The organism is Vibrio sp. MED222, from assembly GCF_000153005.1.
In the GTDB taxonomy this organism is placed as follows: domain Bacteria; phylum Pseudomonadota; class Gammaproteobacteria; order Enterobacterales; family Vibrionaceae; genus Vibrio; species Vibrio tasmaniensis_A.
In genome coordinates, this window is the sequence record NZ_CH902606.1 from 218,713 (window position 1) to 334,055 (window position 115,343).

The window sequence follows — 115,343 nt, forward strand, 5'->3', positions numbered from 1 at the left end:
CCGTCTTCAAGAATGTCGACTACTTGTTCGAACATCTCTGGTGTTGCAACAACACCTGGGTCAATCGCGGTAGTGATACCACCAGAGTGGATGTAATCTTTGGTTCGCTCCATCCCCGTTGCAAAAATGCCGCTATTTACCCAGAAGCTCATTACATCATTGAGAAGGATTTTAGCTCCAGCTTCATAAGCATGGCCTCGTTCCCAGTCTAGCTGATCGTAGTTATAGCCTTCGCCAGTCCAGTCTTCTTCAGACCAACCTAGCATTTCCATCGCTGCATCGTTGAAGAACAATTCGTGGAAGCTACGATGCCAAATGATAATTGGTCGGTCTTCAGAAATGTTATTCAGCAACTCGCGGCTCATTTCATTGCCGTGGAAGTAGTGATGGTAGCCCCAGCTTACCAATGGTTCGCCTTCTGCCAGTTCACTTTCTAACTCTGTTAAACGGGCTAAGTAGTTATCATGGCCTATTACGCCTTCAACGTTGCCCCACGGTAAATCCCAATCAGCAGGAGTAATAAAGTCTGCGCCGATCAATAACGCCATCAGCCAAAGGTGAACGTGAGGTTCAACGAAGCCCGGTGTAAGAACGCGATCTTCAAATGATTTATCAATCGTAAAACCATCTTTAGATTGGTACTTAGTGGTAAGTGTTTTTTGATCGCCAAGGTCGAGGATTTTACCGTCTTGGACTGCGATAGCGTCTACGTTGCTATGATCGTGATCTGAAAGAGTAATGATGTCGTTCGATACATAGAGCGTGATAGGGCTAGTAGAGGTTTCGGCGAAAGCAGGTGTGGCGACTAGGCCAGCAATAACCGTTGAGAGAAGTAGCTTTTTCATAATGGATCCTATTGCTCTCAACTAACGACCTTGTTTTATGAGAGGATTCAGTCGACCATCGCGCTTTGGAAAATCAATCTTCCTGTGAGCGCTTAGAAAGTCAGTTCTTTGTATTCACGGATAAGTGATAAGAAAAGAGAGGCGGTAAACCCATAATTAGCAATGCGTAACTCTGTTCAAATAAGTGTGTATAGCTAACTTCTGGGCTTACTGCCAATACATAGAGAAGCGAATTTTATCGTTCAAATACAGAGTGAAAACTCTCTTCGCCTCACATTTGTTGCTAATTTAGCAGTGTTATTACGTTTCTAATAACGCATAATGATGGGTAAAACCAAACATTAATAATCTAAGGCGGTGGGGATGTTTTCTTATGAACACTTAAACTCATTCTGTGCGACGTATGACGAACAGAGCTATAGCAAGGCTGCGAGATTCCTTGGTAAAGATAGAACAACCATTCGAGAACAAGTGAAAGCGTTAGAAGACAGCTATCGAACCATTTTATTTACGATTGAAGGAAAAAAGGCGGTACCAACCAGCTTTGCACGTTCTATTTATAAGCAGTCAAAATTGTTGGTGCAAAACAGTGAGCGATTGCATCTAAGAATGATGAATGCTTACCAACAAGAACTGACCCGTTTAGATTTCTATCACGATACTCTGATGCCCAACGATTTAGTGGTGGAGATAGAACAGCATGTTTTGAAGGCTCACCCGGACATGGTGCTCAATTGGCTGCATCGAAATCGAGATGAGATCTTGGTTGATGTGACACAAGCGCACAACAAAGTTGCGATCATGCAGCACCGAATGGAAAACATGTCGGAATACCCAATCAGCGCCATCAAACTTGGTGACGGTGATATTGCTGCCTACGCACGGATTGATAGTCCTTTGTTCAAAATCGGTGAGATTCGACTTGAAGATCTTCAATTAGAAACGCAATACATCAGTGAAAACCAAAGCAAAACCATGCCAGAGTGGTTGGGCATATCACCGTATTTTCGCACCGTTAGTAATAACGATATGTTACTGGAGTTAGTGAAAGTGAATGGCTGGGCGTTACTTCCAAAAAGCTTAGCGACCGAAGCGGTGAACACGAAGCAGCTACGCCGAATAGAGTTCAATGAGTTGCTTTCACACAGCGCGAAGTTCGGGCTCTCATTCTTCTATCCAACGAGTTTTGAAAATACCAATGTGTATAAAGGTTTGGTTGAAGTACTGAAGGGTTACGCAACTAAGAATTTGTAGACCCAACTTTAGTATCGCTTTGAAAGGTACTTAATATAAGTTGAGAGTGAGAGCGCGGTAGATGCACTCTGGTTGAAGCGGAGTGTTGATTATGAATAGGACAAAGGCCAAGTGGCCTTTGTCTCAGGTTTACGCGTGCTTAGTTTGATTAGTTTGCAGATTTAATGATCGTTTCAGTCACATCTCCAATCAAACCCGGCTGGATTAACTGGAAGCTGATCGCTTTTCCAGATTCTTGGATATCTCGCATGTTGTATTGAAGCTGAGTGAAGTCATCTCCCCACTGATAGCGAAGCAACGTTTCTCCTGTTTGTAGGTGATAGTTAACAGCGTATTCCGTCGCGTAGCCAGACATCACACCATCAATGGGTGCAATTGGCGCATCATGTGGGATCTTGTAAGTAAGCGAGTCCAGTTTGACCATACCGTTGATCACGCTGCTCGGCTCCGTAAGGTGTTCCATGTAGTAACTTGAATGTACAAACCTGTCTTCTGGGTTGGCATTACCGCCAGTCCCTAAGTTGGTTTGTGAGTATTGTGCTTCTTTTGGCCCCCAACCGCGTTTAGAGCGTTCTACATTGGCCAGATGTTGGTCGTAATCGGGTTGGTTGGTCATTACGGTGTATTCCGCGCCATGCCATACTCGAGGTCCTTCTGCTCTAAATTCTATAATTGCTGAGTCACCCGATGTGTCTTGAAGGCTAATGTGCAGAGCAATTCTAACGGGAATACCGGGTACGAATTCAATGGCAGGTTGCGATTTTTCAACGAATTTAACGGCCTCTTCAACAGTACTAAACTGCGATAAAACATGTTTAAGGTAGGTCAGCGTACCTAAGTCGTCAGCTTGCGTTGAGTCATCTGTATCCATGTTTCGGTCGTACAGCACATTACCACTAAGCCCTTCACTATTCATACCATCAGTAATTTGCCCATAAGTTGTTAATCCAGTGACATCATATTTAGAGGTTACTTGGTTAGAGTTATTTAAGTGGGTAAGGTAAGCGCTGTTTTTTGGAATGTTGACGAGGTGGACGTTGGTTGGTTCTGACCAGTCCACTGTACGTGAAACGAATGTGCCTTGATCTTGTGTATCCCAAAGCAAGCGGGTACATGCTTCGGCGGCAGTAACAACGCCCATAGAGAAGGTAGCAATAATAGCGGTAGATAAAATTTTCTTATTCATGATGAATGCCTTTGTAATTTGAGAACGCAATCATCATGACATTGAATCTAGAAACGAAAAATTCACATATGCGGGTTAAAATCCATCAATATGGCTAGATAACACGTTAATATTGTTACCTAACCCATTAATATAACTATGGGGCGAAGTGTGCTTGAGTGATTTTCTTGATTGTAGGTAGTGGTTCTTTGTTACCCATTGATACTGGGTAATACAAGGTTAGTCCAAAATTAAAATGATTTGCGACCTGTTTTACTTGGAGAGCTACCAACTCGCCGCGCTGGACTAGGGGCTTTGCTAGATCGGTACTCATGATTGCCCAACCGTCATGTTTTACCAATTCTAATAAGAGGTCGTTATTGCTGACTAGGTGGTACTGGGGGGAAATAAAATAGAGCTCTGGTAGCGTGTTGAAATGGTTTTCGCTCACATATTGCTTGTCTAACTTTAAGTCTTCAATTGACAGCGCGTTGAGGTGAGGGAGTTTGCTTCTTTTTCCTGCATACATACCTAGCTTGCCATAGCCCAAAGAGAAGAACTCGATATTTTTACTAAAACGTTGGATGTTTTTATGCTCCATAAGCGCGATGCTGTTCGATTCAGATTCAATGTTATCAAACGCGTCCTCTCGATTACGATGCAGCCAATGCACACGAAGTTCAGGGCATTTTTGTTGTAAAGCGTGCTCGATTTTGACAGCCAAATTGAGTGGTAGCGAAATGTCGTGATAGATATTGAGCGTCAGCATCTCATCCATATAGATGTTTTCTAATGAGGTGCTGAGCTTCTCAGTGTTATTCAACACAACCTTGGAGCGTTGATAGATATGATCAGCCGCTTGAGTCGGTGTTGCTTTCTTTCCGATGATTTCAAATAGCGTAACGCCATATAAGTCTTCGACGGCCTTTACTTGGTCTCGTATTGTGGTGCGGTCTTTGCCTAACTTTTTGGCAGCTGCGCTGTATGAAGATGCTTCGTACGTGGTGCAAAATGCCAATAGATGCTCATAAGAAAACATGCTCAAACCTCAATAGAAAGTAAACCCAGACCTTATGATGGAAATTATCCCGCATTAATGTTGAATTCGCTAAATTTTATCTTCGGTAATGAGATGAAAATGTGATCAATACTAGGTGTTTATTTTTCGAGTTCGATTAACGCGCTTCAAGCAAATGCGGTGTGTCTATTTTTATCTGCCTTACCAAACCTATATACGGCAATTCAGTGATGATTTCATGTGACGATACAGAGATGATTTTTCTTGGCGTTGAGAACATACGGAGGATTATATCTCTTGAGAAAGCGTGGAATTTAACTTGATCAATTTTCCTTGATGCTTCTTCTAAACGAATTGAGTCTGCAATCACATCAAACTGGATATGGTTGTTTTCAAAGCGTTGCCACTCAGTGTCGAACTTCACCGTCACCTGAGCAACGGAACCTGATGGGGCGAAAAAATTGAAGTGCATGGCGTGATAAGACTTGTCCTTAGTCATGAAGACTTCAGATTCTGTCTCGACGACGCGTATATCCCATAACTGAGCCAAGTAACCAAATTGACCTGGGTATCTTCTGTGCTTATACGACCAATACTGATCGACAAACACCGATTCTGGGCTGTATTGAGAAATGTAGATGTCTTTGATGACGTAAGAAATCAGCGCCACAATAATGAAACCGCTTGTGATTATTTTAGTGGTGATAGATGACATACAAGCACCTCCTTATTGTGATCTCGCCAAAACAATCTCGGCAGTGACGGGGCAGAGCTTTCACGATGAAAGGGTAAAGTATCGAAGAGTGCACTCTGTTGAGCTTCAATCAGTAGCGATTGGCAGATTTGAATGTCTTGATCACTTGGCGTCTCAGCGTTTTGATGGATCAACATCGGGATAGGTGGCGCTATGGTCGGCTCTGCGATTAGGCGACTGAATGCGCCGTTATGGTATAAGCCGACTAAGTTCCAGCCGATAAAAAGAACACATGCGAACCTGATAAGGTTATGAATAAAAAAGGTTTTGTTATGTTGAACCCAGTTTGCTGTTTTTGACCATAACGAAGCGTGGCGAGCAATCAATGATTGGTATTCTGTTTCAGTGAGCGCTTGAGTTTCTCCGATGTAGGCGTAGCCCTTCATCACTTGAGTTTGGATGAACTTTGGTTGTTCGCTCGAATCTCCCAGTTGGGCACGCAAGTTTTTTACCGCGGTGGCGACACTCGATTTTGCACGCGTACTTTCCCAAATGGCCTCAAGAATAAATGATGATGTGAGGTCAGAACCTGAATGTTCAATGAAAAGTGACAGCAACTTCCACTCATTGGAACGCAGTTGCGTCTCTTGCAAAGACGTCAGGTTTAACAGCTTTCCGCTTTGACTGTTAAAAAGCAGATTTTGATTTAATAGGTAGAAACTCATCGTAGCTCACTCAAGGTTAAGTCTAAATCTTACTTAAGGTGGATCGTATCGTCAGTAACTTTTGAGCCCACTTGCGACGCCGAGCAAGCTCAAGTGGACTCTCTTGTTTCGCTAATATGCGATCAGCGTGCGCTATTTTATTGGTCAGCCAAAGGCTTTGATACTGAAAAATATTTCTCACTATCGTATCAGCGGTCGCTGAGTTAGTTTTTGATTTCAACTGTTCAATGGCTTGATTTATGTTGTCGAGTTTGGCTTTTAATCGAGCTATTTGGTCTTGAGGTGAGAGTGTTGGGCGTCCTTTCTTAACGGGTTTATCTATTGCCGAGCCACTTTCACCATCGCTACTTTGGTTAGATTTTAATTTTGAACAATCGATGGTGCGCTCATTAAGCTGATGTTCTTGGCACAGTATCTGATCTTCTAATACTAGGCTCTGATTGACGAGTTTTTGCAGTTCGCTCATCGGTTTTCTACCGGCTTTTGTTTGGGTTGTTGCTTTGCTGTTTTTTTCGAGCGCCTTGGCGGCCAGTGTTTCGATGCTTAATGCTGCTTGGTTGTGTGCATGACACACCTTTCTGTATTCGAGGTACGTATCTTGAAGCGCTTGCTCTTGTCGCATTAATTGCACAGGCAAGGGGAGTGCTGGTCTGCCCGCGCTGCTTTGTGCTTGCCTTAGCAGCAATGAATCTATTTTGTTGTCAATAATATGCAGCATCAGTAAGCGAATGATCTTTCGTTGATGCTTGATGCGCTCAAGCACAAACGAAGTGTCGTCACTCCAGAAATGATTGAGACTTTCTGAACCATTCAATAAAGCTCCGTTAAGCTCTCTGATGCTTGATTTGAAGCTTTCAGTGACGGTATAGAACCAATCATCTTGTTGAAAGCCAGTCGCCTTAACTAATGTACTTTCGAGCCAAGAGGCCACTGTTTGCGAAACTAACGTTTGCGAGATTACCGTTTGAGATATTCCCTTTTGTGATATTCCTTTTTGCGTGACAGCTTGCTCATGGAGCCAAAGCTGATCCGCGAAATCACACACAAGTATTGACCTTGGCTGCGCAGGAAGCGATCTAATCCGAAGCTGGTACAGGCTAATAAGTTGCTGCACATTACCTAATACCTTCTCTTGGGTGCTTTGCCATTGCTTGATCGGATCAGAATGACGTTGCGCAGACAGCATTAGGTTATCAATGCTGCTCCAAATCTTATACTCCTCGGAGGCGCTGATGATGTCGGCGTTAATGAGAGCCAACTGCTCTGCGTTGTGGTCTGGGTAGTGTTGACGAAACTGAGCTTGGTAACGAAGGTTAAGGCTCACGTAATCTTGATAGTCTTTTACAACGTGTTTAGCAAGCTTCACAACTGGCGACAGCGTAGGACGACCTCGTTGATGAGTCTTCATCATACTGACTCAAATGCGGAGAATGGTTTTGCCAGAGGTAGCACTTTGACGGCATTCCAGTGAGGCTTACCTTTTACTTCCTCAAGCTCCATATAAACTCGCTGACCTTCCTCTACGTTAATTTCACCATCAAATTCAATGACACTGATGTGAATGAGTACATCAATATCACCGTGATCAGGTTTAGCAAAACCAAACCCGTTTTCTAGGTGAAACCAAGTGATGTAGCCACGAGTGCAAATCAAATCGGACATTTACGAGATTAACTCAGTGAATAGGTAATGAGGTGATTCTATCAGTGGGTTTTATGACTAATTTTGATTTAAATCTATTTAATAAGTAATTAATTAAATCCAAATTCTATGTGGAACCCGACACAAAACCCTCGGTATTTGCCAGTAAATCATGACTTAGAACAAGTTTGATTCCGACGGCGCTACAGCTCAACGCCCTAAATCGCAAAACTTGACTCAAAAGGGCGCAAGTCCGTTCATCCATTTGATGTGTTGGTGGGTCATTCCATGAAAAAACAAACTTCAATGCTTACAAGTTCGGTTGCCGTTAATCGCAGAACGCCGAGATCTTCTATGAAGATCTCGGCGTTAGCTGTGCTGGTGGCCGGAGCATTAACGAGCTACGGAGCATTGGCTGAAAGTGTCAGCTTAAGCGAGCTGTATCAGCAGTCTCTCGACAATAACCCTGCGTTAAAAAGTGCAGCACTAGCCATTGATAGTGCGACCTATGGTGCAGACAAAGTAGGTGCCGCGTATTTACCTCAGGTTGATGCAAACCTTGCGTATGGTGTGCTTCGTAACAGCTACACCACACTCAACGAGATAGACACCAACGCGGCGCAAGCGTCTATTTCTGTTGGGCAAAATCTTTATAACGCGGAACTGAACGCGGCAAATGAGCTAAGTAATCAGCAGGTTGAGCTCAGCCAAGTCTCACACCAAGTCGCGTTAGAGAGCCTCGCTTTACAAGTCGTGGTGGGTTATTTCAATGCCCTTAAAGCGCAAGAGTCGTTAAAGCAAACCAAAGCGACACAAGAAGCGATCGAAGAGCAACTTAAGCAAACCGAACGTCAATTTTCATTGGGGATGATTCCGGAAAATGACGTGATTGATGCGCGCGCTCAGTTCGATTTAGTTTCTGCATCGGTGATTGTGGCTGAAAACGAAGTTGAGAAATCATTGGACGCGCTTTACGAGCTGTCTGGCAATGAGTTTTCGTCGGTTTATCCACTGAATACGGACCGTTACGACGCAAATATCCCAACGCCGGAAAATGCGCTGACATGGCAGGAAAAAGCCCAGCAATTTAACCCTGAGATGCAAATTCAGAAACAGCTGGTTGAGCTAAGCAAGCAGCAGATTGAACTTGCGCAAGCTGGACATCAACCGTCGTTAGGCTTGGTTGCTGAGTACCGGTATACGTTTGCGAGCGAGATTCGTAGAACCGAGATGGGTCAGTCAAAACAACAGTTTAATAGCATTGATGACAACTCAACTGTGTTTGCAGGTGTAGCAATGACCTTGCCTGTTTACCGAGGCGGGGCAACCAGCAACGAAGTACAACAAGCCAAGGTTCAATACCAACAAGCCCTTCAGCTTCAAGAGCAATCTTGGAGAAGCGTAACGCGTCAAATCCGCGGTGCAGAAAAAGACCTCAATGCCCTTATTAGTGCTCAGCAAGCCTATGCCAACTCTGTTCATTCTGCCGAACGTTCACTTGTTGCGACTCAACAAGGTTTTGAAATTGGCAGCAGAACGATTGTCGATGTGCTGAACGGAACTCGTCAGCTCTATGCGGCGAAGCAAGACCTGACTGAAGCGCAAATTGATTTCATTTTGGTGTCACTGCAGCTCAAGTTCTTGGGTGGCGAGCTTTTACCTGAAGACATCAGTGCGATTAACGCTGGTTTGAAACGCTAGTCGAAAAAGCTGGTTAAAGCGCTCGCTCGAAATCATGGCGTCAACGCCGAATAGAAAATAGATCAAATGTGATGGCACCTGAGGTTGAAGCTCAGATTGAATCAAGGATGCGGTCACTCAATGTATCGACGTATTTGTAGAGAACACACGATGAAAAAAACAATAACGTTATTAACCGCAAGTATCTTACTTGCAGGCTGTGGTGGTAATTCACAACCTACGGAGCAAACCGCTGCTCCAGTGCCTAGTACACCTGTAACGGTGGTACTTGCCGAGGAAATGGCGCATTCGCCAATCCAATACCATGTAGGAAGAATGGAGGCGGTTGAGTCTGCTCAACTGACACCAAGAACCAGTGGTTTCTTGTTAAATAAACTCTTTGATGACGGTGCCTTTGTCGAAGCGGGCGCTGTGCTTTTTGAAATTGACCCAACGTCATACCAAGCGGCATTTGATGCGGCAAAAGCAACCTTATCTGAAGCGCAATCGGCAATGAGCTTGACTCAGCTAAACCATGAAAGAACCACTCAGATGTTGAAGTCGGGCGGTATTTCACAGTCGCAGCTTGATTTGAGTATTGCGGAGCTAGAGATGGCGAGATCTCGAGTGGTATCTGCGCGAGCAAACGTAAGAGTTCAGCAAGACAACTTAGACCAAACCCAAGTTAAAGCACCGTATTCAGGTCAGTTAGGGAAAAGTAACTTCTCTATCGGTGACATGGTAGGCCCTAACTTTGGCCCATTGATTGACCTGATCAAGATGGATCCGATCGATGCCACTTTCTCGATTAAAGAAAGCGAACTGAGTCAATATCAGCTTCAAGGTAAGCAAGCAACATCAGTATTGCTTGAGCGTGATGGTCAATTGACGGACTACCAAGGCAACATCGCTTTTGTTGATAACAAAGTGAATGCAGCCAGCGGTACGGTGACGATTTCTGCCTCTTTTGATAACAGCGAAGCGGGTCTGCTGCCAAATCAATTTGTTCGTGTTGGTCTAACGAGTGCAGAACCGTTAAGCGGCGTGCAAATTCCTCATAAAGCGATCCATCAAGATCAGCTCGCTCAATATGTACTTACCATCGAAGAAGGCAACGCGGTACGTCGTGATGTCGTTGTAGGTGATCGAATTGGACAAGATGTTTTCGTCGCAAATGGCTTGGACGCCGGTGAACCAGTGATTGTTGGCGGACTGCAACGTATTCGTCCTGGTGCTCCTGTTTCAGTTGCGGAGTAATAGATTATGATCAGTAAATTTTTTATCGACCGACCGAAATTTGCGTTTGTTATCTCGATCTTCCTGACCTTGATTGGTTTGATTGCGATTAAAACCATGCCGATTTCAGAGTACCCAAGCGTGACGCCTCCGCAAGTTCGTGTCGTCGCGTTCATGCCGGGTGCCAGTGCTGAAACCGTAAAAGAGGTGATTGGTAATCCAATTGAAGAGGAAGTGAACGGTGTAGATGGCATGGTTTACATGCAGTCGCGTTCAACCAACGATGGCCGTTACTTCTTAAACATTACCTTTGATAACAGCGTTGATGCGGATATGGCGATGGTTAACGTATCTAACCGCGTCGCCGTTGCTGAAAACATGCTGCCGTTTGAAGTTCGTGCTCGTGGTGTGCGTATTCGTAAAGCCGCGCCGGATGACTTGCTCGCGATTGCTTTCTACTCTGAAGATCAATCGATGTCAGAGCTAGAGCTTAACAGCTGGGTCGAAGCAAACTTCATGGAGCGTATCGCTCGTATCTCTGGCTTAGCAAGCAGCGATTTGATTGGTGCGACCTATGGTATGCGCGTGTGGCTCGATATGGACCGCATGGCGTCACTGGGTGTGACAACATTTGATGTGAAGAACGCGATTCGTGAACAAAATGCAGTAGTGCCAGCAGGGCGAATTGGCCAAGGTCCAAGTCGTGAAAATGCCGCATTGCAGTTTAACTTGATCACTCAAGGTCGACTGTCGAGTGCAGAAGAGTTTGAACAAATTATTGTAAAAACCTTAGCAGACGGCAATCAAATCTACCTGAAAGATGTATCAAACGTAGAGATTGGTAGCCAATTCTATGATGCCTACGCAACCTACAATGGCGGAGATGCTGCTCTAGTCGCAATGCAGGCTAACCCAGATGCCAACGCTTTGGAAACAGGCGCTGCGGTTAAATCGGTACTGAAAGACATTGAAAGCATCATGCCAGCCGGTATGACTTACGCGATCCCATACGACACCACCTTATCGGTTGAAGCGTCTATTCGCAGCATCGTCGAAACCTTAATTGTTGCTGTCGGGCTTGTGATTGCGGTGACTTACCTGTTCTTGGGTAATGTCAGAACAACACTTGCACCTGTGATTGCGATTCCTGTGTCTTTGATTGGTACTTTTGCTTTCATGCAATTGGGTGGCTTTAGTATCAATACCGTTACCTTATTTGGCTTGATTCTGGCGATTGGTATCGTGGTGGACAATGCCATTTTGGTGGTTGAGAACGTAGAACGCATTCTCAATGAAAACCAAACCATTGATGCCAAAGAAGCCACCAATCGAGCTATGAAAGAAGTCACCGGCCCGATTGTCGCATCGACATTAGTCATGCTTGCGGTGTTTATTCCTGTGGCATTGCTTCCAGGCATCACGGGGCTGATGTTTGCTCAGTTCTCTATCACCATCTGTATTGCTTTGGTGCTATCCGCTATCAATGCACTCACGCTGTCACCTGCATTATGTGCAATGGTTATGAAGCGTAACCCTAAGCCTGCTAAGTGGTTTGTGGCATTCAATGCAATGTTCGACAAAGTAACAAACGCGTATGGCAAAGCAGTCTCTTTATTGGTGCGCAAATCAGCAGTGCTTTTGGTTTCGTTCGCAGTGGCTATTGCTGCCATGGTGGCGATGAATGACAAGCTACCGACGGCATTTGTTCCAGCTGAAGACAAAGGCGTGTTGGCGCTCGCGATGTTCTTGCCTGATAACGCATCGAAAGAGCGTACTCATGACTTGATTCGTCAAGCTGAAGCGGTATTAAACCAAGACCCAGCAATTGAAGATTTCGCAGGTGCAATTGGCTTCAATGCTCTGACCGGTGGTGTTGCCGCTAACTCAGCGACCATGTTTGTTAATTTGAAAGACTGGGATGAGCGTCTTGCAATGGATGGCGACCATACACAAGCTGCGGTTGCCCAGCGCATCAACATGCAATTGTATGGCATTGATAAGTCGATGAGCATCGCTATGGGTCTACCACCTATTCCAGGTATTGGTATCGGTGATGCACTTGAGTTTATGGTGCAAGACACGTCTGGCCGCACTGCTCAAGAACTCGCGCAAGTGACTTACGCGATGATGGCAGCGGCTAATCAAGCGCCAGAAATCACTAATGCGATGACGACTTATCGTGCCAATGTTCCACATTACAACGTCGAAATTGATCGCGAGAAAGCGCGTCAGTTAGGCGTACCACTCAGTGCAATTAACGATGCGATGGCGACACATCTGGCGTCTTCATATGTTAATGACTTTGCCCTAAACGGAAGAAGCTACCGAGTTTTTGTTCAAGCTAAAGGGGAACAACGAAATGATCTATCTGATGTGCTACGCATACATGTCCCGTCGGCGCTTGGCGAACAAGTTCCGCTGTCTGCTGTCGCAACGATCGAACCGACATTAGAACCTGACCTAGTTACAAGCTACAACATGTTACCTGCGGCACGTTTACAGCTAAATCCAGCTCCAGGTTACTCATCTGGTGAGGCGATTGACGCAATGGAGCGTATCGCCGAGGAAGTTCTCACTCAGGGTTACACCTATGAGTGGACGAACATGGCTTATCAAGAGAAGTTGGCGGGGAACACGGCTCAAATCGCTCTGGTTTTAGCTCTGGTATTCATCTACTTATTCCTTGTAGCTCAGTACGAATCATGGGCTCTGCCTGCTGCGATCATTATTGTGGCTCCAACCGCTGCTGTGGGTACTTTCGCGGCGTTATTAGCGGGTGGGCAGGCCTTGTCTATCTACGGTCAAATTGGCTTGATTCTATTGATTTCCCTAGCAGCTAAGAACGCGATTTTGATGGTCGAATTCTCAAAGCTGAAGCGTGAGACTCAAGGTTTAAGTATCGAAGAGGCAGCTATCCAAGGCGGCAAGATGCGTTTTAGAGCCGTAAACATGACGTCATGGTCATTCATCCTTGGCATCTTGCCTTTGGTGTTTGCCAATGGTGCAGGGGCTATCTCTCAGAACACGACTGGATTGGCATTGCTGGGTGGCATGTTGATGGTGTTGGTGGTCGGTTCGATGATGACTCCGGGCTTCTATGCCATTTTCCAAACACTCCGTGAAAAGCTTAAAACGAAACAACAGTAACTCATAGCCTCAATAAAGTGACGGCAAAGGTGTGTTGCTGCTTTATTGATGGTTTTTACCCCTCGTTATGAATTTTAAAGATTGTTTTTACCGTCTAATAATTGAGGGAGGCAGGGAGTATTTCTCTGACCCGTTTTTAAATCTGAGCCATGTGAGTACGGAAGCGGCTATGGCTCCAATGAGAATAAGGTTTACACATGAAAAAACTATTATTGACCGCTTCAATGTTAGCTGCAATGTCTGGTACTGCTTTGGCGAATGAAGAAGAAAGCCAAGTGATTGATCCATCGGATCTAACTCGCGTTTATACACAAGCTGCTTTTTTTGTTACTTCTGACGCTGATATCCGTTTGTCTTCAATGCTAACTGGGTCATGGTCTGAAACGACTCAGTTCGGTGGCTTTATCGAAGGCAACTTTGGCGACTCAGATGCTAAGCCGGGCAAAGATTCAATGGGCGTTGACTACCTTGGTAGCCGAGCTCAATATTTCCAAGTGTCAGCAATTGATAGTTCATTGATGCCACGTGTTGGCTTCATGGCGGACTTCATCCACACTAAGAACTCGGCACTGGGTTTGGATGACAATACCTTGATGTCTGTCGGTGCTATTGGCTTGATTAACCCTGCTTATACCGGCGGTGCAATGCTGTTTCCAAACGTAAACTACACCATTGGTGAAGTGTTTGGTGAAACGGCAGACGGCTACATGCTAAACCTGTTTGCTACTATCCCAATGGGAGATTCTGGCGCGTTTGTTCAAGCATGGCCTGAATACATGAACGTTTCTGGCGACACAGTTGAACTTGAGTCGACGTCTTTCAACATCATGATGAATGCTCCTATTAAGGAAGACCGAACTCAGTGGCTAATGACGAAGCTCCAATACGCATCTGCAGATGTGACTCTGCCAACGGGCGTTACGCTAGAAGGTGACTACGAGCTAAAAGCAGAAGTCGGCGTGAAGTGGTTCTTTTAACGCACTAGGGTGAGCTATCTATGGTTCAACTAGCCATGGTTTAACTATCTATGGTTTAGCGTCCTAACAAGCGGTAACTAAGCTATGGTTTAAATAAGAAGAGAGCTAATGATGTTAGTTCTCTTCTTTTGTTTTATGGCGCTAAAGATAGCTTTAATCCAGTGAACTCGATGCTTGAACCATAATTCAACATGGTCATTTTGTTGTTTTAAGATTACACTGCGCCCAATATTTCAGAAGTACATATTTAGGTAGAGGTCACCATGGACCAAGAACATTACGAAGACGCTGATTACGAAGGCCAAGAGCTGGGCGAAGAAGGCGAAGAGATTGAAATTGAAGCAATTGGTATTGATGTTTCATCACAGCCAATCGAGCTCTACAAAGTGTTTAAAATTGCTAACCTAGTGAGTGGTGGCGGAGAAGCTAAACACATCATCTCTGAAGGCTACGTAGCGGTAAATGGTGAATTAGAAACTCGTAAACGTCGTAAAATGTACGATGGCGACTTCTTTGAATTCAACCAAGAGTACTATGTAGTGGTGTGCGATCAGCCAGTACAAGAAGAATCAGAAAAGCCGAAAAAGAAAGAAGCGCCTAAAAAAGATAACAAGGCGAAGAAAGGTCAGTCTAAAAAGGATTCTAAGAAGAAAGAATCTAAGAAAAGCAAAGCAGAAATGCTAAGCGCAACGGCTGAACCAAAGAAAGAGAAAAAAGAGAAGAAGAAAGAAAACAAACCGAAAAAGAAAGCGGATACGCCGAAGCCAACACGTGACGACAAAAGCGGCCGTAATTCGATTGAGTTCTTCTAAGTTATTACTTTGAAACGTAAGCACCGTTATACCCAGGTTTTACGTTAAACAGATATCAAAAGACTCACTATTTAGTGAGCCTTTTTTGTAGGTGTAAATTAGGTCCTGACCTAATTTTATTTTTGATGAGCCACAAACTCTACAAACTTATCTCTAAGTGGGTTTTCACTCTCTCCATTCCAGATCAATCCGACAGGCCAAGTGGCGTATTCACCTTCTAAAGTAATGAATTCCACATCGGTATTGCTAATGAACTGCGCACTGCTAGGAACAATGGTGAAGCCGATATTGGCAGAAACCAAGGCAAGCAGGGTGAGGATATCATCGGCTTCTTGCGTCTTTGATAAGTCGATTTTATTGGCAAGACAATATTGTTGAATCTGTCTGTCTAATCCGGGACCGCGATGTTGGGCGAGCTTTAGATAAGGCCATTTCGATAACTCAGAGACGACGAGATTTTTGTTTGGCGCTTGCTTGAGAAGATCTTGGTGTATCGCGACCACAAGCGAATCATTGAACAGTGTTAGGCTTTCTAAATCCGATGATTCTGGTATCCGATTGAAGCTGATATCGAGGTCATGGCTCAATAACTCATCTGTCTGCTGCTTGGAAGGTGTGTCATTTAACGTGATATGAACGTCTGAGTATTGTTGTTTATAAGCCGCAATAAGCTTGGGTGCTTCATGATAAGTAGACACGCCAAAGGCAATGTTCAAATGTCCCTGAGTCCCTTTTACCACCGAGCCTGACAGCTGCTCAAACGCTTGCATTGAATGAACCAAACGTTGGGCTTCTGCCAGTAACGTTTTTCCTGCGTGCGTGAGCTCTGCGCCATTCCTGCCACGAGAAAACAGAGACGCCCCAATATTGGATTCAAGTCGTTGAATCTTTTTAGTGAGTGCCGATTGAGTGATGTAGAGCTGCTCTGATGCCAAACGGTAATTGCCCGATTTAGCGAGCTGACAAAATGCCTTCAGGAGATCAAATTCCATTCCAAATACTCATTGAATTGAGAATATCTTTCATTATATGGAATTGAATTGATTTTTTATACTAGGTTCATACCAATCAGATAAAGCGAAGTTTGAGGACGAACCATGAAGAAAGACATCAAAGTAGCGTCGGTTCAATTTAACCACCACGCAGGTGATAAGGCGTATAACTTATCGGTTATAGAGCAATACGTTCAAAAGGCTGCGGACAGTGACGTGCAGATCGTCAGTTTCCCGGAGATGTGCATCACTGGCTACTGGCATGTGTCTGCTTTGTCGCGAGATGAGATTGAAGCGTTAGCGGAACCTGTACCGGGTGGTGAATCGACTCAAAAGCTGATTGCACTGGCAACACAGTTTGGAATCAGTGTTGGCGCGGGCTTGATAGAGCAGGGCATCGATGGCGAATTATACAACACCTACGTATTCGCCATGCCCAATGGTGAGGTACAAAAGCACCGTAAACTGCACACCTTCGTTAGCCCACATATGAGCAGTGGCGACCAATACACAGTGTTTGATACGCCTCATGGTTGCAAAGTCGGTATCTTGATTTGTTGGGATAACAACTTGGTTGAGAACGTCAGGATCACTGTTTTGAAAGGCGCCGATATATTGATTGCGCCACACCAAACGGGCGGTTGTCATTCACGAAGCCCGAACGCGATGAAGCGAATTGACCCTGAGTTATGGTTTAACCGAGATGAAAACCCAGATGCGATTCGTGCAGAAATGCAGGGCAAGAATGGCCGCGAGTGGCTAATGCGTTGGCTGCCTGCAAGAGCGCACGATAACGGCCTCTTTGTGGTGTTCAGTAATGGTGTAGGTGTTGATATGGACGAAGTGAGGACAGGCAACGCGATGATCTTGAGCCCTTACGGTGAAATCATTGCTGAGACCGATAGTGTTGATAACGATATGGTGATTGCAGAGCTAAAAGCAGAAGAGTTAGATATGTGTACGGGCAGACGTTGGATTCGTGGTCGTAAGCCAGAGCTTTATCATTCACTCACACAACCTCTTGGTCATGAACTTGATCCGCACCAAGCGCGTTTTGCTGAGAAATAATGGTGTAAGCGCTGGTGAAAAAGGATGTATTAGGGACGGTTGAAAGGGAGGGGGAAGTTGGAGGGGAGAGAAGAGTTCCTGATGTAGTCTACCCACTTAAACTGTTTTTAAGTGGGTAGACTATTTACACATCAAGCATCAAGCACCAAGCATCAAACGTCAAACGTCTAAGTTCTATTCTCAGTGTCGAGTGCGAGAAGACGTCAGTTCTGATGCACGAAGTTGAGCAACGGCTTTTGCTAGTTCAAGCTGAGCTTGTGCAAAGTTGATGTCTACATTGCCCTTATTGATATTTTCTAGAGCTGCATATTTCGCTTCTTCTGCGCGAGCGCGGTCAATATCTTGACCGTGCAAGGCAGTATCGGCTAACACCGTTACCACATCCGGTTGAACTTCCAACATCCCGCCAGAGACATAAAGCACTTGCCCCTCTGATTTAGGATCTGTGACAAACACTGTGACGCCCGGCTTGATCTTACTGAGAAGCGGGGAGTGACCGGGGCGGATCCCCAGCTCACCATCAGCGCCAGAAACGGCTAGGGCATACGCTGGACCTGAAAACAGCGTACCTTCCGCACTTACAATATTAAGTTGAAATGTATTATCTGTAATTCCGATAGCCATGGTGTACCTGCCTCTTAGAGTGATTTTGCTTTGTTAAGCACTTCGTCGATAGAACCACAGTACAAGAATGCCTGCTCTGGGATATCGTCATATTCGCCGCCTAACAGGCCTTTAAAGCCTCTTAGTGTTTCGCTTAGCGGTACAAATACACCTTTCTGACCAGTAAACACTTCGGCTACGTGGTAAGGCTGAGTTAAGAAACGTTCAATCTTACGAGCGCGAGATACGGTCTGTTTGTCTTCAGTAGACAGCTCATCCATACCAAGAATCGCGATGATGTCTTTTAGCTCTTTGTAGCGTTGCAGCGTTGTTTGGACTTTTTGTGCAATGTCGTAGTGCTCTTGGCCAACCACAAGTGGGTCTAATTGGCGAGAGGTTGAATCCAATGGGTCGATTGCAGGGTATAGGCCCAATGCCGCGATATTACGAGACAGTACAACGGTCGCATCTAAGTGAGCAAAGGTTGTTGCTGGTGATGGGTCAGTCAAGTCATCCGCAGGTACGTATACCGCTTGGATAGACGTGATAGAGCCTTGTCTAGTCGAGGTGATACGCTCTTGAAGCACACCCATCTCTTCAGCGAGTGTTGGTTGGTAACCTACTGCTGAAGGCATACGGCCTAACAGTGCTGATACTTCTGTTCCCGCAAGTGTATAACGGTAGATGTTATCAATGAACAGCAGTACGTCACGACCTTCATCTCGGAAGCGCTCAGCCATAGTCAGGCCTGTAAGTGCAACACGTAGACGGTTTCCCGGTGGCTCGTTCATTTGGCCGTAAACCATGGCTACTTTGTCTAGTACACCCGCTTCTTTCATCTCGTAGTAGAAGTCGTTACCTTCACGAGTACGCTCACCAACACCGGTAAATACAGATAGACCTGAGTGGGCTTTTGCGATGTTGTTGATAAGCTCCATCATGTTGACAGTCTTACCTACGCCAGCACCACCGAACAGACCAATTTTACCGCCCTTAGCGAACGGACAGATAAGGTCGATAACCTTAACGCCGGTCTCAAGAAGTTCAGTGCTGTTTGCTTGTTCTTCATAAGAGGGTGCTTCACGGTGAATTTCGTAGCTTTCTTTTTGACCGATTTCACCGCATTCATCGATAGGCTGGCCAAGAACGTTCATGATACGGCCTAAGGTTTCTTCGCCCACAGGAACAGTGATTGGAGAACCGGTGTTTTCAACAGTTAGGCCTCGGCGCAAGCCATCTGACGTACCCATTGCAATACAACGAACGATACTGCCACCCAGTTGTTGCTGAACTTCCAATACGAGAGAGCTTGCTTCTTCGCTCGTCACTTTCAATGCATCATAAACGCGTGGGCTGTTGCCGCCGCTGAACTCGACGTCTACCACCGCGCCGATAACTTTAACTATTTTTCCAACACTCATCTCTAAATCCTCAAATTCTATTCTTAACCCACTCTTTTCTGCCCTTAGACAGCTTGAGCACCTGAGACTATTTCACTCAGTTCTTGGGTAATGGCAGCCTGTCGCGCTTTGTTGTATACCAACTGCAAATCATCGATGAGTTGGCCTGCGTTATCGGTCGCCGCTTTCATGGCCACCATTCGGGCTGCCTGCTCACAGGCAATGCTCTCTACGATGCCTTGATACACTTGCGATTCAATGTATCGATGTAACAGCTCAGAGAGGATGTCTCTTGGTGCTTGTTCATAGATGTAGTCCCAACGACGTGCTTTTTTCGCGCCTCCATCGGCTTCAGAATCTGAAGGGTGGGGCAGCAACTGCAAGGTCGTTGGTTCTTGAACCATGGTGTTGATGAACTGGTTATAAACGAGATACAAGCTGTCGATTTTTTCGTCGTCGTAATGCCCTAGCATCGCGTTAACCGTACCTAAAATGTCTTCTAATTTAGGCGCGTCACCAAGGCCTGACGTTTGCGCGATAACATTGCCGCTGCGTTGGAAGAACGAGATAGCCTTAGATCCCACTAAGGTTGTTTCTACCTCGACTCCCTTGGTGCGCCATTGCTCCATTTCTTCTAACACTTTCTTGAACAAGTTCGAGTTCAAGCCACCACATAAGCCCCGGTCGGACGAAATAATGATGTAAGCAACGCGTTTTGGTTCACGCTGTTGAAGGTAGGGATGCTGGTATTCGAGCGACCCTGATGCGACATGAGAGATAACTTTGCGCATGTTCTCTGCATATGGACGTGTTAGCGTCATATTGTCTTGAACCTTACGCATCTTACTTGCCGCAACCATCTCCATTGCACTGGTGATTTTCTGAGTGTTACTAACACTGCCTATCTTGGTGCGAATTTCTTTAGTATTTGCCATTATCTGCTCCTAATTTGTTTTGATTTCCAGCCAACAAACCGGAGCGTTTACCAAGCTTTCAACGCTACAAAGTCACCGAGAAGCTTTGCAAGAGCGCCATCAATTTCATCGTTGTAGTCACCATTAGCGTTGATGGTGTCGAACAACTCTGGGTTTTGACCTTTCGCGTAAGCAATCAATTCTTCTTCAAAACGTGCAATTTTGTTCAACTCTACGTCAGCCAAATAGCCTTTTTCTGCTGCGTAGATAACCGTTGCTTGCTCAGCGACAGACATCGGAGAGTATTGCTTTTGCTTCATCAATTCGGTTACACGCTCACCATGGTCAAGCTGCTTACGCGTCATGTCATCTAAGTCAGAAGAGAACTGAGCAAATGCGGCTAATTCGCGGTATTGAGCTAATGATGTACGGATACCACCAGACAGTTTCTTGATGATCTTGCACTGCGCCGCGCCACCCACACGAGATACCGAGATACCAGGGTCAACAGCAGGACGTAGGCCTGAGTTGAACAGTTGGGTTTGTAGGAAAACCTGACCATCAGTAATTGAGATTACGTTGGTTGGTACAAACGCAGATACGTCACCCGCTTGAGTTTCAATGATAGGAAGCGCTGTCAGTGAGCCTGTTTGGCCTTTCACTTCACCGTTCGTGAACTTCTCTACGTATTCCGCATTCACTCTTGCAGCACGTTCTAGTAGACGAGAGTGGAGGTAGAATACGTCGCCAGGGAAGGCTTCACGACCCGGTGGGCGTTTCAGTAGCAATGAGATTTGACGGTAAGCGACGGCTTGTTTTGATAGGTCATCATAGATGATCAGTGCATCTTCACCACGGTCACGGAAGTATTCGCCCATGGTGCAACCCGCATAAGGTGCTAGGTATTGAAGCGCGGCTGATTCTGATGCTGATGCTACAACAACGATGGTATTTTTAAGCGCATCGTGGTCTTCGAGTTTACGAACAACGTTTGCGATAGTAGAGGCTTTCTGGCCGATAGCCACGTACACACATTTGATACCAGAATCTTTCTGATTGATGATCGCATCGATAGCTAACGCTGTTTTACCCGTCTGACGGTCACCGATGATAAGTTCACGTTGACCACGACCGATAGGCACCATGGTATCAACGGCTTTATAACCAGTTTGAATTGGCTGATCGACGGACTTACGCTCGATTACGCCGGGAGCAATTACTTCTACAGGGTCTAGTCGGTCACAACTCACTGGGCCTTTGCCATCGATTGGCTCACCTAGTGTGTTCACTACACGGCCAAGAAGTCCGTTACCTACTGGTACTTCCAAGATACGACCTGTCCCTTTGACTTTCATACCTTCAGAGAGGTCAGTGTAGGGACCCATAACCACGGCACCGACTGAGTGCGTGTCAAGGTTAAGAGCAAGAGCGTATTTGCCACCTGGAAGCTCGATCATCTCACCCTGCATGACATCCGCAAGGCCGTTAATGGTAATGATGCCGTCACGAACCGAGACTATAGTGCCTTCGTTGCGAGCTTCGGTGCTCACATTAAATTTCGAGATGCGATCTTTGATTAGATCGCTGATTTCATTTGAATTTAATTGCATAATTGTTACCTATCTCGCGTGAAGTTGATGGGCTAATCGGTTAATTGATGTGTTCAAAGAACCATCGATGACGGTTTCGCCCGCCTTGATTACGATCCCGCCAACCAGCGAGTCATCAATAACCTGTTCCATTTCAACCTGACGTTCTAATTTCTTCTCAAGTGCAGCAGTGAGTGATGTAACTTGATCTTGTGTAAGCAATTCTGAACTGGTGACAGTGACAGGGATTACACGTTCATGTTCGTCCTTTAGGTCGCTGAACAAGTTAAACAAGTCTCTGATCACTGCAAGACGGCCATTCTCAGCCAAGACTTTAATGAGATTAATGACGTGGTCATCAACGAGTCCTTGGCAAACGTGAATGATGAGATTGACCAGTTCTTCAGATTGCTGTGTATGAACACCTTCTGCTGATGAAATCTGTTTAGCGATCGTTTCTTCTTCCGCTACCGTCACAAGAATGGACAGCATTGAGTGCCACTCTTGTAACTTGTTTTCACCTAAAGCAAAGTCGAACGATGCTTTAGCGTAGGGATGAGCAATATTGGTGTAATCTGACATATTGCCTCCGTTTAGAGTTCGCTTATCATTTGATCAACTAACGCTCGGTTCGTTTCAGAATCTAGGTTTTTGCTGATCAATTTCTGTGCACTTTGAATAACAGCGTCTGCCATATCCGCCTGAAGTTCACGGCGTAACTTTTGACGTTCGCCTTCTAGCTCAGCTCTACCTTGCTCTAAGATGCGTGCTTTTTCTTGCTCACCTTCTTGGTGAGCTAGGGTGATGATTTCGTTGCGGCGTTTTTTGCCTTGCTCAATCAGTTCGGTCACATTTTTTTTCGCATCTGCGACGAGTTGTGCGCCATTTGATTTTGCTAGCTCTAGCTCTTTCGCTGCATTCTCTGAGTGGCGTAAACCATCAGCGATTTCTTTTTGGCGCTCGTCTAACATCGCGGTGAGAGGGGGCCATACATATTTCATGCATAGCCAAACAAAAATCACGAATGAGATTGCTTGACCAAACATGCTGGCATTTAAATTCATACCTTCCTCACTAAATCTTGATTATTTACAAATCGATCTTTTCAAAGCTTTTAATTAAGCAACGGCAAAGATGATGTATAGACCGATACCAACACCGATCATCGGTACAGCATCCACAAGGCCCATCATGATGAAGAATTGAGTACGAAGCATTGGAGTAAGGTCTGGTTGACGAGCAACACCTTCAAGGTATTTACCTGCTAAGTTACCAATACCAGATGCTGCACCCGCTGCACCTAAACCGATCAGTAATGCACCTGCTACATATAAAACTGCGCTTACGATATCCATTTGTATCTCCGATAAATAATTTGTTAGTTAATTTTTAGTTATTAATTAATGGTGTTCTTCTGTTGCCATTGCTAAATAAACAACGGTCAGTACCATAAATATAAATGCTTGCAAGAATACGATTAATATGTGGAATAAGGCCCATGGAACACTGAGTGCCCATTGCATCCACCAAGGCATTAGTGCGATAAGGATGAATATCATCTCGCCTGCATACATATTTCCGAATAATCGTAAGCCTAGTGATATTGGCTTTGAAATTAATGTTATTAATTCAAGAACGAAGTTAACAGGATATAAAAGAGGGTTATCAAATGGCTGAGTAGTGAGCTCTTTGATAAAGCCTTTCAAACCTTTATTTTTTAACGTATAAGTTAACAGTAGAATAAACACACCGAGTGCCATCGATATTGGGATATTTACATCCGCTGTCGGTAGATCTCTAAAGTGTTCTAAACCCATTACACGAGTTAACCCTGGTATTAAATCAATTGGTAATAGGTCGACTGCATTCATTAACAACACCCAAACAAAAGTGGTTAATGCCAGTGGCCCTATTAATTTATCCTCCGCTTGAAAAATCTCTTTGACTAGGTTGTTAACGAAATCAAAGATAAGCTCGATAAAACATTGAAAACGACCTGGAACACCGCTAGTGCCCTTGGTCACTACATATCGAAAAGCTCCAATAAACAATAAACCCGTAATCCAAGATACCAACATTGAGTCAATGTTGAACGCCCAGAAACCATCACCTGTAGTTAAGAAGGTTAAGTGATGCTCTATGTATTCGTGAGCGGTAGTGACTTGATCCATACTACACGTACTCCGATCTTGTAGAGGCAGTAATAAATGGTGTTAAGAAGTACCCAATCATTGTAAAAATGTATGCGTATAATATTACTGGGTTATCCAATTTAAAAAACTGGAATGCCAAGATAAACATTAAGAACGTATAGGTTATTTTCACGACACGACTCATTTGCATTAAGTCACGTAAACTATAATTGGGATTCTTGTGCACCTTTAGGCTTGCATATATAAAACCAAACAGCGGTGGTAACATCGCGATTACGACACCCAAAGCTGAAGACTCCATATCTACTTTATTACCAAAAAACACTTCATATAAAACTACACCGACGGCTAATACTATTTGGCAGAGAATAACTCTTTTAGCAGCAACAATGATGTCACTACTTATCCCATTAAGCCTCATAATAAAACCCTATATTTAACAGTGTAAGTCAATATAAAACACAGTTTGAATATGTTTTGTTACTAGCACTTACTTGTTAATAGCAATTTGACTTGTTAATAAACCTTTACTTGTTAACAAAGAAATAATCTTTCTGGCTTTATATCTCCTGACGAAATTAAACGATAAAAACTAATTCGCTATCGTTTCGACAAAATATAAACTACGCCTAAAATTATGTGATCAAAACGACAAAAAGCGACATCAATAATTCCATTTTTGAAATGAATGTTTTTCATTTATGAAAGTAATAGTTGAATAACTTTATTCATGAGAATTTTTAATGCTTTATTTTTAGCGAAAATGGGCGTTTTTGTGAAAGAGTTTTAGCTACCAATTGGGCAAGTTACGATCTTATCAATTACGTATATTCAAACACTTAGCGTCATTTATAAGTTGATTGTTGAGTGTGATTCTACAAGTGGATAAAGCAAGTTTAGTTAGCGATGAAAGCCGTCGTGCATTGAGTTATTTATTTGTACGCCATTCTCTATCTAGAAGTGATTATTTTTCAAAATAGTTTGTCACGACTTCATTCTTAACGTCTTTCTGGCGATTAGAAACGGAAAAATAGGCCTTTAAGATGAATATGACGGAAGAAATTCAGCTCCTCACATGGATGTAAGGAGCTGAAGATAGGGCAAAAATCTGAAGGTTAGGGCACTAAGCCCAAGATAGAAAGGCCAAAGTCTGGAGATTCGAGCTGGAATTTCTTGATGTGTTGCTCTAACAACCGCTTTTTAAGCAAACAAACTCAATCATGCCCCTCTATTAGTCCTCATAACTTAAATATTGAATACATAAGTCATGAAAAGCCTGCGCTTGTGGCGAGATCGTACGATCAGACAATCTGAAAATACCGATTTGACGCTGTAAAGGTGGGTCAATCAACGGAATCCACACCAAGCGGGTTTCATTGGTTGGAAAAGCCAGTTTAGGCAGCGTGGTCACGCCTATCCCAAGCTCTAACACCGAAAACAACGAAGTAATGTTCTCGACTGAATACAAAGCTTGTTCGCTGAGCATTCGTGCAGGTGTTGGGTCAAGTAGGGTACAAGTCCCGTTGCGAATGAAGGGTTGTTTTAACAAAGTTTGCCATTCTATTCCCTCTCGTTGAGAGGCGATAGGGTTGTCTTTGAGGCAGACCACACCAATAGGATCGGAAAGTAAAGGCGTGAAGTCGATGCTCTCTTCTTCTAAATGGGAGCTATTTCCGAGGGCAACATCCACCTCTCCAGAGAGTAATCTCGCTTCCACACCTGCCGCATTATCGTCAATTAAGCTGACCTCAACATTGGGGTACTTTTCGCAAAAAGCCCCTAAAACACTAGGGATTAGTTTTGCGGCCACTGAAGGCACGCTCGCTATTCGAACTCGCCCTTGTTGGCCAGCTGCTGCAGCACGGAGGTCGTTATCTAATGCCTTGTAAACATTTAAGAATTGAATGATTTTCGGTAAACATATTTCGCCAAAAGGTGTCAGCGTCGATTTGTTGCCCGTTTCAAACAGTGGTTGGCCGAGAATTTTTTCTAGCTCTTTTATCGATGTTGAAAGTGCCGCTTGCGAGCGATTTGCTCGGTGAGATGCCGCTCTAAATCCGCCTTCTTCGACCACTAAAACAAAATGTTTTAACTGTTGTAGCTTAATACTCATGACAGGAATCCTTCTCTAGGCCTTGCTATACCTTACTTTTTTAAAGGTGATAGATTTTATTTATCAAATGCACAAAATTTACCGTTAGATTTATCAGCCGTCAAGGTGCAGTATTTAACCATCTTGAAACATAGTTGTTACAAAGTTGGATGGAATCGTGAACGCACAAACTAAAAAACACCCAGTAAAAACCGAGCTTTTCGCTTCAAAAGCACCACTAGAGTGGGCAATCGTTAATAACGGCACTCTATACACAGCGCAGATTCCAATTGATGAAACTGGCGCAGTAGTAGAAGGCGGTATCGAAGCGCAAACGCGTCAGACTTTTAACAACCTTGTTCATACGTTGGAGTGTGCAGGCGAATCTATGGATTCAGTGCTGCAAGTTCTGATTTACGTGACAGACCGTGAATATCTAAAAACGGTTAACAGCGTATACGGAGAATACTTCAATGCACCTTATCCAAACCGTGCTGCGGTCGTCGTTGCAGGGTTAGCAAGAGAAGAAATGTTGGTTGAGTTCGTGGTTTACGCATCAGCCTCTCAACCTGAATAAAGATACTGTGAACTGAGGCAATTTGCGGATTAAAGCTATTTGTCTGTAAAGATCTTTATTGATACAAGCGTCTTGGTTCAGTTTTAGATACAAGATTTAAACGTTATTTCTTATATAAATTAACGTTTTATTCATTAATCAGATGGTTGCCAGGCTCAAACGCAACCTAACCGTTACAAGGACAGAATGATGACTCAATTACAGAATGTTCAAGCAGAAAACGCACTTTACATTGGCGGCGAATGGCAAGCGGGTGTAAGCACCGTTGCGAACATTAACCCATCAGATATTTCTGAAAACATCGGTAACTTCGCACAAGCAAGTGCTGACCAAGTTCAACAGGCGATTTCAGCGGCGAAGCACGCTCAACCAGAGTGGGAAAAAACGCCGATTGAACGTAAGCAAGCTGTACTTCAAGCGATTGGTGACGAGCTGATTGCACGTTGTGATGAGCTAGGTACGTTGCTTTCTCGTGAAGAAGGTAAGCCTTTTGCTGAAGGTCGTGGCGAAATTTACCGCGCAGGTCAGTTCTTCCAGTACTTTGCGGCTGAAGTGCTTCGTCAAATTGGCGACAACGCAGAATCAGTACGCCCAGGTGTTTCTGTAGAAGTGACTCGTGAAGCGGTGGGTGTTATCGGCATCATCTCTCCTTGGAACTTCCCGACAGCGACTGCTGCTTGGAAAATCGCTCCAGCGCTTGCTTTCGGTAACAGCGTTATCTGGAAACCAGCAAACCTAACACCAGCAAGTGCGGTTGCACTAACTGAAATCATCCACCGTCAAGGTATGCCTGCAGGTACGTTTAACCTTGTACTGGGTAGTGGTTCAAAAGTAGGTGATGCACTGATCAACTCTAAAGAAGTGAACGGTGTGAGCTTTACCGGTTCTGTTGATACGGGTCGTAAGGTTGCCGCTGCTACAGCGCCAAACTTCGTTCGTTGCCAACTAGAAATGGGCAGCAAGAACGCACTTGTGGTTGCTGATGATGCTGATATCCAAACAGCCGTTGATGCAACGATTGCAGGTTCATTCTCTGGCGCAGGTCAAAAATGTACAGCATCTTCTCGTCTAGTGGTTATGGATGGCATTCACGACCAATACGTTGAAGCACTGATCAAGCGTATGAGCGAGCTGAAAGTGGGTCACGCACTAGAAGACGGCGTGTTCATGGGCCCTGTTGTTGACGGCAACCAACTTGAAGCGAACCTAGGTTGGGTTGAGAAAGCACGTCAAAGCGGCGGTGAGCTAGCATTCGGTGGCGAACGCCTAAGCATGAAACACGAAGGCTTTTACATGTCTCCAACGCTGTTCTTAAACACTAAGAACGATTGGGAAGTGAACCAAGAAGAAGTATTTGCACCAATGGCAAGCGTAATTCGTGTGGCTGACCTAGAAGAAGCTATCGCGACAACAAACGATACTCGCTTTGGTCTAACGGGCGGCATTATTACTCAAAGCCTACGTACTAGCGCAATGTTCAAGCAACAAGCGCAAACAGGTTGTGTGATGGTGAACCTACCAACAGCAGGCACCGATTACCACGTACCGTTTGGTGGTCGTAAAGAGTCTAGCTTCGGTCCTCGTGAGCAAGGTCAATACGCGAAAGAGTTCTACACAGTAGTGAAGACAGCTTACCAGCGTCCTTACTAAGCAGCTTTCTATATAAGAATTGGATAGCTGAAGATATTAAGTCTCTAGCTATCCAGCTATTGAATTGGCCTGATTCATAGAGTCAGGCCAACATCCAAACCCAATTACGCTCAATCAATGTAGATTTCAAAGACTGAGCACCCAGTAAGTGATTTAACCCATTTTTGAAAACATGTTATTTGAGCGTGTTTTCAAAACCGAGCTAGAACACTGAGCTTTCAATAGGAGTGGTTATGTACCAGCAACGGATTGTTATAGATGGATTGCAATACTGCAATTGGAACAGAGAATATTTCCAAACACTAAAGGCGAGCGGCATTACAGCAGTTCACGCTACCGCGGTTTACCATGAGACAGCTCGTGAAACCTTATCTCGCTTTGCTGAGTGGAACCTAAGATTCGAGCAAAATGCAGACATTATCATGCCGATTCATTCAATGGCTGATGTTGAAACTGCAAAAGCGACAGGCAAAGTCGGCATTTTTCTAGGTGCTCAAAACTGTTCGCCAATCGATGATGAGATTGGTCTTATCGAAGTGATGCGTCAGCAGGGTCTTTTGATCATGCAGCTTACTTACAACAACCAAAGCTTACTGGCGACGGGTTGTTATGAGCAGAACGACACAGGCATCACGCGCTTTGGTAAACAGGCCATCGAAGAGATGAACCGAGTGGGCATGATCATCGATATGTCTCACAGTGCTGAGCGTTCAACACTTGAGGCGATTGACCTGTCTTCTCGTCCTATTTGTATCAGCCACGCGAACCCTACGTTTGCTCATGATGCATTACGAAACAAATCAAACGATGTGATTAAAGCCCTAACCGCACGCGGTGGCTTAATCGGATTCAGCTTATACCCATTCCACCTACCAAACGGCAGCCAATGTACGTTGGAAGATTTCTGCCAAATGGTTGCAACGACTGCTGACATGGTTGGCGTAGAACACCTAGGTATTGGTAGTGACCTATGCTTAAACCAACCTCAAGCCGTTCTTGAGTGGATGCGAAATGGTCGTTGGTCTAAAGCAATGGACTATGGCGAAGGCTCTGCAAACAACTCAGGTTGGCCAGATGCGCTGCCTTGGTTCTGTGGTAGTGCGGGTATGGAAAACATCTATAACGGATTGATGCGCCATGGTTTCAGCGAGTCTGAAGCTGGGCAAGTCTTGGGAGAAAACTGGTTTAACTTCTTGAAAGATGGCCTAGAGCCTCAAAGCAAGGGTTAAGTGTTTTTTCACTAGCAATCATCGAATTAGCAGCCTTCTAATAAACGTTCATTTAGACGTGCTGTTTTAACCAATTTCACTATTCAAAAGGAACAACGGTCTATTTCGCAACGCGGTAACCCAAACATGGATTAGCCTGCCCAACACAAAAAACAATAGGGCAGGTGTTAAATACACCTCTTGTAGTCATCATTAAAGTGATAGCTGCAAAGAAACCTCTGGAGTCAGAGTATGTCTGATTTAACCAATAGCGTGAAATCTTCAAACGTAAATGCGGGTCAAGCAAACACAGCAAGCAAAAATACACAGTCTGAATCTACTTCAGACAAATTAGGACTAACCAACCCAGCACTATGGTACAGCGGCGGCTTTATTGCTCTGTTCGTAGCCCTTGCTTTATTTGATGGCGAGCTGTTATCAAGCCTAGTAAACACGGGTTTTGCTTGGTCTGTAAAAGTGTTCGGTCCTTATTGGCAAATGCTTCTTCTTCTGACTTTTCTTATTGGTCTTGGCCTAGCGGTAGGGCGAACAGGCAAGGTTATCCTAGGTGGCATCGATAAGCCTGAGATGGATGGCTTTCGCTGGATGGCAATCATCTTCTGTACACTACTTGCGGGTGGCGGCGTATTTTGGGCGGCAGCAGAGCCTATCGCGCACTATGTGAGCCCACCTCCGTTGTACGGCGCACAAGAAAATGCACAACAAGGCGCAGTGAATGCTCTGTCACAATCATTCATGCACTGGGGTTTTCTTGCATGGGCAATCGTTGGTAGCTTAACGTCTATCGTGGTTATGCACCTTCACTACGACAAAGGCTTACCGCTTAAACCTCGTATTCTTCTTTACCCTGTATTAGGTGAAAGAGCTCTGAAAGGCCATACAGGCGCATTGATTGATGCATGTTGTATTGTTGCAGTAGCAGCGGGCACCATCGGTCCGATTGGCTTCTTAGGCTTGCAAGTCAGCTACGCTCTGAATGAACTGTTTGGTATTCCAGATGGCTTCACAACTCAGCTGATCATCATCTTGTTCGCTATCGTTCTTTACACATTGTCGGCATTAAGTGGTCTTAACCGCGGGATGCAAATGCTAAGCCGTTACAACGTAATTTTAGCAATGGCATTGATGGTCTACATTCTGATCTTCGGCCCAACAAACTTCATTTTCAATGGCTACATCCAAGGTGTAGGCAGCATGATAGACAACTTCATCCCAATGGCAACATACCGTGGTGACGAAGGTTGGTTGAGCTGGTGGACAGTGTTTTTCTGGGGTTGGTTCTTAGGTTACGGCCCAATGATGGCAATCTTCATCGCACGTATTTCACGCGGCCGTAGTATTCGCCAGTTGGTTTCAACCATCAGTCTTATTGCACCGTTCGTAACATGTTTCTGGTTCACCATTGTTGGCGGTTCTGGCCTTGCGTTTGAAATTGCAGACCCAGGCAGCGTAAGTAAAGCGTTCGAAGGCTTTAATTTACCTGGCGCGCTACTGGCAGTAACTCAGCAACTACCAATGCCAATGCTTATCTCTATTCTGTTCTTGATCTTGACGACGATCTTCATCGTAACGACAGGTGACTCAATGACTTACACCATCAGTGTGGTAGTCAGTGGTGAGACAGAGCCTAACGCAATTATTCGTACTTTCTGGGGTGTGATGATGGGGGTAACAGCATTGATTCTGATTTCCCTAGGTTCAGGCGGAATCTCTGCGCTGCAATCGTTCATTGTAATCACAGCGGTACCGGTGTCCATAATCTTACTGCCATCGCTTTGGAATGCGCCTCAAATCGCAATCAAGATGGCGAAAGAACAAGGTTTTTAAAGAACAAGTTTTTTAAAGAGCAGATTTTGTAAAGAAAAGGGCTCTGTAAGACAAGAGCTCTGTAAAAAAGAAACTGATTGAATAAGAACAAATCAGCCTTCGAAAGAAGGCTGATGCAAAAATTCCGAAAGGAACAGCAAAACTGTACTGGTGAAGATACACCGGACGGCAAAGTATTTAGGTCAATCGATCTAGTCAGGACAAATAATAAGGGGCGAGCTCGCTGGCCCCACATAACGTGAAAGCTAACCAGCATACTGTAATAACGAATGCTTCAAATGACGGCAACGATCGGTTCTGAATGGCTAGCAAAATCCTATAACTATAAGGTGGTGAGCAAAATGGATGCACATCGTTCTACCTACACTGAATCAGCATTACGTGACGCGACTGTCGTCATGGCACCGGAAAGGCTAGGTGCGATGCACCAAACACGCATCAGCTTCGTGAGAACTCTGATTCGTAAAATGGCGCAGCAAGAGTGGAAAGTGACGAAACATGAGTGGCAATTAGACGCCCAAGGTTTTGGTCATGTTATCTATAAGCTAGCGACGCCAAACCATGTTTATCATTTGGTTGTTTTTTGCGATGAAATTGCAGATGACGAACGAAATGACCGTGTAATTGCTGAAAAGTGGGACGTAACGTTTGCGCTTGTTCTTGGTGATGTTGATGTCACCCTACTTGAAAGACTTCGTGCGAATGTACCGCTTCAAGAAGCCGGCCGTAATCCAAATAACGTACTTGTTTTAGCGCGTGCAAACAAAAGTGTACGTGTGTTTGAACATATCGTTAGTCACCTGGCGAAAGGTGTTCAACCAACGCCAAAAGAACTCGCTGAAGTAGGCTACATCCTACGAACCACTGCCGTTTATGGTAATGGCAAATTTGGCATTGCAGACTTTAAAATCTTAGAGAAAAATGAAGATTTTAATCAGTCATTTAGTGCGCAAATGTGTGCAGTTTATATGCTGCGTGAGTTCAGCCTAGATTGGGTTCATTACCTAGCCGAACAACAGGGCGGTGAACAAGCGATTACCTTGCATCGAGGATTACAACGTTACCTTGGTGTTGGTAATGCGACTGGTTTAGGTATGGCGCCATACCTGATTAACCACCCTAGTATTGTCGATCAGTGGATGACAACCCGTGAACATGCATTGGCGGACGTGTTGTCCAGTCAGACTGATACGGCGTTGATCGAGCCACTACGTACCTTAGTTAAAAAAGCGATTTGTCATTTAGAACAAGTCGTTACCATCAATGAAACACAGCAAGAGCTGAACAAAGCCGCTGTTGATGATTTGAAGCACACAGAACAATCATTAGAAGCTTCTGTCAGCCTGTGCGATACATGGGCACAGTTAGTCGAACAATCTAAGCACATGAGTATGGAAGCCCAAGAAATCCTTATCTCATGCTTGATGGAATTGTACCCAGAATTAGTGGACGCCCATCAAGAGCAAATGAATTGCAGCGAAACACTGTCGCTTCCTAGCGGCAAAAAGATTCAAGACCTTCTTGTTGTACTAGAAGAGAAGTATCGCTGGGCGATCACGACCGACTTTACAAAAGCAGAGAACAACTACTGGTTCTGGTATCGCTCTCAAGACAAAGAAGAGCCAAGACTCGGTGTTCGAGGTGAAGAGCTGGGTGAAGAGCGTGAACTGCCGTTGGATATTGGTCGTCAAGCTTACCGTTTGTACCATGCTTTATTGCAATTCGCGCCTGAGCTTTCATTGGCTGAGTTCCTTGTTAAACAGCCGCAACACCGTGCAATTGCGCGCCGTGTGTGGACGCTAGGTAACAAAGCGATGGGCGACATTCAAATGAATGTACTTCATCAAGATTCGCCGCCAATGCACTTGCTGCGTTGCAAGCTTGCCATGTTTGGTGCGACTAAGTTTGATCCTCGCTCAGACCGTTGGGTGCGAGTGACGTTTTTCCAAGGTGCGCCACTGCTTGATGAGATTCATCAGGATGAATGGGTGTTCCCAATATTACCAAGTGCAGCTGAACTGTCTGGTTCGCAAAATGTTTCAATTCACAGCGCAGATGCTTGCGGTACAGATATTTACAGCGCAAATGCGAAAGGCCAACATGGAGGTAAATCGTTATGATCGTTTCTCACAATGAACTGGTAGCGGCCGTCAATAAAGCCTTTTTAGGTATGCGTCGTACATGTGGTGAAGCTGATGTGATAGCGAACATGGTGGCAGATTTACAAATGGTCGGTTTGGATGGTGTTCGTCATTTTAACAGTGCGAGCAATTTCATCGGGCTAGAAGACGACCGCCCTGTCGATATTCAAGTGCGCAGCGATAACACTGTTGAAGTCGACCTGCACAAGGCGAGTTTGGCGTGTCATCTTCCTGTGATTATGGACTATTCGATTGAAAAAATGGTTGGTAAGAAGACGCTGAAAATTGAGCTAAATAACTGCCACAACCGTTGGCTAGCATACAGCGAGCTTGTAAAACTGGCTGCGAAAGGTATCGCGTGCATGGCACGTTGGGATAACGGCTCTAACCCTAAGAGCACCTTGTATGTGCTTAATCGTGGTTGCGTTGCACCAGAACTGTTTTTATCAGATTTGCCACTGGCATCGTACGAACATATCCACAATATGACCATCGAACTTTCCGTCCAGGATTTCGATATCGAACGTTTGTCAGATGGCTACCAAACACACATTGAATCGGAAGCGCTTTTTAAAACTCAAGAGAAAGCATGGAACGATGGCATTGAGGTGGATGATGGAGAGTGGGCGGCACTGAAAGAGACCGCTACCGCAATTTTAGTTCAGAGCAGCGAACGCTCGACTCAAGGTGCCGGTGAACTGACGGCTTCGTAGTCGCTCGATTTATAAGGTTCATTAGAACTAACAGGTTCGATAGATTAACGGCAAATAAGCGAGTTAGTTTATCAACACAGATAAAACCAAAGAGCTTAACGTATCCTCACCTCGTTAAGCTCTTTTTATTTGCCTCGCGCTTTGGATTTTCTTTACCTCATTCTTTTGCTCTCTCGCTGGATCAGCCTCTTCTAAACTGACTGTTTTGACACACGCTGTTACCCGTTGAGAGGTAATTGAACAATTAAACGAAGCACGTTCACATTCATGTTAAACAAACGGTTTCATTTACAAGCTACTATGCGTATCTTGCTCATATGGGTGCCAAAGGGCGCCATTTTTATTCGTACCAATGACTTTAGAATCAGATAAAAAGGAATGAAGCGTGCAAGCTAACTTTATTGATGGAACCACCCTGTATCGTCAGCACTCTTTCGAGTTGCCACTTGATTATCAAGCCAAAGATGGACAACAGATCCAAGTCTTCGCACGTGAGCTAGTTGATCTCGCTAAAGATGCGCAAGAGCTGCCGTGGTTGATCTACTTTCAAGGCGGCCCAGGTTTTCCTTCTCCACGGGTGAGCGGTCAATCTGGTTGGCTAAAGCGTGCATTACAAAACTATCGTGTTCTGCTTCTGGACCAACGTGGTACAGGCAACAGCACGGTTATCAGTCATGAAACGTTGGCGCACCTTTCTCCAGAACAACAAGTCGAGTACTTAACGCATTTCAGAGCCGACAATATCGTTCGTGACGCTGAAGCGATTCGTGAGCAGTTTGGTGTTAAACAATGGTCTACGATTGGCCAAAGCTTTGGTGGCTTCTGTACACTGAGCTACTTGTCATTGTTCCCACAAAGTCTACAGCGCTGTTATGTAACGGGTGGTATTCCGTCTATTGAACGCGAAGCTGATGATGTTTATCGTGCGACTTACAAGCGTGTAGAAGATAAAAACAGAGCCTTTTTTGCTCAGTTCCCACAAGCACAAGCTATGTGTCGCGAGATCTCTGATTACCTGCTCAACAACGATGTGAGACTGCCAAACGGTCAGGTGTTTACAGTTGAACAGTTCCAGCTGATTGGTATTAACCTTGGTGGCGGAGAAGCGAATCTGCCGATGTATTTCACATTGGAGAGTGCGTTTGTTGAAGTGAGCGGAAGCAAGCAGTTAAGCTACAGCTTCTTAAATCAAATGCAGCAAGAGCAGGGCTACCTAACGAACCCAATCTACGCGATTTTGCATGAATCGATTTACTGCCAAGGTGCAGCGTCTAACTGGTCTGCACACCGAGTACGCGAGCAGTACCCACACTTTAACTACCAATCGGGTAGCGAGTTCTGGTTTACCGGAGAAATGGTGTACCCATGGATGTTCGACCAACTAGAAACGCTGAAGCCATTACGTGAAGCGGCAAACATGTTGGCTGAGAAATCAGATTGGGGTTCTTTGTATAACGCAGAGCAACTGAGCAAGAATACGGTTCCGATGGCATGTGCGGTTTATGCGGATGATATGTATGTAGAGCTGGATTACAGCCGTGAAACGCTAGCCAATATTCCAAATTCGAAAGCGTGGATCACCAACGAGTACGAACACAATGGCTTGCGAGTCGATGGTGAACGAATTGTAGATAAATTAATGACGATGGTCGAAGCGTTAGAGAACCTGCCAAAATAGTCAAACTCTCTGCTTAGGTTATCTACGTTAGAAGCTATCGATGTTAGAAGCTCTCTACGTTAGAGACAAGATACGTTAGAAACAAGAAAACGCTGCATCCGTGCAGCGTTTTTTTTATGTCATCAAACTCTGTTTTTCTCAGTATCGTATTGATAACTAAAGCGAGTAAAGCAGAGAATTTAAGAACCGGGAGGGATAGTTCCTAAACTCATTAAGGTTGGATGACGATATCTTGATTTTCAGTGGTCGATAAGCTGGCGCGGTTCTGTTCGATAAGTTGAGCCGCATAAGAGGGAGTCACAGCTTGAATTTCGCCTTTTGAACGAATAGTTAGTGCTTCCCACGCATGATCACGGTATTTGCCTGTTTGTGTATATTCAATAAGTACTCTCATGATTCTTCCATCCGATGTGTGGTTAACGTGCTACTAACATTAGCGCCATTGTTGAGGTTGCACACCTGTTAAAAATGGAACATAAGATTAACCAAATGAGAATGCGTGTAACTTGAAAAACAGGCCCAACTGCACTTATCTTACTTAACCGTATTTATCGTAACTAACGGCGTTTATCGTAACCAACCGTCCTTATCGTAAATAGCGTCCATAAAAAAACGCTGCACAATGGCAGCGTTAAAGTTGAGATAGGTTGAAGGTTGTTTAGCTGTTTTCTAAGCCAACAATCTTGCGTGCAGACATCACTGCACTATCCAAGTCGGTCAATCTACCAGCACTTGCTGGACCAAGAACTGATGAATATAAAGCCAACTGCTTCTCAAATGATAAATCTAATTGGTTATATAGATTTTGGCGGATTTGAGCGTGTTGCTGTGGCTTTGCGCTCGACAGGCCTTCCAACGTATCGTAGATGAGTGTAGTTGTATCCATAACTGTCCTTAGTACATCTTTAGAAAATTTTGCGTATTATGCACTTGGTGTCATCTTTGTTCTGCGAGATTGATCGCATTATGTGCAGCTCTGCTTAATTGTGTAATCAGTTAGTTACAATTGTGTTGTACGGCAAAGTGTCGAAAACTCGGGTTATGGTAAAAAGAAAAGGAGACGCACTGGTCTCCTTTGGGTTTATTAATCAATATTAAAACTTACTTGCTACTTGCTACTTGCTACTTGCTGAGCTAATCGAATACGTCGAGAACCTAGCGAATGTTAATGTTCTTATCTCGATTTTCGTACATTTCAGGTGTGGTGTGTAATCCTCCAGCGTAACCTGCTGCTTCAAGTGTTTCTCTTACCTCTCGAACGTGCTCCGCCGTTACTGGTTTCTCTCTATCTCCAAGGTGCAATCGCACGAAGGTGATCAACTCAGCCAACCTTTGATCCGACAGCACATCTTCAAAGCTTGCCATTGGCATGAAGTTTCTGTCTTTGTCGAGATAGGTGGGTTGTAGGCCGCGCACGGTTACCGCGATGGTGTTGAATGGATCGCTGTGCATGATAATGCCGTTATTCAACAGCGTAGGGGCGATAGGGTCGCGACCTTTACCATCGTCACCATGACACGCTCCACACGTTTGGCGATACGTGGTGTAAATATCAGTCGCGTAAGAGTCTTCATCAAACCCTTTGGGCTGCAACGGAACGGCGTCACTGCTGATGGTGTTGTTGATGTCACCACTGAGTAGGTAATAGGACATCGACTCGATATCTTCACGCGTCATCAAGCTTAGGCTGTTTTTTACTACGTCTGCCATGCCCGCAAAAGCAGTCCCTTTGTCTGAGTGACCCGTGTGTAAGAAATCGGTCAGTGTCGCTTCATCCCAACCATCGACATACAGCTCGTTGGCCGTGATATCGGGCGCATTCCAACCGTCAATCAAGTTACCTTGGAAAATACGTTCGGGTATCAGAGCTTGAGCAATGTTTCGAGGGGTATGGCACTCAGAGCAGTGTCCAAGACCAGCAACCCAATATTTCCCTTGTTGCCATTTCTCAACGTTTTCGACTTCCGATTTAAGTTCTTCAGGCACTTGATAGTCAATCGGGTCGGTATCCATGAACACAATGTTCCACCCGAGCAGACCTAGACGTATATTCGAGGGAAACATCATGCTGTTGTCGTCATTGCGGCGAGGCACCGCGGTGATTGACTGCATGTACTCCCACAAGTCGAGCATGTCTTGGTCGGTGAGGTATTGATAAGAGGTGTAAGGCATTGCAGGGTACAGGTAACCATTCTTACCTTTGCCTGCAACTAACGCGGCTCGGAAATTATCAAAATCGTAAGTACCAATACCTTCCGTTGTATGGGGTGTAATATTGGTTGAATATACGGTGCCGAAAGGGGTCACAAACGGCAGGCCGCCAGCAAAAGGTTCGCCACCTTCGGCACTATGACACGCGACACAGTCACCGGCATAAGCGAGGTATTCACCACGTTCAACAGACTGAGCTTCTAGGTTCGCGAGTCTTTGCTGCTGCTCTGAGCCCGCATGTCGAATGTAAGCACCCAGTGCGAGTATCTCGTTTTCCGTAAGCTGTTTATCAAACGCAGGCATCAGGTTGTTCAAGCCTTTGTTGATAGTGTGCTGAATTTCTTCAATACTGCCGCCATGCAGCCAAATATCGTCGGAAAGATCAGGGACGCCGATCGCCGGATTCGCGATAGAACCATCGGCGTGACAAGATGAACAGTATTTTGCAAACAGCTCTTTGCCGACTTTGACTTTCACCTCTGGAACATCGGTATGGCGTTGATTGAGCGAAGCTAAGTAGTAAGAAACCTTAGCCACTTCATCGGGGCGCATTATCTCGCTCCAACCCGGCATCGCGCCATTTCGCCCTTTGGCGATCGAATGAATGATCGCTTCATCACTACCACCATATAGCCATTCTTGGTCAATAAGGTTAGGGAAGTGTTTCTGACCTTGAGCGTTGTCGCGGTGACAAGCCGCGCAGTGAGTTTGGAACAAGATTTGTCCGCTGTTTACTATTTCGGGTATGCCAGACAATCCTTCGAGGGTGGTTTCCGTTGTTTGAGAGAATTGCTCGTTTAACGTTGTGCTGGGTGAGCTGAGTTTGTCGTCACTTTGCTTCCAATCGACTAACCCTTCCCATTCACCAAGCCCGGGGTAGAGCACCAAATAGCCAGCAGACAATAGAAAGGCAATAGCATAGCTAACAAAGAGTAGTTTTGGCGGTGGCGCATCTTTTTCTTCAATCCCATCAAAAGTGCCAAGGGTGTGGTCTTGATCGGCTTGGTGATTGCTACGCCAATATTTAACGACAACAGACACCATAAGAACGAAGAAGATTAAGGTTAAAATTACCGCCCATAGATTCCAAAATGCACTCATTGTGATACCTCCTGTGACGTATCTTTACCAAGGCTTTGTAGATAGCGGATCAGAGCTTCACCTTTGGTTTTTCCTCTTACTTGTAATCTGGCGTCACCTATTTCTTGGTCAGTATAAGGAACGCCAAGTATGCGGAGGGTTTCCATTTTGTCGCTTATGTCGTCGCCTGACAGAGTCTGTTCAAATAACCAAGGGTAGGCGGGCATGATCGATGTCGGTACGACTTTTCGAGGGTCAATTAAGTGAATAGCATGCCACTGGTCAGAATACTTTCTCCCTAAATTAGTGAGGTCCGGACCCGTGCGCTTAGAACCCCACAAGTTAGGAAATTCGTAGATGTCGTCTGCTTCTTTGTTGGGACGACCATTACGTTTCACTTCAGGCTCTAGAGGGCGAACCATTTGTGTATGGCACACATGACAGCCTTCACTGATGTAGATGTCTCGTCCTGCTAACTCTATCGGTGTGAGTGGCATCGCTAAGCTGCCTTTGGCAATATCATCGCCACGGACAATGCTTGGCACTACCCAGACCAACAGAGAGAAGGAGGCCACGACAACAGTGGTCAAAATTAAAATGACGATTGAATGTGTAAAGTCTTTACTCATCATTTAAGCCCCCTCATTAACGGAGTGTTTAGCGTTATGTACTACTGGCATACGAACGGTTTTGTACAAGTTGAAAGCCAATAAGAACAATCCAAGTACAAACAGCGCGCCACCAAAGAAACGCATGAATAGCCAAGGTGCTTTAAAGTCCATAGCCTCTACAAAACTGTAAATCAGTTCGCCATTTTCATTTTGAGCGAGCCACATATATCCCTCGCCGATGCCTGCGATCCAAAGTGCTATCGCATAGATGGCGACGCCAGCATGAGCGAGCCAAAAGTGCCATTTAATCAGTCGTCGTGACCATAGTTCGGTTTGGCCCCATAAGCGTGGAATGAAATAGTAAAAAACCGCTATCCCTGACATTCCAACCCATCCGAGAGCCGCGGAATGTACGTGCCCGATGATCCATTCGGTGTTGTGTGCCACCATGTTGAACCAGCGAATAGCGAGTAGCGGACCTTCGAATGTTGCCAAGCAGTAGTAAAGAATCGCTGAGAAAAAGAATAAAAGAATGTAGTCGGACTTCAGCTTTTCTTTGTTTTGTAGGAGGGTCATTGCGCTATTAAACGCACCGGCCCAAGAAGGGAGCCACAGGATCAATGACATCACGATTCCGATGTTCTGAATCCAGATGGGAACGGAAGAGTAGACTAAGTGGTGCGTTCCGGCCCAGGTGTAAAAGCCGACCAACCCCCAGAAATGGATCACAGACAAGCGGTACGAGTAGATAGGTCGGTCCGCTGCTTTGGGTATGAAATAGTAATTCATACCAATCACACCAGCGGTCAGCAAGAAGCCGACGGCATTATGTCCCCACCACCATTGAACAATCGCATCTTGAGCGCCTGCAAACACAGAGTAGGACTTCATCGCCAACACAGGCATCGCGAGGTTGTTCACGATGAAAATCATTGCAACGACGATGATGAAAGCAGCAAAGAACCAGTTAGCCACGAAGATATGGCTGACCTTTCGTTTAGCAAGGGTGCCAAAGAACAACACCGCATACAGCACCCAAACCAACACAATCATCAAGTCGATTGGCCACTCAAGCTCCGCATACTCTTTTGAGCTGGTGTGGCCTGCGGGTAAGGAAATGATCGCAAGCAATAGAATAAATTGCCATCCCCAAAATACCATCCATGAAAGGCTTTTATTGAACAACTCACAATGGCCTGTTCGCTGGGCAATGTACAAAGATGTCCCCATCAAGATGTTCACGACGAACCCGTAAATCACCCCAGATGTATGTAGCGGGCGCAGTCGACCAAACTGGAAATATTGAGAATCGAAGTTTAAGACTGGCCAATACAATTGCGCGGCGAGAATCACCCCGATGATCATACCTACGATTGCCCACACTAAAGACGCGATGATGAAGTACTTAACGACCTTAATGTTGTATTGCGGTGTCACTTGTTCCATAACAAGGCTCCTTGCCTAAAGCTTTTATTCGCTGACTGAATTTGATTCGTTGAGTGAGTTTGAATCGTTGCCGAGCATCGAATAGAAATAGGAAATGTCGCGGATGTCTTGGTCTGAAAGTGTGTCGGCTTGTTGCTGCATGAGAATTGCCAAACCACTGGTTCTTTCCCTTGTCTGATAGTCTTTTAACGAGGAAATGAGATATCCCACCTTTTGACCGCGAAGGTTCGGGTAAGGGTCTTGTGTTGAGATACCATCAACGCCATGACAGGTCATACACACCTTGGCTTTTTGTTTTCCTAACTCGAACTGCTCGTCGTTGGATTCTGCGTAAACTGGATTCATGACAGCCGTCATTAGCAGAATGGAAAGTGCGGTTATGGGGTTAAACTTTTGCTTATTTAATCTCATTACGTATTCCCTTATTGAAGAAAAGAGCGAGTGCTTGATGACCCTCAGAAAACACTCACCTTGGTGTAAAGGTTATGCATGCATAAGCGTTCTCGCTACTTACTGACTCATATTTATTGTCAATTTTGTTAGTCAGTACGTATTCAGTGGCAAGATTGGATTACTCATTGCCTTTAAAACGCAGGGATTACTTGTATGAACGCTAATTAAAGTCTTATTTAGACAAGGAGAAGGTGTTGTTCGCACCTGGTTACAGGAATGAAACATTATTTGAGAAAGGTTCGAACTGCATCATTGAGAAAATAGGCAATGTCTAAGCAAGTCAAATGACTAATATGAACTAGACTCAAATTAGTGACCTTTTAAAATGGAGTTTAAAATGAGAGCTGCACTTCTGTTTATCCTTTCACTGTGTTCATTTTCTATTTTTGCAGCATCGGAACTGACAATATTCGATCACTTAGGGCAAAAGCATCAATTCAGTCGAGAACAACTGTTATTGCTTCCTCAAAAAGAAATCACCACGTCATTACCTTGGCTGGATGGAGAATTGGTTTATAGTGGTGTGGCCTTACAAACGGTGCTTGAAACTATGGATTTACCCATGGCCTCGCAGGTAACTTTTGTTGCACTAAACGATTATAAAATAGCGGTGCCCAAAGAAGACTTTGACGACTACCAGCCGATCATTGCGATTAAACAAAATGGCCAATTTATGTCAGTCAGAGAAAAAGGTCCGTACTGGTTGATATATCCACTTTCTTCGACTCCAGACATTGATAACACTGACTTCCATGCCAAGATGATCTGGCAGATACGCGATATTCATTTGTAAGGACTTAGTATGAAAAAGCTGTTGTCATTGACTGCAATTAAAGTCGTCGTGTTATCTTTAGCGGCAGTGGTACTCACCATTAATATCTACAGTGTGACCCGCATTAACGATATCAATAAGAGTTTTTCCACCCGACAAAATGAGGCAACGTGGTTCGTTTTTCAATTGGTGAAAGAATACGCCAATTTCTTGATGGTAAGCCGTTCTGAAACTATTGATTATGATGAGTTATGGTTAGCGTACGATATTACGTGGAGCCGTTTTGACATATTAATTAACAGTACTGAGTCCTCCAATTTCATCAAGTCAGCAAACTTTAAACCTTATTTTAGTGCGGAATTTGATAAATTTAAGAGCTTGGAATCCTCAATTAAACTGGTCAGTCAAGGGTTGTTGCCCAAGGAATCTCTGCAGAAAAAAGTCGATATTTGCTACCACACACTCGTCGATTTTATTAATGACAAGTTTCGATTACAAAGCCCTGTGATTGAAGAAAACACCTCTATGGTTGATAACTTAGTGACAGTTCATCGGATCAGTAGCGTTTTTCTTGTTGGCATCTTGTTATTGACTGGGATTATTTTTTATATGGATTTTTCTATTAAAAGAAAGCTCTACTCTACGGATTTTATTACAGGATTTCGCAATCGAATTTCGTTGATGAAATTTGTTAAGAATAGCTACTCGAAGGACAAAAACTTTGATCTCTATTTTGTCCGAATCAGAAATCTTACCGAGATTAATCAAAAATATGGCCTTGAATATGGGGACCTTGTGGTGAGCTCGGCTGCTAAGTCTTTGACCACCAAGATCCCTGAAAGCACCATTTCATTCCGAAGCAGTGGAAGCCAGTTCTTATTCTTCATTCCTGATCATTTGTACGCGAGTGACGAAATTCAGGACAAGTTTAACGATGTGCTTAGTGATTACATCTCTGCAGGTAACTTAGAATTGATGATTGACGCCGTAGTGAGGCACAAGAAGAACATAAGCTCTAAAGACATGATGGAGCTGTTGACCTCGATGCAAGGCTAAGCTTCTACAAGGTTTGGTCGTGGTTATTAAGTAGTCATGCTTTCGGAATACGACTACTGTTTCTGATTGAGTGCCACAACCCTTTCGTTAGTACCTGGTTCTAAAAGGGCTTGCTGATCCAGAATAGTTTGCGGATTGTGGTCGCGAACAAATTCAATGAACTCGATGTAAGTGAGTGGTTGGCTGAAAAAATAACCCTGTATTAGGTCGCAGTTGGCTTTTCGAAGGTGATGACACTGTTCGAGAGATTCGACACCTTCGCCAACAACGAAGGTGTCACAAGAGTGCCCTAAGTTAACCATGGACTCGACCATCTTGCGGTCAGCTTTGTCGTGGACGATATTATCGATAAAGCTCTTATCTATTTTAAGTTCATCGACAGGGTAGTGAAGAAGTTGGTTAAACGCCGTGTAACCCGTACCGAAGTCGTCGAGGGAAACTTTTAAACCTAAGCTTCTGATGCTCTCAATGGTCTGCACGGTAAGCTTGCTGCTTTTAACGTAACTGGTTTCGGTAATTTCTATAATGATGTTGCCCGGAGGAACTTGATAACGTTCGAGTACCTTTCGAATATTATCGGCAAAGTTACGGTTGTAGAGCTCCATCGCCGAAATGTTAATGGACAAGGTGCCTTTGTATTGGTGAATCTCCGACAGTTCTTTATAGTTTTTGATTGCGGTACTAATGACCCACATGTCGAGTTTGGATATTAAATTACTTTTCTCAGCGGCTGGAATAAACTCATCCGGCCCAGCCTTTATATCAAATAGAGCAGGGCAGCGAATCAGACATTCTGCTCCGTCAATCTGAAGTGTCTTAGCATTGAAAATAGGCATAAAGCGAAGTTCAAAGTTATCACTCACGCAGCACTCTAATAGCCTTTTCTCGATAACATCATGCCTTTCAAGTGAATGAAGTAGTTCTTCGCCGTAAACAATCCGGCTATCTCCGTCACTGTGATCCTTAGCATTAATCAACATCTCATCAATACATCGGTGCCATATCTCCTCGAACTTAGGAGTATCGACGGGTAGTACACCAGTTGCAATTGAAAGCCTGAACCCATAGTAATCTAGGAAAGTCGTACCCGTTAGGGTGTTGTTAATGTTCTCAATTTCTTCGTTTATTGATTGGTGTTCACCCATTTCCAATATGGCAATGAATTGGTTGCCTCCAAGCCTTGCGATTGAATAGTCGCTGCAACTAAAGCCGAAAGAGGATTGTTGATTCTGCAGGGTTTCTCTTAGTGTTTTGGCTAGACTAACGAGTACATTGTCGCCCACCTTTGCACCGTATAAATCATTGATTTTACGAAAGTCGATAATGTCCCAGCAAACCAAGTAGCAGTGTGGGCTCCTTGAGCTTTTTATACGTACATCGAGGTGTCGAATAAATGAGCGTCGGTTCGCTAATTTGGTTAATTGATCGAATTCGGCTTCGAATTTCAATTCCGTTAGTGAATCAATGTAAGCGTTCTTCAAACCATCAATTTCACTGTGCCCGGATGAACGTTTGAAATACCTCAGTTTAAGTCCGCCAATCGATATCTCGTGTAGTAGCTCTTTGAGTGGACGTACTAATTGGTAGCGCACCACCATGTGTACGATGAGCATAATAATGAATAGTGTCGTCAAACTGCCAAGTAAGGTCTGCTTAGCAATGATAGATTTTTCCTGATTGAATTTTTTTTCGCGAATATTAACTTGAGCGAGGAAGTGACGGCTGTTCATCTCAACTTTGATTCTGTCTTTGGTTTGTTCAAACGATTTGATAACAAACTGCGTATTCTCTATGTGTGCAGTATTCGATGATGGCTCAATCAGAAGCTGCATATTGTCATCATCGTTGTATTTTATTAGTAAGTTGGATAGTTGTTTTAATGGACCATCTGCAATCAGTATGTATCGATTTAAGCTGTCGTTTGCGCGTTTGTCTTGTGGGAGCAAGTAAGGGTCGATTGCAATAACGTAAGCGTATCTAAGTTCACCACTCACAGAGATATATGAGAAGCCTTTATGAGACAGCTCGTTTTTATTGATTAACGAGGTATAGATATCGAAGATTTTTTCATAGATGTTATCGGGGATTTTTAACCCTTCGAAAGGGTCTGCTCGTAACGTAGATAGCGTTAACTGGAACTTAGGGTCAACGATATAGATGTTACGTTGACCAAACTGATTAACGTGACTTTGGTTTAAGACGCGAAGCACTCTTTTTTCCAGCAGGGACAAGGTTGTGTAGTCACTAGGGTTTTGAATATATCGCAAGAACTGTAGCGATGAACCAATATCTTTTACAAGCAAAGATAAACCAAGTTGCTCGTACTCAGCGGCCACTAGCGCTGTGTTTACGTCGGATTGCACCTCGTCTAAGTACATGTGTTTCGCATGGTTGGAGGCTAAGTTGTAAGTAACCATTCCGCCTATTGCAAATACGAACAATAAAGTAGGAATGAGCACAAAGTAGAGCTTCTTTAATACTGGCATTAATTATCTCAAACTGTCGACAATGCGGTTACGAATTTGAATGCTATTGGGTTCGAGTTGCTGATACAGATAGCTGCGTTCTAAAACCTCTTTGCTAGGGAAAAGCTCCGGATCATTTTGGTACTCTTGCGTTGTTAAGGCTTTTGCTTTTGAGCTTGGAGTTGCAAACCATGAATCCATTGCGTTTTGAGCGGCGATCTCGGGTTGCGACAAGAATGATAGAATCGTTGTTGCTTGTGCAGACAACTCTCCGTTGTTAATTGCAGCAATGCACTCTAACCATAACGTTGTGCCTTCTTGAGGCACAGCGTAGGACCAAGAGGCATCAGGCTCCAAATCATTGAGTACATAACTGTCACCAGAATAACCGTAGGCAAGGTCGATGTTAGCAAGACGTTCGGGTTGGCGAATATAGTCGATGACGTATTCGTTGCTTTCTAGGTGTGGCTTTTGAGCTTGCAGGGTTTTATAGGCAACGCGAAGTTCCTGCTCATTATTGGTGAATGGATCAAATTGATTTGCTAACAGTGCAGTACTCACCAAATCCGTAGGTTCGTAATACATACTTATGCGGCCACTGCCGTTGGTGTCTGGTTCGAGAATAGCGTTCCAAGAGGTGGGAGTGTTTACTTTGTCACTGCGATATAAGATTCCCGCAGTCCCCCAAGCGTAGGGAATGCCATACTCGCCACATCCTTCAACCCACCGTGAATCTATGTTACCAGCAATGGATTGTTGTAACTCACTGAGATTATGAAACAGGTTCTGCTTGGCTAACGCATTGAGCTTTACACTTTCTATAATGACTAGCTCAAATGCGCCACGACGTTCGCTCAATAGCACTTCATCTCTGATCGACTCATCAGAAAAAAACTGTTGTTTCAAAGAAATGCCGTACGTGTCACCTAGTTGGGTCACGACGCTATTGGATAGAAATTCATCCCAATTGTAGAGATAAATATCATTTTGTTGGCTAAACGCTGTGCCAGTTAAAAAGGATGATGACGCAAGAACAGAAACATAAAATGCTTTCACTGACGGATTCCTTTCCTACTTTGCTTAACTAAATCGTAGCCCAAATTTTGCGACATAGCTCAAATTTAGGTCTCTAATTTCAGTTCAACCTAACGCAATGCATTTAGGTGTGAAAATCCTATGACCTAATTGGAACTAAAAGTAAGCTTTGAGCACAAAATCATTATGTTAAATCAAGGGGATATCAACCTTTGACCGACGAACGCCTGAAGAAGTGCACGAATGACTCATCTACTTCCGATTTGGCACGACGAAAACACGGGATTTGTTTGATTATTAGGTTATTAGTAAATATATATTCATCTACTTGAGCATTTTTTCGTTAGTTATGCAATAGTGGGGCATTAATTGAACGACAGGAGGTTGGTTTATGGATGCAGGTTTAGTTGGGATTTTTGTTACCGTGGCGATTGCTCACTTTTTGGCGCTATTGAGCCCCGGACCAGATTTTGTGATTGTGGTAAAGAGTGCTGTTAAAAATAAGGGTAGAAAAGCACTCGGCGTTGCATTCGGTATTGCCAGTGCCAATGCAGTCTATATTGGTTTGTGTCTTATTGGGGTCGGTTCTATTTTGGCAGCTTCGGTTTCAGTGATGATCGCTTTAAAAATTATTGGCGGTTTGTTTCTGGTGTACCTTGCAGTTCAAGCGATAAGAGCGAAAAAATGTAATTACAGTAATATCGATGTTGTCGAAGAAGGTGTCTCCATTCAAACCACTTTTCTTAAAGAATTTGTTACGGGTTTTCTATCGGGAATCCTTAATCCTAAAAACCTTTTGTTCTATTTGAGCTTATTCACGGTTGTACTGAATAATGAGGTGGGTTTCATGTTTAAATTAGGGTTAGGCATTTGGATGACAGTGGTTGTGTTTGTGTGGGATGCCGCGATTATCTTCCTTTTATCTGCACCTAAAGTTCGACGAGAGTTTACACGTGTTGCTTACTATATTGATAAAGTGACAGGAGTTATGTTGGGTCTGCTTGGCTTGACCATTGTGAAATCTGCTCTGGTACGTCAGTAGATTCAATAAAGTTACCATTGCTGAGTAACCTCACGTTTGTGGCACGATACAATGCCTATGTGCCGCGAATGTGTGCTTGTTTCCTACCAGGGCTGATACGTTTTATCTCTTATCTGCCCGATGTAAAACCCTCAGCTTAATCCACCAATTCTTTCCATAACTGCTTGTTTATCATTCCTTAGTTCTTAAATAAGTATTAATAATGTTGCTGTTGAACACTTGTAGCACGGGGTGTTTGTGCTTATTGTAGGCTGCAATGTCTATTCAATATCAGCGCTAGGAGCCATTGTGAATTTAGAGATATATCAAGTGGATTCGTTCACAACTCAAGCTTTTAAAGGAAACCCTGCAGGGGTTTGTATTTCACAAGAACCTTTAGAAGAGTCGTTGATGTATTCGATTGCTGAAGAGATGGCAGTATCAGAAACGGCATTCTTAGCCCTCAATACGATGACGTTGAAATGGTTCACACCAGAAGTTGAAGTCAAATTATGCGGTCACGGTACGTTGGCAACAGCGCATGTGATGAAGGAAAGAGGGTTAGTCAATGTGGGTGAGGTTGTGACGTTTGATACGCTTTCAGGGGAGCTATCTGCCACAGTTTGTGACTCCACAATCGAGCTTGACTTCCCAAGTACTGTGCTTGATCTTGGATTGGATGCTAATAAAGATTTGCTTGAATATTTAGGGCTGTGTGAAGCCCAAGTCGTGTCATACAGTGAGTTCGATACCAAGCAGTTTATTGAGGTTGTCAGCGAACAAGTTTTATTAGATTTATCACCAAACTTTGATGCTCTAAAGCGTATTAAAGGTCGAGGCGTTGTTGTGACAGCATTGTCGTTGAACTCTGAGCTTGATTTTGTTTCGCGCTATTTTGCGCCGTGGGTGGGTGTTAACGAAGATCCCGTTACGGGTTCAGCGCATTGCGCTCTCACACAATACTGGTCCGAGAAACTAAACAAAGCGCATTTCAATGCTTACCAAGCGTCGCGCCGCGGTGGGTATGTATCGACAGAGCTATTACCGAATGGTCGTATAAAACTGATGGGGTCTGCAACCACCGTAATCAGTGGTACTTTAAAAGTCTAAACTTCAATATCATTCATAAAACAGCAACGTCATAATTTAAATCTGCTAGGTCACTACTTAAGGAATAATCGTGTCAGCTTTTTATCTTTCTCAGGTATTAGTCGCAATTGCTATTTGTTTCGATCTTCTGTCTTTTCAATTTAAAGAGAGGAAGAAAATCGTCACATGCTTGTTTTTTGCAGGCGTTCTTATTTCTAGTCATTTCATTTTGCTCGAACAATGGACGGCGGCAAGTTTGATGATCATCGCGACCATTCGATATTTGACGAGCGTGTTTTCTACGTCACCCAAATTTAAATATTTGTTCAGTTCCATGTCAGTAGTCGCAACGGTTGTGACTTACTCGGGGCTCACTAGCATATTGAGTTGCTTTGCTTCCGTATTTCAAACCTTTGCAGCCTTCAATAAAGATGACCGTCGATTAAGAGAGTTGATGATTATCGGAACTAGCTTTTGGTTGGTTCACAATTACTTAGTTGGTTCTCCAACTGCTGTACTGATGGAAGCGCTATTTATCTGCAGTAACTTGGTTGGCTATTATCGTTTCTATTTCAGAAAAAGTGCTGTGGCTTAGGGCTTATAGCTCAGGAGCTTAGGAACTCAGGAAGCTAGGCTTTAGATAAAACGATAAAACACTGCACCATATTCATCTAACAAGGATTAGGAGAGAGCGATGTCAAATATCTACTCGGATGTGCCTTCGTCAATACCCGACGAAATCTTCAACGACATCATTACTACTGAGAATGTGCGGATTGAAAGAATAATATCTCATGGGCACCGTTCTCCAGAACAAGGTTGGTATGACCAAGATGAAAACGAATGGGTTATGGTGCTAGAGGGGCAAGGTGTTATTGAGTTCGAAGACGGACGTGTCGTTACCTTGTCTAAAGGGGATTACATCAATATTGCCGCGAGAGAGAAGCACAAGGTTGTAGGTACGGATAGAGACGTTGTGACTATTTGGCTAGCTGTGTTTTATCGTTAGTATTGCTATCAAGTAGTGAATAGGTAATCAGCAATACATGAAAGGACTGTGTCGTGGTTAGAATTCGAAATTACCAAGTTAGTGATGCCAAAGCATTATGGGAGATCTATTTCCATACTGTTCGAAATATTAACGTTCGTGACTATTCTCAAGAACAAGTTGAGGCTTGGGCTCCAAGTGACTTTGACTCCGAGGTGTGGGAAAAGTGTCTGCATCGTATCCAACCTTTTGTAGCGGAGTTGGATGGCCACATTGTTGGCTATACTGATTTGCAACCGAATGGGTTGATAGATCACTTCTTTTGTCATCATGAATATCAAGGTAAAGGTGTAGGGCGAGCTTTGATGGAGCATGTATTCGAGATTGGTCGATTTCGTGGTGTATCGAGATACTTCTCTGAGGTGAGTATTACCGCTAGGCCTTTCTATGAGCACCTTGGCTTTAAGTTAGTGAATGAACAAGAAGTCGAAATACGTGGCGTTAAGCTGACTAATTACGTGATGGAGAAAACCACTAAGTAGCCATTAACGTTATGTCTAGTGTAGGTAAAATTGGATATGCTCAACGCTTAGCCCAGTAGGTTAAAAAGGGTGTGAATTGTCACACCCTCAAAGAGTTTGGTTTGCCTGAGACTTTCTTTCTATTTGATTATTTCGGGAGCAAGACCGTATCAATTACGTGGATTACACCATTGCTTGCTTCCACATCAGCCGCAATCACTTTTGCATTGTTAACCATAACCGTGCCATCGCTTACGCTTATCATCACGTTTTGACCTTGGATTGTTGTCGCTTTGTCTATTTTCATAACGTCTGCCGCCATCACTTTCCCTGCGACTACATGATAAGTTAGCACTGCGACTAATTTGTCTTTGTTTTCCGGTTTCAAAAGCATATCGACAGTACCATCTGGCAACTTGGCAAATGCTTCATCGGTTGGTGCGAAAACGGTAAAAGGTCCTTCTCCTTTCAAAGTATCTACAAGTCCACCCGCTTTAACAGCAGCTACAAGTGTATTGAAAGAGCCATTTCCTACTGCGACATCGACGATATCTTTTTTCATCTCATGATGATTGGCGTTAGCGAATGCACTAAAAAAAAGTGCAGCGACAAGAAGAGATAGAGACTTGCTAATTTTATTAATCATGTTGGAATCCTTTGAGTTTGTCCGTTATTTTCGTCAGGTATTACGAAAGGCTCAAAGCGATGGATCAATTTATACCAATCACAGTAAATAAGTGATCAAAAATAGCGCAGGAAAAAAGCTTGAGAACAAGGCTGCTCTTTTCAATAAATAGTTTCGATAAGTAGTTATTCTACAATCAAAAAACCTAACGACGTTATCGATATTTTTAACAAGCTAGGGTGAACAGTTATTTACTACGATTGGTATTATTATACCTTTGAGCTATTTGCTTCGAGAGCGAACTTTACTCTATGAACAGGCGAGTGAGGGCCTTCAATGGTGCATTTTTAGTATTTGAGTTTTATATTTATGGGCTGTGGCGACTGTTTATGGGCTATGACGATTATTCAATTATTTCTGTCACTTACGGTTGTAGCTACTCGTTGCTATCCGTAATATGAAAATTAGCTTAAGGATAGAAATAGACAGTAAGGAATCACTTTGGAAATACAAATTAGACATCTTGAAACCACAGACAACCAAGACATTTTTGATATTTATCGTCATTCATCAGTATCAGAAAATACCTCACAAAAACCTTTCCTTAGCTCTGATCAAGTGGAGCGATTGTTTGGTCATTCAGACCATTTCACTTTAGTCGCAGAAGTGTCAGGTAAAGTCGTTGGGCACATTACCTTATTCATGACGACTAAGGTGAGAGACCGACATAGTGCTGGCTTAGGGATTGCGATTCACCCTGATGCACACGGCAAAGGGGTTGGGAAGGCATTAATGAAAGAAGCGATTAATCAGGCTGATAATTGGCTTAATCTGGTCCGTCTGGAGCTAGAGGTTCATGCCGATAACAACGCTGCCATTGCTTTGTATGAACGAGTAGGTTTTCAGTTAGAAGGCACTAAAAGGCTGAGTACATTCAAAGGCGGGAAATACATTGATATGTTGTTGATGTCGAGGATTAGACCTGATTATCGTTGATTGTTAGACCTATAACGTCCTATTTAGATGAAATCAAAGAAGCTGGCAGTGTGCCAGCTTCTTTGGTTTGAACGAGATATTTTATAGACTTGTTCGTAATCGAATCTACTTGTTCACGTAATCTTTGAATTTCTGCTTCGTTTCAGCATCGGCTTTTTCGTACCAAAAATACAACATTTCTTCAGCTGTGTTAGCCGCATTTCCATCAATTTTTGCTGGAAGTGTTACAGGTTGAACAACCGCCGCTGTTGCGCCTGCTGTTGTACCTATAGCTAGTGCAGCAATGCCGCCTTGCTGGTTGTATTCTTTTGCTTCTTGAGGGTATTTACGTCCAATTTGCATACCGTCTTTAACTAGCTTGTCTTGCTTAACGCTGATTTCATTCTGGTTCTCGTCAACAAGGCTCCACTCTAAGTTTTTAAACCCAGATTTTGCTTCTGCTGTGTTGCGGTATTTTGGCAGGTCGAAAGTCAGTGTGGTATCAGTCGCATCGAATGTTGCGATAACAGCGTCGCTGTCTACGAATTCACGATCGTTACCTTTATCAAATGCAAGTTGATATTGGAATACGATTTGGTTTTGGCCATCTGGTAACGTCAGTGTTTTATGAGAAGAGAATAAGCCGCCGTCTAAGTCAGGCTTAGCTTCGTTAACCGCAAGAATATCAACACTGGATGGAACTTGGATTTCAACGTCAGCTAATACTGAAGGTGCAGCAACGATAGCTGAGAGTAGGGCAATGCTTTGGGTTGTCTTCATAATCATACAGTTGTTAGGGTGAGTTAAAATACAATCGCACGCATATCTCTGTATTTCAAGTGATGTCCGTGGGATTTGAAAAAATTTGCGTAATCTTAACGTAACGGTCATAAACGAGGCGAGCTACAAGGCTATGCGAGTAAATGTATGCGGATAACCTTGTTCGTCACTCGTTTGTTAAAGGCTTATGTGGGACAGTTTTCATTGTTGATATACTGAAAAGCCGTGATAGCGCTTGAGCTATCACGGCTTGGTTTCACTTTCCTAGGGCTGGTTAAGCTTTAGCTAATTATTTAGCTTGCGCTGCTGCCGCTTCTAGTTGCTTAAGTTTACCTTGAAGCATGTAAGCATTCTGGTTGAAGTTACCAGGGTTCAACACTTGGCTTTGCTGCATAGGGTAGTCAGGTAGCGTGTTCATGAACTCTTGTACTTTGCCGCCTACAGGTACGAATAGCCACATGTTGTCTGCCATCCAACGTAAGTACATGCCCGATTCGTGTGGTGCTTTTTCGAATGGATCAGCACGTAGGTGAACGACTTGAGGCCAGTTTGGTTGGAAACGCACGGCATCAACAATGTTACCGTCCATAACAGCGAATGAAATCTTGAAGTCATTCCAACGTACCGCATTTAGTTCAGCGTTAGCAGAGAAGTAAAGCATGCTGTCACGAGGGCCTTTCTCTTCTTTACCTTGGAAGTAAGGTAGGAAGTTGTAACCATCTAGGTGTACACGCCAGTTTTTACCGTTGTAAGTAGCACCTTTATCAGAAGCAAGCTTCTCAACAACTTTATCATCACCAGCGGCTGCTAGTAGAGTCGGGATCCAGTCTTGGTGACCCATGATGTCGTTGATCTTAGTTCCCGGCTTGATAGTACCAGGCCAGCGAACTAGCTGAGGAACACGCATACCGCCTTCGTAAGTTGTACCTTTCTCCCCGTGGAAGTAAGTAGCACCGCCATCAGGCCAAGAAACTGTCTCTGCACCGTTATCGGTAGAGTAGATTACGATAGTGTTGTCTGCGATCTTAAGCTCATCAAGTTTGTCTAGGAGGATACCCACTTGGTCATCATGCTCTAGCATGCCGTCTGCGTAGATGCTGATACCCGATGCGCCTTGGTATTTTTCTTGTAGACGAGTCCACACGTGCATGCGAGTCGTGTTGTGCCAGATGAAGAATGGTTTGTCAGCTTTCACTGCTTTTTCCATGAATGCTAAAGATTCTTCTAGGAACTCTTCATCCGCGTGCTCCATACGCTTACGCGTCATAGGACCTGTATCTTCAATCTTACCGTCAGAAGTCGACTTGATTACACCACGAGGGCCAAAGTTCTTACGGAACTCAGGATCTTTAGGGTAGTAGTAAGTCTCTGGCTCTTCTTCCGCGTTTAGGTGGTACAGGTTACCGAAGAACTGGTCAAAACCGTGGTTCGTTGGAAGGTGTTTGTCTTGGTCACCCATGTGGTTCTTACCGAACTGAGCGGTCATGTAGCCCTGTTCTTTAAGAAGGTCTGCGATCGTTGGAGCCCAATCAGGGATGCCGTGGTCAGAGCCCGGCATACCGATAGTCAGTAGACCTGTACGGAAAGGTTCTTGACCGGTTAGGAATGCAGCACGGCCAGCAGTACATGATTGTTGACCGTAATGGTCAGTAAATAGTGCGCCTTCGTTAGCAATACGGTCGATGTTAGGTGTTTCATAACCCATCATGCCGTTGTTGTATGCACTGATGTTGAATACACCAATGTCATCACCCCAGATAGCAAGAATGTTTGGTTTTTCTGCTGCTGTTGCCGCTGAAGAAGCTGCTAATAAGCCAACACCTAATGCTAGTTTATTAATTTTAGTACCCATAAGGACTCCAATTCACTTTTAAGATTAATGCGTTAGAACAACACATCGATGAGCAAATGTTATTCTCAAAATTCCGTTCCGTCCTTTTATAGTGCTTATAACCAATCGTTATGATGTCTAGTTAACTTGTTGATTCATATGAGTTCTAGTGTGTTGCCAGAACAACCCCTTAGTTTGTATGTGTGATCCTTATCATGTTTGTTGCCGTAAACCTTATCGATGACTTCTGTATCCATATCTCGATGAAAATGACAAAAATATTAATAGCTTAGGTAATCTCGCGTATGCGCAAAAAATGAACTATACGTTGTAGGGCAGGATGCAAATAACTTACGAAGAGGTTTCTATGACAGCGAAGTATGGCGCTAAACGTCGATTAGCGATTTTGGGTACAGCAATGATGGCCGCGTCTAGCGCCACTTTTGCAGCAGAAAAGCCAAATATATTGGTCATTTGGGGGGACGACATTGGTCAATCCAATGTGAGTGCGTACACCTTTGGTTTAATGGGTTACAAAACGCCCAATATTGATAGCATCGCCAAAGAAGGGATGATGTTTACCGATTATTACGCTGAACAATCGTGTACTGCGGGTCGCTCTACCTTTATTACGGGACAAAGTGTATTACGAACGGGTTTAAGTAAAGTAGGCCTTCCAGGAGCAGACATTGGTTTGCAAGCGGAGGATGCAACGATTGCAGAAATGCTTAAACCTATGGGGTACATGACAGGTCAATTTGGTAAAAACCACCTTGGCGATAAAGATGAATTCCTTCCAACAGCACACGGGTTTGACGAATTTTTTGGCAACCTTTACCACCTGAATGCTGAAGAAGAACCGGAGAATGAAGATTACCCAACTGACCCAGAGTTCCGTAAGAAATTTGGCCCTCGTGGTGTGATCAAATCATTCGCTGATGGCAAGATTGAAGATACAGGCCCACTAACGCGTAAGCGTATGGAAACGGTCGATGAAGAAACACTAGACGCGGCACTTGATTTCATGGATCGCGCAGTGAAAGCGGACAAACCATTCTTCGTTTGGTGGAACGCAACAAGAATGCACTTTAGAACGCACGTGCAGCCAGATAGCAAAGGTGTAACCGGCATCAGTAATTACGCTGATGGTATGGTTGAGCACGATCGACACGTTGGACAACTATTGAAGCAAGTGGATGAGTTGGGCATCAAAGACAACACCATCGTTTTCTACTCAACGGATAACGGTCCACACATGAACTCTTGGCCTGATGCCGGTACAACGCCGTTCCGTGGTGAGAAAAACACCAACTGGGAAGGCGCATACCGTGTACCAGCAATGGTTCGTTGGCCAGGAAAGATTGAACCGGGCAGTGTTTCAAATGAAATCATGCACCACATGGACTGGATGCCAACCTTCGTTGCAGCTGCTGGTGATGATCAGATCAAAGAGAAACTACTGAAAGGTCATACTGCGGGTGATAAAACGTTTAAAGTGCACCTAGATGGTTACAACTTCCTTCCTTACCTAACCGGAGAAGAAGAGAAAGGCCGTCGTTCGGAGATATTCTACTTTACCGATGACGGTGACCTTGCGGCACTTCGTTACAACCAATGGAAAGCGGTGTTCATGGAGCAGCGTGCGACGGGTACCATGCAAATTTGGGCAGAACCGTTTGTAACGTTACGTCTTCCTAAGCTGTTTAACCTCCGAATGGACCCATACGAAAACGCAGATATCACATCGAATACTTACTATGACTGGTTGTTAGACCATGCTTATATGTTTGTTCCTGCTCAAGCGTATGTTGGCAAGTTCTTAGAAACCTTTGCTGAATACCCGCCACGCCAAAAAGCAGCGAGCTTTAGCTTGGATCAGGTTATGGAGAAACTTCAAGAGAACCATAATAAGTAAGCTTTGGTTTATTGAAACTGATAGTTTGATGAAACTGCTAACACGAAAGAGCTCTTCGGAGCTCTTTTTTTTATGCGCATATCGATGAGTAAATACCAGTCGTGAATATGAGTCACAACAATCAAGCTCACTGCCACTAAATAATTGTAAATTCATTGTTTTTACGTCTACCTTATTAAGCATAAGGATGTATAAAAACAAGGAATGTTATGTCTGCATGGTTGTGCTCACTAGTGAACGGATTGAAACACCAGCGAGTTGCAGTATTATCCGCAATGTTGTCTTTACCTATGTTGTCGACACTCAGTGTCAATGTGTATGCTAATGAACAAGCTCCAGCGACTGAAGCTACGCTTATTGGTTCAGGAACTTTAGATGCCAGCTCTCCCAAGGCTACGTATGTCGGTTCTGAAGCATGCGTTGACTGTCACAGCGAAGAAGTGGAAGCGTGGCAAGGCTCTCATCATGACATGGCGATGAAACACGCTACAGATGAATCTGTATTAGGCGATTTCAACGATCAAACGGTCACTCATGGCGGTAAACCCAACCGATTTTTTCGCAAGGGTGAAGAGTTCTGGGTCAATATCGAAGGCCCAGACGGGCAATTCAAAGATTACAAAATCAGCTATACCTTTGCCTTTGAACCATTACAACAGTACATGGTTGAGTTTGAAGACGGTCGAGTACAGTTGATTCCTTTCGCTTGGGACTCTCGCACTGAGGGCGAAGGCGGTCAACGCTGGTTTAACCTCTACCCGGATACCACCAACACTGATGAATTCTACTGGACCAACAGCGGTCAAAACTGGAACTTCATGTGTGCCGATTGCCACTCAACGAATCTAGAGAAAAACTACGACAGCGCGAGCAATACCTATAACACTACTTGGTCTGAGATTAATGTCGGTTGTGAAGCCTGTCATGGCCCTGCAAGCGAGCACGTTAAACAAGCCCAGCTAGCAAATTACAAGTCAGTAAAAGCCAACGGCGAAAAGGATGTTCAAGCCTCCGCGCATTATGGCTTTGATCGCGACTTGTCGAAATCGGTGAAAGAATGGATCTACCAAGAGGGCAACTCAACCCTACAACCAAAAGACATCATCCATACCAATCAGGTTCAAACCTGTGCGCAATGCCACAGCAGACGTACTCAGTTAAATGAAACTGGAGATCACGTTAACGGGTCTTTCTTTGATGAGTATCGTCTAAGTTTGATTACTCCTGAGCTTTACCATAACGATGGTCAAATCTACGATGAAGATTACGTTTACGGATCTTTCCTTCAATCAGTGATGGCTGAAAAAGGCGTCACATGTACTAACTGCCACGATCCCCATACCGCAGAATTAAAAATTGCAGAGGAAGCTGTATGTAGCCAATGTCACATTGCTTCTGAATACACGCCTGAAAAGCACACCTTCCACGAGGCGAATACCGAAGCTTCACAATGTACGACTTGTCACATGCCTGAGACGACTTACATGGAGGTCGACCCAAGACGTGACCATAGTTGGCATATCCCGCGTCCTGATATTAGCCAACATATTAAAACGCCGAACGTGTGTACTAGCTGTCATGAAGATCAAACCGACCAGTGGGCAGATAAGCAAATCGGTGAGTGGTTCCCAGATTCTAAGTATCGTAATCAGCAGCACTTTGCCGTTGCCTTTTATGCTGACTCAATAGGGCACAGAGGGGCAGAGGATGCGTTGGCATACTCGGCTCAGGACTCTAGCTTAAGCAATATCATTCGTGCATCGAGCTTAGAACGTTTGGGCGGCAATACGGGTAAGAATACGCTTATCTCGCTAGCAAGAGCGGTGAAACATGATGATGAAATGATCCGTTTGGGCGTTGTGCAAGGCTCGTCTGGTTTCCCATTCACTGACCGTTGGCAGATTTTAGAACCGCTACTGAAAGACCCTGTATTGTCGATTCGTTCAGAAACCGCAGGTGCATTAGTGCGTTACTGGGGAGAAATGAATCCTCTGCAGAAAGACCAAATCAAGCCTGCATTGGAAGAGTACATTGAGATACAGCAATTTAATTCCGATAGAGGATTTGGACGTACTAACCTAGGCAACGTTTACCGCGATCTAGGCCAATATCAAAAAGCGATTGAGTTTTATCAAGGTGCTATCGAAATCGAGCCTTATTTCGAAAACAGCTACGCCAACTTAGCGGATTTGTATCGAGCGCAAGGTAACGAAGCAAAAGCGCTGTCGACATTGAAGCAAGGTATTGAAGCTCAGCCGAGATCGAGTGTATTGCCATACAGCACAGGCTTATCTCTGCTTCGTGTGAAAGATTACGAACAAGCAACGGAGTACCTTAAGCAAGCTGCTGAAACTGCACAAACCGACCCACAATATTGGTATGTGTACGGATTGGCTTTGGAGAAATCGGATGTGCTTGCGGCAAGTCAATCACTGCACAAGGCTTACCAATTTAGCCGCAACCTACAGCACTTGTATGCCCAGTGTGAAGTGTTGGCGCGAAACAGCCATATACCGGGCGTACCAAAGGCGTTTGAGCAATGTATTTCATCACTGAGCAAAGTGGCACCGCCGGAGGCCATTAACCAATTGAAAGCTAAGTTTAAATAAAGCGATGAGGTGAGCTTGGCTATGGTGCTTGCTGCTTATTCCGCTTGTAACCAATTATCGCGCTTATGAGCAATTATCACGTTTATAACTTATCGCGCTGATGAACAATTATCACGTGTATAACTAATAGTTATGGGGCTTGTGAGTAGGATGTACGCAGCCAGATTGAATTAAGGGAAGACCTATGAACCATGCGCAACAAGCAATAAACCAACTGATTGAACAAACAGAGAAAAATGTTATCGGTCAGAGCCACGTCGTTCGGGCTCTGGTGATAGGGTTATTGACTAATGGGCATGTGCTTTTAGAGGGACTTCCCGGTACAGCGAAAACTCGTTCAGTGAAATCACTGGCGAACCTACTGAACACCAGTTTTGGTCGAATTCAGTTTACGCCTGACCTGCTGCCATCAGATGTAACCGGTACAGAAGTGTATCAAGAGCTTGATGGAAAGCCTCAGTTGCACTTTCAACCGGGTCCTATTTTCAACAGTATTGTTTTAGCCGATGAAGTGAACCGTGCTCCTGCAAAGGTACAAGCGGCTCTGCTTGAAGCCATGGCGGAAGGAACGATTACGGTGGGTGGTCAAACTCATATTCTTCCAGAGCTATTCATGGTGCTCGCTACGCAAAACCCAGTAGAGCAAGAAGGTACGTATCCACTGCCTGAAGCACAAATGGACCGTTTTATCATGAAAGTGACGGTCGACTATCCAGAAGATGAAGCTGAACGCGACATCATTCGACTTGTGCGCAGTGAGGAGCTCGGTAGCGAGACGAGTTCGGAATTAGTCACTCCAGAGCATATTGAACCTGAGTTGGTACTTGAAGCTCGCCGCCAACTTCCAGATATTGCCGTTTCCGATTTAGTTGAGAGCTACATTGTGGCTTTGGTGATGGCGACTCGTAAGCCAGAGCGTTACCCAGAATCAGACTTATCGAAATGGATTGAAATTGGTTCAAGCCCTCGTGCATCTATTTCATTGGATAAATGCGCTCGCGCTTATGCGTGGCTGCAAGGGCGTGACCACGTCACGTTAGACGATGTGCGTGCCATGTTGCCAACCGTGTTAGGTCACCGATTCTCGCTGTCTTACGATGCATTGGCCGATGGTGTTGACCATCAAAGAGTGGTTGAAGAACTGCTCGATAATGTTGAGATTGGATAACTAGGGGGCGTCATGGCGAAGCCAACACAAGCTCCCAAATCGCAAGGCCTTGATCCACGTTTGTACTGTGATTATTCAAGGTTAGTGCGAATTCAGGCTCAAGCTGAGTCGTTTTCTCTACTGCCTCATCTAAAGGCGGGTAGTGTGCTGTCGGGTAGACACAACTCATTGTTCCGAGGTCGAGGTTTGAATTTCGAGGAGCTACGTCACTACCAACTTGGTGATGATATTCGTAACCTCGATTGGAAAGTCACGATGCGAACAGGCAAACCTCATGTTCGTAGTTATACCGAAGAGAAAGACCGTAATGTGATGATCTGTGTTGATCAACGCAGCTCGATGTTCTTTGCTTCTCAAAACACTATGAAATCTGTTGTGGCCGCCGAAGTCGCAGCATTGTGTGGATGGCGAGTGCTGAAAGATGGTGACCGAGTTGGTTTCGTTTTGGCGTCGCACCAAAAGCTCTTTCATACCAAAGCACAGCGTTCTCAATCGGACTTAATGTCTCAGTTAAAACATCTGACCAAAGCCAATCAAAGCTTAGGTGTCAGGGTGAGCGACAGCGAAGGTGTTGGGTTTAGCCAGTGGATTGAACTGATAAAACGAATGAGATTAAAGCAATCGACCTTAATCTTTATTAGTGATTGGCGAGATTGCCAAGAGCAACACCTTGACCGACTAAAGCAACTGCAACAACACAACGATATCTTAGCCATTATGGTCACCGATCCATTAGAACAATCATTGCCTCAAGATCTGGCAAGCGCAAACTGGGTGGTGGGTGATGGTCGCTTTCAACTTAATCTGGACAGCCAATCTAAGGTTAACCTTGCAAGTGAAAGCCTTGCCCAAAAAGCGGCACTCCAGAAACAGTCCCTTGCTAAATTAATGGCGATGAAAAACCTCCCTTATATCGAATTAGATACGTCTGGAACTCATATTTCTCAGCTTCAAAAGCTGGTGGGAGGGCGTTAGATGGCCGTTGAACATACGCCTCCAAGTACTTATATCCTTCGCGATCTGCACGATGTCGCCATTCCCGAGAGCGTGAGCTGGATGCCGCAAACTATTGGCTGGAAGATCCTTGGCGTCATTCTGTTATTGGTCGCTGTCTATCTGGCTTATCGTTTAGCGCTAAGGTGGTGGAATAACCGTTATCGCAAAGAAGCGCTTCAAGAACTCATGGTACTGGATGCAAGAGACAAGAACTCAACTGAACGAACCTTTAAAGTCCTCAAAGTGGTACTTCGTTACCTAGACAGCAGCAATGCAAAGCTGTTTGGAAAAGCCTATGTAAACCGTCTGAACGCTTATCTGCCTGTTAGCGCTAACACAAGTGAAAACAGCAATGCGTTCTTTGCCGATGAAGTTTCGGAATTATGGATGCAAAGCCTAATTGACCCTAATGTGCGTCTGAGCTTTGAACAGCGATTAGAGGTAATTCAAACCGCGATGATGTGGCTAAAACTTCACAAGCCGAATGTACAGGTAACGGTTGAGGGGCAAGACAATGTTTGATGTTTTATCTGCCAGCTTTGAATTTGCGCACCCACTGTGGTTTATCGCACTACCTTTGCCTTTACTCGTTTACTTCGCCGTACCTGCTTATCGCACTAAACAAATGGCCATCAAGGTGCCATTTTTCAGTGAGTTGGTTGAAGCGATTGGCGAGGCTCCATCAGAAGGTGCAAGCCAATTAACACCAAGCTGGTGGCAACGCACTACGCTGATCATTACCTGGGTATTAGTGATCTGCGCATTAGCGAAACCTACCATTCTTGGTGAGCCACAAGTTCGTGAACAATTAGGTCGCGACGTGATGGTGGTTGTCGATTTGTCTGGCTCAATGGCTGAACAAGATTTTACGTCTAAACAAGGGGATAAAATCTCTCGCTTAGATGCGACCAAAGAGGTGTTAGCCGATTTCGCGAAAACCAGAAAAGGGGACCGACTCGGTTTGATCTTGTTTGGTGATGCAGCGTTTGTACAAACACCGTTTACAGCTGACCAAGATGTGTGGCTTGAACTGCTTAATCAAACCGATGTGGCGATGGCAGGACAAAGCACGCATTTAGGTGATGCGATTGGCTTGGCGACTAAGGTGTTTGAACAAAGCGAAAAGCAGAGTGCTGCGGTTCAAGATTCAAGTATTGATGCGAACGTGAAAGAGAAAGTTGTGATTGTGCTAACTGATGGCAATGACACCGGAAGCTTTGTTGAGCCTATCGATGCCGCAAAAGTTGCTAAGGCTAAGGGCGTTCGAATTCACGTTATTGCGATGGGCGATCCGCAAACCGTTGGTGAAGTGGCTCTGGATATGGAAACCATCAAGCGAGTGGCTCAAGAGTCTGGTGGCGAAGCCTTTGAGGCGCTTAACCGCGACGAACTGACCAAAGCCTACGCTCAAATCGGTGAACTAGAACCACAGTTATATGAAAGTACCACTTATCGTCCTAAACAGGGGTTACATCATTACTTGATGGCCATTGTTGTTGTGATGTATTTGACTGCCTTTAGTCTGGCGACTTTACGTAGAAGGTCGCTTTTGGCTTCTAAAACTAAAAAATTGAAAGGAGAGGATGATGCCTGATTCTCTCACTCTGCAACAGTTCTTTACCCAGTTTCATTTTATCCGACCTTTGTGGTTGTTGGCCTTTATTCCGATGTTCTTCCTGTTATGGGTTCGTTGGAGAGAAGAGACCAAACCAACGTGGAAAGACATTCTACCTGCACACTTACGTGATGCATTGACCATTGGTGAAACAGGCTGGCGTAGGCAGCTGCCATTGAAGCTATTGATGGTGATTGTAACTATCGCCATCATTATCTGTTCTGGCCCAACATGGCAGCGTGAGGCTTCACCTTTTGGGGAAGACAAAGCGTCGATGTTAGTGGTGCTTGATAACAGCGAATCCATGCTGGCGAAAGACTTACCACCGAGTCGCTTGGAACGCTCTAAACAGAAAATTAGAGACTTATTAGCAGCGCGCAAGGGCGGTAATACGGGCTTAGTGGTTTACGCAGGCAGCGCACACGTCGCGATGCCTGTGACTCAAGACAGCAAGGTATTCGAACCGTTTCTAGCGGCTATCACACCCGACATCATGCCGGTATCAGGTAAGTCAGCAGAAGAAGCACTGCCACTCATAAATCAGCAATTGTCTGGTGAGCTAGGTTCGTCAGTGTTGTTGGTATCGGATGGTGTAAATCCAAGTACCATCAGAGCGTTCGAGAACTTCTTTAACGACAACCCGTATCAGTTGCTTATTCTAGCCGCAGGAAACAGTAATGTGGTGAGCGATAATCCTGTCGACCTCGATTCATTACGCAATTTGGCGAGTAAGACAGGTGGACGACTGATCGAAGTGACCGTTGATGATTCGGATATCCAACAACTGAACAGAGCGGTTGAAAGAAACATGCAGCTCAACGGCGAATCTTCAATGCCTTGGAAAGATATGGGCTATGGCTTGCTTATCCCAATGGCGATTATCATGTTGTTGTGGTTCAGAAAAGGATGGCTGGTGCAGTGGTGTGTCGTTGGTCTAGTGATTTCGGGCAGCATCTATTCACCAAGCACTTTTGCGAAAACAGTCAACTTAACTGCTGAGAAACCCGTTGTGGTGGAGTCGGTTACGGCTTGGGACAAAACAGCTCAATGGTGGTGGGACTTATGGTTAACGCCCGATCAGCAAGGTCAACGCCTGTTGAATCAGAAAGAATATCTTCAAGCTGCCAAACATTTTACTGACCCAATGCGAAAGGGCGCGGCTTATTACTATGCTCGTGATTTTAAGCTCGCTCACAGTGCATTCCTGCAAACCAAAACTGACCTTGGTTTATACAACGCGGCGAGTGCGTTAGCCAGACAGCGTGAATATCTTGCGGCGCGAGACCTTTTGAAATTATTAAGCGAGAAAGAGGATCTGTCACCAGAACTAAGAACGGATGTGGAAAACAATCTTGCTGTGCTTAGTGGGATTGTCGAAGAGGTTAACCGAACCAGTGAAAGTCAGTCCGGGACCACAGATGGCCCTGAAGAGTCTTTAGAACTCGAAGACGATCAGCCGCGAACGGGTGATGGCGCTGAAGAAGAAACGGTAGCGGAATTGATGCTCAAGGAAACGCTTAATGCCAATGAAATTTTGGGTAGCCAAGAGCTTGCCGATAAGTGGTTAAAACGAGTCGAAGCGGACCCTAAGTTCTTCTTAAAGTCCAAGTTCCAAATTCAATTAAGAGACCCTGCACCTTCCATCGAACAAGCGTCAAAACAGGAGCAAACCCAATGAGTCGATATCATTTAGCTCTTGAAGCCATTCAATCAAAGAGAGTGCGATTTAGAACCCATAAGTGGTTACTGTCGATGACTCTTATATTGAGTTGGTTTTCTCCTTTTGTTGCTTCTGCTGCCGATATCTTCGATCTCCAAAAAAGTGGTGACGTTGAGCTTATCGCTTGGGTAGGGGAAAAGCCAAAGTCAGGCGATAAGATAACGCCGACTAAAGTGAGCGTCAATGAGCAGGTAATTCTGAATATTGAGGTGGCGACGCCGCGTTGGTTAACGGGAGGGACTCGAATCGGCAGTATCGAAATCCCTAACGTGATCGCTAAGCAACGTAACCAACTCGCGACTAATTACACGGAACGGGTCAATGGCACTACATGGTCGCGTCAACGTTGGGAAGTGACGCTTTATCCGATGACTTCTGGCGAGTTTGTGATTCCAACCGTACCGGTTCGTATTCAAGTGTCAGCTCCTGATAGGTCAAACGTTGGTGGCACGCTTTATACGCAGCCGATTAAGTTTGAAGCCTCATTACCGTCTGGTTTGTTAAGCGATGAATCGCCTTGGTTTTCAGCGACAGACGTGGATGTTGAGCAGCAATGGCAACGTTCGAGCGAAGACTTAAAAGTGGGTGATGCGGTTACTCGAACCGTGACGATCAAAGCGAAAGACAGTTTGTCGGTGTTACTTCCCAATGTGTTGACCAATGAATCGACACAGCAATATCAAGCTTACCCGCAACCTAATCGTTTAGATGACACACAAGAACGTGGTGACTACCGTTCCAGTAGAATTGAAGAGACGGTTTATGTGATTCAGCAAGGTGGTGAATTTACCTTACCGGAGTTCACATTCCAGTGGTGGGACAGCAAAAATCAGCGTCTTGAGAGCGTGGTAATAAAAGGCGAAGTGTTTGAAGCAAAACACACATTCCAATCCTTCATCAAAGCTTACATGTCGGTCTTTATAAGCGTTGGTTTGGCAGTGGTCTTATGTGGCATGTTATTCGTTGCGGCGAAGCGCTATTACAAAAATCGACCAACACCAAGTTGGTTGGTATTGCGTCGTTTGCTTAAGCAAAATAATTGGCCCGCATTGAGAACCTTTATCTATCGTCAATTACGAAACGAAACCTCTCAGCTAGAACTGAATAAAGCGCAACTTGGTAAATTGAATGGACAGAAACGTTGGATAGAAGACAGTGAATCCCTCCAACAAGGGCGAGAAGACAAAAACGTATTTACTCGTTTGTGGAGAGGGTTACGTAACTTACCCAATGACACATCAAACTCAAGCAATTCTCGTTCAATTTTCGACCGCTTGAAAATCCCTAAAGCCTTGCCAAACTTAAAAGATAGAACTAAGTAGCAAACTTTAGTTATTCGCATCGAACAAAATCGGCAGGCTCTCTACTATAGGGGACCTGCTTCTTTAATATGGAACTGTATGAAAAGCACCGAACTCAATTTAATTCCTATATTTGTTGCTATCTATGAAGAGCAGAACTTATCTAGGGCTGCTAATCGCATGGATATAAGCCAACCTGCTGTGAGCAAAGCGCTTGCACGGTTGCGAGATATCTATGACGAGCCACTGTTTCACCGTACCACATCAGGCGTAGAGCCAACCACATTCGCTATTGATATCTATCCGGCAATGGCCGCTGCGCTTAAAAATTTCACTTCTACCTTATCCGCATCAAGAGATTTCGACCCCAAAACTTCAGGGCGCGTGTATTCAATTGCCTGCGTCTCGGCGGCGAGCTACGAAATGATGCCAAGAGTGATGCAGTTAATCAGCCAAGTTGCACCTGGTATCGCGTTAGAAGTTCACCCTCTATTTACGGAAGATTACGAGTCTGATTTAAGGCTTCAAAGACACGATGTTATTATCGATATGACACCTAAAGGAAGAACCATGCTCAAGCATGAGGTGATCTCTAAAGAGGAACTGGTGGTGGTGTGCCGCAAAGACCATCCTACGATTGGTGATACGATCGATATGGAGCAGTTCCTATCAGTTGAGCATGTGGTTGTATCTCGTTGGCATGCACGTAAAAGCTTATTGAGTTCTGAACACTACAGTGACCTTGAAAAGCGCAGAATAGTCTATCGCGCTGCGGGTGTTGTTGAGATGCTGCCAGTTATTGAGGGCTCTGATTACATCGGAGTGTTACCTATGTCATCGGTGCGTTGTTTTTCTGAAAAGTACTCGGTTAAAACACTACCACTACCATTCGAATTGGAAGACCTCGATATGTGTATGATTTGGCACCCGAGTCGCACTAATGAACCTAGCCACAAGTGGTTGCGCGCTAAGATCAAAGCGGCAGCAAAAGACATATCAAGTTAGCCTCTAAAGGGCGATTAATGGAAAATGTTTGTGCGAATAGCCGTTATTCCCAGCACTGACATACGTTGATTGGATTTCGACCTAACTACAGGCAATCAAAAAGAGCCGCTTATCTGTTTTGACTGAGTCAGTCTGAATTGATAAGTGGCTCTTTTACTTGGTGTGGGTTTCGACATTAAAACTAAGAAACCTCAATGACATCTATTATTCGGTAATTTCTTGCAGAACTTCTCCAATTGAACCACTTGGTTGAGTGATACCCAGTTTGTTCGAAAGCGTTGGTGCAATGTCGTATGGCGTGACTGGACGCGAGATTTTCTGAGCTTCAACGTCGTAGCCTGCGAAGATGACAGGGACATGTGTATCGTACTTCCATGGCGAGCCATGAGTCGAGGCTATTTGAAGGCCTTCCATGTCGTTAATGTAGCTACGTGGAGCAAATACCACATACACATCGCCAGAACGAGCTGGGTGGTAGTTGTTCTTAATGAGCTGCATTACATGAGTATCAGGTACTCGGTTTGCCGCGATATCACTGCTTGATACGGCAAACGCCACTCCCTTCACTTTCGCTATTTCATCGGCGATCGCTTCCTGTACTTTAGCTAGGTCAAGTTTCTTCTCTGCGATTAAATCGTGATTCAGATAAATATAAGGCTGTGCGTACAAGCGTATTGCGTCTTTGGATAAACCAAACTCATCCTTCAACCTTTGCTCTACGCCACTCGAGAGCAGTGTGTCTTTATTGAAGTATTGAGCTTGATTGAAGCCAAGCGCATTTGCCGCAGGTGAAGATTCAGGTACACCGTGGTCGGCAGACAACACAATTAGTGTATTCTTTAGTCCGACTTGGTGATCAACGGTTTTAAGAAGCTTGGCGATCGTCTTATCGAGTCGAATTAGGTTGTCTTCTGTCTCTAGGCTTTCAGGGCCGTATAAGTGCACCACGTAGTCGTTTGATGAAAAACTTACAGACAGGTAATCGGTCACGTCACCTTGACCTAGCTTCTCTTGCATCAACAGTGTGCTTGCAAAGTTTTCTGTGATTTCATCGCCAGCCGGGCTAACGGTTAGCGTTGTGCTGTAGTACTTGTAACTCGCGGGGCCATAAGGGTGAGGGAAGGTGCGTTGGAAATCACCGAGTTTCACTTTGTGTTCGGTATCGTGCTCTTGCAGCGTGTAGTTTTCACGTGGTAATGAGAGCTCCCATTTCTGTTTCGAGTACTCTGCAGCAATCGCTTTCTCGTTCCAACGTGATACCCAATCTGGATACTCGTCGTAGTAATAGTTGCTGGTGACAAACTCAGATTGCGCTTTGGAGAACCAGAAGGCTTTACCACTGTGCCCTGCCAATGAGATCGCACCGCGGTCTTTCACTGATACACCGAACACTTTTGATTTGCCACTATTGGAAATCGTCAGTTCGTCACCAAACGTGGTGGAGAGTATTGGCTCTGGAGAGCGGCCATCGCCTTGTGCTGTCTTCTGCGTTGGGTCGATCTCTGTTGCTTTGTCGACACCCGCGCCAGAGGTCAACATTTTGTAGTTGCCGTCTTCTACGTTATACACCAAACGCTCTTCGCTACGGTCATACCAAACGTTACCTACCATGCCGTGTACGCTCGGTGGAGCGCCTGTTGCAAGCGACACATGGCCCACGATCGTTTCCGTGTTGCCATGTTGGTAGTTCGCGTTGGTGTAGTAAGTGCCGTCATCCATTAAGTACCGGAAACCGCCTTCACCGAAGTTGTGCTTATATCGTTCGATTAGGTCTGCGCGCAGGCCATCTACCGTGATTTGAAGGACTAGATTTGGCTTCTCTGCTGCTGAGGTAGGGAAGGCACAGAGTAACGCGAGTGTAAGTCCTGAAAGCTTGGTGTATTGCATAGAAGTTCCTTATTCAGCGTTGCCGCAGAGTTCTAACGTTTGGTCAGATTTCTAACGTTTGGTCAGATTTCTAACGTGTGTATAGTGCAAGTCGTATTTTAGTATTGCTTGTGAAGATTGTTGATTCATAACCGTTGGCACCTTTAGTTAGTTCATTCTTTAACTAGCTCACAGCTTTAGCTAGTTCGTATCCTTAACTAAACGCAGGCCCATATCTGACATAGTGATCGATTGGCTTGCGAAGTCGCGACGGTAACTTTCAGATTCGTTTTCGTCATAAGCAAAGCTGCCACCGCGAACCGATTTATGTGATAAACCAACGTCGCTGTGTTTTGCGTTGTTAGGATTGTCTGTTGGACCGAATCGGTAGAAAGTGTCATCGAAGGCATCAATCACAAACTCACCCACGTTTCCGGTCATGTCATATAAGCCTAGTTCATTTGGCTTCTTTAGCCCGACTGGATGTGCGCTATTTTTAGAATTTGCTGAGTACCACGCAACATCATCTAAGTTATTGGAACCACTGTAAGTATAGCCTTTGCTCTTGTTGCCACCTTTCGCTGCAAATTCCCATTCAGCTTCAGTCGGCAGACGGTATTCTTCACCTGTAAGTTCGTTCAATTGTTCAACGAAGTAGTTCGCCTGTTGCCAACTTAAGTTATTGACCGGAACTTGTGGGTTTTGGAAATAACTGAGAGATGAACCCATCACCGATTCGAACAATTCTTGAGTCACCTCAAACTTTGCAATGTAGAAACTATCTACAGTTATATTTCGTGCTGGTCGTTCTGCTTTGGTCGCTTCAGGATCGTTCGAACCCATGGTGAATGTACCACCTTCAACTAGCACCATTTCTTGGTCAATTTGTTGGGCGATGGGGTGTGTAGGCACGCTCGCACAGCCGCTTAGGAAAATAGTCATGGTGACGCTGCTGATCGCCGCTATTTGTTTGTAATTAAAAAATTTCATCACGTGCCTCGAATGTTCGAAATAGAGGGCAATTTTAACGTTTAAGGTCATTCCTATTGGTTATAAAGGGTATAACATGCCACTGATTGAAATAGGCATTATGATGGCTACAGACACTAAGATAGGTAGATAAATCATGCACATTACTCAAGGTCCACAATACAATGGTAAAGCGTCTAAACGCTTGCATGTTATGGCTAAGCCAATTGGCGCAGCGTGCAACATCGACTGTAAATATTGTTATTACCTAAGTAAGCAAGATTTGTTGGAGTACAAGAAAGGCAGTTCTCCGAGAATGGATGATGAGACGCTAGAAACCTACATCCGACAATATATCGAAGGTCAAAACACGCCTGAAATTATCTTCTCATGGCAGGGCGGCGAGCCAACTATGCTGGGTTTAGCGTACTTTGAAAGAGTGGTTGAACTACAGAAAAAGTACCGACCTGAAGGTGTGTTGATCTCAAACGATCTGCAAACCAATGGCACACTGCTCAATGACGATTGGGGCCGATTCTTAGCAAAGAATAACTTCCTGATCGGCTTGAGTATTGAAGGTCCTGAAATGCTGCACAATGCGTATCGTGTTAACAGAGCAGGCCGTGGCACATTCAAACAAGTGATGGCGGCGGTTGAGTTGCTGCACAAACATCAAGTTAAATTTGCAACGTTGACTTGTGTGAATAACCTCACCAGTCAAAATGCACTTGAGGTGTATCGCTTCCTACGTGATGTGGTGAAGTCTCCACAAATGCAGTTTATTCCTATCGTTGAACAGAAAACCTTTAGAACGGTTGCGCCACAAACATCCCAAGTGAGTGAGCAGCTAAAACAAGGCGAAAAACGCCTGATCCCCGGCCATAAAGACTCGATCATGGAATCGTGGTGTGTGTCGGATTTAGCTTGGGGTAACTTCCTGATCTCTGTGTTTGATGAGTGGGCGAAGAACGACATCGGTAAAGTGTTCGTTCAGTATTTTGAAGCGAGCTTAGAAACGTGGATTGGTCGTCCGAATCCGCTTTGCACTCTGAATGAGATCTGCGGTAAAGGCCTAGCGATGGAGCCAAACGGTGATGTGTTCTCTTGTGACCACTACGTTTACCCTGAATACAAAATTGGCAATATCCACCACGAGAAGCTTGATGATTTAGCGTACAGCGCACCACAGCAAAAGTTTGGTTTCGCTAAATCACGCACAATGACCAGTCAATGTCAGCAGTGTGATTACAAGTTTGCTTGTCATGGTGAATGTCCTAAAAACCGCTTTATCAAAACTCGCGCAGGCGAACCGGGCTTGAACTACTTATGTGCAGGTTGGCACAAGTTCTTTTCTCATGTCGACAAGTCGATGGCTTATATCGCTCGTGCGATGGGGCATCCGGTTGCTCATGGCAAATTCAGTGATTCAGTATTGATGGCACATCGTGCAAAACAGGCGCAACAAACTACGTTCGAGACCAAGTTTTAACTCGTTTTTTGGGTCAACAGGTCCAAGACAAATTTAATCAGATACGAGTCTAAGGACAGGCTAAGTTCTCCAGTTTAAGGTAATACTATGATGAAGAAGAGTTTAGCGACGGCTGTTGCTCTATTAGTTTCAACGTCCGCATTGATTTCAACGTCTGCGATGGCAGCGAATAGCGTTCAGCAAACTGTTGACGCACCGGCACAAAATATCAATCAAGTGCTCGAAATGACGGACACTCAAACCCGTATTCAACAGTTGTCTTACATGGCACAAGATCAAAATCAATCTGTTGAAAATCGTACTGGTGCACTGCAAGAGCTTGCTTCATATCCAAGCCAGAATGCGCTGGTGGCGGTGGCAAGAGGTTTGAAAGATCAAAACCCTGAAGTTCGTGAGGCTTCGATTATCGGTTCTTCGCCATATCAACTTGAGCATCGCTGGGCGTTAGTTTCGCCTTTGCTGAGCGATACAGACTCTATGGTTCGTCATTCAGCAACATCGAACTTAGTTCGTGATTACAATACGTTAGATAAAGAACAGAAAGCACAAATCGAACAACCTGTCGCTGAGTTAATAACATTCTTGGAATCACAAGAATCTGAAAAGTTTCAATTGTTGTTCGCTGACGTGCTCCGTTGGCACAATGAATGGGATAAAGCGGAAACGATTTATCTTGAGTTGATTAATACTCACCAGAAAGACCCTCAAGTTTGGCTGAGCTACGCGGATAACTTCCGAGCTCAGAATAAAGATCAACAAGCGGTCGAGGTGTTGGATCGTGGTTTGAAGAACGTGCCGGACAATGCAGCGATGCACTATTCTAAATCATTAACTTTGGTTCGCCTTGAAGACAAGGCAGCAGCAGCCAAAGAGATTGAAGTAGCAGCAGAACTTGCAAAAGATAACAGCTACTACTGGTACTTGAATGGGGTACTACAAGAAGAGCTGGATATCGACAAATCGACTAAATCGTTCGAGAAAGCGTATTTGATCTCTGGCTCTCCAGAACAGTTATACGTGGTATGCGATATTTATGTACGCTATGGCAATGAAAAAACAGATGATTGCTTGGGTGAGCTAGGTAAAGTGGCTCCTGATTATGTTATTGAACAGTTGAAAGAGAAACGAGTCGCGCCAAGCTCATAATATTTGAATGAGTAAATAGATAAGCCGCTTATGAAAAGCCAGTCGAAATATTCGACTGGCTTTTTTGGATCTTAATTGCTGCAAGTGACCATCGATTTGAATTCGAGCTAAAAAACAAAACTCAACATGATGGTGTAGAGCAATGCATCTTTATCGGTTTTAGGGGCGTCAATAAAGGCACCGTTTGACCTACGAGCTTCGAAGAATTGCATTTCACCATTGATAGATATATTTGACATCAAGTCGTAATCTACACCAACTAAGTAGCTATTCCCTTCTAAGTGCTCATTGGCGTTAAATTGCGCGCCGTATACTACGTAAGGTGTGAATACTCCTAAATGGTAACCTAGGCTGGCGTACATGGATGAAGAAACGTCACTGATTTGACCTTCGCTCGCCAATACCGCTTGGCCAAATTCATATTCAGCGCCTAGCGACCAAAGTTGGATGTGTTGGTTGTCTGCTGTTGGAAGCGTGCCAACGTTTTTAATTTTTGTCGTTTGATCGAAATTTGAATCAAGGAAAGATAAGTTCCAACGATAGTTATCACCACTTAATTGAAGGTTTGCACCAAACATTCGATTTGTTTCGAATTCCAGCTCGGTTGTCGAATTGAACTCTACTTCATTCTTATCTTTGATTCCGACAAATGGAGAGAGTTGTAGGGTAGCTTCATCGGTTACATCATGAGTCCAACTCACTTTGACACCGTTGAAAGCGGTAATACCAAGAACGCTGTTATACACCTCTGTCGGTGGTCTTGCCGTCATATAGGCTTGGCCAACATAATAGTATTCAGAGGCAAGGAATAGTGGCAGTCGTAATCGACCAATACTCACATCGAAGTCGTTAAATTCATAGCCCAAGTAAGCCCACTCGAGTTGAGGATCACTCCAATCATATTGGGGTGGTTTGACAACTTGTACGGAAGCTTTAAATGAGTTGTAAAAGTAATCGAGTTGAACTCCAAGTGTGGTATCACAGTCATAACAATTTTCATCGGTAAAACCATTGTTGATGATTAAAGGGGAGTCGTTATCTGATGTTGCCCAAGAAGTAGAACCAAATCCGCTTAACGAAAAATTATCGGTAAGTTCAATAATAGCGAAAGCCGGAGAGGCAATTGAAGCACATAGCACTGACGTAATTATTTTTTTCATATTATTTCTCCGAGCTTATAACGTATAGAACATTGGCATTTTCAGGGAGCGTCGAGAGCGGGGCGTACCCAATTCGATTGGGCTTGTCATCAAGCCAGTCAACCAAGGTTTCGGTGGACGCCGATTTAATCTCTCTTGGATAACGAGCTTTACCTGAGAAGGATAAGCTCGCCCAATGGGCATTCATTTGAGCTGCGTTTTTTCCAAGCAGTTGTTGGTAAAAAACTTCACGTTCGCTGCTGTTTTCAGGCCAATCAGAAAGTTCTACACGTTTACCATCGAGTCGTTTTGTTTTTCCTCTATACAGCTTCCTTGCTTTGTTTATCGATATTTCTTCAAATCCTGAATCTAAAGAGAATATGGCGTAATCTTCTGCGGCATGAGCTGGGCTGAGAAGAAGCAAGTTTCCTAATAGCCCTACCGCGACTGGCAATATGACTCTGCGTGGAAGTGTTTTTATTGTTTTAATCCAATCCATGGGTTTCTCCTAACAAGTCGCACTTTCTATTTGATGGAATAGCTTTTCTTTTCTTACGGGCTTCGCTACGTATCCATCCATGCCTGAATCAAAGCACTTTTGAATGTCATCATCGATAACACTGGCGGTTAGCGCGATGATAGGAGTTTTGCTTAAGCCTAGGTTTTTCTCATGCTCCCGAATCTCCTTAGTTGCTGTGAAACCGTCCATAACGGGCATCATGCAATCCATTAGTATAATGTCGAAACTACTGTCGTTTTGGTACATATCAACGGCAATTTGACCATTCTCTGCAATTTCAAAAGCGTAACCAGCCCTTGTTAGCATGACCGAAGCGACTTTTTGGTTAACTCGATTGTCTTCGACGAGCAGTATTCTTTCAGATTTGCTCGGAACCGGGTTTTGTTCTCTTTCCTCTGGCACAGTCCGTTTAGCTGCAGCATTAAGAATCGGCGTTACGGTCGCGGGTTTTTTCGTAGATTTAGTTTTGTAGGCAACAGGAAGTGGCATTGCTTCAACGGCGGCAAGTACTTTTTCTTTTAACATTTCAAATTTGAATGGCTTTGGCACATAGTCATCCATGCCCACGTCGAAACACCTTTGAATATCGTCATCAATAACACTGGCGGTCAGGGCAATGATAGGGATACGACGCGTGGCATTGGTCTCTTTTTCAACGCGGCGAATATTACTTGTCGCTTCAAAGCCATCCATAACCGGCATCATGCAGTCCATGAGTATTGCTGCGTAGTGAGGGTTCGATCTGAACATGTCCACGGCTTCCTGGCCATTATTCGCAAACTCGAATTCAAAACCACTTTTACCAACATGAAGCCCGGCAATTTTTTGGTTGACCTTGTTGTCTTCGACGATCAGAATTTTGTGTTGTATCTCTAGAGAAGGTTGGCTCGCCTCTGAAAGCTCAACCCGACCCTGTGTATCACAGAGCTCAACCGCTTTAATCAAACGTAAACCGAGTAGGGGCTGTGATACTTGAGCCGTAACACAATTGCCGATGTCAGCCGGCTCGCTCAAAAATGATCGAATCAAGCAGATAGTGATGCCGTTTTGGTGGAGCTTATCTAAGTCACTGGTATAGTCACTGGCTTGGAATGTGTCATCTTCAGCAAAGACAACTGTGATTGGGTTAGCGTGCTTTTGAATCGTGAGTTGTTGTGTAAGCTCAGCTGTATCTCTCGTTTGTTGGGTTATTTCTAAACCATAGAGGTTAAGGTCCCATTCTATTCGTTTAGAGAGCATGTTCGCGTTACCTAGAACATAAATGTCGGCGGTTGCTGTGCTTGGTTTTGGCAACATTAAATCAATGGGTAATTCTAGATCGAAGTAGAAACAACTGCCTTTACCTTTGACGGAGTCGAGTTGGATCTGACCACCCATAAGTTCAACAAGCTGAGTACTGATCGCAAGGCCAAGACCAGTACCACCGAATTGTCTGGTCGTTGAATCATCTTCTTGAGCGAACGGTTCGAATATCTGTTTCTGTTGCTGTTTATCGATACCAATCCCCGTGTCTCGCACAGAAAACCTTAGGGTGACATTGTTTTCTGCTTTGTTTAGCGTTTGGATTGACAGGGTAACGCCACCTTCTGCTGTGAACTTCACCGCGTTCGACATAAAGTTCATCAAGATCTGTCTTAATCGGTGATCATCGATCATCACGCGTGCAGGTGTGTCTGGGCTGATATCAACGTTCACTGATATTTTTTGCTCTTTAGCTTTTGGCGCGACAATAGATGCGATGTCGTAAATGGATTCTCTAATCGATGCCGAATGCGGGCTGATTAATAGCATGCCAGATTCAATCTTAGAGAAGTCTAAGATGTCGTTGATCAGGCTTAGCAGTAGTTGAGATGAGGTCTCGATCGTATCTACATAATCACGTTGTGTTGGTGTAAGTGGTGTGTCTGACAGAATCTCCGAAATACCGATAACGCCATTCAGTGGGGTTCGAATTTCATGAGACATATTGGCCAAGAAGCTACTTTTCGCTTTGCTAGCTTGTATCGCGTGGTCTTTGGCTTCTTCGGCGTCTTCTTTAGCTCGCTCTGCGTCTTCTTTCGCTATCGTTAACTTCTCTTTTGCATGTTCTCGTTCGATGGTCAGTCGCTCTACTTGCTGAGCAAATAGGCTGAGTTCGTCTTTGCCTTGAATCAGTTTGTCCAAAGAAGGGCGGGTATCATCATTTTCACTTTTTAAGAACCTAAGAACTAGCCCAAGATTGTTGGTGACTTGTTTCGCTAAACTGAGGGTTAATCCCATAACAGTTGCTGCAAGCAACGTGACGATGGAAATAAATAGCGTTCTTTCTGTTTGAGCATCTGAGATCGCTTGAGCTACTTCGGCTTGGAACTCTTGTTTGATCACGTCACCTAAATTCTGCAACAGGCTTAGGCGAGCACTCATCGCATTGAGTCCGGTAGTGATCTCTTTTGGAGTCAATGCGCTTATTGTGGATGAACTATGAAGTGCGTGACGTATCTCTTGGCTTTTCATAAAAGCCTCATCTTTAAACACTTCAATCATGAGTGAAACTTGATGTGTATTGGCATTCAAGGACACAAATCTTTCTAAGAACAAAACTTGCCTAGCATTGAGGCTTTCAACCAACTCGGCTAGTTCAGAATCATACTCTTGATGATTTTGGTAAATATCGAAGAGTGAAGCGCTGAGCTTAAATTCTTCATTTGACCAAAACATCAACCACTCTAGTTGATGCAAGGCGGTGAGGTGCTGTTGAATCTCACGCTTGGTGATATCAAAAGGGACTTTCTCAATGGCTAGCAACAATTGTTGATACAAGTCACTTTGCCATTCAATCGCATCCAGCTTATCGAAACTGTCGGTCGTTTTCATAGTCGACAAGGTTGCCTCACTGAAGTCGGCCAGCAGTTGGTTCACTTCTTCGGAACTGTTTAGAAATATGCTGGGTGAAAGTGCTTTGAGCTCGGCATTTACCTTAGCACTTCGATTAACGAACTCTTCAGTGTTTGGGGCCAAAGTACTTCGATACAAGACAGAGATATCTTCAAGGTAAATTGCTAACTGATTGGTTCGCTCAAAATCGTTTAACTGCGTCGTCAGAAAGTAAGCTTGTCTACCGGCTAAGAAAAGGAGCAATGAGATCGGTAGTAGAACTAAGCCAAAGAGTTTATGTTTAACTGAAAGGTTATTCCAGACCGTGAGTGTCGACATATTAAGGATCCATCCAACTGGTTTTATATAAAAACAGTAGAATAAAAATGCCGATATGGAAACTTTGAAACTGTAAATTTAATGGAAGTGTGGGAGGGGTATAAGTTCTTGTGATTCCACAGCTTATTTTGAAATAGCTTGTCTTGCTAGCAATTTATAGCGTTTGGCGGTCGGTTTGATTTTGATGCTTATTGATGAGTATCTTAAAAAGCGAGTTAATTAGGGTGATTTTTATCGAGACTTAGTTCAAATAGAAGTTGCTCTAACACCGTTTTTGCAGAAGGTTCTAGCGCCCAAACACCGAGCATTCTGTTCAGTGCAGCGCGGTACACTCTGTTTTTGAGTAGGAAAGCGAGCGTACGCGTATCGTTGCTCAGAACATTTGATTGTACGACGGTTAACTCAGCTTTGTTCTCGATATCGATTTTCTGAAGATTGAAAGCGGGTAGAAAGGCACACTCATACCAAACTTCTATGATCTCTCGAAGTTCGATTTCCTCTTCAGGCACATCGCAGCCCTGAAGTTGATGGTTTTCAGGAATTGCGGATAAGTAAGCGACATCAAGCTTGTCTGCAACGAATGTGTACATTTGCTTCCTTTGTATCGGTGATTTTAGAGCGAATCATCTCTCTCACTTATGTTTTTGTCAATTACATCCATTTATCTAACGAGTAATTTGTGAATAAGCATCGTCGTGTTTAACTCAAGCTGTTTAAGTATTTGTCTGTTAAGCCAAAATATTTCAAGTTGCCATCAGGTTCTAGAACCAAACTCATATTGGAAGTAGCGATCAAACCGGGATCATTGGTCGAAAAAATGACGGTCTTATTCAGCAACTTATCGCTGAACAGGCGGTTAAAATACTGGGCGTTTTCATTTTCAGCCCCGTTGAACGGTTCATCAATGATTATCAGAGATTGCTCACAGTTGCCTAAACCAAGTGCCAAACGCAGCTTTTGTTGAATTCCATTCGGAAGACCTTTGCACTTATCGACACTCAATTGAGTCGCCAAGCCTTCTGGCAGCCATTCGTCTAGCTCGAAGAAGCTCACCATCTCCTGCATTTTCTCTGTCGGAATGAGTCCGTTATGCAGAATGAAGTTGGTTTCTAGTGAGCCTTCAAAAATATGCAGGTTAAAAGGGATGTAGTTAATTGAGGTGCGATAACGGTAGCTATTGAACTGTTTAATGTTGTAACCATCGACAGAAACTGCGCCTTGATAGCGGTCTTCTAGCCCAGCAATGATTGAAATTAAGGTGGTTTTTCCGCAGCCCGTAGGGCCACAAATGACCACTTTTGCACTGGGTGGTATTTTGAACCCCAAGTTGGTTAACCCTGTTGCTGCCCCTGTGTAACGGTGGCTGACACCACTGCCTACAATATTTCCTTGGAACAGCCGAATAGGCGGGCTTTTTTCTAGCGTTAACTTGTCGTCATTCATCGACATCAAGTTGTTGATCTGTGCCGACGAAGCCTTGATGGATTGAAACTTAGAAATTGAGTTATAGATGCCCATTATCGGGCCTAGTGCTTTCCAAACGAGAATAACGGTTGCGAGCATCGCGCCCGCATCAGAAGTGCCTTCCATGACTCCGATTACTGCGGTCACGATACTTGCAGTACCAATCACCTGAATCAAACTACCGCCAGCAGCCTGAATTTTACTGTTGGTTACAGCTACATTCTCCGCATCACTAGTGCTTTGCATATGGGAGGCACTAAAACGAGATTGAACCACGCGCAGTAAAGGCAAACCTTGAATGGTCTTGATACCACGAAGGATTTCATTCCATTGATAAGAGACCATGGCGTTAGCGCGAGAGCTTTTAGATGTAGCTTGTGAGTAGATGTAACGAGAGTAAACACAGAACACCAACATTAATATTAAGCCACCCATCACCACAAGTGCAGCCGTGCCAGACATCAGAGCAATGGCGATGATAAATACAATCACAAACGGCATATCAAAATAGCTGAGCGTTGATTCTGCAGTCACTAAGCGGCGGAACGTATCGATATCTTTCAAACGAGCCAACTGCGACGAAACCCCAGCGGTTGATGTCATCGCGTAGGGCAGCCAGAGAAGTTTCGATATTACGGCTTGTGAGATGTGCACCGCGAGATCTTTACCGGAAGTGGCAATGATATTTACCCGCATTTTCTTAAAGAAGTATTCAGAGAAGCCAACAATAATGGCGAATAAGGTTAACCAATAGAGTGTGGCTTGAGAGCTCGAAGTCAGTGCGAAGTTATAGACACTCATGATGAAGAATGGCTGCAATGCACCGAGAATACTGATGACGAAACTCAGAATGATCAGGCTTTTAAGTTCATTGTTGTAACGATAGAAAGCGTATTTTATCCAATTGCTTCTATCTTGCGATTCCGGAGGTGGTTCGCGGAACAGACGAGAATATTCGCTAATAGAAATCAGCAAGCAGGGCTTTTTACACATTGGGTATTCAATGGTGTTGTTGTTCGTGTAATCAAACAGCAGCAACTTCCCATCTTTTGTCCCTAAGAAGATGGCACTGAGGTTTTCTATCTCAATAAAGCACGGGTGAGGATATTTATCGATATTCTCGAGTGTCTTTAGTTTGGTCACATCACAGCGGTATCCAAGGCGCTCTATGGTTGCTGTAAAGCTATCACCGTCTTTGGGTTTTGGAATAAAAGCATCGCTGAGTATAGCGGGCGTGCCTTCCCATTCGAGTGCTATCAAGGTGTAGGCCAAACCACGAATAAGTGGCGATTGACTGTAACGTTCGTCGTATCCACTAGATTCAAAATCCAAGACACGTTGCGGCACATTATTGAAGTCTACTAGGATACTCATTGGTCACCTCCGGTAAGTTTTACGCGTTTGAGGCGGTGGTTGAGTTTGTCCATTTTATTGCTGGCGATGATTAAGATTTTGTCATTGGCACGATAGGCAGTACTGGTCAGTACGACGCGTGCAAATTCTTCATCAAAGACGCAGTCTATATCGTCGAATATCAACACACGCTTACTGGCGAGCAGGGCACGGACTAATAACAGAGCATAGCCAACTTGGCGTGAGAATGGGTTACGCATGTGACCTTTGAGCTCGGTATAGAAACCTGCAGGCAGCCCATCAATTTGAGCCTTGATGTTCATGGTTTCACATAAGGCGAAAGCCGTATTGTTCAGGCTTGGACGGAAACAGGTTAGGTTATCAATAATGGTCCCTTCCACGAATGAACTTGTTTTATCGACCATCAGCACGCTGTTACGCCAAACGTTGTAGTTTACGTCACTCAGAGGCGTGTCATTAATCATGATGTCCAGTTTGTTATCATTGTTCTGACGTGTAATACAGTTGGCAAGGTGGGTCTTGCCGGAGCCACTTTTCCCGGTAAGCAAATAAGTTTGTCCGAGTTCGAATTCGATACGCTGCTTTTCAGAATATTTAACAGAAATACGTTCTACTTCGGTCGTCTCATGTTGATGTTCAACCGACGCGGCCAGTTCAAGAAGTTCGGCGATACGTTGTATATGGAGCTTGTTTAGTTCCCAGCGGCTCGCGGTACGCATCACTTGTTGGTAGGGCGCGAAGTAACGATTGGTAAGCATGATTATCGCGGCCATAATGCCTTGGCTTGACTCCATATTGATCACGGCTGTTGCCAATACCACAACAACACAAGCAATCGAGAGTTGTTGGATGAGCGCTAAGATTAAGCCAAAATTCGATTCAATCTGTTCGTATTTGATGTTTTCAACTTCACGTTCCTCGACCATTTGGGTCATCAGGCTTTCAACGCGGTATTCCATGTTTCGAGCTTTGATATCCAGAGGGCTAGAAATGATTTCAATGATTTTGGATGTGGTTAAGCCCTCTATATCGGACTTGTTTTGTAAGCTGCCAATCTTCTGCTTAGAAAGGCTCCAAGCGAAAATGGCTAAAATGAGCGAGGCAATCAGAAGCGTCACGCCAGCCCATATGTTGATCAGACCAATAATGAGGATGGTGATCACGCTGACAGCAAGGTTTATCAGGGCTCGAACCGATTCGCCGCCAAAGAAGGTTTTCAACTCAGGAATGGTTGAGATTCGCTCTAGGTATTCGCCCGGTTCTAAGCGGCGAAATTTAGAGATCTCAGCCAAACAGATGGATTGGAATACCTTGTTGGTTAAGTTGGTCTCAAACTGCCTCATGATGACGGAAGATATCTTCTCTTCCTGATTTTTCAGGTGGTAGTCGAGGAAGATAGAAATCAGGATAATCGCGAACAGCAAGAACAACGTATCTTGTGCTTGGTTTGGTAATACTCGGTCGAAAATGATCAGAATGGAGAAGGGCAGTACCAAGCCAAATAGAGTGGAAATTATTGTAGAGAAAGTCAGATAACACTTATCTGCCATATTGATCTTTTGAGAAAACTGCTCAGTTTGCATTACGACCTCCTGTTTTCAACGACTCAGTTGAGAGAAGGTGTTTAGGCACTAATTCTTGATTGTTTCGTCCTTCGATATCACTCATCAATTGCATGATGCTTTCTATCGATTGAATCGAGAGCACGCCTTTTGTTTGTTCGAGCTTGATGGTTTCGATGATGTAGTCGTATCGTGCGCTTTCATAATCTCTTAAGGCGCTGAAGAGCTTACTTTCTGCGGCAAGCAAATCGGTGATGGTACGGGTGCCTAACTGGTATGCCCTTTGAATGCCTTTGTAAGAGGCATAGTTGGCACGAATGATGTTCTCGTAACTGCTTATAGATTGCGAAAAATCGTTAATGTTTAGGACCGAAGTGTTTACGCTGTTACGAGTGGTGTAAAGCGAGTCTTGATAAAGCAGTTCAGTACGTTCAATTGCCGTCGATGATTTTTGATATCCATAGTAATCAGAACCACCAGACAAAATAGGCAAGGCTAGGTTCAAGCCAACGCTAGTTGAGTTGCTTTCGCCTGTCGCTGTGATGTCGGTTTTATCGTAGTTATTGGCGTCATCGTGACGATAGCTGGCTGAGAGTGACACGGTAGGTAAGAAGTTTGTACCGCTCTCTTTTAAGCTTCTACGGCTTCTCTCGACGTTTTTCTTGGCTACTAGTAAGTCGTTGTTGAGCTTTAACGCTTGATCCATGATTGAGTGTTGTTCGCTTTCGTTTATCTCTTTTAATGGCACACTTTCGTATATATCTTGTGATGGAGTGATAGGGTACTGAATCTGAATGGATAGCCCGTTGAGAATGACACGGCGATCTTTCTGCAAGGTTCTTAATCGATTCGACACACCTTCTTTCTGAGCGATAACTTCGTACAGCTCGCTGGCGGCTGTGTTCCCCAACTCTACGTTGCGTCGCATCTGATGTTCACGAGTCTCAGACGACTTAAGCTCTACCTTGGTCGCTTTTATTTGCGCATTGTTTTTCAAATACTCGAAGTATTGAGAGCCGATTTCCGAAATGGTGCTTTGGACTTTGTTCTCGTGTTTAATCTCTTCAATATTGAAGTCGAGTTTTGCCGTCCCATATTTAAAAATGTCACCAAGATTGAATATGGACTGGGATAACGAAAGGCTGTAGCTGTTTGAGTTATAGCTAGAGGTTTCATCGGGTACGCTCGATAGCAAGGTTTCATTCTCGTTCCATGTGGTATCGGCAGCACCATTGAGTGAAGGCAGAAATTTAGAGCGACTGATCCCAATGTTGTATTCGTTCTCTTCCACACCTTTATCACTGGCGCGAAGAGACAGGCTGTTTTGCAGGCCGAGTTCTACCGCCTCAAGCAAGGTAGTCGCCGATGCTGAAGGTGTCGTGCTGAATGCGAGTGCAGCTATGATGCTGCTAGTTAAGTTTCTGTACCGCCACATACTTGTTGATCACCTTGATGATTTGGTCGCTTTTATAAGGTTTGCTGATCACGTAATCCATTCCGGCCTCAATACAAGCCTGGTGTTCGTTACTGCTGGTCAATGCGGTTGCACCTATGATGGTACAAGGGTTTTTCTCGTTCTCTTGTTCGAATTGGCGAATGCGTTTTGTTGCTTCGATGCCGCCCATACCCGGCATGATGCAATCCATGAAGATGATGTCAGAACGTTTATTCATGAAGTGCTTCACGGCATCGGCACCATCGCCAACGGTGTCTGGTTCATACTCTTGCTTGGTAAGAATTCGTTTCAGTAAGATCTGCTGAACTCGGTCATCCTCAACGATAAGGAATGAGCTGTTCTCCATCTGTTCTTCCGATGCTTCCGCTTCCATAATGGTGAGTAGGTTTGGAATGAACTCGTAAGGGATAGCAGGGGCGTTGATGATCTTGTCGACGAAGCTATGACACTCTTGTGCTTGCTGAGTGTTGGTCACTGACAACAGTAACTTGGTATTTGGGTGGTTCTTAAGTTGAGATTTGACCGTTTTACTCAACGACGGCAGCTTATTGGGTTCAAAGGTATCGGTCAGCATAATCGCATCGTAATCACCGAATGTTTTCGCCGCTGAGAAAAGCTCATTTGCAGTGCGAATCTCGGTGATGTCGAGCCCCAAATTGCTGAGCATCTTCTTCATCACATCGATACGGATTTGAGTATTGGCGCACAGCAGTAAACGCTTGCCATCGAAGCGCGTCTTCTCTGTGTGGAAATTCTTAGCTTTAAGATCAAGCTCGATCTGAAAACGTTCCTGTGCCCCTGACTGGAACCAGTGACTCTCGTAATAGCCGTAATCTTTCAGAACGCTTTTTGCTAAGTCATCTGTATTGGCTGTATGGTCTTTGTGTGCGCTCCAATGGAGTTTATTGAGCTTGGCAACAGAGACATCCAGCGTTGATAAGAAGTTGAGATTGATGGTGACACGGGTATTTTCCATGTCTGACGCCGCACCCGATTCAATCGTCACAAATAGCTTCTTATTTGATTTAAGTTGGATGGCGTTAGAAAGCTGCAGAAACAAGATCCAGAACAAGCTGGTGGATTGGCCTTCAACACGGTTCGGCAAATTATCAGAGATAAAGCAGTCGAGTTGACCTTCGTTCCTCTGAACTTTGGCGCTAATATGAATCATCAATTCAGACAACACGCTCAGTAGCGAGAATTCCTTCGACTTACTTTCCGTACCCTGTGAAATCAATCGGTTATAGTTTTCTGCTAACTCAGATAAGGTGCTACATGCTGAGGTAATATCCTTCGCCATCAATACGCCGTTTTCATCGGTTTCTTGAACCAGATATTGGACACCGCCGTTGATGGTGTTGGTGATACCGCGAATCTCATACCCGATCAGTGCATACAGCTGTTTGTAGAGATCGTTATTGCGCTTTTGGTCTTCCAATTTACTGAAAATCAGTTTGAGGTGAGAGTAGATCTGGCGTTGTTTCGGATTGATGCTCACTTCATTCAGAAGCTCTTCGAGTCTTTGTAAGTCGAGTTGTTTCAGCTCTTGATAGAGAGCATCGAACTCATAGTCGATTTCTCGTTCATTAGAGCTGGATTTCTTCAGCTTCAACATAGCAACTGAGTTCGATAGGACCGTGATTACTGCCAGTATCACGACCACCATAAACAACCAGATAAAGAACTCATTTTTCTCTGACATCAAGTCGCTCGCATGGTTGTTGAACATGGTGCGGTAGTTGTCGTCCATCTGTAGGTAGTTGTTGGTCAGTGACAGGTATAAGTCGAGTACGTCGTTGCGTGTTTTAGTGCTGTCGGAAAAGCGATTGATAGCTAATTCAAGTTGGGTGTATTCAGTCGCGCCAACCAAGCTGAACTCAGTTTTGTTCAAAGAGGCTAGCGATCTAAATTCATCTATTTCACGCTTCAAGTTAACTAGATTGAATTCGTTAGTACCACAAGTGTCGGTACTTAAGCACTGCTGTAGAGTTTGAATATCTTGTTCGATGGTCTGATTAAGCTTCTGAGCTTGTATGAGCAGTGGGGCACTTTGCACTTGAGCAACCGAATCTATTTTTGACCAAGAAAAGTATAAATAGAAAGCGAGCGCCGCTAGTACTACGCTGAACAATATGCTCAGACGTAGAGCTGGTACGGAAATGTTATAAGAAGGTTTTCCGCTCATTGATTACCTCTCATCGAATGCATCTTCGATGGCTGACATCACAGGTTTTGCAGCGTATTCGATCACGCGACGCGAGCCTGTTTTTACGTCGGCGGTAAATTCCATATAAGGTGATAATTTGTATTGAGTGCCTCCTCGTTCAAGAAAGTTTCGATCAATCTCAATCTCTGCCAAATAGAATTCGGCATCTTCTTCTTCGTATGATGAACGGCTAATTGAGGCGATGGTTCCCTCAACAAATCCATATTTTGCGAAGTTATAAGTATCCATTTTTACTTTTACCGCCTGGCCAATTTCAACAAACCCCATGTCTTTACGCGGAATTTTCGCTTCACCGTGTAGGGAGTTATTGATTGGAGCAATATCAGCGATACTCTCGCCGGGTGGTATTACCGCAGAACGGAAGTTGAAGTGTAATTTGTCGACCACACCATCCACTGGTGAGTAGACGATTAAGCGATCTACCTTATCGGAATGTTGTGGTTGCAAGATCCGTTTTAGTTTGAGGTCTTTATTGGCCTGAATGATCTGTGCTTGGTACTCAGAGTTACGATTCTCAACCAAATCTCGATGTTGTTTCTCGAGTTTGTCGAGTTGGAAACGTTCGTTCATGACGGACTCATCAAGGTTTTCAATCTCACGAACCATATTGGATTCTTGTACTTTCATATTTAGAACGTCGACATATGACGCCATCTCTTCTTTATAAAGCGTATTTTTGATGTTGAGTTGTTTGCGAATGAGCGAGAGTTGGTTCTCTGAGCTTTTGCGACGCTTTAGCATTGATCCAATTAGAGAGTTTTTGTGTTTAATATCGTGAGTGATCAGCTCTTCGTTAGAGCGGTTCTTCGAGAACTCTTGCTGCCAAGTATTCATGTTGACTTGAACTTGTTCTGGGTACTTTTCGATGTAAGAAGCAAAGTTTGGTTCGACCATGTCACGCAAGCTTTCATAACGAATTTTATCGAGTTCCAGCTGTATGATTTCGGTGTTCACTGTATCGAGTTGGGTGTTACGGTCGAGTGAGCGGATTCGAGCAATCGGCTGGCCTTCATACACAACTTCTCCTTTTCTCACTAACAGCTCTTCTAAAATACCGCCTTCTAGGTGTTGAACTTTCTCAACATCAGACTCTAGTAACAGCTCGCCACGCACAGAAACGACAATGTCGATGCGTGCCTGTGACGCTACGGCGATAGCCACCAAAGCAAGTAGAAAAATGATGAGTAACGTCTTGTGAACGCTAGTCATCGCACTTGCAAGCACGATGGTGTCATCTGCTGTGACCTTGGAAGCCTCGTTGTTAGAAACGAGCGCTTTTCTGAGATGATGCTCTATTTGGTTATTGCTCATGACCTACCTCGATGACTCGTCATCTACAACTTCCTTAATATCCAACAAGTGATTAATTTGTCTATTGACGTTTTGTAGTTCAGTTTTCACATCTTCTAAAAGCGCTTCCGGCGCAGGGAATTCGTGTTTACTCAAATGTTCCAACTTGGCCATTTTGGGCGGCAGGTCTTGGTCACACAGCAAGGTTAAGATGGTCTTCAATTTTTTTGAGTAGTTGTTGAGTTCGTCAAAGCGATTACTCTTATGAAGCGTTTCTATGTTGATTGCTGCGTCTGAAAAGTCCTTATAAAAGTCGCCTAATAGCAATTGCAGCCCTTTGTGGTTGTTGTCGATTGAACGCAACAAATTCGTCATGTCTATCATCATTCCACTGCCTTAATTGCTTTAATCACAATAACTAAGGATCTTTAAAGGCAGTTTTCAATTTTTTTTTGCTTCTTTTCACTTCTTTATGCATAAAAAAGAAAATATGAAAAAAGTTGTATAAAAACTTGGTTTTTTAAAATGGTGTCCTTTAATGCCTCTAAATACGATCAGTTAGCTAGTAGCAACGGAGGCTGTAATGGCAGGCGAAAATAACCAAAACAACCAAAATGAAGATCTCAATGACGCGGTAGAACAGACGGACACGAACGACGCGGGTACGCCCTCCCAACAGCAGAATCAACAAAATCAACAGAACACGATTGCGTCGACGGTAGCGACGGGTGCTGAAAATACCGACGCGGCAGACGAAGTGAACCAAGCGTTGGAAGACAATCCAAGTGGTGCTGGTAATACAGAAGAAGCAGCAGCTTCTGGTGCTGCTGTTCAAGAAGAGACGCCAGAAAGCGATGGAGATTCAGATGCAGCTCAATCTAATGTAGTCGGTGGTGCGGCTTCGGAAGCTGGCTCGGATAATGCTGCTGGCAGTGGTGGCGGAGCAGGTGCTGGCGCTCAAGCCGTAGGTGGCGATAACGCAGAGGCTGCGACAGGTGGATCCGACGCTGAGGGTAATGAAGAACAAGGCCAAGCAGCACGTACCTCTGCAGCTCCGAGTGCTACATCTTCTGAATCTGATGGCCAACAAGTCGATGATGATCTCGATTCACAGACAGTAGAAGAGACATTCGCCGTTGATGTTCAAGCTTCTGACGAAGAGACCATCAGTGAAGTAGAAGATGACTTTGATTCTGAGACAACAAGTGAAACGTTCAAAATCAAGGTGGAAAGTGAAAATGATGCTCCGGAGGCTGAACAAGATCTGGCTTACATCATGGATGAAGATGGCTCCATAACATTTACTCAAGAACAATTACTCGAATACGCAAGTGATGTTGATGGTGATGAGCTTGTTGCTTCAAACGTTCAAGTCGGTGCAGATGCAACGGTTCAAGATAATGGTGACGGTACGTTCACAGTTGTACCTTCCGCTGACTTTAATGGCGAGCTAGACCTTACTTTTGATATCAGTGACGGCCAAGAAACCATAAGTAGCGCAATTGATTTAACGGTTCGTCCTATTAATGACGCACCTGTACCAGAAGATAAAACGTTTGAAATAGAAGAAGATGGCACGTTAATCTTCACCGATGCAGACCTGTTAACAGGTGCTACCGACATTGAAGGTGACAACCTTACTGTTGAAGGTGTGACCTACGATGGTGGCGACGGTATCCTGACCGACAACGGTAATGGTACATATACTTTCGCTCCGAATGAAAACTTCAATGGTGATGTAAACTTCGGCTTCGATGTCTCTGACGGAACCGATACGGTATCAGCCAATATCGATGTGAGCGTGACAGCGGTTGATGATGCGCCTGTTTCTGGTGACCTAGCGTACTCAATCGACGAAGACGGTTCGATTCGCCTAAGCCAAGAGCAACTGCTATCACAAGCATCTGATGTTGAAGGCGATGACCTGACAGCCAGCGATCTTACGGTTGGTGGTGATGCAACAGTCGTTGCGAACGATGACGGCAGCTTCACCATCACGCCAGATGAGAACTTCAATGGTGACATCGATATCAGTTTCGATATCTCTGATGGTACCAACACGGTTCAAGCTTCTGCAGACCTTACGGTTAATCCAGTTAACGATTTACCAGTCCCTCAAGATCAACAGTTCAGCGTTGAAGAAGACGGCACGTTAATCTTCACTGATGCAGACCTGTTAACCGGCGCAACGGACATTGAAGGTGACAACCTTACTATTGAAAGTGTGACCTACGACGGTGGCGACGGTATTCTTACCGACAACGGTAATGGCACATACACCTTCGCACCGAATGAAAACTTTAATGGCGACGTAAACTTCGGTTTCGATGTATCAGATGGTACCGATACAGTCTCTGCCAACATCGATGTGAGTGTTAGAGCTGTTGATGATGCGCCAGTATCGGGCGACCTAGCGTACTCAATCGACGAAGATGGTTCAATTCGTCTAAGCCAAGAGCAGCTGCTTTCTCAAGCATCAGATGTGGAAGGCGATGACCTGACAGCGAGCGACCTAACGGTTGGTGGTGATGCGACGGTTGTAGCTAACGATGACGGCAGTTTCACCATCACGCCAGATGAGAACTTCAATGGCGACATCGATATCAGCTTTGATATCTCTGATGGCACCAATACCGTTCAAGCTTCAGCAGACCTGACCGTTAACCCAGTAAACGACCTACCAGTCCCTCAAGATCAACAGTTCAGTATTGCAGAAGACGGTACTTTACTGTTCACAGACGCCGACCTATTAACAGGCGCAACGGACATTGAAGGTGACAACCTAACGGTTGAAGGTGTGACCTACGATGGCGGCGATGGCATTCTTACTGATAACGGTAATGGCACGTACACCTTTGCGCCAAACGAGAACTTCAATGGTGACGTAAACTTCAGCTTCGATGTATCAGACGGTACAGACACGGTTGCTGCAAACATTGATGTAAGCGTAACAGCAGTCGATGATGCACCAGTATCAGGCGACCTTGCTTACTCAGTCGATGAAGACGGTTCGATTCGTCTAAGCCAAGAGCAACTACTGTCTCAAGCATCTGACGTAGAAGGCGATGATCTAATTGCTAGTGGCCTAACGGTTGGTGGCGATGCGACAGTTATTCAAAACGACGATAGCAGCTTTACCATTACGCCAGATGAGAACTTCAATGGCGATATCGATATCAGCTTTGATATTTCAGATGGTACTAACACGGTTCAAGCTTCTGCCGATTTAACCGTTAACCCAATCAATGACCTGCCAGTTCCTCAAGATCAACAGTTCAGCATTGAAGAAGACGGTACGCTGCAGTTTACTGATGCAGATCTGCTAACCGGTGCAACCGATATTGAGGGTGATGATCTCACGGTTGAAGGCATCAGTTATGAAGGGACTGATGGGGTACTGACAGACCATGGTGATGGCTCATACAGCTTTGCGCCAAATGAAAACTTCAATGGCGACGTGAACTTTAGTTTCGATGTTTCAGACGGCACCGATACGGTGTCTGCAAACATTGATGTTAGCGTGACTCCAGAGAACGATCCGCCAGTTGCTGGCTCTACGTCTTACACAGTTAATGAAGACAATTCGATTACCATCTCTGATGCACAACTATTGGCAACATCTTCAGACATCGAAGGTGATGTATCGATAGACAGCGTGACTTACTCGGGTAGTGATGGTGTCCTTGAAATCAACGGTAACGGTACTTACACCTTCTCGCCAAACGAGAACTTCAATGGTGATATCAGCCTTGACGTTATTGTTGCCGATGAAGACGGTTCGATTGATGAAACCACTGCGGGCATCACCGTTCTAGAAGTGAATGATCCACCGGTTGCGGGTCCAACGTCTTACACCATTGATGAAGACTCAGTACTGACCTTCAGTGAGTCTCAAGTGTTGCTTAATGCCTCAGATGTAGAAGGGGATGTTGAGCTTGTGGGTATTAGCTACGATGGCCCTGAGGGAATCTTCTCAGTAAATGGTGATGGCACTTGTAGCTTCGCTCCGAATGAGAACTTTAATGGCCAAGTTCAGCTTGATGTCACCATTCGTGATGAAGACGGTGCAGAAGTTGAAACCGTCATCAATGTTGACGTATTGCCAATCAATGATGCGCCAGTATCGGGTGATTTGGCTTACAGCGTTAACGAAGATGGTTCAATCACACTGAGCCAAGATCAGCTGTTGTCTCAAGCGTCTGATGTTGAAGGTGAAGACCTAACAGCAAGCGATTTAACGGTTGGTGGTGATGCGACAGTTGTAGCTAACGACGATGGCAGCTTCACGATTACGCCAGATGAGAACTTCAATGGTGACATTGATATTCAATTCAACATCACTGATGGTACTGACACAGTTCAAGCAACCGCCGATCTTACTGTTAACCCAGTTAATGACTTGCCGGTTCCTCAAGATCAACAATTCAGTATTGCAGAAGACGGTACGCTGCAATTTACAGATGCCGACTTACTTACCGGTGCCACCGATATTGATGGCGACGACTTAACCGTTGAAGGTATTAGCTATACAGGTGGTGATGGCGTACTGACCGACCACGGTGATGGTACTTATACCTTTGCGCCAAATGAAAACTTCAATGGCGATGTGAACTTTAGTTTCGATGTGTCTGATGGCACAGAAACGGTCAGCGCTAACATTGATGTCAGTGTGACGCCTGAGAACGATCCGCCAGTTGCGGGTTCAACCTCGTACATGGTCAACGAAGACAATGCCATCACAATTTCTGATGAGCAGTTGCTAGCAAACTCTTCTGACGTTGAAGGTGCAGTGTCGATTGACAGCGTAACTTACAGCGGCACAGATGGTGTGTTCCAAGATAATGGTGACGGCAGTTACACCTTCCTTCCTAATGAAAACTTCAGTGGCGATATCAGCCTTGACGTTATTGTTGCCGATGAAGACGGTTCGATTGATGAAACCACTGCGGGCATCACCGTTCTAGAAGTGAATGATCCACCGGTTGCGGGTCCAACGTCATACACCATTGACGAAGATTCGGTTCTGACGTTCAGTGAATCTCAGATTCTTGTGAATGCTTCGGATATCGAAGGCGATGTAGAACTTGTTGGCATTAACTACGATGGCTCTGACGGTATCTTCACTGTAAATGGTGATGGTACATGCAGCTTTGCACCAAATGAAAACTTTAATGGTCAGGTTCAACTGGGTGTGACCATTCAAGATGAAGATGGCGCAACGGTTGAAACACACATTAACGTTGATGTATTGCCAATCAATGATGCGCCAGTATCGGGTGATTTGGCTTACACCATCAATGAAGATAGCTCCATCACGCTAAGCCAAGAGCAATTGCTAGCAAGAGCAGGTGATATTGATAGCGACAACTTAGAAGCTATCAATCTATCTACTGATGAAAATGCGACCATCCAACATAATGATGATGGCAGCTACACCATCACACCGAACGCAGACTACAACGGTGACCTAGATCTGAACTTCGATATCATCGATAACGATGGTGGTTCAGTTCAAGTTGGCCTAGACGTTACTGTGAATCCGGTTAATGACCTGCCACAAGCGGAAGATCAAGAGTTCACGATTGAAGAAGACGGTACGTTACTCTTCACCGATGCTGATCTGCTTGCAGGCGCGTCGGATATTGACGGTGATGAACTGTCGATTGAAAACGTGCTCTACACAGGTGCAGATGGTGTTCTTAGCGATAATGGCGACGGCACATACAGCTTTGCTCCAAACGAGAACTTCAATGGTGATGTTCAATTCTCGTTCGATGTCTCTGACGGTACTGATTCAACATCAGCTGTTATTGATGTAAGTGTAACGCCGGAGAACGATCCTCCTGTAGCGGGCTCGACAGCTTATACAGTTCAAGAAGATGGCCAAATCACGATCAGTGATGAACAGTTATTAGCGAACTCTTCAGATGTAGAGGGTGATGTTGCTCTATCGAGCGTTACTTACGCTGGTGACGATGGTTCGTTCGTTGATAACGGTAATGGCACCTACACCTTCACGCCAAATGAAAACTTCGACGGAGACATCTCACTAGATGTTGTCGTCGTTGACGAAGACGGTGCAACGGCGACAACGACAGCGGGCATTGATGTCATTGCTGTCAATGACGGCCCTGAAACGTCCGGTATTGAAGCAGAAGTCGACGAAGATAATTCAATCACTATTACTCAAGAGCAGCTGCTTGCAAATGCTACTGACGTTGAGGGTGATGAGTTAACGGCGTCTAACCTGCAAACCAACGACCCTGACGCGACAATTGTTGCTAATGACGATGGTTCATTCACCATCACGCACACAGAAAACTTCAATGGCGAGTTGGACTTCACATACAGCATCAATGATGGTGACAATGAAGTTCTGACCACTCTCGATCTAACGGTTAATCCAGTTAATGATGCGCCAGAAGCGGGCGAAGAGATCTTCATCCAAGCGCAAGAAGATCAAACGGTTGGTGTGACGCTTCGTGAAGAACCTGCACTACGTTTAGACCAAGCGCCAGAAAACGGCATCATTGAAGCGAATGTTAATGATGAGTGGGTGGTGCTGGAAGTAGGGCAAGAAGTACCGGCTGATACAGAAGTACGCTTTGTTCCAAGTGAGGGGGCTCTTGCTGAAGGCACACATACTACGCAAATTGGTACCTTCGACGATAACGCTAGCGTAGACGATTGGGGTACAGAAGTTGACCCTTACACTCGTGAGTTCTCGGATGGTGATTTAACGGTTACGGTTCAAAGTAACGATGATCCGCTTGGTGCTTGGAATGGTAACACCCACATAGGTCACGGCCTTGGTGATACCGATCGCCAAGGGTTGAGTGGTGATGAAAAACTGACTATTTCAGTTGAAGGTCAAGACATCAATGAAATCAGTTTCCACCTAGATGGTTTAGGTGGTTGGTTCATGGAAGAATCGCGTCACTTTACGGAAGTAGAAATCAAAGCGTTCAATGAGGACGGTGACCTAATTGACTCGATGACTTACCACAAAGAAGACCGTGGTACTTTCGAGACAGACTACACGTTAACGGTTGACCAACCAGTGTCTTACTTTGAACTCGGTACAGTTCAAGGAAATGGTACTTATGTTGTTCAAAACATGACCGTGTCACAAACTTGTCATGATGAAGCCGTGTTCACATCGATTGGTGTAGACGGTTCAGAAATTACCGAAACGGTTGAGTTGAACATCCACGCGGGTGACAACGAAATTGAGCTAACGGCTGATCTTCCTAATATCACTATCGATACTGAAGGTTCTGCTCAATTTGCTTCTGTTGTGATTACAGAAGAACAGTTACTGGCACAAGCATCAGATATTGATGGTGACGACCTTGATATTCAAAATCTTGAGCTGGTGGGTGAAAACTCAGAGCATGCAACACTGATTGACAACGGTGATGGTACTTGGACGGTGACACCAGATGAAAACTTCTACGGTGAAATTGAGCTGGGTTACCAAGTTTCTGATGGTGAACTGACTGATGACAACATAATTAACATCAACTTTGAGTCAGTGAATGATGCGCCAATCGTTTCTGGTCCAATGGTTCTATCGACAGACGAAGACCAAGGTATTGCGTTCAGTGCTGATGATTTACTGGCGAACACCACAGATGTAGAAGGTGATGCGCTGTCTATTTCTGACATCACTTACGGTGGTGATGACGGTGATTTAGTCGACAATGGTGATGGTACATTTACCTTCATGCCGAATGAAAACTTCAATGGTGAAATCGACATTGATTACAAGGTATTCGATGGTACCGATGAAGTTGCAACCCATCTAGATCTGACCGTTGTACCTGTTAATGATGTGCCAGTTCCGGGCGAGCCATTGCACACCCAAATGCTTGAAAACGGCTCTATGATCATCGAAGCGAAAGACCTATTGTCTGGCGCGACCGATGTTGATGGCGATATCCTGCATGTTGAGAATCTACTGCTTGTTGACCAATCACAAGGTACATTAACAGACAATGGAGACAATACTTTCACATTCGAACCTGCAGAGGACTTCTACGGTGAAGTGAATCTGACCTTCGATATCAGTGACGGTCAAGCCAGTGCACCAAGTACTGCAAGAGTAGACGTTGAAATTGTCAACGAAGGCCCTGAAGTGAGCGGCCCAATTGAAGCCGCTGTTGATGAAGATGGTTCAATCACTATCACTCAAGAGGATCTGTTAGCGAATGCAACGGATGTCGATGGCGATAACCTTGAAGCGGTTAACTTTGCGACCAACGATCCAAATGCGGTTGTTGTAGAAAACCCAGACGGTAGCTTCACGATTACACCAAGTGCTGATTTCTTTGGTGAGATTGAATTTACTTACGATGTCACTGACGCGATCGAAACTGTTGCAGCTGACCTTAACCTAACCGTAAACCCTATCAATGATGCACCAGACGTTCCAGACATGTCTTTCACTACGGAAGACGGTCAAGCGATCACCATTACAGAAGCTGAACTACTAGCACAAGCGTCAGATGTTGAAGGTGATGAGCTTTCTGTACTGAACGTGACAAGTGCGAGTGATACGGTAGATGTGACAGACAATGGTGATGGCACATACACATTAACGCCAGAGCAGGGTTTCTTCGGCAATGTTGACTTAACGTTTGATGTGAGTGACGGCACCGACGTGGTGGCTGCAAACATCGACCTAAAAGTTGAGTTCGCTAATGATGCACCAGAAGTAACACCAATGGTTGCGGATGTCGACGAAGATGGTTCAATTCTCGTTACACAAGCGATGTTGCTGGAGAACGCGAGTGACCAAGATGGTGATGAACTGTTTGCTAGCGCGCTAGAAACCAACGATCCGAATGCAAGTATCGTAGACAATGGCGATGGTACTTACACAGTAACACCTTCGGAAAATTTCAATGGTGATATCGCATTCACCTATGAAGTGAGTGATGGTGAGCTAAGTACCGCCAATGACATGACATTGACCGTGAATCCGGTGAATGACATTCCAATTGTTGCCCCAGGCATGTACCACATCGAAGAGGATGGCAGCATCCTGTTCACTCAAGAAGATCTATTGAGCGGTGCGATTGATATTGATGGCGATGACCTTAGCGTTACCAGCATCAATTACTCTGGTGATGAAGGCACGGTAACCGATAACGGTGATGGCACGTTTAGCTTCGTTCCTGAAGAACACTTTAGTGGTGACCTGCAGTTCAGCTTTACGGTTACCGACGGCACTGATGAGGTAGAACAAGACATTAGCGTTCATATTGAAGCGGTCGCGGATGCACCGGATCTTGTGATAACCGATGGCGACGGCGTTAACGTTGATGATGAAGCAATTCTGGTTGAGCCAGGCGGCATTGTTGAACTGAACATTGCAGCGGCGCTTGTCGATCAAGACTTGTCTGAAACACTTACCGTAACGGTTGATGGTGTGCCAGAAGGTTCGGTTATTCAATACGATAACGAAGGCGTTCTGAATGACCAAGAGAACGGCATCACCAGTTACAACGACACTGAAATTACAGTAACGTTTGAAGGTGAAACGGCAGGTTACCAAAACGCAGCGGGTTACTACAAAGTCGATGAAGACGGTAATATCACGGGTGTTGAGGTTGTTTACGAAAACGCGTCACAATTTGGCGGCGGCGGTGACCTTGTTCCAGGACAAGACCAGTTCAGCTTCCAAGTTGAAGAAGGTGAAAGTTTCAATCTGTTCTTGATTCCAAACGGACATCAGCACAATGACTTTGACGCGATGCAAGACGGTCAGTACGAGTTCCGTGCTGAGGATGGTTCACCTGCGAAAATGGATACGGTTGATCCTCAACTTGTATTTGTTGCTGCCGATGGCACTGAAACTGTAGTTCAAGGGCAGAATGGTGACGCGATCTTCCATGGTGGTTCAAGCGCTCAACTAAACCAAGATGGTATCGAACATACGCGTACCACTGTTAATGAAGATGGCGAGCTCGTTTACGGATTTGAAGATTTGTATGGCGGCGGTGATGCTGACTATTCAGACTTCAACTTCACAATCGATGTGGGTGAAGTGAACAGCCAAATCTACAGTGGTGAAGTGACGGTTGGTCCTGATGGTACGGTGAACTTACCAACAACGGCTATCGAAAATGCGCTACAGATCCAGTTACCAGAAGACTTCAATGAGCAGCTTGAAGTTCATGTAACCGCAACTGCGACAGAGTTATCGAATGATGATTCTGAAACGGTTTCCCAAACCATTTACATTAACGCGACAGGCGCACACATTGAGCATGCACCTGAAGCACTTCCTGTTGCAGCAACAGTGGAAGAAGATGGTTCTATCATCATTACGCAAGAAGACTTGCTAGCTAATGCTCGTGATTTAGATGGCGACCAACTAACAGCGCTTAACTTAGCGACTGATGACGACAGCGTAACTATCACAGATAACGGGGATGGTACTTACACATTAACGCCAGATGCTGACTTCAATGGCGATGTTAGCTTTACGTTTGATGTGTCTGATGGCGATGATGTTGTCTCTACCAACCTAGAGCTAACAGTTTCACCAGTGAACGATGGTCCAGAAGCACAAGACCAAGCATTCACAGTCGGTGAAGATGGCGTGTTAACGTTCAATGACCAAGACCTATTAACGGGTGCGACGGACATTGAAGGGGACGACCTAAGCGTTGAAGGTGTGACTTACACTGGCGCAGATGGTGTTCTAACCGATAATGGCGATGGTACATACAGCTTCGCGCCAAACGAAAACTTCAATGGCGATGTAAACTTCTCGTTCAATGTATCAGATGGTACCGATACGGTAACCGCTAACATTGATGTCAGCGTGACGCCAGAGAATGATCCACCTGTCGCGGGTAGCACGTCTTACACGGTTCATGAAGACAATTCCATCACGATCAGCAACGAACAATTGTTAGCGAACTCTTCAGATATTGAAGGGGAAGTGGCGATTGATAGTGTTACCTATAGTGGCAGTGATGGTGTGCTTGAAATCAACGGTAACGGTACATACACCTTCTCTCCAAACGAGAACTTTAATGGCGAAGTTAGCCTAGATGTGGTTGTTGTAGATGAAGACGATGCAGTCGTATCGACGACTGCGGGCATTACGGTTCTAGAAGTGAACGATCCGCCAGTTGCTGGCCCAACGTCTTACACTATCGATGAAGACTCGGTACTGACCTTTAATGAGTCTCAAGTTCTGCTGAACGCCTCTGATATTGAAGGTGACGTACAACTTGTTGAGATCAACTACGACGGCCCAGACGGAATCTTCTCAATCAATGGTGACGGCACATGTAGCTTTGCACCGAATGAAAACTTCAACGGCCAAGTGCAATTGGATGTGACCATTCAAGATGAAGACGGCGCTCAAGTTGATACTCATATTACGGTTGATGTCCTACCAATCAATGATGTTCCAGTATCAGGAGACTTGGCATACAGCGTTGAGGAAGACGGTTCGATTACCTTGAGCCAAGAGCAATTACTTGCTCAAGCGAGCGATGTTGACGGCGATGACTTAACAGCGGCTAACCTAACCGTTGGTGGTGATGCGACAGTTACTGCAAACGATGATGGTAGTTTCACTATCACGCCAGATGCTAACTTCAATGGCGACATTGATTTGAACTTCGACATTACCGATGGTGATGCGACGCTTCAAGCAACAGCTGACCTAACGGTTAACCCAGTTAATGACTTGCCAACAGTCGGTGAGCCACAATTTGTGACTCAAGAAGACACCAGCTTTACCTTCACAGAAGAGCAACTGCTGCAAAATGCGGGCGACATTGATGGCGATAACCTATCGGTTGAAAATGTGGCTTCAGATAGCGGTACTTTGGTTGATAACGGCGACGGTACTTACACATTCGCACCGAATGAAAACTTCGATGGTAATGTGAATGTGACCTTCGATGTGAATGACGGCACAGCGATAGTACCAGCAGAAGCGATGATTGATGTTCAATCTGTGGTTGATATGCCAGAGCTGTCTATTGCGTCTGACTTGGTGATTGCTTCAGACAACTTCGAGTCTGGCTCGAACGGCTGGAATACAGGCACTGAAAGCTCACAAGGCTTCGAATCAGGAGACATGCTAGGTCGTATTGGTGGCACTGGTGGCGATGAAGCAGTCAGCAAAACTTACGACATTCCAAGTGATGTGAGCGAAGTTAATATTTCGTTTAGCTTCTATGAAATTGATTCTTGGGATGGTGAGTCATTCCAAATCTTTGTCGGCGGCGAAGAGCTTACTTCGTTAGACAACTCGGCGTTCCAAACTCAAGATGGCACGACAACGTTGTACGATTCAGCTGGCAATGAAGTGGGTGAAGTCGTTCACGGCGTATCGCAAGGTGAGGGTTTCAGTGGTTGGAATGACCAAGCGCACCAAATAAACCTAACGGTACCAGTTGAAGATGGCCAACTTGAACTTGGCTTCGGTTCAACTTTGAACCAAGGTGTGAGTGATGAGTCGTTTGGCATCGATAACATTGAAATCACAGTGTCTGATGCGGATTACCAAATTATTGGTACCGAAGATACGCCAGTACCACTGGATATTGATGCGGCGCTAACCGATACCGATGGTTCAGAAAATTTCGCTATCTTGATTGAAGATGTACCAGAGGGAAGTTCGCTTTCTGCAGGTACCGATAATGGTGATGGCACATGGTCATTGCAACCAGGTGAGCTAGAAGGGCTAGAGTTTATCCCTTCAGGTGACTTCAATGGTGATGTGGTTCTAACCGTGAATGCGACATCGACTGATGTTGATACGGGCACCACCGCAACGGCAACGCAAGATGTGACGATTCATATCTCTCCAGCGAACGATGCTCCAGAAGTTGATGGTGATATCAGTGCCGTTACAGCCGAAGATAACAGCATCACGCTAACTCAAGAACAGTTGCTAGAGCACGCTGTCGACATTAATGGTGATGATCTATCCGCAATCAACCTAACCACCAATGATGAAAATGCGACCGTTCAAATGAACGACGATGGCAGTTTCACCATTACACCGAGTGAAAACTTCAACGGTAATATCGAATTTAGTTACGATGTCACCGATGGGGAAGAGATGGTCGCTGCTGGCCTAGACTTGACGGTAACACCAGTCAATGACGCGCCAGAGCCACAAGACCAAGCATTCACTATTGGTGAAGATGGGGTTCTTAACTTCACTGACGCTGACCTGTTAACAGGTGCAACGGATGTTGAAGGTGATGACCTGACGGTAGAAGGTGTGACATACACGGGTGCTGATGGTGTTCTTACTGATAATGGCGACGGAAGCTACAGCTTTGCGCCAAACGAGAACTTCAATGGTGATGTGAACTTCAGCTTTGATGTGTCAGATGGCACAGATACGGTTCAAGCCAACATTGATGTGAGTGTGACGCCAGAGAACGATCCACCAGTGGCGGGTGGTACGTCTTACACTGTGCATGAAGACAACTCAATCACGATCAGTAACGAACAGCTATTAGCCAACTCTTCAGACATTGAAGGTGAGGTTGCGATTGATAGCGTGGCTTACACTGGCAGTGACGGTGTGTTCGAAGACAACGGTGACGGCACTTACACCTTCTCACCAAACGAGAACTTCAATGGTGATGTGAGCTTAGCGGTTGTTGTTACCGATGAAGAAGGAGCAACAGAAGCGGCCACAGCTGGAATTACCGTACTTGAGGTGAACGATCCGCCAATCGCAGGTTCTACCAGCTACTCAGTGAACGAAGATGAAATTATCACCATCAGTGCAGAGCAACTGTTGGCGAACTCTTCTGATATTGAAGGTGAAGTAGCGATTGATAGCGTGAACTACACAGGCGCTGACGGCATCTTTACTGACAATGGCGATGGAACATTCAGCTTTGCACCGAACGCAAACTTCGACGGCGATGTTAGCCTCGATGTGGTGGTGACCGATGAGGATGGTGCAACGACGGCCACGACGGCAAGCATTGATGTTCTTCCAATTAACGATCCACCAGTATCGGGTGACTTGGCATACAGCATTGATGAAGATGGTTCCATTACTCTGACTCAAGAGCAGTTGCTATCTCAAGCATCTGATGTGGATGGCGATGACCTAACCGCAAGCAACTTAAGCGCAGGTGATAATGTAACCGTTGTTGATAATGGCGATGGCACCTTTACGGTAACGCCAGATGCGAACTTCAATGGCGATATCGACCTAAGCTTTGATATTTCGGACGGCACTGAGTCGATTGTGGCGAACGCCGATCTGACGGTAAACCCTGTTAATGACCTGCCAACTAACGACGATGTTTATGCGAACGTTGATGAAGATAATGTCATCACTATCACGCAGGAGCAGTTACTTGCGAATGCCGCTGATATTGAGGGCGATGACCTTGTCGCTTCCGACTTAACCTTAGTGGGTGACGATGCAACGATTGTCGATAACGGCGATGGCACGTTCTCAATCACTCCAAGCGAAAACTTCAATGGCTACATCGATGTTGCCTACAGCATCAGCGATGGCGACACACCAATTGCCGCTAACTTAGGCTTGACCGTTGACCCAGTGAACGACGCGCCAATTGTTTCTGCTGATGTGGCGATAACCATTGAAGAAGACGGTTCATACACCATTACTCAAGAAGAGCTCCTACAATTCGCGACTGACATTGAAGACGATGACATGACCGCAATTATCGGAGAGCAAGGCGATGAAACGACCGTTACCGGTACTGTGTTGGATGCTGAAACTGGCAATCCAATCGCAGGTGCGGATGTCACGCTAACCGACAACGTAGGTCATTCTTACACGGCGGTGACGGATCAATCCGGTAACTACTCTGTGAGCGGTCCTGTTGTTGACCAAGGTACCGTTACTATTGAACAAGAAGGCTCTATTACTAGCAGCTTCCTAGTTCCAGCTGGTGAAGATACCAACGGTGGCGTAACTGCAATATCTGAAGTACTTGAAGAAACCGATATGCGTATCGTGGTCACATGGGGTGAAAGCCCACGTGATATGGACAACCATCTATGGCTCTACGATACAGAAAATGGCAACGAGCTAGACCATATTTACTATCGCGACATGAGCCATGATTTGGGTGAAGGTAATGTCGTTCAGCAAGATGTAGATGACACGAATGGTGGTGGTCCTGAAACCATCACTATTCCAAATTATCAAGATGCTGATATGCACTATTCAGTACACAACTACACCAGCAGAAGTTGGGATGTGGATGGTGTTGAAGATGTACAGGTTCAGGTGTTTGTTGGCGATACATTGGTTGAAACCTTTAGTCCGGACTTATCTGAAAACCCATCGGGTGACCACTGGCATGTATTCGATATCGTGAACGGCGTTATTGTTCCAAGCCAAGACGTAGGCACTCAAAATGCATTCGACTTGCCAACGGCAGAAGAAGCGCTCGCGAATGAAAACAGCATTGATATCTCTGAATTGCTAACCGGCGATGAAGGTGATGATTCTGGTGAGACGGGTGGTAATGAACCAAGTGTTGGAGATGTTTCAATTGAGAACGCTCTTATCACTGATAATGGTGACGGCACTTACACCATTACTCCGGAAGAGAACTTCAACGGTGAATTCTCCATTAGCTACAACGTGGACGATGGCAACGGAGGGGTTACACCTGCGGAACTTGACGTTACCGTAACAGCAGTTAATGACCTTTCGGTTATTTACGACCATGACTACACCATCAATGAAGATGGCTCATTAACCTTCACTGATGAGCAGTTACTCGCTGGTGCAACGGATATCGATGGCGACGACCTTTCTGTTGAATCTGTTAACTACGAAGGCACCGAAGGTGTGTTTACGGATAACGGCGATGGTACTTACACCTTTGCTCCAAACGAGAACTTCAATGGCAGTGTCGACCTAACTTACGATGTTAGTGATGGTACGGATGTTGTATCGGCGAATATTGATGTTCAAGTTGTGCCAATTAATGACGTACCGGTTGCCGGAACTACCGCTTACACTGTTGAAGAAGATGGCAGCATTACCCTAAGCGATGCGCAACTTCTGGCGAACAGCTCAGATGTTGAAGGGGAAGTGTTTGTTAGCGATGTCAGCTACAGCGGCACAGATGGTGTGTTCACTGATAATGGTGATGGTACTTACACCTTCTCGCCAAACGAAAACTTTAACGGTGACATCAGTCTTGATGTCTCTGTTATGGATGAAGATGGCGCAACCGCTGAAACAACCGCAGGTATCGACGTCATTGCTGTTAATGACTTGCCGGTTGCAGGTTCAACGACCTACAGCGTTGACGAAGATAACGTGATTACCGTCTCTGAAGCACAGCTTCTTGCGAACAGCTCAGACATTGAAGGTGATGTATCCGTTAGCGACGTTTCCTACTCAGGCGCAGACGGTATCTTTACTGACAATGGTGATGGTACTTACAGCTTCGCACCAAATGAAAACTTTAACGGCAATGTCAGCCTAGATGTCACCGTTGCTGATGAAGAGGGTGCAACGGCTGAAACCACTGCGGGTATTGAAGTTATCGCGGTTAACGACGCGCCAGTGTCAAGTGACTTGGCTTATTCAGTGGATGAAGATGGTTCAATCACGTTAAGCCAAGAGCAGCTACTTGCTCAAGCATCGGATGTGGACGGCGATGATCTTACCGCGGCGAACCTAACCGTAGGTGATAACGCGACCGTTACGGCAAACGATGATGGTTCATTTACTATCACACCGGATGCCGACTTTAATGGCGACATTGATCTAAGCTTCGACCTTTCTGATGGTACTGAAACGGTTGTGGCAACGGCCGAGCTTACTGTGAATCCAGTAAATGACATCGCGGTTGTAGAAGATGTCGCTTACACCATTGAAGAAGATGGTTCACTTACCTTTACAGACGAGCAACTGCTAGCGGGTGCTTCTGATATTGATGGTGATGAGCTTTCAGTTGCTGATGTGTCTTACACTGGCGCAGAGGGTGTGTTTACCGACAATGGCGATGGCACTTACACCTTTGCTCCAAACGAAAACTTCAACGGTGAAGTAAGTCTGGACTTCTCAGTATCTGACGGTACAGAGACGGTTGATGCAAATATCGACGTAACGGTAACAGACGTTAACGATGCACCAGTGGCAGGCACAACGTCTTACCAAATGAACGAAGATGGCACTATCACATTGAGCCCTGAGCAGTTGATTGCTAATAGCTCCGATGTGGACGGTGAAGTGTCGCTTGATAGCGTGAGTTACTCAGGTGCAGACGGTATCTTGGTTCAAAATGAAGATGGTTCGGTAACGTTCGCACCAAACGAAAACTTTAACGGCGACATCAACCTTGATGTGACGGTTATTGATGACGACGGTGCGACGGCTCAGACTACCGCTGGTATTGAAGTCATTGCTGTTAATGACGCACCAGTGGCCGGAAACGTGGCTTACTCGGTTGATGAAGATGGTTCAATTACGCTATCTCAAGAGCAGTTGCTGGCTAACGCATCCGATGTTGATGGTGATGCACTGACCGCAAGCAACCTATCTGCAGGTGACAATGCGACCGTAACAGCGAACGATGATGGTTCATTTACTATCACTCCGGATGCTGACTTCAACGGCGACATAGACCTAAGCTTCGATGTTTCAGACGGTATCGAGACAGTCCAAGCTGGCGTCGACCTAACCGTTAACCCAGTGAACGACTTACCAACGGCTGCTGACCAGAGCTTTACCGTTGAGGAAGATGGTACGTTAACCTTCACTGACGCTGACCTATTAGCAGGCGCTGCGGATATTGATGGTGATGACCTATCTATCACGGATGTGTCTTACACGGGCGCAGAGGGTGTGTTCACTGACAACGGTGATGGCACTTACAGCTTTGCTCCAAACGAGAACTTCAATGGCGATGTAAACCTTGGCTTCACAGTGTCTGATGGCACTGAGACAGTCGATGCCAATATTGGTGTGACGGTAACGGATGTTAACGATGCGCCGGTAGCGGGTTCTACGTCTTACCAAATGAACGAAGATGGCACGATTACTATTAGCCCTGAGCAGTTGATTGCTAATAGCTCTGACGTTGATGGTGAAGTGTCGCTTGAAAGCGTGACTTACTCAGGCTCTGACGGCACCTTGGTTCAAAACGATAATGGGTCTGTGACCTTCACGCCAAACGAGAACTTTAATGGTGATATCAGCCTAGATGTGGTTGTAACCGACGATGACGGTGCAACTGCAACAACAACGGCAGGAATCGAAGTTCTGGCTGTGAACGATGGACCTGAATCTGAGGATGTGAAACTAACCACAGCCGAAGACAGCACCATCCTTATCACACAAGACATGTTGTTAGCTCAAGCTACCGACATCGATAACACCGCAGATGAGCTGTCAGCTTCGGGTCTACAAATCGACCCTAGCTTAGGTGAGTTGCTAGACAACGAAGATGGTACTTGGTCATTTACACCAAACGAAAACTTCAATGGCGATGTGCCAATGACGTTTAACGTTAGCGATGGCCAAGAGACAATCTCAGTCGACGGCAACATCGATGTCACGCCAGTGAACGATGCACCTGAAGCACCAATGATTGAGATGCAAGGCGAAGAAGATGTAGTCATGGTGATTGACCCGGCTTACATCGCGGATCAAGTCACAGACCTTGATGGTGATGAGATCAGCATCGAAAGCATCACGGTTCGTGCTCCAGCCAATGCAACCTTAACTCAGCAACCAGACGGCATGTATCACTTAGTGACTACGCAAGACTTCAATGGCTTAGTAGAACTGGGTTATCAGGCAACTGATGGTGAAGAAGTGGTTGATGGGTCGCTGAATGTGGATGTCATTCCTGTTAACGACGCACCGTTTAACGTCGGTAACGCAATGATGACCACAAACGAAGATGGCGCGTTCACCTTCGATGCTGGCGACTTGATGAACCTGTTCGGTGACATTGATACCGCTGACCTTGTTGTTTCACGCATTATTACCGCAGACGGTGAAGATGGTGGTGAAGTAACAGACAACGGTGATGGTACTTGGACATTCACACCAACAGGCGACTTTGCAGGCGTCTCTGACCTACAAGTTGTCGTGAGTGATGGTGAATTCGAAACGGTTCTCGATGTTCCAGTGTACGTACGTCCTGTCGCAGATGGCGCGGTTATTTCAACTGACCATGACGGTCCATTAGTGTTCGGTGAAGATGAAACGGGTCACTTGGGACTGAACGTTGGACTAGTCGATGATTCAGAAACGCTAAGTAACCTAGTGATGACAGGTTTCCCTGTTGGATTCGAGGTAACCGATGGTGTGAATACCGTGATGATCACTGAGCCGGGTCAATACATCGACCTGTTCGACTGGGATATCTCAAACATTCAAATGACGCCGCCTGAAGACTTCCATGGTGAGTTCTTCGTAACCGTAAGCGCAACAACGGTTGATTACGGAGATGAGCCAGAAGCGTTTGAAGATGGCATCGATTCTGGTGACTTCGAAACCGTGGCGGGTGATTCCATCATCCTAACCGCTGATGACCTAATCGGATTAGCTGAGAATGTGGATGCTGACAGCGACGATGAAGTGAAACTGGTTCATCTTGCTGACCGCAGCCAAGGTGAGATTGTCGATAATGGCGATGGCACTTGGACGTTCACACCAGCACCAGGCTTCACTGGCGAAGCAGACATTGCTTACGTAGTTGATAAAGATGGCGTGCTTCATGATGAGCAAACTGGCGTAGTCGTGAAAGAAGGCGACTCGCAAGAGAATGCAGCACCAGAAGTTAACAGCATCACGACGACGGAAATCGCGGCGGATGCAACCTTGTCGTTCACTGATGAAGACATGTTAGCGAACCTGACCGATGCAGAAGGCGATAGCTTGAGCATTGAGTCAGTGAGCTTGATGGAAGGTCAAGGCGTAATTGAGAGCGATAACCAAGGTAACTATCAATTCACACCTGCTGAAGACTACACCGGCGATGTTCAAGTTGGGTTTATAGCGACTGATGGCGAAAATCGCATCGAAAGCTTCTTCAATGTGGATATTCAAGGTGGCGATGAAGCAGCGGCGAGTGAAGGTTATGACTTAGCTGATGATGGTTCACTAACTATCACCGAGTCACAGCTGGTGGATGAGTTAGGCGTGAGCGATTCTGCACAAGTTGTTGATGTTGCAGACGCGAACGATGCAGGCTTCTTTGCTGAATCTGGCGAAGGTGAGTGGACTTACTGGCCAAACGAAGACTTTGACGGCAACTTAGCGATGAATGTCGACGTTAACGATGGTGGTGAGGTGTCGAGCCATAGCTTAAGTATCCAAGTAGCCGATGACTCAGCACAGAGTGATGAACCACAAGCACAAGCCGCTCAAGCAACGGAAGAGCAGCAAGTGGAAGTCGCACTACAAGCTGATGACCAAGCTCAGGATGCTGAAATTGAAGACAGCGTGGCTGATGTAACGGCGGCTCCGGGCGATACTATCTCTATCTCGATTCCAGATGAGGTGAGTGGTAACGAATCGGTTGATTATGCTGAAATGTCGGGCTTACCTGAGGGATCTACTGTGAGTAACGCATTGGATAACGGTGATGGTAGTTTCACAATCAGCGGCAACTTAGAGCAGTCTGTATCGGTTGAACTTCCTGAGGGTTACGAAGGTACTAGCGAGATCCAATTCCAAGGTTATGACGAATTGGGTAGCTCAATAGACGGTGCAAGCGGCTCTGTGGACGTTGAAGTCGATGATCAATACACCATGCAAGGTTCTACTCAAGAGCAGCAACCAGACATGGCGGGTATGGAATCCGGCGGTAGCGATTGGACAAGTTCTGGTGGTCAAGATCAAGGTGTTGACTTCACGGACGACTCTGGAAGCTTCGATTCAGATTCTCAAACTGGAACCGATCAAGGCAACGACTTCGACCAAAGCTCGATTTAATCGAGAGGGCTTGGTTTTAGTCTGAACCGACATTTAGTCTAAACCGACAAGTAGGCAGGGCAGCGTGATGTTGCCCTCGTTAAAGCCATGCAGCGTCGCCTTTGCGTGGCTTTTTTATTTGTTTTTGTCTCGCTAAATAAACTTGAGAACAGATAAAAATGTCCTTAATTATTAGAAGAGTTAATTAAAAGGAGGGACGACATGTATCGATATGTCAGTTCGCCACAAGCGTCGAAATACATCGTACCACCACCTCAACATCGTGAGTTGTCGAGTGTGGATGTTCCTGAGTCTGAATTGGAGATGCGAGAAATTCTAAATAATTGGTTTGCCGATGGTTTGGCTCCCATTATTCAAAGTGATGACGATTACATTGCGGCAAGCGACCAAGTTCGATTTGAGAAACTTAGCCGCACGGTTGGCATGTTATTGAGGAACAAAGACTATTACTTTGCCACTAAGCGTATCCTATCTTTGTGGGAACAAGATTGCCTTGAAACCACCTATGTTAATTACCTCATTCTACGCAGCGAAAGAGCCACTTCGTTAAGGTGATTAAACGCAGCCTGGGTTCGCTGACTATGATTGCTTGTTTTGAGCGCTTATGATGACTCAAGTTTGCTAAGAAAGTAGGCAAACAAAAAGGGCAAGCTTTGAGGCTCACCCTTAAGGTTCTTTCTTTACTTAACGTTACAGTTTTTACTGACCGTTATTTTCACCTAATTCTATACAGGTGCGACTTAGACCCAACCATCAAATTTCAGTCGTTTTTGAATCCTCTCGACCGCTTCTTTCTGCATCTGTCTAACTCGCTCATTAGAGACATTCACATCCAACATTTGTCCAACCTCAGACAGTGTTTTCACCTTGTTGTCGAAGAAACCAAAACGGTGAATAAGAACCTTCTGCAATTTAGGTGGCAGTGTGTTTATGATCTGCTCTAGCGCATGTGTAAATGATTGGTCTTCACAGTCTTGTTGAGGATCGGGGATGTATTCACTTTCGCACTGTTCAAGTACAAGTGGTGCGTGGCTGATACCAACCGTCGTTGTTACGTCAATAAACCCGCTTAACGCAACCAGTTGATCGACACGTTCAGCTTTTACGCCTGAGATATTCGATAATTCTGAGATCGAGATTTCTTTGCGCATTTTTTTGCTTACATCGAGCTTCTTTGATGCAAGGCTATTAATTTCTTTACACACATGAGCAGGTAAGCGAACGGTACGACCTTTATTCATTAAGGCCGCTTCAATATTTTCGCGAATCCACCACACAGCATAAGTGGAAAAACGATAGCCGGGTTCTGGATCGTACTTATCGATGGCCTTGATTAAGCCAATATTCCCTTCTTCGATAAGGTCGAGCAGTGTGAAGTTGTTGCCTTTGCGTTTTAGATAACTTTTTGCGATTTTTACAACGAGGCGTAGATTCGATTCGATCATGATGTCACGTGCATGTTTGTCACCCGCACGATTCAACTTTGCGTAATACAATTCATCTTCACGCGATAACAGATCAATGCCCACGATATCCTTTAGATAGTGAGCATAAGGTTCTGTAGCAGTTGAAAATGATTCTTTAATGGGAGTTTCATTCGTGAGCCCCTGAAACGCAGCAAAATTGTCATTGTTCATTTCCTTGTCCTTATCTAGCCGACTGAACGTTTTATTTATTTTATTATTATGTCACCAGGTGAATAACACTTGGTTTCATTTAAGTGTAGGTAACAGTTTCTTCTTTACCAATAAATAAAATGCAATTTCGTATGTTTATGTCACAAAAAAATCTACAAATATTTAACTATTTTGCATCCCATCGAGTGTGACGGTTTTTTGTTCAAGACATGTATGTAGGAGGTCTATAAAGTGTTGCTATGTTTGAGCTTATCTAGATAAATACCATGAATTTATAGGCGTGGATTAGCTATATCATTGAGAGAGAAAATGACAAGAGTCGAGGTTCAATGTTTCCAAATACCTCAACTCCTTTGGCTACTAAGTTTCACCACGTAACTCTTAGTTCTATCGACTAATAAGTGCTGAGCACATCATCGATTTGTTGATTGATGATTTTTACTTCGCTGTAGATAACCGAAAGGTCATCCGTTTGAGGTGCTAGTTTATTGGATGTGTTTTGCTCGACTCTTTCTAAGGCCGCTGTAGCTGTTTCTTCGCCGAAGCTGGCTAATATGCCTTTTAATGTATGTACGATAAAATGAAGCTTGCCCCAATCTTGTTGCTGTACCAGTTCTTGTATCTCTTCTAATGAATTGCCATGGTCTTCTTGATACACAGACAATACAGCGAAGATTATTTCTCTGTCATTATCTAAGTAGGCATTTAAGGCATCGATATCTAGCATATAGACTCCTGTTGGCTGTATGTTGAAAATGGGCTAGGCGGCTTACTCGAAAAACCAGATCTTAATGAATCACTAATCCATTGATTCCATTTTGGAGGAAGTTCTAACTGTAAAATTTCTCTTAAATAGTCGTCGCTAAGTTTTTCATCTATATGAGCTTTATGAACGGCATATATATAGTCAAGTTTGGCGGCAACTGAATATGGGTAACTGTGAATATAGTCTTTTAATTCCTGTATTGACCCAAAGTTTTCAATGTTTATACAAGTTGAAGGGTCGACATTTTTGGACTCAAGTTTGTGGTTTACTGCTTCTCCACGAGATTTTAGACATTCCACTGCTAAGTGATAAAGAGAGTACTCCCCAAAATGGACGAGCAGTGGTAATAGTTGAGCGAGCAAGTAAGTTGGTTGGCTGTGGAAATTATTCGCTAACAGCGTTGAAGCTCTAATCACTTTTTTGTGGGCAACCTGAGGGCTATTTTCGATCAGCAAGATACTGCTCTGAAACAGGGCAAGGCTGGCTAAAACCTGCTGCTGTTGTTTTACCGGAAGTTTCAGGTTTACTAATTCGGTGAATTGGTTGGCGTGCTCAAGCAAAATACGTTTGTACTTTAGTTGCGTCTCGCGCTGATAAGTCGCTTTTAACGAATTAAAGTGCGCACAAATGGAGTGAATGACATCAATGTCAGCAGCTGAAATATGGGTCGCATACATCTCACCTAACTTTATGATCATACGTGTGTTGTCTGCGTTCTCAGCCAAGTCAATCGCCCTGATTGCACGATGGCTGATACTTGGTGTCATCTCAAATGCACGAATCGCTAATTTCAGAGCAGGAAGCAGCATCTTATGTTTTTCGTAGATACAGCTTAAGCAATCAATGACGCTCAATGAGAGTGGCTGCGCGATCAGAAAGTTGTGGAGCTTATCTATGGCTAGCTCCTGTTTGCCTAAACTGTCGAGAATCAGAGCTTCAGCAACCAGTTTTGTCGGGTGCATGTTGGTTTTCGAGTTGTTAATGACGCTAGAGAGCAATTGCCAATTCTTACCTGAAATTAAATGTTCAATCAGTGTCGCTTCGAATTGAACGCTAGTGCCATTAGGCGAGACCGCTAATGCTTGAGCCAATTTATCCTGACTGGTGATCGGATATAACTCGTTCAGTTGTGTCAGCTTCTTCGAGATGGACACAGCACTTTGGATCTTTTTACCTAACCTCTGAGTATGAATCGGTTTAGAAACGAAATGGTGTGCCTCGCCTGACAGGGCAGTTAATACCGTTTCTTGACGCATATCTCCAGAGAGTAAAATTGTCGCAACCGTATGGTCGATGAGCCTATTTCGATACAGAATACCCAAAAGTTCAAAGCCCGTGAAGAATTGCTCTAGGTGGTAATCGATGAGGAGTACATGAAAAGAGTGAGTCTCGACCGCTTTAATTGCTTGTCGATAGTCGGTCGCAATAAAGATGCAATCATGTGCAATGCCCAAGCTCGAGAGTTGCTGCTTTATAAGAATAGTTGCACTCTTGGAGTCGTCGACAATTAAAACTCGTAGGTCAGGTGGTAAGGTCAAATCCATTTTCCTCAATACCAAATGTTATTTTTAATTTAGGTGTCAAGTTGCACATTGTCAAGGTGCCAATATCACAGACAAACACTCAATAAACTATTGGTAATTAAGGAGTATTCGATAACATTTATGAAAGACTTCAAACGCAGGTTACTTTTACCTGATTTTCGTTGGGTTATACGTGTTTTAGAAATAAAAAAGAGGCAAGCCGGTAAGCTAACCTCTCTGTTTTATTGTTCGAGTTTTTATTCGAAATGTTGTTCTTTTCTTGAAGCTTTATTAAACAAAACTCTAGCGCTAATCACGCATATTTAGAATCAATACTGCAGCTAGAGCCAAGAACGCCGTCATCATTAAGAACACATCGTTGTAAGCCATAATGGCAGCGTCACGTTGCATTGTGCCAAGTAGGCTAGCTTGCGCTTGTTGCATCGCCGTTGCGGCATCACTTCCTGATTGAATAAAGAACGCTTGTTGATCTTTGAGCGTTTGCCAACCCAATTGGCTAACTGAAGGCAGCGACTCTTTGATATGCGCCAAATGCTCGCGCGTTTTGTTATCTAACAACGTAGCAATAATCGCGATACTAAAAGCACCCCCTAGGTTTCGCATTACGTTGGTTAAGGTCGAAGCGTCAGGCGTGTCCATTTTGCTGATGTTTTTCATCGCAACCAAAGACAGCGGAACCATAATAAACGGGCTACCGATAGCGCGCAGAACCATGGACAAGATCAACTGTTGGCCACCAAAATCAATCGTCATATGTGTATTCACGTAACAACTGAAGCCAAACATCGCGAAACCAAAGGTCACTAAGTACTTAGGCTTAATGATTTGCGTCAGCTTAGGAACGATTGGGAATATCAACAACTGTGGGAAACCCATCCACATCAAGACTTCACCAATCTCCATCGCATTGTATTGCTGAATTTGAGTGAGATACATTGGCAGCACATAGATAGAGCCGAGCAATGCCATCCCTAGAATCAAATAGGCGATACAAGACATAGCAAATTGCCCATCCCGCAATAGCCGCAAATTCACCAATGGCTTTTTGTGTTGGAGTTCGTTTATCACGAAGTAAACTAAGCTCACTGCAGACACAATACTCAAGCCTATGATGAAGCTCGAACTGAACCACTCTTCACGGTTACCTTCCTCTAGCACGACTTCCAAACAACCGAGCCCTAACGCCATGGTCGCGATACCAAACCAGTCCGCTTTTTTCAGCGTGCCAAGGTCGAGCTTTTCATCGTCTAAGCCATATCGGATCATGGTGATCACGAGTAGAGCGGGCGGAATATTGATGTAGAAAATATAGTGCCACGAGAAGTTCTCTGTTAACCAGCCACCAAACGTTGGGCCAATAGACGGAGCAAACGTCGCCGTTACGCCGAACAATGCCATACCCACGGCACGCTTGTTGACAGGCAAAAGCTGAATCACTAGCGAGAAAGCAAGCGGGATTAAAGCGCCACCACTAAAACCTTGCATCGCTCGGAACACGATCATTGAGGTCATATTCCAAGAGAATGAACACAGCAAAGATGAAATGGTGAAGATGGCCGTCGTCCACGTGATATAACGGCGTTTACCGAACGCTTTAGAAAGCCAACCACTGAGTGGGATAGCGATCATCTCTGCGACTAGGTAAGACGTAGAGATCCACGAGCTTTCATCCAAGGTGGCAGACAGCGCACCTTGAATGTCTTTGAGAGACGAGTTGGTGATCTGAATATCCAAGATCGCCATAAACGCGCCGATTAAGCCGCCAAAAAGGGCGATCCAATGGCGTCTCGAAACCTCGTCATCATCATTTGTTTGGGTGACAACACCAGTGTTACTCATGGTCTAGCCTCGTTTATCGATGGTCGCTACCACAGACAAACCAGGGAGCAGTCGACCTTTCAACTCTTGCTGATCTGGAATCGTAATTTTCACCGGTACACGCTGAACGATTTTAGTGAAGTTACCGGTCGCGTTTTCTGGTGGTAGGAGCGCAAACTTAGCGCCAGTCGCAGGGGAGAAGCTGTCTACCACGCCTTCAAGTGGTTGACCCGGAAAGGCATCCAGTTCGACTTCTACGGTTTGGCCTTTATGAATACCGCTTAATTGAGTTTCTTTGAAGTTAGCTTCAATCCACACTTGGTTGTTTGGTACCAAACTCATCAATGGCGCGCCTGCTTGAATCAGCAAGCCTTCACGGACGCTACGTTTACCAATCACGCCATCCGCTGGCGCGTAGACCTTGGTGTAATCAAGGTTAAGTTGTGCTTGATCTCTTTGTGCTTGAGCTTCAGTCACGGATGCGTTTGCTTGTTCGATTTCACTCGCAATCACGATTAGTTGATCATTACTTGCGACAAGGTTTGCTTTTGCTTCTTCAAGTTCTGCTTGGGTGACTTTTTGTTGTGCGACCATGCTGTCGACTTCATCTTGCGAAGCATAGTTACGCTTTAATAAGCTACGAGAACGCACGACTTGTTGGATTGCACGCTCGTATTCAGCTTGTGCGGAATCAACACGGCTCTCAGCTTGATTTATTTGGCTACGTTGTAACGTTTGTTGAGCGATAAGGTTGTGTACGCTTGATTGAACGACGCTTAAATGCGCATTCGCCTGAGCAAGTGCAGATTGGTAATCACGATCATCAATTTGAACCAACAAGTCACCTTGTTTAACCGATTGGTTATCACTCACGTAAGACTTAACAATATAACCCGACACCTTCGGGCTTATATTAGTGATGTCGCCTTGTAGGTAGGCATTGTCGGTTGACTCGAAGTACTGGCCATAGCCATACCAATATCCAGCGCCAGCTAAGCCTAATGACAGCATGATCGCAGTAGCAATAAGCGGGGCTTTTTTACGTTTTTTTGTGCTTACTGATTGCGAAGCGTTGTTGTTCTCTGTCATTTTTTATTTCTCATTTTGTTTTTATTTAGATGTAACGAATTGTAAATGAATTCGATTGATTGATAAGATAGGAAAAAAGGGAAACACTGTTGCATGAATCTTACTAATAGGGCTTTGGGAGAAGTACGATGGACTTAAATGCTGTGACTGTTTTTACACAAGTTGTTGATTGTGGGAGTTTCACGCACGCAGCTGAAGCATTGAACATGACCAAGTCGACCGTCAGCCGAAAGCTAGACGAGCTGGAACAGCACCTAGGTGTGAGGTTGATCACTCGTTCGACACGAAGTTTAGTTTTAACGCCAGAGGGTGAGCGCTTTTATCAGTCGAGCATGCAGATGCAAGAGATCATGAACCAAGCTGAGTTAGAGGTTTCTGCCAATCAGGATTTGATCCGAGGGCAGTTGAATGTTGTGTTGCCTGTCGAATTGGGGCATCAAGTATTAGCCACATACATCCACAGTTTCCTAAAAGAGCACCCAAACGTGACTTTGAACTTAGAACTGTCGAATCGAGAAGTCGACATCATTGCGGAGGGGATCGATCTTTACGCACAAATTGGTGAGCTAGTGGACTCGAGCTTGGTTTCTCGTTACCTCACAACATCGAAGCGTGTATTGGTAGCCAGCCCTGAGTATTTAGAACAGTTCGGTGAAATCTCTTCACCCGATGACCTTAAGCCTCCATTTAGGATGATTGAGGTCGTGAACAAGGCGGCACGTCTACCTAAGTGG

The 115,343-nt window shown here is 44.8% G+C and carries 82 protein-coding genes and 1 pseudogene (2 of these 83 only partly in view); 37 read left to right on the top strand and 46 right to left on the bottom strand.

Features of this window, described 5'->3' with window-relative positions; genetic code table 11:
* On the bottom strand, positions 1-845 hold the 5' portion of the coding sequence (locus tag MED222_RS20265; RefSeq protein ID WP_009844916.1) for an amidohydrolase. It extends 1,063 nt beyond the left edge of the window; the window shows 845 of its 1,908 coding nt (coding positions 1-845); it begins with the start codon at positions 843-845; its stop codon lies off the left edge, out of view.
* Positions 846-1,208: 363 nt separating this feature from the next.
* On the opposite strand from MED222_RS20265, the gene MED222_RS20260 reads away from it, so the two are divergent.
* The gene (locus tag MED222_RS20260; RefSeq protein ID WP_009844917.1) at positions 1,209-2,099 is read left to right on the top strand and encodes a LysR family transcriptional regulator; all 891 of its coding nucleotides are present in this window, start codon (positions 1,209-1,211) and stop codon (positions 2,097-2,099) included.
* A gap of 148 nt (positions 2,100-2,247) precedes the next feature.
* On the opposite strand, the gene MED222_RS20255 is transcribed toward MED222_RS20260, so the two are convergent.
* The 6 genes from MED222_RS20255 to MED222_RS20230 form a co-directional block, all read right to left on the bottom strand.
* A complete protein-coding gene (locus MED222_RS20255) occupies positions 2,248-3,285 on the bottom strand; it encodes a linear amide C-N hydrolase (protein ID WP_009844918.1) in 1,038 nt (345 codons plus the stop codon).
* A 136-nt stretch (positions 3,286-3,421) separates the two neighbouring features.
* The gene (locus MED222_RS20250) at positions 3,422-4,303 is read right to left on the bottom strand and encodes a LysR family transcriptional regulator (RefSeq protein ID WP_009844919.1); all 882 of its coding nucleotides are present in this window, start codon (positions 4,301-4,303) and stop codon (positions 3,422-3,424) included.
* Positions 4,304-4,439: 136 nt separating this feature from the next.
* Positions 4,440-4,997: a hypothetical protein gene (locus tag MED222_RS20245; protein ID WP_009844920.1), complete on the bottom strand. Its 558-nt coding sequence runs from the start codon at positions 4,995-4,997 to the stop codon at positions 4,440-4,442.
* Positions 4,973-5,701, bottom strand: coding sequence for a winged helix-turn-helix domain-containing protein (locus tag MED222_RS20240; protein ID WP_009844921.1), 729 nt, complete (start codon positions 5,699-5,701; stop codon positions 4,973-4,975). Before MED222_RS20240 ends, MED222_RS20245 begins: the two co-directional genes overlap by 25 nt.
* Before the next feature lie 22 nt (positions 5,702-5,723).
* Positions 5,724-7,112, bottom strand: a complete 1,389-nt coding sequence (locus MED222_RS20235; protein WP_032555004.1) for a hypothetical protein — start codon at positions 7,110-7,112, stop codon at positions 5,724-5,726.
* Positions 7,109-7,363 carry a cold shock domain-containing protein gene (locus tag MED222_RS20230; RefSeq protein WP_009844923.1) on the bottom strand — a complete coding sequence of 85 codons (255 nt, stop codon included), beginning with the start codon at positions 7,361-7,363 and terminating at the stop codon, positions 7,109-7,111. Before MED222_RS20230 ends, MED222_RS20235 begins: the two co-directional genes overlap by 4 nt.
* Before the next feature lie 267 nt (positions 7,364-7,630).
* Between MED222_RS20230 and MED222_RS20225 the strand changes: the two genes are divergently transcribed.
* From MED222_RS20225 to MED222_RS20205, 5 genes are all read left to right on the top strand, one after another.
* A complete protein-coding gene (locus tag MED222_RS20225) occupies positions 7,631-9,043 on the top strand; it encodes a TolC family outer membrane protein (protein WP_009844924.1) in 1,413 nt (470 codons plus the stop codon).
* 150 nt (positions 9,044-9,193) lie between these two features.
* The gene (locus MED222_RS20220; protein ID WP_009844925.1) at positions 9,194-10,279 is read left to right on the top strand and encodes an efflux RND transporter periplasmic adaptor subunit; all 1,086 of its coding nucleotides are present in this window, start codon (positions 9,194-9,196) and stop codon (positions 10,277-10,279) included.
* Positions 10,280-10,285: 6 nt separating this feature from the next.
* The gene (locus tag MED222_RS20215; RefSeq protein ID WP_009844926.1) at positions 10,286-13,405 is read left to right on the top strand and encodes an efflux RND transporter permease subunit; all 3,120 of its coding nucleotides are present in this window, start codon (positions 10,286-10,288) and stop codon (positions 13,403-13,405) included.
* A gap of 197 nt (positions 13,406-13,602) precedes the next feature.
* Positions 13,603-14,382, top strand: a complete 780-nt coding sequence (locus tag MED222_RS20210) for a hypothetical protein (RefSeq protein WP_009844927.1) — start codon at positions 13,603-13,605, stop codon at positions 14,380-14,382.
* A 263-nt stretch (positions 14,383-14,645) separates the two neighbouring features.
* A complete protein-coding gene (locus tag MED222_RS20205; RefSeq protein WP_009844928.1) occupies positions 14,646-15,194 on the top strand; it encodes an RNA-binding S4 domain-containing protein in 549 nt (182 codons plus the stop codon).
* Between the two features lie 116 nt (positions 15,195-15,310).
* Here the strand turns inward: MED222_RS20205 and MED222_RS20200 are convergent, their stop codons facing one another.
* On the bottom strand, positions 15,311-16,186 hold the full coding sequence (locus MED222_RS20200; RefSeq protein WP_009844929.1) for a LysR family transcriptional regulator: 876 nt from the start codon (positions 16,184-16,186) through the stop codon (positions 15,311-15,313).
* A 105-nt stretch (positions 16,187-16,291) separates the two neighbouring features.
* Here MED222_RS20200 and MED222_RS20195 point away from each other — a divergent pair, with 105 nt between their 5' ends.
* On the top strand, positions 16,292-17,254 hold the full coding sequence (locus MED222_RS20195; protein WP_009844930.1) for a nitrilase family protein: 963 nt from the start codon (positions 16,292-16,294) through the stop codon (positions 17,252-17,254).
* A 180-nt stretch (positions 17,255-17,434) separates the two neighbouring features.
* Here MED222_RS20195 and MED222_RS20190 read toward each other — a convergent pair whose 3' ends face one another.
* The 10 genes from MED222_RS20190 to MED222_RS20145 form a co-directional block, all read right to left on the bottom strand.
* On the bottom strand, positions 17,435-17,878 hold the full coding sequence (locus MED222_RS20190; RefSeq protein ID WP_004730391.1) for a F0F1 ATP synthase subunit epsilon: 444 nt from the start codon (positions 17,876-17,878) through the stop codon (positions 17,435-17,437).
* Positions 17,879-17,892: 14 nt separating this feature from the next.
* Positions 17,893-19,278: a F0F1 ATP synthase subunit beta gene (gene atpD, locus MED222_RS20185; RefSeq protein ID WP_004730394.1), complete on the bottom strand. Its 1,386-nt coding sequence runs from the start codon at positions 19,276-19,278 to the stop codon at positions 17,893-17,895.
* A gap of 44 nt (positions 19,279-19,322) precedes the next feature.
* A complete protein-coding gene (gene atpG / locus MED222_RS20180) occupies positions 19,323-20,192 on the bottom strand; it encodes a F0F1 ATP synthase subunit gamma (RefSeq protein ID WP_009844931.1) in 870 nt (289 codons plus the stop codon).
* 47 nt (positions 20,193-20,239) lie between these two features.
* On the bottom strand, positions 20,240-21,781 hold the full coding sequence (gene atpA / locus MED222_RS20175) for a F0F1 ATP synthase subunit alpha (RefSeq protein ID WP_009844932.1): 1,542 nt from the start codon (positions 21,779-21,781) through the stop codon (positions 20,240-20,242).
* Positions 21,782-21,790: 9 nt separating this feature from the next.
* On the bottom strand, positions 21,791-22,342 hold the full coding sequence (locus MED222_RS20170; RefSeq protein ID WP_009844933.1) for a F0F1 ATP synthase subunit delta: 552 nt from the start codon (positions 22,340-22,342) through the stop codon (positions 21,791-21,793).
* Between the two features lie 11 nt (positions 22,343-22,353).
* The gene (locus tag MED222_RS20165) at positions 22,354-22,824 is read right to left on the bottom strand and encodes a F0F1 ATP synthase subunit B (RefSeq protein WP_004730401.1); all 471 of its coding nucleotides are present in this window, start codon (positions 22,822-22,824) and stop codon (positions 22,354-22,356) included.
* 54 nt (positions 22,825-22,878) lie between these two features.
* Positions 22,879-23,115 (bottom strand): F0F1 ATP synthase subunit C, encoded by a 237-nt coding sequence (atpE, locus tag MED222_RS20160; protein WP_004730405.1) that lies wholly within the window; start codon positions 23,113-23,115, stop codon positions 22,879-22,881.
* A gap of 45 nt (positions 23,116-23,160) precedes the next feature.
* Positions 23,161-23,931 carry a F0F1 ATP synthase subunit A gene (atpB, locus tag MED222_RS20155; RefSeq protein ID WP_009844934.1) on the bottom strand — a complete coding sequence of 257 codons (771 nt, stop codon included), beginning with the start codon at positions 23,929-23,931 and terminating at the stop codon, positions 23,161-23,163.
* 1 nt (position 23,932) lies between these two features.
* Positions 23,933-24,334: a hypothetical protein gene (locus tag MED222_RS20150; RefSeq protein WP_009844935.1), complete on the bottom strand. Its 402-nt coding sequence runs from the start codon at positions 24,332-24,334 to the stop codon at positions 23,933-23,935.
* A gap of 810 nt (positions 24,335-25,144) precedes the next feature.
* Entirely contained in the window at positions 25,145-26,026 is an 882-nt protein-coding gene (locus MED222_RS20145) for a LysR family transcriptional regulator (RefSeq protein ID WP_009844936.1), read from the bottom strand.
* Positions 26,027-26,183: 157 nt separating this feature from the next.
* Between MED222_RS20145 and MED222_RS20140 the strand changes: the two genes are divergently transcribed.
* The 7 genes from MED222_RS20140 (at position 26,184) to MED222_RS20110 (ending at position 35,820) form a co-directional block, all read left to right on the top strand.
* On the top strand, positions 26,184-26,582 hold the full coding sequence (locus MED222_RS20140) for a RidA family protein (protein ID WP_004730412.1): 399 nt from the start codon (positions 26,184-26,186) through the stop codon (positions 26,580-26,582).
* Between the two features lie 189 nt (positions 26,583-26,771).
* Positions 26,772-28,232: an aldehyde dehydrogenase family protein gene (locus MED222_RS20135; protein WP_004730413.1), complete on the top strand. Its 1,461-nt coding sequence runs from the start codon at positions 26,772-26,774 to the stop codon at positions 28,230-28,232.
* Between the two features lie 233 nt (positions 28,233-28,465).
* Positions 28,466-29,461: a membrane dipeptidase gene (locus tag MED222_RS20130; RefSeq protein ID WP_004730415.1), complete on the top strand. Its 996-nt coding sequence runs from the start codon at positions 28,466-28,468 to the stop codon at positions 29,459-29,461.
* A 231-nt stretch (positions 29,462-29,692) separates the two neighbouring features.
* A complete protein-coding gene (locus MED222_RS20125) occupies positions 29,693-31,288 on the top strand; it encodes a BCCT family transporter (RefSeq protein WP_009844937.1) in 1,596 nt (531 codons plus the stop codon).
* A gap of 278 nt (positions 31,289-31,566) precedes the next feature.
* A complete protein-coding gene (locus MED222_RS20120; protein WP_009844938.1) occupies positions 31,567-33,408 on the top strand; it encodes a hypothetical protein in 1,842 nt (613 codons plus the stop codon).
* A complete protein-coding gene (locus tag MED222_RS20115) occupies positions 33,405-34,142 on the top strand; it encodes a DUF3726 domain-containing protein (RefSeq protein WP_009844939.1) in 738 nt (245 codons plus the stop codon). Before MED222_RS20120 ends, MED222_RS20115 begins: the two co-directional genes overlap by 4 nt.
* Positions 34,143-34,527: 385 nt before the next feature.
* Complete coding sequence (locus MED222_RS20110; protein ID WP_009844940.1) at positions 34,528-35,820, top strand: alpha/beta fold hydrolase; 1,293 nt, start codon at positions 34,528-34,530, stop codon at positions 35,818-35,820.
* A 211-nt stretch (positions 35,821-36,031) separates the two neighbouring features.
* On the opposite strand, the gene MED222_RS20105 is transcribed toward MED222_RS20110, so the two are convergent.
* The 6 genes from MED222_RS20105 to MED222_RS20080 form a co-directional block, all read right to left on the bottom strand.
* Positions 36,032-36,214 (bottom strand): hypothetical protein, encoded by a 183-nt coding sequence (locus tag MED222_RS20105; protein WP_004730424.1) that lies wholly within the window; start codon positions 36,212-36,214, stop codon positions 36,032-36,034.
* 264 nt (positions 36,215-36,478) lie between these two features.
* Positions 36,479-36,706, bottom strand: a complete 228-nt coding sequence (locus MED222_RS20100) for a PAS factor family protein (protein WP_004730426.1) — start codon at positions 36,704-36,706, stop codon at positions 36,479-36,481.
* A gap of 269 nt (positions 36,707-36,975) precedes the next feature.
* Entirely contained in the window at positions 36,976-39,132 is a 2,157-nt protein-coding gene (locus MED222_RS20095) for a c-type cytochrome (protein WP_009844941.1), read from the bottom strand.
* A complete protein-coding gene (locus MED222_RS20090; RefSeq protein WP_009844942.1) occupies positions 39,129-39,743 on the bottom strand; it encodes a cbb3-type cytochrome c oxidase subunit II in 615 nt (204 codons plus the stop codon). The genes MED222_RS20095 and MED222_RS20090 overlap by 4 nt, the downstream gene beginning before the upstream one ends.
* Positions 39,744-41,168, bottom strand: a complete 1,425-nt coding sequence (gene ccoN / locus MED222_RS20085) for a cytochrome-c oxidase, cbb3-type subunit I (RefSeq protein ID WP_009844943.1) — start codon at positions 41,166-41,168, stop codon at positions 39,744-39,746.
* Between the two features lie 24 nt (positions 41,169-41,192).
* Positions 41,193-41,579, bottom strand: coding sequence for a c-type cytochrome (locus tag MED222_RS20080; protein WP_009844944.1), 387 nt, complete (start codon positions 41,577-41,579; stop codon positions 41,193-41,195).
* Positions 41,580-41,946: 367 nt separating this feature from the next.
* Here MED222_RS20080 and MED222_RS20075 point away from each other — a divergent pair, with 367 nt between their 5' ends.
* Together MED222_RS20075 and MED222_RS20070 are read left to right on the top strand one after the other, a co-directional pair.
* Positions 41,947-42,414 (top strand): hypothetical protein, encoded by a 468-nt coding sequence (locus tag MED222_RS20075; RefSeq protein ID WP_012600765.1) that lies wholly within the window; start codon positions 41,947-41,949, stop codon positions 42,412-42,414.
* Between the two features lie 9 nt (positions 42,415-42,423).
* Entirely contained in the window at positions 42,424-43,449 is a 1,026-nt protein-coding gene (locus MED222_RS20070) for a diguanylate cyclase domain-containing protein (protein WP_004730440.1), read from the top strand.
* A 53-nt stretch (positions 43,450-43,502) separates the two neighbouring features.
* On the opposite strand, the gene MED222_RS20065 is transcribed toward MED222_RS20070, so the two are convergent.
* Both MED222_RS20065 and MED222_RS20060 read right to left on the bottom strand, forming a co-directional pair.
* The gene (locus MED222_RS20065; protein WP_009844946.1) at positions 43,503-45,935 is read right to left on the bottom strand and encodes a putative bifunctional diguanylate cyclase/phosphodiesterase; all 2,433 of its coding nucleotides are present in this window, start codon (positions 45,933-45,935) and stop codon (positions 43,503-43,505) included.
* 3 nt (positions 45,936-45,938) lie between these two features.
* On the bottom strand, positions 45,939-46,970 hold the full coding sequence (locus MED222_RS20060) for an ABC transporter substrate-binding protein (RefSeq protein ID WP_009844947.1): 1,032 nt from the start codon (positions 46,968-46,970) through the stop codon (positions 45,939-45,941).
* A gap of 370 nt (positions 46,971-47,340) precedes the next feature.
* Here MED222_RS20060 and MED222_RS20055 point away from each other — a divergent pair, with 370 nt between their 5' ends.
* From MED222_RS20055 to MED222_RS20035, 5 genes are all read left to right on the top strand, one after another.
* Positions 47,341-47,991, top strand: a complete 651-nt coding sequence (locus MED222_RS20055) for a LysE family transporter (protein ID WP_009844948.1) — start codon at positions 47,341-47,343, stop codon at positions 47,989-47,991.
* Positions 47,992-48,279: 288 nt separating this feature from the next.
* Positions 48,280-49,080: a PhzF family phenazine biosynthesis protein gene (locus MED222_RS20050; protein WP_032555006.1), complete on the top strand. Its 801-nt coding sequence runs from the start codon at positions 48,280-48,282 to the stop codon at positions 49,078-49,080.
* 70 nt (positions 49,081-49,150) lie between these two features.
* Complete coding sequence (locus MED222_RS20045; RefSeq protein ID WP_009844950.1) at positions 49,151-49,654, top strand: YgjV family protein; 504 nt, start codon at positions 49,151-49,153, stop codon at positions 49,652-49,654.
* A gap of 99 nt (positions 49,655-49,753) precedes the next feature.
* Entirely contained in the window at positions 49,754-50,068 is a 315-nt protein-coding gene (locus MED222_RS20040) for a cupin domain-containing protein (RefSeq protein WP_009844951.1), read from the top strand.
* A 53-nt stretch (positions 50,069-50,121) separates the two neighbouring features.
* Positions 50,122-50,589 carry a GNAT family N-acetyltransferase gene (locus tag MED222_RS20035; RefSeq protein WP_009844952.1) on the top strand — a complete coding sequence of 156 codons (468 nt, stop codon included), beginning with the start codon at positions 50,122-50,124 and terminating at the stop codon, positions 50,587-50,589.
* Between the two features lie 127 nt (positions 50,590-50,716).
* Here the strand turns inward: MED222_RS20035 and MED222_RS20030 are convergent, their stop codons facing one another.
* Entirely contained in the window at positions 50,717-51,214 is a 498-nt protein-coding gene (locus MED222_RS20030) for a fasciclin domain-containing protein (protein ID WP_009844953.1), read from the bottom strand.
* Between the two features lie 480 nt (positions 51,215-51,694).
* Here MED222_RS20030 and MED222_RS20025 point away from each other — a divergent pair, with 480 nt between their 5' ends.
* The gene (locus MED222_RS20025; protein ID WP_009844954.1) at positions 51,695-52,189 is read left to right on the top strand and encodes a GNAT family N-acetyltransferase; all 495 of its coding nucleotides are present in this window, start codon (positions 51,695-51,697) and stop codon (positions 52,187-52,189) included.
* Positions 52,190-52,294: 105 nt separating this feature from the next.
* On the opposite strand, the gene MED222_RS20020 is transcribed toward MED222_RS20025, so the two are convergent.
* Both MED222_RS20020 and MED222_RS20015 read right to left on the bottom strand, forming a co-directional pair.
* Entirely contained in the window at positions 52,295-52,948 is a 654-nt protein-coding gene (locus tag MED222_RS20020) for a DUF2057 family protein (RefSeq protein WP_032555007.1), read from the bottom strand.
* Between the two features lie 289 nt (positions 52,949-53,237).
* Positions 53,238-54,800 (bottom strand): arylsulfatase, encoded by a 1,563-nt coding sequence (locus MED222_RS20015; protein WP_004730480.1) that lies wholly within the window; start codon positions 54,798-54,800, stop codon positions 53,238-53,240.
* A gap of 346 nt (positions 54,801-55,146) precedes the next feature.
* Here MED222_RS20015 and MED222_RS20010 point away from each other — a divergent pair, with 346 nt between their 5' ends.
* The 9 genes from MED222_RS20010 to MED222_RS19970 all read left to right on the top strand — a co-directional run bounded on the left by MED222_RS20010 (position 55,147) and on the right by MED222_RS19970 (position 67,108).
* Entirely contained in the window at positions 55,147-56,694 is a 1,548-nt protein-coding gene (locus MED222_RS20010) for an arylsulfatase (RefSeq protein ID WP_009844956.1), read from the top strand.
* 209 nt (positions 56,695-56,903) lie between these two features.
* Positions 56,904-59,303, top strand: coding sequence for a tetratricopeptide repeat protein (locus MED222_RS20005; RefSeq protein ID WP_009844957.1), 2,400 nt, complete (start codon positions 56,904-56,906; stop codon positions 59,301-59,303).
* 184 nt (positions 59,304-59,487) lie between these two features.
* Positions 59,488-60,471, top strand: coding sequence for an AAA family ATPase (locus MED222_RS20000; RefSeq protein ID WP_009844958.1), 984 nt, complete (start codon positions 59,488-59,490; stop codon positions 60,469-60,471).
* A gap of 12 nt (positions 60,472-60,483) precedes the next feature.
* Positions 60,484-61,446 (top strand): DUF58 domain-containing protein, encoded by a 963-nt coding sequence (locus MED222_RS19995; RefSeq protein ID WP_009844959.1) that lies wholly within the window; start codon positions 60,484-60,486, stop codon positions 61,444-61,446.
* On the top strand, positions 61,447-61,989 hold the full coding sequence (locus tag MED222_RS19990) for a DUF4381 domain-containing protein (RefSeq protein WP_009844960.1): 543 nt from the start codon (positions 61,447-61,449) through the stop codon (positions 61,987-61,989).
* On the top strand, positions 61,982-63,061 hold the full coding sequence (locus MED222_RS19985; RefSeq protein ID WP_009844961.1) for a vWA domain-containing protein: 1,080 nt from the start codon (positions 61,982-61,984) through the stop codon (positions 63,059-63,061). The genes MED222_RS19990 and MED222_RS19985 overlap by 8 nt, the downstream gene beginning before the upstream one ends.
* Entirely contained in the window at positions 63,054-64,760 is a 1,707-nt protein-coding gene (locus MED222_RS19980) for a vWA domain-containing protein (RefSeq protein ID WP_009844962.1), read from the top strand. The genes MED222_RS19985 and MED222_RS19980 overlap by 8 nt, the downstream gene beginning before the upstream one ends.
* Entirely contained in the window at positions 64,757-66,124 is a 1,368-nt protein-coding gene (locus tag MED222_RS19975) for a BatD family protein (protein WP_032555009.1), read from the top strand. Before MED222_RS19980 ends, MED222_RS19975 begins: the two co-directional genes overlap by 4 nt.
* 78 nt (positions 66,125-66,202) lie before the next feature.
* Positions 66,203-67,108: a LysR family transcriptional regulator gene (locus MED222_RS19970; protein ID WP_009844964.1), complete on the top strand. Its 906-nt coding sequence runs from the start codon at positions 66,203-66,205 to the stop codon at positions 67,106-67,108.
* Between the two features lie 204 nt (positions 67,109-67,312).
* Here MED222_RS19970 and MED222_RS19965 read toward each other — a convergent pair whose 3' ends face one another.
* A complete protein-coding gene (locus MED222_RS19965; RefSeq protein ID WP_009844965.1) occupies positions 67,313-68,995 on the bottom strand; it encodes an alkaline phosphatase family protein in 1,683 nt (560 codons plus the stop codon).
* A 180-nt stretch (positions 68,996-69,175) separates the two neighbouring features.
* Positions 69,176-69,964 carry a formylglycine-generating enzyme family protein gene (locus MED222_RS19960; protein ID WP_009844966.1) on the bottom strand — a complete coding sequence of 263 codons (789 nt, stop codon included), beginning with the start codon at positions 69,962-69,964 and terminating at the stop codon, positions 69,176-69,178.
* Between the two features lie 136 nt (positions 69,965-70,100).
* On the opposite strand from MED222_RS19960, the gene MED222_RS19955 reads away from it, so the two are divergent.
* Together MED222_RS19955 and MED222_RS19950 are read left to right on the top strand one after the other, a co-directional pair.
* On the top strand, positions 70,101-71,432 hold the full coding sequence (locus MED222_RS19955; protein WP_009844967.1) for an anaerobic sulfatase maturase: 1,332 nt from the start codon (positions 70,101-70,103) through the stop codon (positions 71,430-71,432).
* A gap of 87 nt (positions 71,433-71,519) precedes the next feature.
* A complete protein-coding gene (locus tag MED222_RS19950) occupies positions 71,520-72,578 on the top strand; it encodes a hypothetical protein (RefSeq protein ID WP_032555010.1) in 1,059 nt (352 codons plus the stop codon).
* Positions 72,579-72,685: 107 nt separating this feature from the next.
* Here the strand turns inward: MED222_RS19950 and MED222_RS19945 are convergent, their stop codons facing one another.
* From MED222_RS19945 to MED222_RS19900, 10 genes are all read right to left on the bottom strand, one after another.
* Positions 72,686-73,738, bottom strand: coding sequence for an ABC sulfate transporter permease (locus MED222_RS19945; RefSeq protein ID WP_009844969.1), 1,053 nt, complete (start codon positions 73,736-73,738; stop codon positions 72,686-72,688).
* Position 73,739: 1 nt separating this feature from the next.
* A complete protein-coding gene (locus MED222_RS19940; protein ID WP_009844970.1) occupies positions 73,740-74,216 on the bottom strand; it encodes a hypothetical protein in 477 nt (158 codons plus the stop codon).
* A 9-nt stretch (positions 74,217-74,225) separates the two neighbouring features.
* Positions 74,226-77,429 (bottom strand): response regulator, encoded by a 3,204-nt coding sequence (locus MED222_RS19935; protein ID WP_009844971.1) that lies wholly within the window; start codon positions 77,427-77,429, stop codon positions 74,226-74,228.
* Positions 77,430-77,644: 215 nt separating this feature from the next.
* Positions 77,645-78,019 (bottom strand): hypothetical protein, encoded by a 375-nt coding sequence (locus tag MED222_RS19930; protein WP_009844972.1) that lies wholly within the window; start codon positions 78,017-78,019, stop codon positions 77,645-77,647.
* A 109-nt stretch (positions 78,020-78,128) separates the two neighbouring features.
* Positions 78,129-80,267, bottom strand: a complete 2,139-nt coding sequence (locus tag MED222_RS19925; protein WP_009844973.1) for an ATP-binding cassette domain-containing protein — start codon at positions 80,265-80,267, stop codon at positions 78,129-78,131.
* Positions 80,264-81,850: an ABC transporter transmembrane domain-containing protein gene (locus tag MED222_RS19920; protein ID WP_009844974.1), complete on the bottom strand. Its 1,587-nt coding sequence runs from the start codon at positions 81,848-81,850 to the stop codon at positions 80,264-80,266. The genes MED222_RS19925 and MED222_RS19920 overlap by 4 nt, the downstream gene beginning before the upstream one ends.
* Positions 81,840-83,264: a TolC family protein gene (locus tag MED222_RS19915; protein ID WP_009844975.1), complete on the bottom strand. Its 1,425-nt coding sequence runs from the start codon at positions 83,262-83,264 to the stop codon at positions 81,840-81,842. Before MED222_RS19915 ends, MED222_RS19920 begins: the two co-directional genes overlap by 11 nt.
* Positions 83,239-85,470 carry an ATP-binding response regulator gene (locus MED222_RS19910; RefSeq protein ID WP_009844976.1) on the bottom strand — a complete coding sequence of 744 codons (2,232 nt, stop codon included), beginning with the start codon at positions 85,468-85,470 and terminating at the stop codon, positions 83,239-83,241. The genes MED222_RS19915 and MED222_RS19910 overlap by 26 nt, the downstream gene beginning before the upstream one ends.
* Positions 85,471-85,473: 3 nt before the next feature.
* Entirely contained in the window at positions 85,474-86,823 is a 1,350-nt protein-coding gene (locus MED222_RS19905; RefSeq protein ID WP_009844977.1) for an HlyD family type I secretion periplasmic adaptor subunit, read from the bottom strand.
* Positions 86,824-86,826: 3 nt separating this feature from the next.
* On the bottom strand, positions 86,827-87,189 hold the full coding sequence (locus tag MED222_RS19900; RefSeq protein WP_032555011.1) for a hypothetical protein: 363 nt from the start codon (positions 87,187-87,189) through the stop codon (positions 86,827-86,829).
* A gap of 196 nt (positions 87,190-87,385) precedes the next feature.
* On the opposite strand from MED222_RS19900, the pseudogene MED222_RS22795 reads away from it, so the two are divergent.
* The 3 genes and pseudogenes from MED222_RS22795 to MED222_RS21180 all read left to right on the top strand — a co-directional run.
* Positions 87,386-88,870: pseudogene (locus MED222_RS22795) on the top strand (tandem-95 repeat protein); the annotation flags it as partial.
* Entirely contained in the window at positions 88,844-107,755 is an 18,912-nt protein-coding gene (locus MED222_RS19895) for a tandem-95 repeat protein (protein WP_442852138.1), read from the top strand. The pseudogene MED222_RS22795 and the gene MED222_RS19895, both read left to right, overlap by 27 nt.
* A 201-nt stretch (positions 107,756-107,956) precedes the next feature.
* Entirely contained in the window at positions 107,957-108,310 is a 354-nt protein-coding gene (locus MED222_RS21180; protein ID WP_012600731.1) for a hypothetical protein, read from the top strand.
* A 185-nt stretch (positions 108,311-108,495) separates the two neighbouring features.
* Here the strand turns inward: MED222_RS21180 and MED222_RS19890 are convergent, their stop codons facing one another.
* The 5 genes from MED222_RS19890 to MED222_RS19875 form a co-directional block, all read right to left on the bottom strand.
* Complete coding sequence (locus tag MED222_RS19890) at positions 108,496-109,392, bottom strand: sigma-70 family RNA polymerase sigma factor (RefSeq protein ID WP_009844985.1); 897 nt, start codon at positions 109,390-109,392, stop codon at positions 108,496-108,498.
* 394 nt (positions 109,393-109,786) lie between these two features.
* The gene (locus MED222_RS19885; protein WP_009844988.1) at positions 109,787-110,119 is read right to left on the bottom strand and encodes an Hpt domain-containing protein; all 333 of its coding nucleotides are present in this window, start codon (positions 110,117-110,119) and stop codon (positions 109,787-109,789) included.
* Positions 110,113-111,702, bottom strand: a complete 1,590-nt coding sequence (locus MED222_RS19880; RefSeq protein ID WP_032555012.1) for a response regulator — start codon at positions 111,700-111,702, stop codon at positions 110,113-110,115. Before MED222_RS19880 ends, MED222_RS19885 begins: the two co-directional genes overlap by 7 nt.
* A gap of 288 nt (positions 111,703-111,990) precedes the next feature.
* Positions 111,991-113,541, bottom strand: coding sequence for a DHA2 family efflux MFS transporter permease subunit (locus MED222_RS21185; protein ID WP_032555013.1), 1,551 nt, complete (start codon positions 113,539-113,541; stop codon positions 111,991-111,993).
* 3 nt (positions 113,542-113,544) lie between these two features.
* On the bottom strand, positions 113,545-114,609 hold the full coding sequence (locus MED222_RS19875) for an HlyD family secretion protein (RefSeq protein ID WP_009844998.1): 1,065 nt from the start codon (positions 114,607-114,609) through the stop codon (positions 113,545-113,547).
* A gap of 128 nt (positions 114,610-114,737) precedes the next feature.
* Here MED222_RS19875 and MED222_RS21190 point away from each other — a divergent pair, with 128 nt between their 5' ends.
* Positions 114,738-115,343: the 5' portion of a LysR family transcriptional regulator gene (locus MED222_RS21190; protein WP_017097897.1), read on the top strand. 297 nt of this gene lie beyond the right edge of the window; only the first 606 of its 903 coding nucleotides appear in the window; its start codon is at positions 114,738-114,740; its stop codon lies beyond the right edge, outside the window.

What these genes read in the sequence shown, in the direction of transcription:
- MED222_RS20260 (WP_009844917.1), top strand. Translation starts at nt 1,209, where the DNA reads ATGTTTTCTTATGAACACTTAAACTCATTCTGTGCGACGTATGACGAA.
- MED222_RS20255 (WP_009844918.1), bottom strand. Translation starts at nt 3,285, where the DNA reads ATGAATAAGAAAATTTTATCTACCGCTATTATTGCTACCTTCTCTATG.
- MED222_RS20250 (WP_009844919.1), bottom strand. Translation starts at nt 4,303, where the DNA reads ATGTTTTCTTATGAGCATCTATTGGCATTTTGCACCACGTACGAAGCA.
- MED222_RS20245 (WP_009844920.1), bottom strand. Translation starts at nt 4,997, where the DNA reads ATGTCATCTATCACCACTAAAATAATCACAAGCGGTTTCATTATTGTG.
- MED222_RS20240 (WP_009844921.1), bottom strand. Translation starts at nt 5,701, where the DNA reads ATGAGTTTCTACCTATTAAATCAAAATCTGCTTTTTAACAGTCAAAGC.
- MED222_RS20235 (WP_032555004.1), bottom strand. Translation starts at nt 7,112, where the DNA reads ATGATGAAGACTCATCAACGAGGTCGTCCTACGCTGTCGCCAGTTGTG.
- MED222_RS20230 (WP_009844923.1), bottom strand. Translation starts at nt 7,363, where the DNA reads ATGTCCGATTTGATTTGCACTCGTGGCTACATCACTTGGTTTCACCTA.
- MED222_RS20225 (WP_009844924.1), top strand. Translation starts at nt 7,631, where the DNA reads ATGAAAAAACAAACTTCAATGCTTACAAGTTCGGTTGCCGTTAATCGC.
- MED222_RS20220 (WP_009844925.1), top strand. Translation starts at nt 9,194, where the DNA reads ATGAAAAAAACAATAACGTTATTAACCGCAAGTATCTTACTTGCAGGC.
- MED222_RS20215 (WP_009844926.1), top strand. Translation starts at nt 10,286, where the DNA reads ATGATCAGTAAATTTTTTATCGACCGACCGAAATTTGCGTTTGTTATC.
- MED222_RS20210 (WP_009844927.1), top strand. Translation starts at nt 13,603, where the DNA reads ATGAAAAAACTATTATTGACCGCTTCAATGTTAGCTGCAATGTCTGGT.
- MED222_RS20205 (WP_009844928.1), top strand. Translation starts at nt 14,646, where the DNA reads ATGGACCAAGAACATTACGAAGACGCTGATTACGAAGGCCAAGAGCTG.
- MED222_RS20200 (WP_009844929.1), bottom strand. Translation starts at nt 16,186, where the DNA reads ATGGAATTTGATCTCCTGAAGGCATTTTGTCAGCTCGCTAAATCGGGC.
- MED222_RS20195 (WP_009844930.1), top strand. Translation starts at nt 16,292, where the DNA reads ATGAAGAAAGACATCAAAGTAGCGTCGGTTCAATTTAACCACCACGCA.
- MED222_RS20190 (WP_004730391.1), bottom strand. Translation starts at nt 17,878, where the DNA reads ATGGCTATCGGAATTACAGATAATACATTTCAACTTAATATTGTAAGT.
- atpD (WP_004730394.1), bottom strand. Translation starts at nt 19,278, where the DNA reads ATGAGTGTTGGAAAAATAGTTAAAGTTATCGGCGCGGTGGTAGACGTC.
- atpG (WP_009844931.1), bottom strand. Translation starts at nt 20,192, where the DNA reads ATGGCAAATACTAAAGAAATTCGCACCAAGATAGGCAGTGTTAGTAAC.
- atpA (WP_009844932.1), bottom strand. Translation starts at nt 21,781, where the DNA reads ATGCAATTAAATTCAAATGAAATCAGCGATCTAATCAAAGATCGCATC.
- MED222_RS20170 (WP_009844933.1), bottom strand. Translation starts at nt 22,342, where the DNA reads ATGTCAGATTACACCAATATTGCTCATCCCTACGCTAAAGCATCGTTC.
- MED222_RS20165 (WP_004730401.1), bottom strand. Translation starts at nt 22,824, where the DNA reads ATGAATTTAAATGCCAGCATGTTTGGTCAAGCAATCTCATTCGTGATT.
- atpE (WP_004730405.1), bottom strand. Translation starts at nt 23,115, where the DNA reads ATGGATATCGTAAGCGCAGTTTTATATGTAGCAGGTGCATTACTGATC.
- atpB (WP_009844934.1), bottom strand. Translation starts at nt 23,931, where the DNA reads ATGGATCAAGTCACTACCGCTCACGAATACATAGAGCATCACTTAACC.
- MED222_RS20150 (WP_009844935.1), bottom strand. Translation starts at nt 24,334, where the DNA reads ATGAGGCTTAATGGGATAAGTAGTGACATCATTGTTGCTGCTAAAAGA.
- MED222_RS20145 (WP_009844936.1), bottom strand. Translation starts at nt 26,026, where the DNA reads ATGAGTATTAAGCTACAACAGTTAAAACATTTTGTTTTAGTGGTCGAA.
- MED222_RS20135 (WP_004730413.1), top strand. Translation starts at nt 26,772, where the DNA reads ATGACTCAATTACAGAATGTTCAAGCAGAAAACGCACTTTACATTGGC.
- MED222_RS20130 (WP_004730415.1), top strand. Translation starts at nt 28,466, where the DNA reads ATGTACCAGCAACGGATTGTTATAGATGGATTGCAATACTGCAATTGG.
- MED222_RS20125 (WP_009844937.1), top strand. Translation starts at nt 29,693, where the DNA reads ATGTCTGATTTAACCAATAGCGTGAAATCTTCAAACGTAAATGCGGGT.
- MED222_RS20120 (WP_009844938.1), top strand. Translation starts at nt 31,567, where the DNA reads ATGACGGCAACGATCGGTTCTGAATGGCTAGCAAAATCCTATAACTAT.
- MED222_RS20115 (WP_009844939.1), top strand. Translation starts at nt 33,405, where the DNA reads ATGATCGTTTCTCACAATGAACTGGTAGCGGCCGTCAATAAAGCCTTT.
- MED222_RS20105 (WP_004730424.1), bottom strand. Translation starts at nt 36,214, where the DNA reads ATGAGAGTACTTATTGAATATACACAAACAGGCAAATACCGTGATCAT.
- MED222_RS20100 (WP_004730426.1), bottom strand. Translation starts at nt 36,706, where the DNA reads ATGGATACAACTACACTCATCTACGATACGTTGGAAGGCCTGTCGAGC.
- MED222_RS20095 (WP_009844941.1), bottom strand. Translation starts at nt 39,132, where the DNA reads ATGAGTGCATTTTGGAATCTATGGGCGGTAATTTTAACCTTAATCTTC.
- MED222_RS20090 (WP_009844942.1), bottom strand. Translation starts at nt 39,743, where the DNA reads ATGATGAGTAAAGACTTTACACATTCAATCGTCATTTTAATTTTGACC.
- ccoN (WP_009844943.1), bottom strand. Translation starts at nt 41,168, where the DNA reads ATGGAACAAGTGACACCGCAATACAACATTAAGGTCGTTAAGTACTTC.
- MED222_RS20080 (WP_009844944.1), bottom strand. Translation starts at nt 41,579, where the DNA reads ATGAGATTAAATAAGCAAAAGTTTAACCCCATAACCGCACTTTCCATT.
- MED222_RS20075 (WP_012600765.1), top strand. Translation starts at nt 41,947, where the DNA reads ATGGAGTTTAAAATGAGAGCTGCACTTCTGTTTATCCTTTCACTGTGT.
- MED222_RS20070 (WP_004730440.1), top strand. Translation starts at nt 42,424, where the DNA reads ATGAAAAAGCTGTTGTCATTGACTGCAATTAAAGTCGTCGTGTTATCT.
- MED222_RS20065 (WP_009844946.1), bottom strand. Translation starts at nt 45,935, where the DNA reads ATGCCAGTATTAAAGAAGCTCTACTTTGTGCTCATTCCTACTTTATTG.
- MED222_RS20055 (WP_009844948.1), top strand. Translation starts at nt 47,341, where the DNA reads ATGGATGCAGGTTTAGTTGGGATTTTTGTTACCGTGGCGATTGCTCAC.
- MED222_RS20040 (WP_009844951.1), top strand. Translation starts at nt 49,754, where the DNA reads ATGTCAAATATCTACTCGGATGTGCCTTCGTCAATACCCGACGAAATC.
- MED222_RS20030 (WP_009844953.1), bottom strand. Translation starts at nt 51,214, where the DNA reads ATGATTAATAAAATTAGCAAGTCTCTATCTCTTCTTGTCGCTGCACTT.
- MED222_RS20020 (WP_032555007.1), bottom strand. Translation starts at nt 52,948, where the DNA reads ATGAAGACAACCCAAAGCATTGCCCTACTCTCAGCTATCGTTGCTGCA.
- MED222_RS20015 (WP_004730480.1), bottom strand. Translation starts at nt 54,800, where the DNA reads ATGGGTACTAAAATTAATAAACTAGCATTAGGTGTTGGCTTATTAGCA.
- MED222_RS20010 (WP_009844956.1), top strand. Translation starts at nt 55,147, where the DNA reads ATGACAGCGAAGTATGGCGCTAAACGTCGATTAGCGATTTTGGGTACA.
- MED222_RS20005 (WP_009844957.1), top strand. Translation starts at nt 56,904, where the DNA reads ATGTCTGCATGGTTGTGCTCACTAGTGAACGGATTGAAACACCAGCGA.
- MED222_RS20000 (WP_009844958.1), top strand. Translation starts at nt 59,488, where the DNA reads ATGAACCATGCGCAACAAGCAATAAACCAACTGATTGAACAAACAGAG.
- MED222_RS19995 (WP_009844959.1), top strand. Translation starts at nt 60,484, where the DNA reads ATGGCGAAGCCAACACAAGCTCCCAAATCGCAAGGCCTTGATCCACGT.
- MED222_RS19990 (WP_009844960.1), top strand. Translation starts at nt 61,447, where the DNA reads ATGGCCGTTGAACATACGCCTCCAAGTACTTATATCCTTCGCGATCTG.
- MED222_RS19985 (WP_009844961.1), top strand. Translation starts at nt 61,982, where the DNA reads ATGTTTGATGTTTTATCTGCCAGCTTTGAATTTGCGCACCCACTGTGG.
- MED222_RS19980 (WP_009844962.1), top strand. Translation starts at nt 63,054, where the DNA reads ATGCCTGATTCTCTCACTCTGCAACAGTTCTTTACCCAGTTTCATTTT.
- MED222_RS19975 (WP_032555009.1), top strand. Translation starts at nt 64,757, where the DNA reads ATGAGTCGATATCATTTAGCTCTTGAAGCCATTCAATCAAAGAGAGTG.
- MED222_RS19970 (WP_009844964.1), top strand. Translation starts at nt 66,203, where the DNA reads ATGAAAAGCACCGAACTCAATTTAATTCCTATATTTGTTGCTATCTAT.
- MED222_RS19965 (WP_009844965.1), bottom strand. Translation starts at nt 68,995, where the DNA reads ATGCAATACACCAAGCTTTCAGGACTTACACTCGCGTTACTCTGTGCC.
- MED222_RS19960 (WP_009844966.1), bottom strand. Translation starts at nt 69,964, where the DNA reads ATGAAATTTTTTAATTACAAACAAATAGCGGCGATCAGCAGCGTCACC.
- MED222_RS19955 (WP_009844967.1), top strand. Translation starts at nt 70,101, where the DNA reads ATGCACATTACTCAAGGTCCACAATACAATGGTAAAGCGTCTAAACGC.
- MED222_RS19950 (WP_032555010.1), top strand. Translation starts at nt 71,520, where the DNA reads ATGATGAAGAAGAGTTTAGCGACGGCTGTTGCTCTATTAGTTTCAACG.
- MED222_RS19945 (WP_009844969.1), bottom strand. Translation starts at nt 73,738, where the DNA reads ATGAAAAAAATAATTACGTCAGTGCTATGTGCTTCAATTGCCTCTCCG.
- MED222_RS19940 (WP_009844970.1), bottom strand. Translation starts at nt 74,216, where the DNA reads ATGGATTGGATTAAAACAATAAAAACACTTCCACGCAGAGTCATATTG.
- MED222_RS19935 (WP_009844971.1), bottom strand. Translation starts at nt 77,429, where the DNA reads ATGTCGACACTCACGGTCTGGAATAACCTTTCAGTTAAACATAAACTC.
- MED222_RS19930 (WP_009844972.1), bottom strand. Translation starts at nt 78,019, where the DNA reads ATGTACACATTCGTTGCAGACAAGCTTGATGTCGCTTACTTATCCGCA.
- MED222_RS19925 (WP_009844973.1), bottom strand. Translation starts at nt 80,267, where the DNA reads ATGAGTATCCTAGTAGACTTCAATAATGTGCCGCAACGTGTCTTGGAT.
- MED222_RS19920 (WP_009844974.1), bottom strand. Translation starts at nt 81,850, where the DNA reads ATGCAAACTGAGCAGTTTTCTCAAAAGATCAATATGGCAGATAAGTGT.
- MED222_RS19915 (WP_009844975.1), bottom strand. Translation starts at nt 83,264, where the DNA reads ATGTGGCGGTACAGAAACTTAACTAGCAGCATCATAGCTGCACTCGCA.
- MED222_RS19910 (WP_009844976.1), bottom strand. Translation starts at nt 85,470, where the DNA reads ATGAGCGGAAAACCTTCTTATAACATTTCCGTACCAGCTCTACGTCTG.
- MED222_RS19905 (WP_009844977.1), bottom strand. Translation starts at nt 86,823, where the DNA reads ATGAGCAATAACCAAATAGAGCATCATCTCAGAAAAGCGCTCGTTTCT.
- MED222_RS19900 (WP_032555011.1), bottom strand. Translation starts at nt 87,189, where the DNA reads ATGATGATAGACATGACGAATTTGTTGCGTTCAATCGACAACAACCAC.
- MED222_RS21180 (WP_012600731.1), top strand. Translation starts at nt 107,957, where the DNA reads ATGTATCGATATGTCAGTTCGCCACAAGCGTCGAAATACATCGTACCA.
- MED222_RS19890 (WP_009844985.1), bottom strand. Translation starts at nt 109,392, where the DNA reads ATGAACAATGACAATTTTGCTGCGTTTCAGGGGCTCACGAATGAAACT.
- MED222_RS19885 (WP_009844988.1), bottom strand. Translation starts at nt 110,119, where the DNA reads ATGCTAGATATCGATGCCTTAAATGCCTACTTAGATAATGACAGAGAA.
- MED222_RS19880 (WP_032555012.1), bottom strand. Translation starts at nt 111,702, where the DNA reads ATGGATTTGACCTTACCACCTGACCTACGAGTTTTAATTGTCGACGAC.
- MED222_RS21185 (WP_032555013.1), bottom strand. Translation starts at nt 113,541, where the DNA reads ATGAGTAACACTGGTGTTGTCACCCAAACAAATGATGATGACGAGGTT.
- MED222_RS19875 (WP_009844998.1), bottom strand. Translation starts at nt 114,609, where the DNA reads ATGACAGAGAACAACAACGCTTCGCAATCAGTAAGCACAAAAAAACGT.